The organism is Streptomyces sp. CNZ287 (genome assembly GCF_007827615.1).
Map to the genome: position 1 here is coordinate 461,374 of NZ_VISV01000002.1, position 115,343 is coordinate 576,716.

Below are 115,343 nucleotides of genomic sequence, written 5' to 3' on the forward strand. Positions count from 1 at the left end.
CCGCGCTCGACATCGGCGGTACGAAGACGGCCGCGGCCCTGGTCGACGTCGGCGGCCGGCTCGTCGCCCGGGCCCAGCGGCCCACTCCCGCCGCCGCGGACGGCGCGACCATCGCCGCCGCCGTCACCGGCGTGCTGCGCGAACTGGCCGCCGCCGACCCCGCGGGGTGGGCCCGCGCGACCGCCGTGGGCATCGGCAGCGCGGGCCCCGTGGACGCCTCCGTGGGCACCGTCAGCCCCGTCAACATCCCCGGCTGGCGCGACTACCCGCTGGTGGCCGCCGTCAGCGAGGCCGCCGGCGGGCTGCCCGTGGTGCTCGTCGGCGACGGCGTCGCCATGGCCGCCGCCGAGCACTGGCAGGGCGCTGCCCGCGGCCGGTCCGCGGCGCTGTGCATGGTCGTCTCCACCGGCGTCGGCGGCGGGCTCGTCCTCGACGGGCGCCCGTACCCGGGACCCACCGGCAACTCGGGGCACATCGGTCACATCTCCGTCGACCTCGACGGCGACCCGTGCCCCTGCGGCGGCCGCGGGTGCGTGGAGCGGATCGCCTCGGGGCCGAATATCGCCCGCCGCGCCCTCGCCGCCGGCTGGGCCCCGGGTCCGGAAGGCGACGACACCGCTGCCGGCGTCGCCGCCGCGGCCCGCGCCGGCGACCCCGTCGCGCTGGCCTCCTTCGACCGGGCCGCCAAGGCCCTGGCCGCGGGCATCGCCGCCACCGCGACGCTGGTTGAGATCGAGGCCGCGGTGATCGGCGGCGGCGTGGCGGCGGCCGGGGAACTGCTCTTCGCGCCGGTACGGCAGCACCTGAAGGCGTACGCCGCGCTCTCGTACGCCGCCGAGGTGGCGGTGGTCCCGGCGCATCTCGGTACGGACGCGGGGCTGATCGGCGCCGCCGCCGTGGCGGCACAGACGCTGGGCCTGCGGCGGTTCACCGCGCCCGGCTGACGGCCGGGTGCGGTACGGGGCAGCGGCCCCGCGCGTACGGCAGCGGGTGCTGCCGGGCCGGTGCCCCGCGGGCGGGTGCGGCGCCGCGTGCGTCAGGCGCGGCGGCGCACCCGCCCTCCTTCACGGCCGTACGCGACGGGGCGTCAGCAGGTGAACGCCGCGTCCGCCCAGTCGCCGTGGTCGTGGTCCACGCCGTCGCCGCCGTCGGTGACGACCAGCCGTACGGTCTGCGCGCCGCCGACGTCCGCGGAGAGCGGCTGCGCCGCCTTGTCGCCCGTCAGCACGCCGGAGTCCGCGACCTTGACGCCGTCCGCCCAGACCTCGAAGGACACCGAGCCGTTGGTCCCGGTCTCGTCGTCCACCCCGACCTGGGCGGTGAACGTCTCGCACTCCTCGCCGGTGTAGAACCCGACGTCGCTGGCGGCGTGCACGCCCAGGCCCTTGGCGTACTTCTGGCCGCCGATGGTGAAGGGCTTGCCGTCGCCCGCCGGCTGCTCGCCGACGCTGGTGTCCCGCTCCACCGGACCCCAGCCGTTGCCGGCCTCCAGCCACTCCCAGTCGCTCGCGTACGTCGTCCCCGCAGGTGGGCTCGCGACCACGTACGCCGCACCCGCCGAGGTCAGCGACACCGTCTGGCCGGACGGCGCCGTATAGCCGGCGGAGAGCGGGAACTCCTGGCGGCCGGTGCGTGCGCCCGCGGGGGCGGTGACCCGCCAGGTGGTGGTCAGCTTCCCGCCCGGCTTGAGCTGCTTCGCCGTGGTGGGGGAGTCGGTCTCCACCTGCCAGCCCGCCGGGGCGTCGAAGGCGACGGTCACGTTCTTCGCCGGGGTGACGCCGGTGTTGCGGAACGTCGTCGTCACCTCGGCCTCGCCGCCCGCCTCGACGTACGGGGTGGCGTCGGTGCCGAACTCGGCGGCCGGCGGGTAGGCGCCGGCGCCCTCACCGGGCCAGACGCGGTACATCACGGTCCCGTGCGCGGGCACCGACGCGGAGATCTCGCCGCCGGTGTTGTAGTCCGCGTGCTGCCACAGGTCGCGCAGCTGGTAGCCCTCCGCGGCCGGCAGGCCCACGGCCTCGGCGGTGGTGGAGATGCGCTGCGGCGCGTTCGACTCGTTGAAGAGCGCCACGGCGCGGCTGCCGTCCGCCATCTCCTTGGCGACGACCCACCGGCCGCCCTCGGAGGTGACCACGGCGCCCTGCTTGCCCAGCGGGTCCTGGTCGACGGCGATGACGTCCCTGTTCTCCAGGATCTCGAACGTCGCCTCGTCCGCGGAGCGCAGGTCGGAGCCGATGAGCAGCGGCGCCGCCATGATGGACCACATCGAGAAGTGGGTGCGGTACTCGGTGTCGGTCATGCCGCCGTTGCCGACCTCCAGCATGTCCGGGTCGTTCCAGTGGCCGGGTCCCGCGTACTCGGCGAGCGGCAGGTTCTGCTTCATGATGCCGAGCATGCTGGACCAGTTGTCGCTGATGTCACCGGTCGTACGCCACAGGTGCCCGACGTCCGCGGCCCACTCCCACGGCTTGTTCTGGCCCCACTCGCAGATGCTGTAGACGATGGGCCGGCCGGTGGTCTCGGAGGCGGCCTTCAGCGCGTCGCGCATCTTGGTGTACCGCTGGATGGCGTCGACGCCCTGGTTGTTGCAGTTGTCGTACTTGAGGTAGTCGATGCCCCACTCCGCGAACTGCATCGCGTCGCTCTCCTCGTGCCCGAGGGCACCGGGGAAGCCGGCGGAGTTGCAGGTCTTGGTGCCGGCGCTGGTGTAGATGCCGATCTTCAGACCCTTGGCGTGGACGTAGTCGGCCACGGCCTTGATCCCGTCGGGGAAGCGCACGGGGTCGGGGACGAGCTTGCCGTTCGCGTCGCGCTGGGGGAGGGCCCAGCAGTCGTCGAGGTTCACGTACTCGTAGCCGGCGTCCTTCAGGCCGCGCTCGACGAAGATGTCGGCGATGCCCTTGACCATCTCGTGGTCGAACTCCGCCCGGCAGTGGGTGGAGTTCCAGTTGTTGAAGCCCATCGGCGGGGTCTTCGCCAGCCCGTCGGGCAGCCGCACCGCGGGCTGTGCCGCCGGCTGGGCCTCGGACGGGGCATCGGGCTGTGCCGCCGGCTTCGCGGCGGCGGTCACGCTCTGCGCCTGGGCTCCCGTGGGCGCCGCCGCGGCCGGCGCGGTGAGGACCGCGCACAGCGCGACCGCTCCCGCGGCACCGATCACCGCGCGCGCGTACGGTCTGGCGGCTCTTCGTGCGGATGGCAGTTTCCGCATCTGATCCACTCCTCTGGGTGGGGGTGCTGCGGACGGGACGGGTCATGGACGCGTCACACGAGCGTTTACGGTAGAGCTTGTTCGCTTCTGTCGGAAGAGATGCGGTAACAGTTGGCTGACACTCGGTCAAAACCCTTGACAGTGCCCGTAGGTGGAGGTGTGATCCCACAATCTTCGTTCGGTTGTGTTTGGTTAACACTCCACGGAAGGGGAGCGATGAGCGCCTCATCTTCTGCCAGCAGGACTGTAGGCCGCCCCACCACCGCACCACCGATGACGCGCCGGAGTCTGCTGCGAGGAGCCGCTCTCGGCGCCGGCGCCGTCACCCTCCCGACCCTCCTCGCCGCCTGCGGAAGCGGCCCGGGCGGGGACGGCAAGACCGTGACACTGGGGTCGAACGCCTCCGACGAGGTGCCCCGCAAGGCGTTCCAGGACGCGTTCGACCTGTTTGAGAAGAACTCGAAGAAGAAGGTCGAGGTCAACACCGTCGACCACAACACGTTCCAGGAGAACATCAACCGCTACCTGCAGGGCCGGCCGGACGACGTCTTCATGTGGTTCGCCGGCTACCGCATGCAGTTCTTCGCGGAGCGCGGGCTGCTCACGGAGATCAGCGACCTGTGGAAGGGCTTCGACGGGTTCTCCGGCGCGCTGAAGGACCAGTCCACCGGCGCCGACGGCAAGCAGTACTTCGTGCCGTTCTACTACTACCCGTGGGCGGTCTTCTACCGGAAGAGCGTCTTCGAGCAGGGCGGCTACGAGATACCGACGACCTTCGACCAGTACACCGCCCTGGCCAAGCAGATGCAGAAGGACGGCCTGGTCCCGTTCGCCTTCGGCGACAAGGACGGCTGGCCGGCCATGGGCACGTTCGACTATCTCGACATGCGCGCCAACGGGTACGAGTTCCACAAGTCGCTGATGGCCGGCGAGGAGTCCTGGACCGACCCCCGGGTGCGCGAGGTCTTCGACCTGTGGCGCGGCCTCATGCCGTACCACGACAAGGGTGCCAACGGCCGCACCTGGCAGGAGGCCGCGCAGACGCTGGCGCAGAAGAAGACCGGCATGGCCGTGTTCGGCCTGCCGCAGCCCGGCCAGCAGTTCTCCGAAGCCGACCGCGAGGACCTGGACTTCTTCCCGTTCCCCGAGATATCCCCCGAGCACGGGCAGGACGCGGTCGAGGCGCCCATCGACGGCTTCCTGATGTCGTCCAAGGTCAAGAACGAGGAAGGCGCGGAGGAACTGCTGAAGTTCCTCGCCACCCCGGCCGCCGAGGACGCGTATCTCAAGTCCGACCCCAACAACATCGCCGTGCACTCCGGCGCCGACACCTCCGCCTACTCCACGCTGCAGAAGAAGGCGGCGGAGCTGGTCTCGAATGCGAAACACATATCCCAGTTCCTCGACCGGGACACCCGCCCCGACTTCGCCTCGACGGTCATGATCAAGGCGTTCCAGGACTTCATCGACGACCCGGACGACATCGACGGCCTGCTCAAGGGCATCGAGAGCCAGAAGAAGACCATCTTCGCCGAAGGCCAGGAGTAGCCCGCCGTGCCGCTCGTCAACCACGCGCGGCGCACCCGACGGCGGGGTCCGAGGCGGTTCACCGCCCGCGACCTCGCCGTCATCGGCGTGCTGCTGGGCTTCGCCATCCTGCTGGACCTGTTCATCATCTGGGGGCCGACCGTCGCCTCCATCACCCTCTCCTTCTCCTCCTGGGACGGTCTGTCCGACCTGAGCTGGGTCGGCGGCGACAACTACGACACGCTCGCCGGCGGCGACTACCCGCCGTTCTGGCCGGCGGTGCGCAACAACCTGCTGTGGATCGCGTTCCTGGGTCTGGTCGCCACGCCCTTCGGGCTGCTGCTCGCGGTCGTCATCGACCGCGGGGTGCGCTTCTCGCGCTTCTACCAGTCCACGATCTACCTGCCGGTGGTGCTCTCCCTCGCCGTCGTCGGCTTCATCGCCCAACTGATCTTCTCCCGCGACCAGGGCGCGCTGAACGCCATCCTGGGCAACGAGAACAACCCCACAGACTGGCTCGGCGACCGCGACCTCAACATCTGGATGGTGCTGCTGGCCGCCGGCTGGCGGCACACCGGCTACGTCATGATCCTCTACCTGGCCGGGCTCAAGGCGGTGGCGCCCGAGCTGAAGGAGGCCGCCGCCATCGACGGCGCGAACGAGCGGCAGACCTTCCTGCGCGTGGTCTTCCCCACGATGCGGCCGGTCAACGTCGTCGTCCTCGTCATCACCGTCATCGAGGCGCTACGCGCCTTCGACATCGTCTACGCCATCAACAAGGGCAGAAACGGCCTGGAACTGCTCTCCGTGCTCGTCACCGACAACATCATCGGGGAGGCCAGCCGCATCGGCTTCGGCTCCGCCATCGCCGTGGTGCTGCTCACCGTCTCCCTAGGATTCATCGTGACGTACCTGGTGCAGGAGATGCGCGGAGAGGAGCACCGATGACCGCGGACATACCCACCGCGACCACGCCGCGCCCCGCCGCGGCACCGGCCGGGAAGCCGGACCGGGAGGCCGGGAAGCGGCCGCGCCGCGGCCGGTTCGGCGTGCACATCTTCCTCGGCGGGGTCTCGCTGGCCTTCCTCGCCCCGCTGCTGCTCGCCGTCTACGCCTCGCTGCGCCCGTACGAGGAGACCGCCGAACACGGCTACTTCTCCTTCCCCCGCAAGCTGTCCTTCGACTACTACCGGCAGGCGTTCTCCGACTCGGAGATGAGCAAGTACTTCGTCAACTCGCTCATCATCGCCGTGCCCGGCGTGCTGATCGTGCTCTTCCTGGCGTCGTTCGCCGCCTTCGTGCTGGCCCGGCTGCGCATCCGCGGCGGCTTCTTCCTGCTCATCCTCTTCACCGCGGGCAATCTGCTGCCGCAGCAGGTGATCGTCACCCCGCTGTACGTGATGTTCAACCGCATCGAGCTGCCGTACTGGATGTCCGAGTCGATGACGATGTACGACTCGTACTGGGCCGTCATCTCCGTCAACGTCGGCTTCCAGCTCGGCTTCTGCGTCTTCGTGCTGGCGAACTTCATGCGGGCGCTGCCCACCGAGATCCTGGAGGCCGCGGTTGTCGACGGCGCCGGGGTGTGGACCCAGTACTGGCGGATCACCCTGCCCCTGTGCCGCCCGGCGCTGGCGGCGCTGGGGACGCTGCAGTTCACCTGGATGTACAACGACTTCCTCTGGGCGCTGGTCTTCATCTCCGACGGCGACAAGCTCCCGATCACCTCGGCGCTCAACAACCTGCGCGGGCAGTTCTTCACCGACTACAACCTGCTCGCCGCCGGATCCGTGCTGGTCGCGCTGCCGACGATCATCGTCTTCCTGCTGCTGCAGCGGCACTTCATCGCCGGTCTCACGCTCGGCTCGACCAAGGGGTGAGGCGGCGGGAAAGCGGACGGCGGCCCGCAGGAGAGGGGCTACGGCGGCCCGGGGGGAGCCGTCGGTCAGCCCATCTGACCTCTGGACCGGGCCGCCGAACCCGGCCCGCACGAAGCGGGCAGGCAGGCGCCATCCTGCCTGGTGGGCGCGGTGCGGTGGAGGGGCCGAACGGCCCCCAGCCGGACCCCGTCCGGCCCGGTTGGGCCCGGCGTGAGCGCGTACGGGCCGGGCGGCCGCCCGGCTTCGTCCGCGACCCGGCGTCATTGCGCCGGGTTACGGCGGTGTGACGTAGACCTGCGGCCAAACTCTTCGCACGGAGTTTCCCCGGGAGCGGGTAGCGGGCAACTCTCTGGGGGCGGCTGAGAGGGGGAACATGTGATCGTCTGGCTGAACGGTGCATGGGATACGGGTCTGCGCCGCGTCGCGCACGAGCTGGTGGAGCTGACGCCGGGGAGCATCCTCTACGACCCGGAGCTGACGGGCGGACAGCTGCGCGCGCTGCTGCCGCAGAAGCGCCTGGACGAGGTCGGCGACGAGCAGGAGCTGCCGGCGTGGCGCCGGCTGGTGGTCGAGACGGCGGCGGCGCTGCTGGCGGAGGCGGACGGTCCGCTCGTGGTGCCGGCGGCGCTGTGGCGCGAGGAGCACCGCGACGAGATCTTCGGCAGGCTGGCCTCGCGCGGCTTCGAAGTGCGCCATTTGCTCGTCTCGTTTGACGAAACGATCCTGCACGCCGGGCCCTTCCCGCACTGGCTCACCGGCGACGCCCACATCGTCCACGCCGCAGGTCAGAGCGCACGCGAGGCCGCCGAGGAGATCGCCTCCTGCCTCCGCGCGGGGGCAGGATACTGCGACATCGTGCAGAACTCCGAGCCCACCGGCGAGACGCTCGCCGCCGGCGTGCTGCTCTTCGACGAGGACGACCGGGTGCTCCTCGTCGACCCCACGTACAAGCCGGGCTGGGAGTTCCCGGGCGGCGTCGTCGAGGCCGGCGAGGCGCCGGCGCGCGGCGGCGTCCGGGAGGTGGCGGAGGAGCTGGGGCTGCGCCTGCGGCGGGCGCCGCGGCTGCTGGTGGTGGACTGGGAGCCGCCACGGCCGCCCGAGTACGGCGGGCTGCGGCTGCTCTACGACGGCGGGCGGCTGGGCCCTGCGGAGGCGGCCGGCGTGCTGCTGCCGGGTCCCGAGCTGCGCGCCTGGCGGTTCGTCACGGAGGACGAGGCGGGCGGGCTGCTGCCGTCGGTGCGCTTCAGCCGGCTGCGCTGGGCGCTGCGGGCCCGGCGGCGGGGGGCGGCCGTCTACCTGGAGGGCGGGGCGCCGGTCGCGGACGGGGCGTGATCCGAGGGGGGACGCGAGGGCGCCGCGAGGGCGCGAGGTGCGCGAGGGGCTTGGCGGGACGGCGGGGTGGCCGCGGCAACCCTATTGGCCCTGCTCTTGCCCCGTTCGGCAGTTTTTGAGTGCGTGTCACCCGCTCCGGCTGCATAGCGTCTCTGCTAGCGGCGGCCCACGTCGTCGCGTCCCCCACTTCAGGAGCGAACGACCGATGCGGATCATATCCACGGCGCTGGCAGCCGCGGCCGTCGGTGCCGTCGCCGCCGGCCTCACGGCCACGGTGGCGACGGCGCAGGGCAACGACGGCAACATCACCTCCTTCGGCTTCACGGTCACCCCCAAGACCGTCAAGCCGGGCGGCAGGGTCGAGCTGACCGTGACCGACTGCGACAAGGAAGCCACGGCCTCGTCGGCGGTCTTCGACAAGACGGCCCTCGGCACGGGCGGCGGCACCCAGAGCGCCCAGGCGATGGTCGACCTCGACGCCAAGCCGGGCGCCTCGTTCGAGGTGACGTTCACCTGCGGCGCCGAGTCCGGCACCGCGCCGCTGACCATCGCGGGCGCCGGTGGCGGCAAGTCGGAGACGGGCTCCACGTCCAGGCCGCGCGAGGAGCAGGGCAAGGAGGCGACCCGGACGGCGCTGCCGGCGCGGCCCGGCAAGGAGGGCGCGGAGCCCGCCGAGCCGGGCAAGGAAGCGGTCCGCCCCGCAGAGCCGGTGAAGCCGGTGAAGCCGGCCCGCGGCGGCCTCGGCGGCTCGCAGGAGGACCACGTCGTGATGCTCTCCGGTGGCGCCGGGCTGACCGCCGCGGGTGCGTTCGGCGGGGCTCTGCTGCTACGGCGCCGGGAGACGCCCGGCCGCGACTGACCCCGCGGCGCAGGCACCGGTCCGCATCGCGCGTGCCGCCCCGCGGCCCCAGGGCCGCGGGGCGCACCACGCGGGCCGTACCCGACGTCCCGTACCACTCCCGCACAGCTCTCCGCGCACCCTCCCGCGTGGCTCTCCCGGGCAGAAACGGTCCGCACCATGCACGAGCAACGCACCATCGACCCCTACGCCGCGATGCCCTACGGCATGACCCCGCACGGCACGCTGCCCCACGACACGGCCGGGTACGGCGCCGCGCCGAACGGCACCGCACCCGGCGGCCCGCCCGCGGACCCCGGCGGCGACGGCGGAGGCGGCGGGACCGTGGCCGGCGCGCTGCGCAGAAGGTTCGCCGCGGGCGTCGTCATCTGCGTGATGCTCCTGGGCATCGGGATGATCCACACCGCGCTCACCGGCGGCTTCGGTCCGCCGCAGCCCTCCGCGGAGAGCGCCCTGGCGGACGACGGCCCGCCCGCGCACCCGCCGCTGGCCGCCTCGCAGCCGGCCACGATCCGGATCCCCGCCATCGGCGTCGACGCGCCGCTCACCGGCGTCGGCCTCGACTCCGACGGCTGGCTCGCCGCGCCGCCTCCCGGCGTACCCAACCTCGCCGGCTGGTACCGGGACGCGGCCACCCCCGGCGCGACCGGCACCGCCGTCGTCACCGGGCACGTCGACGACGCGGCCGGGCCCGCCGTCTTCTACCGCCTCGGCGGCCTGAAGCGCGGCGACGTCGTCAAGGTCGACCGGGAGGACGGCCGCACGGCGGAGTTCACCGTCTACGCCGTCGAGGTCTTCGACGCCGCCGACTTCCCCAGCCGGCGCGTCTACGGCGACACCGACCGGGCCGAGCTGCGCGTACTCACCTGCGGCGGCCGCTACCGCGAGGGGAACGACCCCGGCTACGAGGGCAACGTCGTCGTCTTCGCCCGGCTCACGGACGTCGCCTGACGGCCCCGCGGGGCCGCGGACTCAGTCCGCGCGCCCGACCGCGTACCGGTGCAGGAACAGCGCCTCCGCGAACGACAGCCGCTCCAACTCCTCCGGCGACACGCTCTCGTTCACCGCGTGGATCTGCGCCTCCGGCTCGGAGAGCCCGATCAGCAGGATCTCCGCCCGCGGGTACAGCTCGGCCAGGGTGTTGCACAGCGGGATCGTGCCGCCCTGCCCGGCGACCTGCATCTCCTCGCCCGGGTACGCCGCACGCAGCGCCTCGGCCATCGCGCGGTACGCGGGGCTGGTGACGTCGGCGCGGAACGGCTCGCCCGAGCCGTACGACTCGGTGGTCACCTTGACGCCCCAGGGCGCGTGCGCCTCGAAGTGCGCCGTCAGGCGCTCCGTCGCCTCCGCAGAGCCGTGGCCCGGCGGCAGCCGCAGGCTCACCAGCGCCGCGGCGGTGGCCTGCACCGACGGCGTGGCCCCGGCCACCGAGGGGACGTCCATCCCGATGACCGTCACCGCGGGGCTCGCCCAGATGCGGTCCGCGACGCTGCCCGTGCCGATCAGCTCCACGCCGTCCAGCACCTTCGCGTCACGGCGGAAGGTGTCCTCCGGGTACGCCAGGCCGTCCCACCGGGAGCCGGGTGCCAGGCCGTCGACCGTGGTCGAGCCGTCGGGGCCGCGCAGCGAGTCGAGGATCCGGATGAGCGCGGCGAGGGCGTCGGGGGCGGCGCCGCCGAACTGGCCCGAGTGCAGGTTCCCCGCCAGCGCGTCCACCTGCACGCGGAGCATCGTCATGCCGCGCAGCGTGGCCGTGACCGTGGGCAGCCCGACGCGGAAGTTGCCGACGTCGCCGATGACGATCGTGTCGGCGGCCAGCAACTCCGGGTGCTGCTCGGCGTACTGCTGCAGACCGCCGGTGCCCTGCTCCTCCGAGCCCTCGACGATGATCTTGACCGAGACCGGCACGCCGCCGTTCTCGCGCAGCGCGCGGAGCGCGGTCAGATGCATGAGGACGCCGCCCTTGCAGTCCGCGGCGCCGCGCCCGTACCACCGGCCGTCGCGCTCCGTCAGCTCGAAGGGCGGGCTGAGCCACGCTGATTCGTCGAGCGGCGGCTGTACGTCGTAGTGGGCGTAGAGCAGCACCGTGGGGGCGCCGGCCGGCCCCGGGAGGTACCCGTACACCGAACGGGTGCCGTCCGGGGTGTCGAGCAGCCGCACGTCCGTGAAGCCCTCGGCGGTGAGCGCGTCGGTGATCCAGCGGGCGGCGGCGTCGGACTCGGTCGCCGGGAAGCGCTCCGGATCGATGAGCGCGACCGAGCGGAAGGAGACCAGCTCGGCCAGTTCGGTACGGGCGCGCGGCAGCAGTCCGGCGACGGTGCCGGCGAGCCGATCGGTGTCCATGGGAACGCTCCTCGGGCGAACTGCGTTGTGTCCTGCGGTGTCGGGTCCCGGAATCGGGGCGAGCGGTGACGATCATCGCACAGCGGTGCGTCGTTCTAGGATGCGGCAGGTGGGCGCCCCCGGGTGGGGGAGGCCGGAAACAGGAGCAGAGAGCCAACGTGACCAGCGAGAACGAGGCGGGCAACGAAGCGGGCGAGGCGGCAGAGGGCCGCTCGCCGGGCGACGCACGGGACGCGGCCGGGGAGGCGGCGCCGGACGAAGGGCCCGCGAAGACGCCGCCGGTGGCGCCCGGGTCGGAGACCGGTGCCGGGGCCGGCGGGGCGGCCGGCGGCGAGCCGGAGGTCTGGGACGTCGTGGTGATCGGCGCAGGTCCCGCCGGTGCCTCCGCGGCGTACGCCGCCGCCGGACAGGGCCGCAGCGTCCTCCTCCTGGAACGCTCGGAACTGCCCCGCTACAAGACATGCGGCGGCGGCATCATCGGGCTGTCCCGCGAGGCGCTCCCCGACGGGGTCGAACTGCCGCTGCGCGACCGCGTCAACGCCGTGACGTTCACCATGCGCGGCCGGCTCGGCCGCACGCGCCGCTCCCGCCGCACGCTGTTCGGGCTCGTCAACCGCGCCGAGCTGGACGCCCGGCTCGCCGAGGCCGCGCAGGGCGCGGGGGCGCGGCTGCGTACCGGCGTGACCGTCGCGCGGGTCGAGCAGCACGGGCCCGATGTGCCGGACCGGCGCACGGTGGCCGTGCACCTGTCGGGCGGCGAGAAGGTGCTGGCCCGCGCCGTGGTCGGCGCGGACGGCAGCGCGGGGCGGACCAGCAGCCACGTCGGGGTGGAGCTGGAGCAGGTGGACCTGGGTCTGGAGGCGGAGATCCCGGTGCCGCCGGAGGTCGCCGACGACTGGCGCGGCCGGGTGCTCATCGACTGGGGCCCGCTGCCCGGGAGTTACGGCTGGGTCTTCCCCAAGGGGGACACGCTGACGGTCGGCGTGATCTCCGCCCGCGGCGACGGCGCCGCGACGAAGCGCTATCTGGAGGAGTTCACCGCCCGGCTCGGTCTTGCGGGCTTCGAGCCGAGCCTGTCGTCCGGGCACCTCACGCGCTGCCGCGCGCACAACTCGCCGCTGTCCCGCGGCCGGGTCGTCGTCTGCGGCGACGCCGCGGGACTGCTGGAGCCGTGGACCCGGGAGGGCATCTCGTACGCACTGCGCTCCGGCCGGCTCGCGGGGGAGTGGGCGGTGCGGATCGCCGAGGCGCAGGACGCGGTGGACGCGCGGCGCCAGGCGCTCAACTACGCGTTCGCCGTGAAGGCGGGCCTGGGCGTGGAGATGGCGGTCGGGCGGCGGATGCTGGCGGCCTTCGAGCGGCACCCCGGGGTGTTCCACGCGGCGCTGACCGGATTCCGGCCGGCCTGGCACATGTTCACGAAGGTCACGCAGGGGTCGACGACGCTCGGCGAGATCGTCCGCACCCACCCGGTGGCCCACCGGGCGCTGTGGCTGCTGGACCGGAAGAGCGCGGTCAACGGGTCTCGGTGAGGCGGAAGAGTGGCCGGGGGCGGCGAGCAGCTCCTCGTCGGAGGACTTCGCCGTCGCGCCCTTGACGTACTGGTTGACCTCCCAGCCCCAGCGCTTGAGGTGACTGCGCAGCACGGGCGCGGCGGCCGCGGGCGGGAGCTCCTCGACGGTGAAGGTGCGCACCTTGCGGCCGACGCGCCTGAGCATCCCCGCCGGGTAGCCGCCCCCTCCGCTGGACCGCCCCGGGGACCGCCCCGGGACCGCCACGCCCAGGCACCCCCGGCCCCGGCCCTCGCAACCACCGGCCCCGCCCTCGCTGAGCAGGTACTCCACCGGGAGTACGCCGGGTGTCCGCGTACGGCTGACGCCCGCAGGCGCCGGTGCCGGTTAGCGTTTCAGCCATGCGACGCGGAGGACCCCCGTGGTGGGGGCGGGAAGACGAGGCCGGCGGCCGGCGATGGCCGGGGCCCCCGTCCGGCGGCCCCTCTGCCCCAGGCGGCCCGCGTACCGCCCCCGACGACAATGACGGCCGCCCGCTTCCCGGCATGCTCCGCTGGCTGCCCAGCCGCGACCGCCTCCCCTGGCGCTCCACCCTCTTCCTGACGTTCTTCATGGTCGTCGGCACCCGCGGCGCCGCCCAGGCCACCGACCGCGTCGACCCCTTCCCCGGTGCCATCGGCTTCCTCCTCGCCGCCGCCGTGCTCCTCCTGCTGCGCCACCGCTACCCGCGCACCGCCGCCTTCGGCACCGTCGCCGTCTGCCTCGGCTATCTGGCCACGGGCTTCCCGTACGGGCCGATCTTCCTCAGCGCCGCCGTCGCCTGCTTCGCCGCCATCTCCGTGGGGGAGCGGCACGCCGTCTGGGGGGCGCTCGGGCTGCTCTTCGCCGGCCACATCGCGTACACCTCCGTCCTCTACCGCTGGCTGCCGCCGAGCGACGACGGCGGCGGCCACTGGGGCCAGGTGCTGTTCGTCATCGCCTGGGTGCTGGCGGTGGTCGCCGGCGGCGAGTTGATGCGTACGCGCCGCGAGCAGTGGGCCGCCGCCAGGGCCGAGCGCGAGGAGGCCAAGCGCCGCCGCGCCGACGAGGAGCGGCTGCGCATCGCCCGCGAGCTGCACGACGTGCTGGCGCACAGCATCTCCGTCATCAACATCCAGGCGGGCGTGGGCCTCGCGCTCCTCGACCAGCAGCCCGAGAAGGCCCGCGAGGCACTGACCACCATCAAGTCCGCCAGCAAGGAAGCCCTCGGCGAGGTGCGGCAGGTGCTCGACGCGCTGCGCACCCCCGGCGGCGCCCCGCGCTCGCCCGCCCCCGGCCTCGACCGGCTCGGCGAGCTGAAGGAGCAGGCCGCCGCGGCCGGCCTCACCGTGGACATCGCCGTCGAGGGCACGCGGGCCGCGCTGCCGCCGGGCACGGAGCTGGCCGCGTTCCGCATCGTCCAGGAGGCGCTGACCAACGTCGTCCGCCACTCCGGCTCGCGCACCGCCCGCGTCCTGGTCCGCCACGCGCCCGGCGAGCTGGAGCTGCAGATCGACGACGCAGGACCCGCCACCGCGAGCGGCCTCACCGGCGGCGGCAACGGCCTGGTCGGCATGCGCGAGCGCGCCTCCGCGCTCGGCGGCACCGTCGAGGCCGCCACCCGCGCCGACGGCGGCTTCCGGGTGCGGGCCCGCATCCCGCTCCCGGCGGATACCGTGAACGCCGGCCGCGAGACCCCTCGTCGCCACACCCCAGAGGAGCGCCAGTGATCCGCGTGATGCTCGCCGACGACCAGGTGCTCGTACGGGCCGGCTTCCGCGCCCTCCTCGACGCCCAGCGGGACGTGGAGGTGTGCGGCGAGGCGGCGGACGGCGAGGAGGCCGTGGCGCTCGTCCGCGAACAGCGCCCGGACGTCGTCCTCATGGACATCCGCATGCCGGTTCTCGACGGGCTGGAGGCCACCCGCCGGATCACCGGCGACCCGGATCTGGCGGGCGTCAAGGTCGTCATGCTCACCACCTTCGAGCTGGACGAGTACGTCTTCGAGGCGATCCGCTCCGGCGCCTCCGGCTTCCTGGTCAAGGACACCGAGCCGGAGGAACTGGTGCGCGCGGTACGGGCCGTGGTCGAGGGCGACGCACTGCTCTCCCCGGGCGTCACCCGCCGGCTGATCTCCGAGTTCGCCGCGCGCTCCAAGGAGCCCGCGGCGGCCGCGGCGCTCGACGAGCTGACCGAGCGGGAGCGGGAGGTCATGGCGCTGGTGGGCATGGGCCTGTCGAACGAGGAGATCGCCCGCCGGCTGGTGGTCAGCCCTCTGACGGCCAAGACGCACGTGAGCCGGACCATGGTCAAGCTCGGCGTACGGGACCGGGCACAACTGGTGGTGCAGGCGTATGAGTCGGGGCTGGTCCGCCCCGGCTGGCTCGGCTGACCCGGGCCGGCCCTCCGGCCCGTACCCGGCCAGGCCCCGCCCGCTCCGCCAGGGCCCTCACGCCCCCGCCCACGCCCCCGGCCGCGCCGCCGCCGTGCCCAGCCCCGCCGGCGCCCCGCCCGGCAGCCCGGGACCGCACGCGTCCTCCGCCAGCTCCGCGGCCCCGTACCGCCGCACGTGCAGGTGCCAGTTGAGGATGCCGGCCATCCAGTTCTGCAGGTCGCGTACGTAGCCCGCCACCGCCGCGCGCACCTCCTCGGACGCCTCCAGGTCCGCGTACAGCACCGGCAGCCCGGCCGCGACCACGTGCTCGAACTCCCGCATCCGCCCCGCCACGAGGTCGTGCACGATCCGCACCGCGGCCGGGTAGCCGACGCCGAAGAAGTTCTCGACGACCAGCACCCCGTTGTGGAGGTCGCCCTCGTACTCGATCTCCTTCTGGTACGAGAACAGGTCGTTGAGCAGGCACGCGTAGTCCACGGCGGAGTTCTCCAGCGCTCGCACCGGCCCGCTCTCGTAGACCTCGGCAGGCACGGCGGTCCCGCGGCGCAGCCGGCAGAGGTACATCGTCATGGCGGAGCCGAACGTCGCCCGGCGCATCTCGATGTAGTCCACGGGGTCCGGGATGCGGTTCTGCGCACGGTTGGACAGCTCCCACAGCCAGGCGTCGAGCATGACGTCCACCGTCGCGCGGAAGCGTGCGCGCTCCTCGGGCGGCATGGGCCCGGCCGTCCGCCGCCACAGGTCGGCAAGCCCGCGTTCCAGCGCGTTCGCCGGGGGCGCCACCGGCGCCCCGTCGGCCAGCGGCATGCACAGCTTCAGCCGGTCGTTCGAGGCCCGCGCGCCGGCCAGGTCGCCGGTGCGGCCGAAGACGGCCGGGTAGTAGTCGTCCCCGTAGGTGCCCCAGGCCAGCCACCGCGAGGAAAGGTCCAGCTCCTCCCCGTCGGCGTCCGGGTGCAGCCCGGCGGCGCAGAGCGGGAGGTCGTAGCCGCGCAGGCGCGGGCCGTCCCAGACGTGCGAGCCCGGCACCCCGGGCTGGGGCTGGAGGAAGCCCATGCGGCGGGCCCAGCCGGCCGTCCGGATCCGGGCCGCGTCGAGGTGCGGCGAGAGGCGCAGGCCGTACGGCATCGGCAGCTCCGGCACCAGCGACGGGCCGACCCGCCGGTACGGCACGTGCGTGTACGGGCGCAGCCGCGTCGCCCCGGTCGCGGTGAAGAGCCCGCGCACGTCCGCTCCCGGGCCCGCAGGCGCGTACGGCAGGGCGGGCGGTCCTGCGGCGGCCGCCCCCTCGTTCATGTACCGGCTGGAGCGCAGGTGCCACTCGTGCCCGCCCGACTGCCAGTCCTGGAGCCCCTTCGCGTACGCCACCACCCGCGCGCACTCGTCCGGCGTCAGCTCCTCCTCGGCGAAGAGCAGGGGCAGTTCGGTGAGCGCGGTGTGCTCGAACTGCTGCACCCGGGACGTCAGCAGGTCGTTGACGTGCTCGGCGGCCTCCTGCGTATCGCAGCCGAGGAACGTCTCCATCACGAGCACGCCGTTGCTCAGCTCACCCTCCTCCTCGACCTCGCGCTGGTACGAGAAGAGATCGTTGCGCAGGTGCACGGCGTCGGAGAAGGTGTCCCGCAGCACGAGCAGCGGCCGGGACGCGGCCACCCGGTCGGGCACCTCCGCCGGTGCCGCGTACTCCACCAGCCCCGCGGACCACGGTGCCCCGCCGACCTTGCGGCGCATCTCGACGTACTCGACGGGGTTGGCCACCCGCCCCTCGTCGATGTTGGCCAGCTCCCACAGCGACTCGTCGAGCAGGTTGACCGTGCTCCGCGCGAACCGCCGCCGCCAGTCCGCCGACATCGCGGGCACGGTCCGCGCCCACAGGTCAGCGAGCCCCGCCTCCACCGGGTTGCGCGGCTCCGGCATGTCCGCGCCGTGAGGCTCCAGCGGCATGAACGCGGGCAGCCGGTCGAGGTACGCCTTGGCGCCGGCCCGGTCGCGGTCGCGCTTGAACGCCTCCACGAAATGGTCGTCGAAGAAGAACACCCACACGTACCAGTCGGTGACCAGCGACAGCACGTCCGCCGAGCACTCGGGGTGGGTGTACGCGCAGAGCAGCGCGTAGTCGTGCGCGTCGAGGTCGGCGGTATCCCAGATGCCCGAGCCCTCCAGCATCCCCATCCCGCGCGCCCACGCCCGCGAGTGCCCCCGCGCCTGCTCGACGTGCGGGTTGAGCCGCGCGGGCCACGGCAGATAGAAGGTCGGCAGTTCGAACGGCTGCTCAGGCGGCATCCGCCCCTCCCCGGGTTCGTTCGCGTCCAGCGCCGGGGGCAGCACTACCCCCGGCGCCGCCCCGGCACCCGGGAAGCACCCGAAGGGGTGACGCACGGAGCACGCTTGCGGGTCGGGCACGGTTCGTATACGGCGCTCCCCGCGGCCGTACGGGCCGGGCGTGCGCGCCTTCGCGCCGGCGCGCGGCCGTCTGCGTACGCTTCAGCCGGCCCAGCGGTAGCGGTGCTCGGGCCGCCCCGTGCCGCCGTACTTCAGCGTCAGCTCGGCCCGCCCGGAGTCGGCGAAGTGCTCCAGGTAACGCCGGGCGGCCACCCGGGAGATGGCCGCCGCCTCCGCGCACTCGCTGGCCGAGAGCCCGTCGGGGTGCTCGCGCAGCACCCGCTCCACCAGCCCGGCGGTGCGCACGTTGAGCCCCTTGGGCAGCGCGCCGGAGACCGTGGGACGTGCGCTGAAGAGCCGGTCGACGTGGGCCTGCTGGACCCCGCCGGTGTCGTCGAGCGCGTCGAGCCGCGCCCGGGTGGCGGCGAAGTGGCGCAACTGCTCCTGGAGCGCGGCCTGGCTGAACGGCTTGATCACGTAGTGAAGCGCGCCGCCGTGCAGCGCGCCGCGGATGGTTTCGGCGTCCCGGGACGCGGTGATCATCAGTACGTCGGTGTCCGCGTGCTCACCCGCGCGCAGCCGCCGCAGCACCCCGATGCCGTCCATGTCCGGCAGATAGACGTCGAGCAGCACCAGGTCGGGGCGGAGCCGCGCCACGGCGCGCAGCGCCTCCGCGCCGCTGTGCGCGACGCCGGCCACCTCGAAGCCCTCGGTCGCCGCGACGTAGCGGCTGTGCAGCTTGGCCACCATGAAGTCGTCGTCGACCACCAGTACCCGGATCACGGCGGTCAGGCTAGCGCTCGGGGGCGGTCCGCGCCGGGACCAGAACGACCAGAAGTTTCCTTGCGTTCACAAGCGCGACACCGGGGGAGCGCGGCGGGAGCATGTGGCGACATCCGGACCCCAGTGATCATCCACGGCTCCGCGGAGCCGGCTCCTCGACGAAGAGGCGGTGACCCGAACCGTGCGTCTGCCGACCACTCTACGCACCCCGTTCGCGCTCGCGGCGGCAGCGCTGCTGGTGCTCCTCGGCCCGCCGCTCATCACGGAGGGGGACGGCGCGGCGAGCGGCAGCCGGATCCCCGGCCTGGAGCTGATGGTGCCCAACACCCCCGGCGGCGGCTACGACATCACCGCCAGGACCATCGCCAGGAACATCGAGGAGGCCGGCCTCGGCAGCAACGTCGAGGTCTTCAACCTCCCCGGCGCCGGCGGCACCGTCGGCCTGTCCCGGCTGGTGAACGAGCACGGCAACGGCAAGCTCGCGATGTCCATGGGGCTCGGGGTGAGCGGCGCGGTGCGTACGAACTCCACCGGCCACACGCTCGCGGACACCACCCCCATCGCGCGGGTGACCGAGGAGCCCGACATCGTCGTGGTCCCCGCGGACTCCCCGTACACGACGTTCGAGGACCTGCTGGCCGACTGGAAAGCCTCCCCGGGCAAGACTCCGGTCGGCGGCGGCTCGTCCCCCGGCGGCCCGGACCACCTGGCACCGATGCTGATGGCCCGGGCCGCCGGGATCGTGCCCAAGGAGGTCAACTACGTCCCGTACGACGGCGGCGGCGAGCTGCTCGCGTCGATCCTCGGCGGCAAGGTCGCCTTCGGCGTCTCCGGCGTCGGCGAGTACCTCGACCAGATCGACGCGGGCGACCTGCGGGTGCTCGCGGTCACCAGCGGTGAGCGGCACCCGGGTCTGGACGCGCCGACGCTGCGCGAGACGGGCATCGACGTGGCGTTCACCAACTGGCGCGGCTTCGTCGCCCCGCCGGGGCTGTCCGGCACCGAACGCAAGAACCTCATCCACCTCTTCGAGAAGCTGCACGACACCGGCGAGTGGCGGCAGTCGCTGAAGACGAACGGCTGGACCGACGCCTTCCTCACCGGCGAGAAGTTCGGCGACTACCTCGACGCGCAGGACCGGCGCGTGGTCTCGGTGCTGAAGGAGCTGGGCCTGTGACGAACGAGCCGAAGACGAACGGGCCGGGGGCGGACGGGACCCGTGCTCCCGCGGCACCACCGGTCGGCAAGGACGCCCCGGACGGCACGCCCGCCCCCGGCGGCCCGCTCGCCCTGCAGCTCGCCCTGCTGCGCGGCAAGTCCGAACTCGGCGTCTGTGTCCTGCTGCTGGCCCTCGGCGTGCTGGTGCTCATCGACGCGCTGACCATGGACACCGACTACGCCCAGCGCGGCCCGGTCGGCCCCGAGGCCGTCCCCACGGTCATCGGCATCGCCCTCCTCGTCGTCGCCGCCCTCCTCGCGGTCGACGTGCTGCGCGGCGGCAAGGGCGAGGCCGAGGGCGGCGAGGACATCGACCTGGACGCGCCCTCCGAGTGGCGCACCGTGCTGCTGCTCGCCGGGGTCTTCCTCGCCTCCGCCTTCCTCATCGGCGAGGTCGGCTTCCCCATCGCCGGCGCGCTGCTGTTCTGGGGCGCGGCCTACGCGCTGGGCAGCCGTGCGTTCACCACCGACCCGCTCGTGGCCGCCGTGCTGTCGGTGATCACGTACACCGTCTTCAACAACCTGCTGGGCGTCCCGCTGCCCGGCGGGCCCCTCATGGAGGTGCTGTGAGATGGACTCCTTCACCTCTCTCATCGACGGCTTCGGCACCGCGCTGACGCCAGCCCACCTCCTCTGGGCCGCCGTCGGCGTCCTCCTCGGCACCGCGATCGGCGTCCTGCCCGGCATCGGCCCGGCGATGGCCGTCGCGCTGCTGCTCCCCGTGACGTACGGTCTCGAGCCCACCGCCGCGCTCATCATGTTCGCCGGCATCTACTACGGCGGCATGTTCGGCGGCTCCACCACCTCGATCCTGCTCAACACACCGGGGGAGAGCGCCGCGGTGGTCGCCGCCATCGAGGGCCATCCGATGGCCACGTCGGGCCGCGGCCCGCAGGCCCTGGCCGCCGCGGCGATCGGGCACTTCGCGGGCGGCATGATCGGCACGATCCTGCTGGTCGCGCTCGCCCCGGTGATCGCCGATCTGGCCGTCGACATCGGCGCGCCGGACTACTTCGCCCTCATGGTCCTCGCGTTCATCGCGGTCACCTCCGTGCTGGGCCGCTCCCGCATCCGCGGCTTCGCCTCGCTGCTCATCGGGCTCACCATCGGCCTGGTCGGACTCGACCAGATGACCGGCCAGGAGCGGCTGACGTTCGGCTCGCTGCAACTCGCCGACGGCATCGACGTCATCATCGTCGCGGTCGGCCTCTTCGCGGTCGGCGAGGCGCTGTGGGTGGCCGCCCGGCTGCGCTCGGGCAACCAGGGCCCGATACCCGTCGGCCGGCCGTGGCTGGCCCGCTCCGACGTGCGGCGCACCTGGCGCCCGTGGCTGCGCGGGCCGGCGATCGGGTTCCCGTTCGGGGCGATCCCGGCGGGCGGCGCGGAGATACCCACCTTCCTGTCGTACGTGACGGAGAAGAAGCTGTCGAAGCACACGGACGAGTTCGGCAAGGGCGCCATCGAGGGCGTCGCGGGGCCGGAGTCGGCGGCGTCCGCCTCCGCGGCCGGAACGCTGGTGTCGATGCTCACGCTGGGCCTGCCGACGACGGCGACCGCCGCCGTGATGCTGGCCGCGTTCCAGCAGTACGGCATCCAGCCGGGCCCGCTGCTCTTCGACCGCGAACCCGACCTCGTGTGGGGCCTGATCGCGTCGCTGTTCGTCGGGATGTTCCTGCTGCTGCTCATCAACCTGCCGCTGGCGCCGGTCTGGGCCAAGCTGCTGCGCATCCCGCGGCCCTATCTCTACGCGGGCATCCTCTTCTTCGCGGCGGTCGGCGCCTACGCCGTCAGCGGCGAGGCGGCGGACCTGGTCATCCTGCTGGTGATCGGCCTGATCGGGCTCGGCATGCGGCGCTACGGGCTGCCGGTGCTGCCGGCGATCATCGGCGTCATCCTCGGCCCGGCCGCCGAGCAGCAGATGCGCCGGGCGCTCCAGCTCAGCGACGGCAGCCTGAGCGGCCTCGTCAACACCCCGTTCGCGGTCACGCTCTACGCCGTCATCGCGCTGATCCTGCTCTGGCCCCTGGTCGGGCGGCTGCTCAGCAAGGACGCAGGACGAGCGCGACGCGGATCACGAACACCGTAGCCCCGGCCGCCTTCGCGGCCGTCAGTACCCCCACCCTTGCGTCGCCGCGCACCGCGTCGAAGAACAGCGCGGGCGCGGCGACCGCGAGGAACACCGCACCCGCCAGCAGCGCCGCCGTGACGGCCGCGTACACGATCTCGACGGTCAGTGCGTCCCGTTGGCTCTGCGTCCTCGGTCCGCGCATTTCCAGCCCCCTCATGCCCCGAACTCTATCCCCGAAGCGCCGTGTTCAATCCGTTGCACACCGGCCGTCACATCCCGCTCACGGGCTGGTACGGTGCCATGCCATGGCAACGGGGAGCGCCGAAGGCGCGGTCGTTTCTCAATGGCGGGAGATCCGCGCGGTGCACGCGCGTGCGGTGGGCGAATTGGACCGTGAGCTGCATCGATACGGCATCGGGGCCAGCGACTTCGAGGTGCTGGACGTGCTCCTCGGCATGGCGAACTCGGGTGACAGGGCGAGCCTGCGGGTGCAGGAGCTGGCGGACCGGGTGCACCTGAGCCAGAGCGCGCTGTCCCGCCTCGTCGGCAGGCTGGAGAAGCACGGTCTGGTGACCCGCGGCATGTGCCCCGAGGACCGCAGAGGCGTGCAGGTGTGCGTCACCGACGCGGGCCGCACGCTGCACGCCGAGGCCCTGCCCGTGCAGCGGGCGGTGCTCGCCCGCACCGTCGGCATCAGATGACCGGCAGGACCGGCAGGACCGGCTCCCGGGCCCGGCTCCTCACGTCCCGCGCGGGCGCCCGCCGTTCTGCACGGCCTGCATCGCGTACGCGATGAGCGCCGCCGCCCCGGCGAGCAGCGCCACCGTGCTCAGCGCCGCGCGCAGCGAGAACCAGTCGGCGAGGAAGCCGATCGCCGGCGGTCCGAGCAGCATGCCGCCGTACCCGAGCGTGGACGCGGCGGCGACGCCGTTCGGGCCCGCCAGTTCGCCGGCGCGGCCGATGGCTATGGGAAATATGTTGGCCAGGCCGAGCCCGGTGAGGGCGAAGCCGGCCAGTGCGCCCCAGACGTACGGGGAGAAGGAGCCGAGCAGCATGCCCACGCAGGCGGTGGCGCCGCCGGTGACCAGGGCGCGGTTCTGGCCGAGCCGCAGCAGCAGCGCGGTGCCGGAGAGCCGCCCGGCGGTCATGGCGAGGGCGAAGACGGAATAGCCGGCGGCTGCCATCCCCGGCCCCGCGTCCAGGGACTCCTTCAGGTGCAGCGCGCTCCAGTCGGCCATGGCGCCCTCGCCGTACGCGGTGCACAGCGCGACGAGCCCGAGCACGGCGACGAGCAGCCGGGTGCGCCCGGCGGGCCGCTCCGCCGCGGCCGGCCCGCGGCCCGCTGCGGCGTCGGATCCGGACGTGTCAGGGACATCCGCGCGGTCCGCGTCCTCCGGCGCGGGCGGCCGCTTCGGGGCCGGGAGGGCGAGGAGCGCGGGCCCGGCGAAAGCGGTGACGGCGAGCCCGAGCAGCGCGAGGAGCAGCAGGTGCCGGGTAGGGGAGAGGTGCCCCGCGACGAGCGCGCCGAGCCCGGCGCCGAGCATCCCGCCGAGGCTGAACGCCGCGTGGAAGCTGGGCATCACGGGTCGCCGCAGGGCGGCCACCAGGTCGACGGCCGCGCTGTTCATGGCGACGCTGATGGAGCCGAACGCGGCGCCGAAGACCACCAGGACGAGGCCGAGCGCGAGTGCGGAGCGGGTCAGCGGCGGCAGCACCACGCCGGCCGACAGCAGCGCGGCCGTGCCCACGGTGACCGCGTGCGCGCCGTAGCGGCGGATGAGCCCGCCGGTGAGCACCATGGTCGCCACCCCGCCCGCGGACACGCCGAGCAGCGCGAGCCCCAGCGCGCTGGGCGAGGCGCCGGTCTGGTCCTTGATGTCCGGGATCCGGACGACCCAGCCGGCGAAGACGAAGCCGTCGAGGGCGAAGAAGACGGTCAGGACGGTACGGAGACGGGCGAGCTGGGCTCCGGCGGGGCCGCGGGGCACGGCGGTGCCGCGCAGTGACCGGGGGAGCGCCGCCCGTATTTTGTTTAGCGTCGGCACAAAGACAGAATAGAAGTGTGACGCCGACTCGTACAAGGCCCGCGCGACCCGAGAGAGGCCGGAGCGCGCTGGGGCCCGCGCTGGAGCTCGTCCACACCGGCCGGGCGCCCACCCGCGCCGTGCTCACCGCGGAACTGGGCGTGACCCGCGCCACCGCGGGCGCCGTCGCGGCGGAGCTGGCGGCGCTGGGCCTGATCACCGTGGACTCCCGGCCCGCCGCCGCCGGACACCAGGGCCGGCCCTCGCACGGCCTGGCCGTCAACCCCGAGGGCCCCGTCGTGCTCGCCGCGCAGGTGCACGCGGACGGCTTCCGCGCCGCGCTCGTCGGGCTCGGCGGCCGCATCGTCGCCACCGCCCCCGGCTGCGGTACGGTCCCGGCCGACCCCGCGCACGTACTCGCCGCCGTCGTCGAGGAGGGCGCCAAGCTGCTGCGCGCCACCGGGCGGACCTGCGTGGGCGCCGGCCTCGCCGTGCCGTCCGCGGTCGCGGAACCGGACGGCGAAGCGCTCAACCCGCTGCACCTCGCCTGGCCCGCGGGCGCGCCCGTACGCCGCATCTTCCACGACTGCCTGACCGCCTCCGGCATCGAGTTCGCCGCCGCCCCGCGGGCGTTCACCGGCAACGACGTCAACCTCGCCGCCCTGGCGGAACACCGCCACGGCGCGGGGCGCGGCTCCGCGCACCTGCTGTGCGTCGCCACCGGCCACCGCGGCGTCGGCGGTGCGCTCGTCCTCGACGGGCGGCTGCACACCGGCAGCGCCGGGCTGGCGCTGGAGGTCGGCCACCTGACCGTCAACCCCGACGAGGGCCTGCCGTGCCACTGCGGCAGCCGCGGCTGCCTGGACGTCGAGACCGACCCGCTGGCACTCCTGACGGCCGCCGGCCGCGCGCCCGGCCCCGAGGTCTCGCTGCTCCAGCAGGCCCGCGAGCTGGTACGCGACGAGCACGCGGACCCGGCGGTCGCCGCCGCCGTCGACCTGGTCGTGGACCGCCTCGGCCTCGGCCTCGCGGGCCTCGTCAACATCCTCAACCCCGACCGCATCATCCTCGGCGGCCTGCACCAGGTGTTGCTGGCCGCCGCGCCCGAGCGGCTGCGCGCGCGGGTGGCGGACCGAAGCCTGTGGGGGCGCAGCGGCGGCGTCCCGGTGCTGGAGTGCACGCTCGACCACAACAGCCTGGTCGGGGCCGCCGAACTCGCCTGGCAGCCGGTGCTCGACGACCCCCTCGGCGTCCTGGCGGGGTGAGGACGGGCGGGGCCGCCCCGCCGCGTACCGATGACTTCCGGGCCGCCCGCCGGTCTCACGCTGCAGACTCGGCAGTCCGCAGACCACCGGAGGAAAGGCGCCCCATGGCGAAGCTGCTGTACTCGGCGACCATGTCGCTCGACGGATTCATCGCGGGACCGGGCGGCGACATGTCCTGGCTCGCCGGCCACCTCGGGGACAACCCCACGGTCGACGGGCTCGTCCCGCGGGTCGGCTCGATCCTCTCGGGCGCGCGCAGCTTCTTCGGCGACGACCCGCACCGCGGCACGGAGAACGAGGGGGAGGCGTTCGGCGGCGGCTGGGAGGGGCAGCAGTTCGTGCTCACCCACCACCCGCCGGCCGAGCCCGTCCCGGGCGTCACCTTCGGCGCGGACCTCGGCACCGCCGTCACCGCCGCCAAGGCCGCCGCGGGCGACGGCTACGTGAACGTCATCGGCGCCGACGTCGCCCGCCAGTGCATCGAGGCGGGGCTGCTGGACGAGGTGCTGGTCTTCACCGCGCCGGTGTTCCTCGGCGACGGCGTCCGGCTCTTCGACCGCCCCGGCGGCACCCGGGTCCTGCTGGAGCAGGTACAGGTGTCCGCCCTGCGGCACTGCACGGGGATCTGGCTGCGCGTCGTCGGCTGAGCGGCCGTACGGACCCCGCCGCCCCGGTCGCGGGCTGCCGCGGGCCGGACCGCCGTCCGGCCCCGGCGCCCGCGCCGGTGGGGGGTTGCCGCCCGCCCGGCCGGCCGGGTGCCGGGTCCGGCACGGCGGGCGGGGCGGCTACGGAACCGCCGCCAGGCTGCGGGGAAGCGAGCGGACCCGATGCCGCACAGTCAACTCGCCACCCGTGGCCACCGGGAGGGCGCACACGCCACGACTGCGGGCGCGCACTTCACACCCCGTGTGAAAGGCCCTCGGTTACGCTGGCGAACACCCTGCTCGCAGGAGGGCACATGGAGCCCAACACCCTGCTCGACGCGGCACTCGACGAAGCCGGGATCTCCCACGCCGGGCTTGCCGCGCACGTCAACCGGGCCGGCGCGGCCCGCGGTCTGCGGCTGCGCTACGAGCACACCGCCGTGGCCCGCTGGCTCAAGGGCCAGCGACCACGCGGCCAGGTGCCCGACCTCATCTGCGAAGTGCTGGCCGAACGGCTCGACCGCCCGGTCACGTTGGACGACATCGGCTTCGGCGCCGCCGGCGGCCCCTCGGCCGCCGCACCGCTCGCCCGCTTCGTCGAGCGCGCCACCGCCCTGTGGCGCTCCGACGAGCAGCAGCACCCGCACGTCGTCACCGCCCGCGCGCTCACCGGCACCCCCGCCGTCATCCCGGTGTGGGAGTGGGAGAACCCGCCCGAGGACGGCGACGTCTCCCGCAGCGGCCCCGTGCACGTCAGCGAGGCCGACGTCACCACCCTCCAGGCCGCCCGCGCCCACTACGAGCAGATGTACCGCAAGGCCGGCGGCATGGCGACCCGCGCCCGCGTCGTGCGCTTCCTCAACTCCGAGGCGGCGCCGCTGCTCCGCGGGTCGTACGGCGACGACGTCGGCCGCAGGCTGCACCGGGCCACCGGCGGCCTCGTCGCCGTCGCGGGCATCTGCGCGTACGACTCGGACGCCCTCGGCCTCTCCCAGCGCTACTTCCACCAGGCGCTGCGGCTGGCCAAGGCCAGCGGGGACCGCGGCTTCGGCGCGTACGTCATCGCCATGCTCGTCAACCAGTCACTGTTCCTCAGGGAGTACCGCCAGGCGGTCGCGTTCGCGGAGGCCGCGCTCCGGGCCGCCGACCAGGACGTCAGCCCGGCCCTGGCGGCCGATCTGTACGCGATGCAGGCCAAGGCGTACGCCTTCCTCGGCGACCGCTCGGGCACCCTGGCCTGCATCCGTCGCGCCGAGTCCGCCGCCGGGCGGATCAGCGCACGCCAGGAGCCGGCCGAGACGGACTACGTCCAGCCGGGTCTGGTCAACGTGCAGGTCGCCGAGGCGCTCTTACGCATCGGGGACCTGCGCGCCGCCCGCGAACAGGCGGCGACCGCCGTGCACCGGCCGGCCCACGACCGGGGCCGGGTGCACCGGCTGGCGATTCTGAGCCACGTCGAACTGCGTCAGGGGGATGCCGAGGAGGCGGCGCAGGCGGCGCTGGAAATGGCAAGAGCGGCCAGAGGGATGGAGTCGCAGCGGCTGCGGGACAGGTTGCGCGCGGTCCGTCGCCATCTGACCGAGACCGGCGGAGGGGGGACCGCCGAGGCGGCGGAGCTGATCGACGCAGCGTTGCGCGTTCCGCTCTGAGGCGGGGGCCGCCACCGCCACTGGACGGCGACAAGGGGGACTACGTGCGATGGAGGAATCTCAGGGAGCACACCGTGTACGAAAACCGCTGGTTCCGCGTCAACCTGGCCGACGTGGAACTCCCGGACGGGCGCCACCTTGATCACTACCTGATCCGCCTGCGACCCGTCGCCGTGGCGACCGCGGTCAACGAGGCGAACGAGGTGCTGCTGCTCTGGCGGCACCGTTTCATCACCGACGTCTACGGATGGGAGCTGGCCGCCGGGGTGGTGGAGGACGGGGAGGACCCCGAGACCGCCGCCGCCCGCGAGATGGAGGAGGAGACCGGCTGGCGGCCCGGCCCGCTCACGCACCTGATGACCGTCGAGCCGTCCAACGGCCTCACGGACGCCCGGCACCTCATCTACTACGCCACGGAGGCGGTGCAGATCGGCGACCCCGAGGACGACTTCGAGTCCGACAGACGCGAGTGGGTGCCCCTGAAGGGGGTGCCCGACATGGTCGGCCGCGGCGAGGTGCCCGCCGCGAACATGGCCGCGGCGCTGCTGATGCTCCATCACCTCCGCCTCGGCGCCTGATCCCCGCGCCCCGTTCGCGCGGGCCGGCGACCCGCGCGCACCGGTCCGCCGGTCCCGCCGACTGCGGGACCGGCGGGCGGTGCTCGCCGGCCGGGTCCGCCGTTCAGCGGCCCAGGGCCTGCCATAACGCCAGTGCCATCGCCCCCGCGCCGGTGAGCGCGGCGATCGACGGCAGTGGCCAGCGCGAGTGCTCCAGCGAGGTGACGCGTGCCGTCAGCTCGTCGATCTCACGCTCCATCTGCTGACTGCGCTGCGACAGCAGTGCGAGCCGTCCGTCGATGCGGGCCAGGCCCACGTCGAGGGAGCGCCGGATCTCGGCGAGCTCGGACACGACCGCACTCGTGTCGGTTTCGGTGGCCACGGTCTGCTCTCCTTCGTCCCGTCCGTGCCCCGTGTCCGCTTCCATGGAAGCGTGACGAGGGGGCGCGCGGCAGCGTGTGGAGGGTGCATATGCACGTGCCCCGGGTGCGCCCCGTGTGAATAAGTGACGCACGGTGACGGAAGCCGGCGTACGAACCGGCTCACGCCCCCGCGGACGGCGGCCGGAAGCAGCCGGAGACGGCCCGCATACTCCGCCGGGAGCAGGCCAGGTGCCGCTGGCCGTACGACGACCCGGACCCCCTCCCGGCGGGAGTCTCGATGGTGCCGGCACCACAGAAACCATCGAGGAGTGGAGAACGATGAACACACTGGCGCACTGGAACGACGGCGGACCCGGACCGTGGATCCTGCTCTTCCCGCTCATGTGGGCACTGGTCCTCGGCGGCCTGTTCTTCTTCGTCCGCCGCGTCGTCCGGCGCGGCCGCGGCGCCCCCTGGCAGCGGTTCCGCGGCGGCCCGGGCGGTCCGGGCGGTCCCGGCTACGGCGAGCAGTCGCCGATCGCGGTCCTCGGCCGGCGCTTCGCGGCCGGTGAGATCGACGAGGACGAGTACTGGCGCCGGCTGTCCGTGCTGAACGAGGAGTTCGGCCGCCGCGGCGAAAGCAAGGGCGGTGCGGCATGAGTTCCGCGACCACCGCCCCCGTACGCGCCGGCGCGGCCGCCCGCGTCGTCGACGCGGTGAAGGTCTACGGCAGCGGCGACACCGAGGTCCGGGCGCTCGACGGAGTCGGTGTCGCCTTCCCGGCCGGGCGGTTCACGGCCATCATGGGCCCCTCGGGGTCCGGGAAGTCCACGCTGATGCACTGCGCGGCCGGTCTCGACACGCTCACCGCGGGGGCCGCCTTCATCGGCGACACCGAGCTGGGCGCGCTCGACGACAAGCGGCTGACGATGCTGCGCCGCGACCGGATCGGCTTCGTCTTCCAGGCGTTCAACCTGCTGCCGACGCTGACCGTCGCGGAGAACATCACGCTGCCGATGGACCTCGCGGGCCGCCGCGGCGAGCCCGCCTGGATCGACTCGCTCGTCGACGTGGTCGGCCTGCGCGACCGGCTGCACCACCGGCCCGCCGAGCTGTCCGGCGGCCAGCAGCAGCGCGTCGCCGTGGCCCGCGCCTTCGCCGGCCGCCCCGACGTCGTCTTCGCCGACGAACCCACCGGCAACCTCGACTCGCGCTCCGGCGCCGAGGTCCTGGGCCTGCTCGCCAGCACCGTGCGCGAGCTGGGCCGCACCGTCGTCATGGTCACCCACGACCCGGTCGCCGCGGCCTATGCCGACGAGGTGGTCTTCCTCGCCGACGGCCGGCTCGTCGACCGCATGGCCGCGCCCACCGCGGACCGCGTACTGGACCGCATGCAGCGCTTCGTGGGCGAAAGCCCCCGTACGGCACGTTCCCTGGACACCACCGCGGAGAGGAAGAGCCCGTCATGAGCGGCACCCGCGCGTCGCTGCGGCTGAGCATGGCCGGACTGCGCACGCACAAGCGGCGGTTCGCCGGCACGTTCTTCGCCGTGCTCCTCGGCGTCGCGTTCCTCGGGGGCACCCTCGTCATGGGGGACACCCTCAGGTCCAGCTTCGACGCCATGTTCGGCCGCGCCACCGGCGGTACGGACGCGGTGGTGCGCGGCGACGACATGATCACCACCCCCGGCGAGTCGTTCGGCACCCGCAGGACCGTCCCCACGGAACTGGCGGACGAGATCGCGCGGATGCCGGGCGTCGCCGCGGCCGAGCCCCGCATCGAGGGCCCCGGCCAACTCCTCGGCAAGGACGGCGAGCCGGTGGGCGGCGGGGGCCCTCCGACCCTGGCCGGCAACTGGATCGCCGACGAGGAGCTGAACTCGTACCGGATCGACGAGGGCCGCGCACCCGAGCGCTCCGGTGAGGCGGTGATCAACCGGGGCGCCGCGAAGGACGCCGGCCTGGGCGTCGGCGACACCACGACCGTGCGCACCCCCGACCCGCTCAAGGTGACGATCGTCGGCATCTCCACCTTCGGCGGCGAGGACGGCATGGGTCAGACCAGCTTCACGGCGCTGACCCGGGCCGATGCGGAGAAGTACCTGACCGCCGAGCCCGGCCGGGCCACCAGCATCCAGGTCCGCGCGGACCCGGGAGAGAGCCAGGCCGCGTTGGTCAAGGCGCTGGCCCCGGCGCTGCCCGACGGCATCGAGGCCGTCACCGGGCAGGAGGTCACCGAGGAGAACCAGGACCAGATCGCGGGCCAGTTCCTCAGCGGCTTCACCGCGGGACTGCTCGGCTTCGCGGGCGTGGCCATGCTGGTCGCCACGTTCAGCATCTACAACACCTTCGCGATCGTCGTGGCCCAGCGCACCCGCGACAACGCCCTGCTGCGGGCGCTCGGCGCCACCCGGCGCCAGGTCGTCGGCCAGACCATGGCCGAGGCCCTGGTCGTCGCCGCGCTCGCCTCGCTCGCCGGCCTCACCGGCGGCGTGGGGATCGCGGCGGGGCTCCAGGCGCTCTTCCCTGCGGTCGGATTCCCGTTCCCCGACGGCGACTTGGTGATCAGCGGGCTGTCGCTCGCGCTGCCGTTCGCCACCGGCGTCGTGGTGTGCCTGGCCTCCGCGCTGGCGCCCGCCGTCCGCGCCGGCCGCACGTCGCCGCTGGCGGCGCTCCGCGAGACGGCCGTGGACGACTCGGGCTCCTCCCGGGTACGTGCCCTTGTCGGCGGCGTGCTCACCGCGGCGGGCGCCGTGCTGACGGTGTACGGGGCGTCCTCGGGCCCGTCGGTGATGCTGACGGTCCTCGGCGCGGTCGTCACGCTCGCCGCGTTCGTCGTGCTGGGCCCGGTGGCGTCCTCGTATGCCGTACGGATCCTCGGCGCCCCGCTGCGCCGCATGAACGGCCGCCTGGCCCGCCGCAACGCGCTGCGCAGCCCGAAGCGCACCGCGGCGACGGCGACCGCGCTGATGATCGGCGTCGCCGTGGTGTCGCTGTTCACGGTCTTCGGTGCCTCGCTGAAGTCGACGATGGACCAGACCGTCTCGCGCGCCTTCGCCGGCGACGTGGCCGTGCGGGTGCCGGCGTTCGGGCCGGAGAGCGGCGCGCTGAGCCCGAAGGTCGCCCCGGCGGTGGCGGAGCTGCCGGAGGTGGAGCACGCGCTCGGCCTGGGCAGCGGCGTGGCCCGGGTCGACGGCGACGGCAGGGCGCTGACGGTCACGGATCCCGGGCGGATGGGCGACGTGCTGGACCTCGGCACGGTCCGGGGCAGCCTGACGGATCTGGGCACGGACGGGGTCGCGGTCTCCAGGAGCGAGGCGGACGACCACGGCTGGCAGGTCGGCAGCACGGCGCGGTTCACCTTCACCGACGGGGAGAAGCGGCCGTTCACGGTACGGGCCGTCTACGACCAGGCGGACCTGGCCGGGGACTACGTCCTCACCCGCGAGGCGTGGGAGCCGCACCGCATGCAGGACTCCGACTCAATGGTCGCCGTCGCCTTCAAGGACGGCGTGGCCGAGGCGGACGGCAAGGCGGCGGTGGAGAAGGTCGCCGAGCGGTACGGCAACCCGGAGGTGCAGACGCGCGACGAGTTCGCCGAGTCCTCGGCGGCGGGCGTCGACATGATGCTAACGCTGGTGTACGCGCTCCTGGCGCTCGCCGTGCTCATCGCGCTGCTGGGCATCGCCAACACCCTGACCCTCGCCGTGCACGAGCGGACCCGCGAACTGGGCCTGCTCCGCGCGGTCGGCCAGACCCGGGCGCAGCTCCGCGCGATGGTCCGCTGGGAGTCGGTGCTCGTCGCCGCCTTCGGCACGGCGGGCGGCCTGACGCTCGGCGCGTTCCTCGGCTGGGCCATGACGAAGGCCACGGACTCCTCCGGCGACGGGGTGTTCACGGTGCCGCCGCTGCAGTTGGCGATCGTCGCCCTGGTCGGCCTCACGGCAGGCGCCCTCGCGGCCTGGCGCCCGTCCCGCCGGGCAGCCGGGCTGGACGTCCTGGGCGCGATAGCGACGGAGTGACCGGCGCAGACACGCCGCGACCGGCCCGTCCGGCTCCCCGGGGAGTGGGACGGGCCGTCGTCACGTCAGCCGAAGTCCGGCCTACCGCGGGCGGCGCGTACCGCTTCGAGGAAGCGGCCCGCCGCCTTCTCGCCCGACTCCTCCTGCCAGCCCTGCTCGCCCGTCAGCGTCAGGACGTACTGCCTGCCGTTGACCGACGCCACCGCCCGGTCGCCGCGGCCGAACCACGGGCGGGCCGCGCGCACCTCCTCGACCGGGGCGCTGTCGATCTGGGTGCCGTAGCTGGTCAGCAACTCCAGCCGGCCGTCCTTGATATGCACCTGTCCCGCCCGGGTCAGCGAGCGCAACCAGCGCCCAATCCGAACCCCGCGAGCCGTGTACTCCGTCTCCGCCACGCCGACCCTCCTCGGCTCCCCCACAGCGCTCCCCTGGAGCGATGAGCGCGCATGGGCGGCACCGCCCCGCGACAAGGAGGCGGCACCAGCACTCCTGCCAGTGTGCCCACGACCGGCCGAGGTGGCCAGAGGCCCCGCATATGATCGGGTGGTGACCGCCAGCGCTCAACCCCCGGCCGCCGCGCCCGGCGGCGCCCTCCCCACCCTCGACGTCGACCGCAGCGACCCCGCGGCCCGCGCCTGGCTCAAGGAGGCCGTGCGCAAGGTACAGGCCGACGCCAACCGCACCGCCGACACCCATCTGCTCCGCTTCCCCCTGCCGGAGAGCTGGGGCATCGACCTGTACCTCAAGGACGAGTCCACCCACCCCACCGGCAGTCTCAAGCACCGCCTCGCGCGCTCCCTCTTCCTCTACGGCCTCTGCAACGGCTGGATCCGCCCCGGCAAGCCCGTCATCGAGGCGTCCTCCGGCTCGACCGCCGTCTCCGAGGCGTACTTCGCCGACCTCATCGGCGTCCCCTTCATCGCCGTGATGCCGCGCACCACCAGCAGCGAGAAGGCCCGCCTCATCGAGTTCCACGGCGGCACCTGCCATCTGGTGGACGACCCGCGGACGGTGTACGAGGTGTCCGCCCGGCTCGCCGAGGAGACCGGCGGCCACTACATGGACCAGTTCACCTACGCCGAGCGGGCGACGGACTGGCGCGGCAACAACAACATCGCCGAGTCGATCTACACCCAGCTCCGCCTGGAGCGCTTCCCCGAGCCCGCCTGGATCGTCGCCACCGCGGGCACCGGCGGCACGTCGGCCACCATCGCCCGCTACGTGCGCTACCTCCAGTACGACACCCGCGTCTGCGTCGCCGACCCGGAGAACTCCTGCTTCTTCGCCGGCTGGGAGAGCGGCGATCCCGGCGTCACCGTCGACCGCGGCTCGCGCATCGAGGGCATCGGCCGCCCCCGCATGGAGCCCAGCTTCCTGCCCGCGGCCATCGACCGGATGATGAAGGTCCCCGACGCGGCCACCGTCGCCGCCGTACGCGCCCTGGAGCGGGCCATCGGCCGCCGCGCGGGGGGCTCGACGGGCACCGGGCTGTGGAGCGCGCTGCGGATCGTCGGGGAGATGGTCGCGGCAGGCCGCAACGGCAGCGTCGTCACCCTGATCTGCGACCCGGGCGACCGCTACCTCGACAAGTACTACTCCGACGACTGGCTCGCGGAGCAGGGCCTCGACATCGGCCCGTACGCCGCGCACCTCGACGCCTTCCTCGCCACCGGCCGCTGGAGCTGCTGAGGCCCGGGCGCCCCGCGGCGCCCCGGCTCAGCCCCCCGCCGGCTCCTGCGGCTCGCCCGCGACCACGACCTCCGGCAGGTGCTCCGCCATCTCCGCCCGCGCCTCGGGACGCACCCCCGGGTCCGTCACCAGCGCGTCCACCGCGTCCAGCGAGGCGAAGGAACTCAGGCCCACCGTGCCCCACTTGGTGTGGTCCGCGACCACCACGACGCGCCGCGCCGCCCGCACCAGATGCCGGTTCGTCTCCGCCTCCGCCAGGTTCGGCGTCGAGAGGCCCGCCTGCACCGATATCCCGTGCACACCGATGAACAGCACGTCGAAGTGGAGTGTGCGGATCGCCTGGTCCGTGACCGGGCCGACCAGCGAGTCCGACGGCGTCCGCACCCCGCCGGTGAGCACCACCGTCGCGCCGCGCGCCCCCGGCTGCTGCGCCGCGTAGAACACGTCGGCCACGCGCACCGAGTTGGTCACCACCGTCAGGTCCGGGACCTCCACCAGATGCCGCGCCAGCGCGAACGTCGTCGTCCCGCCGGAGAGCGCGATGGCCGCGCCCGGCGCCACCATCTGCGCCGCCGCGCGGGCGATCTCCTCCTTCGCGCCCGTCTCCCGGGAGGACTTGGCCTCGAAGCCCGGCTCGTGCGTGCTCGCCTCGGCCAGCGGCACCGCGCCGCCGTGCACCTTCTCCACGACCCCCTGGCGCGCCAGCGCGTCGAGGTCGCGCCTGATGGTCATGTCCGAGACGTTCAGCCGGCGCGTCAGCTCGTTCACCCGCACCCCGCCGCGGCGCCGGACCTCGTCCAGGATGAGGGCCCGGCGCTGCTCCGCGAGCAGGTTCTGGTTGTCGCTCACGCCGTACGCCCTTCATCCCGGGGTCGCTTGTCCGTGTCATCCTCCCATGCGGGCAGGTCACACTGCCGCGGATGTGCGCCCGCCGGGAACCCCCGCGTCACGATTCTGCGTCGCCTCCCGCGCGGGAAGCTGCACCGGACGGCCGATCCCGGGATGCTGGACACCGGTAGGGACCGCAGGACGGTACGGGGGGCGAGAGGCATGCAGCCGGAAGCGCTGAGCGCCAAGGGGCGCACACCGCCGGGCGGGACGGGCGGATCCGAGGGCACCGCGCCGCAGCCGGCGCTGGAACTGCTGGTCCACGGCGTCGGCGGGGCCACCCCGCAGGAGATGCTGGGGGACCCGCGCACGGAGCTGGTCACCGGCGACCGCACGGCCGGCATCCACCGCCGGACGGACGACGTGCGGGCGGAGGAACCCGCGGGGGAGCGGCGCGGCGAAGGCGGCGGACCCCGTACCGAGCCGGTGCAGGAGGCGTACTGCTGGTCGAACCTGACCTCGGGCAACGGCGCCCGCGCGCTGTGGCTCGTCCTCCTCCCCTTCATGATCGCCAACCTCGCGCACTGGATGCGCCCCGCCGCCCCGTCCCGGCACGGCGCGCACCGGGCGTACGACGTCCTCGTGCGGATCTTCGCGCTCACGCTCACCGTGCAGCTCGTGCTGGCCGCCGGCGAGGTGACGCTCGACCTGCTGGCCTGGCAGTGCGCGGGCAGCACCCACTGCGTCGCGGACAAGTCCTGGCTCGGCTTCATGTCCGCCGAGTCCGGCGGCTGGTTCGGCGGGCCCGGCCGGCGGCTCGCGCTGGCCGCGCTGGTGCCCGTGCTGCTGACAGCCCTGCTGTGGTGGCTGTCGCGGCGCACCTGGAGCATCTACGAGTCGGCCAAGCCCTCGCCGCGCGCGGGCGCCCCCGGCACCACCGGTGAGCAGCCCGCGCTCTCGCTGCCCGGCTTCTGGTACGGGCGCCGCCTGGTGGCCCGGCTGCGCGCCGCGCACACCGCCACCGGGCTGCTCGCCGTCGCCTCCGCGCTCATCGCCGTCACCGTCGCGGCCGACGACGACACCGGCGGCGGGCTCCGGGCCACCGGCTGGGTCCTCGGCGCCCTGACCGCCGCCGGCTGGATCGCCGTCGTCGCCCTGGTGTGCCGATCGGGCCGTACGGAGGCGGAGCCGGACATGGGAGAGGACCGCCGCGCCGTACGGGCCGTCCCCCTCGCCGCGCTCGCGCTGCTGGCGGCGGTGCTCGTGCACACCGCCTGGTCCCGGCCCGGCTGGGTCTCCACCGGCCGGCTGCCCGGCACGTCGGTCTTCGGCGGCCTCGCCGTGGCGCAGGGCGTGCTCGCCGCCGGGCTCGCGGTCACCGGCCTGCTGCTCCAGCGCCGCGCCACCGGCGAGCCGCCCGCGCTGCGCGGCCTCGGCGGCGCCTGCGTCGCGCTGCTGGCCAGCGCGGTGGCCGGGGTCTTCTCCGGCGGCGTCGCCCAGCGCGTCGCCGACTGGCTGGACCGCGGCGCCACCCCCGGCGAGAACGGCCCGCTCGCGGGACCGCCCGTGGTGCTCTCCTGGCAGGCCACGGCGATACCGCTGATCGCCCTCCTCGTGCTGCTGCTGGCGCTGGCCGGCGGCTGGCGGATGTGGGTGCTGCGCCGCCGGATCGCCACCGAGGTCGCCGGGCTCTACCCCACCGAGCACCGCTACACCGGGGACAACGACCCGCGCACCGGCCGCATCGCGGGCGCCATCGCCCGCGCCCGGCTCACCGACGACGCGCCGCCCGCGCTCGGCGCCGCCGCGCTCGCCACCCTGGTCCTCGGCGCGGGCGCCGTCCTCGGCGCCTGGCTCACCGACGAGGTGCCGGGCAAGGCCGCCCGCGGCGCTCCCGGGCCGCTGCCGGGGCTGGCGCAGACCGGGCAGGCGCTCGGCTCCTGGATGATGGGCGCCGGGGTCATCCTGCTGCTGGCCATGGGCCGGCAGGCGTACCGGGATCCCAAGTCGCGCCGTACCGTCGGGATCCTCTGGGACGTCGGGACCTTCTGGCCGCGCGCCGCCCACCCCTTCGCGCCCCCCTGCTACGCCGAGCGCGCCGTGCCCGACCTCGCCTGGCGGACCAGCACCTGGACCAGCCGCACCGGCGGCTGCCTGGTCATCTCCGGGCACTCCCAGGGCAGCGTGCTCGCCGCCGCCGCGGTCTGGCAGCTCGACCCGGACATCCGCGGCCGGGTCGCGCTGCTGACGTACGGGTCACCGCTGCGCCGGCTCTACGGGCGCTGGTTCCCCGCCTACTTCGGCGACCGGGCGCTGGCGGAACTCGACGACCAGACGCACGCCTGGCGCAACCTGTGGCGGCTGACCGACCCCATCGGCGGCCCGGTGCGGCCCACGCCGCCGGACGGGCGGCCCAGCGACGTCGACCGCAAGCCGCTCAAGGACCCGCTCGCCTTCGAGCGCACGCCGGAACACCCGCTGCCCGCCGCGATCAACGCGCACTCCGACTACCAGGCCGACCCGGCGTTCGCGGTCGAGCGCGCCGAGCTGATCGCCCGCATCTCCGTCGCCCCCGCCGCGCCCGTGGAGGAGTGGCCGCGGCAGGTGCCGCGGCCCGCGGGGGAGCCGGACGCGGAGACCGCGGACGGCGCGGCGGTTCAGGGCAGGACGGGGATGTCGTCCGGGTAGAGGAGCGTCAGTTCGTCGGTCGTGGGGTCCGGAAGCTGGGCCACGCGGCCGGCGTGCCGCTCCACCATCGCCTCGAACGTCTGCCGCGCGGTACGGCCGTTGCCGAAGCCGGCGCCCTTGGGGATCACGGTGAAGTACTTCAGCAGCGCCTCGTCCGTACCGTCACCCAGCCGGTACTCGTGCTCCTCGGCCTGCTGCGTGACTATCCGCAGCAGTTCCTCCGCGGTGTAGTCGCCGAAGGTGATGGTGCGGGAGAAGCGCGAGGCCACCCCGGGGTTGACGGCGAGGAACCGCTCCATCTCCGTCGTGTAGCCGGCGGCGATCACCACGACCGACTCGCGGTGGTCCTCCATCAGCTTCACCAGCGTGTCGATGGCCTCGCGGCCGAAGTCGCGGCCGGAGTCCTCGGGCGCCAGCGCGTACGCCTCGTCGATGAACAGCACGCCGCCGTGGGCGCGTTCGAACGCCTGCTGGGTACGGATCGCGGTCGAGCCGATGTGCTCGCCGACCAGGTCGACCCGGGAGACCTCGACCAGGTGCCCACGCTCCAGCACGCCCAGCGACGAGAGGATCTCGCCGTACATCCGCGCCACGGTCGTCTTGCCGGTGCCGGGGGAGCCGGTGAAGACCAGGTGGCGGCGGACCGAGGCGGCCTTCAGACCCGCCTGCCGGCGCCGCCGGCCGACCTCGATCATGTCGGTGAGCGCCCGCACCTCGCGCTTGACGTTCTCCAGCCCGACCAGCGCGTCCAGTTCCGCCAGCACCTCCCGGGCGGGCCGGGCCGCGGGCTGCGCCTCGGCGGCCGGCCGTACGGCACCCGCCGCGCCCGCCCGCTGCGGCGCGAACGCGCCCAGCAGGCCGTCCGGTTCCGGCTCGGTGCGGGCGGCGGGCACGGTGGGGCGGGCGCTGGCCATCTCCGCGCTCTCGTCGCTCGTGCAGTCCTCCACGACGGGGCCGCCGCCGGAGCCCTCGGGGGCGGACGGGCCCGCGTCCGCGAACTCGTAGCCGCCGCGCGCGCAGCGCTCCGTACGGCAGCGGGTGAGGGCCGAACGGCAGCCGTCGATGACGTGGAAGCCGTACCCCAGGCTCCCGGTGACGCGGCAGCCGGTGAACGAGCCGCGCCCCGCCGCCGAGACGAAGACCCCGGCCTCCGTGGGCGAGGTGATCGTGCAGCCCTCGACCGCCGGGTCGGCGCCCTTGGTGACGATGATCCCCGAGGCGACCGAGTCGACCGTGGTGTCCCGCACATTGCCGCCGCTGCCGTGGTCGCGGAACCACGCGCCGGTCGCCGCGTCCCGGATCCGGCACTGCTCCAGCGCCACCGTGGCGCCGTCGCTCACCGACACCGCCGTGCCGCGGATCTGCGCGAGGTCGGTGTCCGTCGCCTCGACCGACGAGCCGCGGTCGAGGACCACGAGCGCGTCGGGCACGTCGTGCACCCGGCAGGACGTGAACGACGCCGCCGCACCGTCGCTCACCCACACCGCGGGATAGTCGCCGGTGCTGTCGTGGACCTCGCACTGCGCCGCCTCGGCGCGCGTGCCCGCGTCCCACACCGACAGGCCGTTGCGCCCGAACCGGCGCACGGTGACCCGCGCCAGCTTCGCCTGCGCGCGCGAGCGCAGGTCCACGGCGTTCTCCGGGACGTCGTGGACCTCGCAGTCGGTGAGCTTGACGACGGCCTCGGTGTCGAGCGAGATGCCGTCCCCCGAGGTGCGGTGCACCGTGCAGTCCGTCAGCTCCCCGGAGGCGCGGGACGTCAACTGCACGCCGGCGCCCTTGATCTCGTAGACCTCACAGCCCACCGCCTCGACCGTGCTGCCCTCCCCGGTGAGCAGCAGCCCCGCGCCGCCCGCGTGGTGGATGCGGCATTGCGACAGGTGGGCGCTCGAACCGCCGCGCACCGCGATGCCGCTGCGCCCGGCGGCCAGCACCTCGCAGTTCTCCAGCGCGCCGCCGGACCCGTCGGCGAACGTGACCCCCGTGCCGACCGGGTTGTCGACGGCGCAACGGCGGACCGTGGGCCGGGCGTCGCCGCGGACCTCTATGCCCGCGGCGGAGCGGGTGACGACCCGCAGCCCGGTCAGCTCCGGCCGGCCCGACTCGACGAGCACCGCCGGGACCGCCGCGTCCTCCCCTTCGACGTGCAGCCCCTCGACCACCGCGGACGCCCGGACGGTCAGCGCCACGCCGTCGGCCGGTGCGATGCGGACGGAGCCGACCGCGCCGCCCGGACCGCGCAGCGTCACCGCCCGCTCCAGCACGACATTCTCCCGGTACGTGCCCGGGGCCAGCGAGAGCACGTCGCCGTCGCCCGCGGCCTCCAGGGCCGCCGCGAGCGACCCGTACTCCCCGGTGCGCCGGCGCCATCGCCCGGTCCTTACGGAGCCGGTGTGCGTGACCTGGACGGAGCCCTGTGCCATGTCCTGCTCTGCCCCCACCTCGTGCGTCGGCTTGGCTGAGGCACCACCGTAGCGCGCGCGGCGAGGTCGGCCGGCCACTGTTCAGGGCCGGCCGGTGCTCAGTAGCGCTGTCCGTCCTGGTAGTACGGCCTGGCGTACTGATCCGCATACGTCTGCGGGGACGCCGGCCGGGCGGGCTGGGCCGGCTGCGGCGGCGCGGGCCGCGGGGCGACGGGGCGCATCGCCTCGTACCCCGGGGGCGCCGGCTGCTGCTGCGGGCGCGGCTGTTGCGGCTGGGGGCGCTGCTGCTCGTACCCCTGGTCCCAGCGGGCGGGCTGGGGCTGCTGCGGGACGAACGGCTGCGGCGGGGCCGGCTGGGGCGCGGCCTGGTGGCCGTACACCGTCGGCTGCGGGGTGTGCACGAGGTGCGTCCCGTGCGGCTGGTGGGGGTGCGGCGCGGGAGCGGGCGCGGGTGTCGGCACCGGGGCGGGCGGCAGGGCGGCGCGGGGCGCGGGCAGGGCCGGCAGATGAGGGCCGGAGTCGTACGAAGGGACCCGGATCGGGGCGATCTGGGGAGTACCCCGCTCTTCGACCAGACTGTCGTAGATCGGGGTGTCGGGGAAGGCAGGCGCGGCATAGTAGCCACTGCCGTACGGGCGGGGGGAGGTCATACCCCATAAGTTAAGCCCACGATGTGGTCGTTGGGGAGACCGATAAGAAGGTTGTTTTGCGGGTTCCAAGTGACCGACCCTTGTCAATGCGTGTCAACGCGGGCAAATCTCGCTTCTCGACGTGTTGAGATTCTGTAAAGAGCAGGTGGACGGGAGGAGTTGGGCTACTCGTACGTACGCGTGCGGTTCACGCATACGTACGCCCCTTCCACGCGGCCCCCTTGCCGCGGTGGTGCCGTACGGCCGAATCCACCGTCATGAGCAGATACAGCCCCGCCGTGAACGGCAGCAGCGCGGCGGCCCACGGCGGCTGTCCGTAGTACCGCAGCACGGGCAGGTACGTCCCCGCCATCACCGCCCACGCGAGCGCCCCCGCGACGGCGACGGCGGGGGCGCCGCCCAGCAGCCCGGCGGCCACCGCCAGCGGCGGCACGAGGTACACCAGCGCGAGCCCGCCCACGGCGGCGGCCAGCAGCAGCGGGCTGTGCCGGAGTTGGGCGTACGCACTGCGCGAGACCATCCCCCACAGCCCGGCGAGCCGCGGGTACGGCCGTACGCTGTCGACCCGTTCGGCGAGCCCCAGCCAGATCCGGCCGCCGGTGCGCTTCACCTCCCGCGCCACGGACACGTCGTCGATGAGCGCGCCGCGCACCGCCTCGGGGATCCCCGCCCGGCGGGCGGCGTCGGCCCTGAGCAGCACGCAGCCGCCGGCCGCGGCGGCGGTCCTGCCGCCGGCGCGGTTGACCCAGCGGAACGGGTAGAGCTGGGCGAAGAAGTACACGAACGCCGGCACGACCAGCCGCTCCCAGCCGGTGGCGGTACGCAGCCGGGCCATCTGCGACACGAGGTCGTACCCCCCGGCCTCGGCGGCGGCGACCAACTCCCGCAGGCTCTCGGGCCGGTGGGCGATGTCGGCGTCGGTGAGCAGCAGATACTCGGCGTCGGCCCGGTACGCCTGCCCGATCCCGTGCCGCAGCGCCCAGAGCTTCCCGGTCCACCCCTCCGGGGGCTCACCGGGGGAGGAGACGGTGAGCGGAAGGGCGCGGTCCCCGGCCTTCTCCGCGAGCGCACGGGCGGTCTCGGCGGTGCCGTCGGTGCTGCCGTCGTCGACGAGGAACACGCGGGCCTCTCCCGGATACGCCTGCGCCAGCAGGGAGGGCAGGCTGTCGGGCAGTACGGCGGCCTCGTCCCGCGCGGGCACGACGACCGCCACGGAGGGCCACTGCGCGGGCGGCGGCCGCAACGGCAACCGCACGTCGGTCCGCCAGAAGAGCCCCTGCCCGAGCAGCAGCCAGCCCCAGGCGGCGAGCGAAAACAGGACGATCCACGCCAGAAGAGTCACGGCCCAAGTCTCCCGCGGCACCGCTCGCCGGGCGAGCACCACGGGGCGGGTCGCGGCGGACGCGGTGCGGCAGCGGGGGACAAAGGGCGCACGGCGCCACTCTGCGCTCCGGCCTGACCCGGAGGACCCGATTCGCCCCCGCGCCACGCGGCCGCCGGTCGCACCGCCGCCCTTGCTTCGCCGTCCACCGCGGGCCGCCGCATCACTCGCCCGCCGGGTCCGCACGCCGTCGGCGGGGGCGCGATCGGGGCGGCTCCACCCCGTGTGACCGTGGTCCGCCTCCCTGCCGGAGGCACTAAAGTGACCGGCGTGAAGATCGCGCTTGTGGATTCCGGGCTCGGGCTTCTGCCCGCCGCCGCCGCCGTGCGGCGGTTGCGGCCCGATGCCGAGCTCGTGCTCTCCTCCGACCCCGACGGCATGCCCTGGGGCCCCCGGGAGCCCCGGGACCTGGGGGAGCGGGTGCTCGCGTGTGCGCGGGCCGCCGCCGCGTACGGGCCCGACGCGCTCGTCGTCGCCTGCAACACCGCCTCCGTGCACGCCCTGCCCGCACTCCGCGCCGAGCTGGAGCCCGCGCTGCCCGTCGTCGGCACCGTGCCCGCCGTGAAGCCCGCCGCCGCAGGCGGCGGGCCGCTGGCGGTCTGGGCGACGCCCGCCACCACCGGCAGCGAGTACCAGCGCCGGCTGCTCCGCGACTTCGCCGGCGGTGCCACCGCCGCCGAGGTGCCCTGCCCCGGCCTCGCCGACGCCGTCGAGCACGGCGACGAGGCCGCCGTCGACGCCGCCATCGCCGCGGCCGCCGCCCGCACCCCCCGCGACGTCACCGCCGTGGTCCTCGGCTGCACCCACTACGAGCTCGTCGGCGAACGCATCCGCGCCGCCGTCCGGCAGCCCGCCGCACCGCCCCCCGCGCTGTACGGCTCCGCCGGCGCCGTCGCCGGGCAGGTGCTGCGCCGTATCGGCGCCGCCCCCGGCCCCGCCGCGGCGCCCTCCGGCGAGCTCACCGTCCTCCTCTCCGGCCGCCCCGGCGCCCTGCCGCCCGCCGCCCTCGGGTACGCGGAGGGGCGGCTGCTGGCGGGCACTCCGGCCCGCTCCGGGGCCGTACCCGGATAGCCGCCGCACTGCCGCCGCCGCCCGGCAGGCGTACCCTCGGGGGTATGAAGGACGACCGCCCCCGTGTGTGGACCGGGCGGGCCACGAGCCGTGTGCAGTGGCTTCTCGCCCTGATCGGCGCTGCCTGCATGGCCCTCGGCATCGAGCTGGCCGTCGCCGCGCCCTGGACCGGCGGGCTCGCCCCGCTGGTCATGTCCGTCGTCGGCTGCATCGCCGCGGGACTGCTCGTCCTGGCCGGCACCCTCGCCTTCGTGCACGTGGCGGTGAGCGTCGACGACCAGGCCCTGGAGATCCGCTGCGGCCACTTCGGGCTGCCGCGCCGCCGCATCCCGCTGACCGAGGTGATCGCCGCCGACTTCGAGCCCCGCGTCACGCCCCGCCACTGGGGCGGCTGGGGCTACCGCTGGCGCCCCGGCAAGGGCACCGCCGTGGTCGTGCGCCGCGGCGAGGGACTGGTGCTGCGGCTCGCGAACGACCACGACTTCACGATCACCGTCGACAACGCGGAAGAGGCCGTGCGCGCCATCCGCGGCCGCCTGCGCCACCCCCTCACCGGCGGCACCGCCGAGGCGTAGTCCGCCGGTCACACGGCGTTTCCCGGCCGCCCGCGGGGCCCGTTTACGCTTACGGCCATGGCGACACCCGACTTCATCCGCGAGCTGCGCGCGACCGCCGGCCAGCAACTGCTCCTCCTCCCCGGCATCAGCGCCGTCGTCGTCGACGACGGCCGGGTGCTGCTCCACCGCCGCGCCGACACGGGCCGGTGGAGCATCATCGGCGGCATCCCGGAGCCGGGCGAGCAGCCGGCGCAGACGGCGGTCCGCGAGGTGCGCGAGGAGACGGGCGTCGTGTGCACGGTGGAGCGGGTCGTGGGCGTCGAGGCGCTGGACCCGATCCAGTACCCGAACGGCGACAAGTGCCAGTTCATGGACATCACGCTGCGCTGCCGCGCGACGGGCGGCGAGGCCCGGGTCAACGACGACGAGGGGCTGGAGGTCGGCTGGTTCGCCCCGGACGCGCTGCCGCCGGACCTGGAGGACTTCGCCCGCCACCGGATCCGGCTGGCGCTCGCGGACGGCCCGACGTGGTTCGCGGAGGCGGCGGCGACACCGGGCGCGTAGATCCGCGTAGAACGCTGCCCACGCCCCTCAGCCGCTTCAGGCCGCCCTCCGAGCCCTTATCCCAGCTCTCCGCGCCCTCACCGCTCTCAGCCCCCGGCGCCGCCCGTCACCGCCGTCAGCTCCGCGAGCAGCTCCGGGCCGCTCCAGTGGCGCCGCTCGCCCGGCTTGCTGGACTCCGCCTCCAGGATCAGCTCAGCGAGCCGCGCGTTCGCCGGTGCCCGCAGGCCGTGGCGCGCCGCCAGCCCCATCACCTCGCCCTGCAGCGTGTCGATCTCCGTGGGGCGGCCCTGCTGGAGGTCGGCCCACATCGACGAGCGGGCCTGTTCGTCCACGCGCAGCGTCGCCGCCGCCAGCCGGCGGAAGAGCCAGTCGGGCAGGCGCAGGACCAGCGGCATGAGGCCCGGCGGCACCGGGCCCAGGCGGGCGGGGGCCAGGTTCGCCGCGCGGAAGGAGGCCAGCGCCTCGCGCTGGCAGAGCGCCAGGCAGGCGCGGTACGCGCGCTGCCCCAACTGCTCCCGCAGCGGCAGCCCGGAGAGCGCGTTGATCGCGTTGTTGAGGTTCATCAGCAGCTTCGCGTGCTGGACGTCGGGCATGTCGTCGCGCTGCTCGATCTCCAGCCCCGCCTGCGTCATCGCCACCACCAGCGGTGCCGAGCGCTCGCCCCCGTCGACCATCAGCACGCCCGCCGTCCCCTGGTGGAACACGCCGGGGGCCGCCTGCACCACGTTGTACGGGACCATGCCCGTGACCACCGCCCGCCCCGGCAGTCCCTGGCTCAGCACCGCCGGGTTGCGCAGCCCGTTCTGGAAGCTGACGACCGTCGCGCCGGGGGCCAGGTGCCCGGCCAGTTCGCGGGCGGCCTGGGCGGTGGCCGCGGACTTCACGGTGACCAGGACGTAGTCCGCCCCCGCGGCGGCCTGCGCCCCGGTCGCCAGGCGTATCTCGGCCGGTGCGACGCGGCGGTCCGCCCGCCCGCCGCCGGTCAGCAGCAGGCCGCGGGAGCGCAGTACGTCCATCGCCGCCGGCCGGCCGACTAAGGTCACGTCGGCCACTTCCGCCAGCATGCCGCCCAGATGGCAGCCGATGCTGCCCGCGCCGAACACGGCTATCTTCACGGTCCCGCCCCTTCGTTCCCGGCCGCGCCTCCGCGCGCACGCCGGCGCCGCTACTACCATCGACTGCCTTCCCCGCCGCGAGCGCTCCCATCCGCCACCGCCGACGGGATCCCGCGGCACACGTCTGCCCCGGCCGCCCCAGGGGCCGCCGCGGGCCCGCTCAGACCTTCCGGTACCCGTACGCCTCCTGCGCCGCCGCCTCCACCGCGTCCAGGTCCGCCCCCGTCGACGCCGTGACCACCGCCGCCACCGCGCCCTCCACGAACGGCGCGTCCAGCAGCCGCGCTCCCGCCGGCAACTCCTCGTTCTCCACCAGCGACTTCACCGTCAGCACCGCGCTTCCCAGGTCCACCAGCAGCCCGACGCCCGCGCCCCGGTCCGCCGCCCGCGCCGCCACCGCGATGCGGTCCGCGTCCGTGCCGAAGCCGCCGTCCGCCGTGCCGCCCGCGTACCCGACGGCCACGGTGTCCACGCCCGCCAGCGCCACCGCCATCCGGGCCACCGACTCGGCGACCGCGGCGCTGTGCGACACGAGCACGAGGCCGACCAGGGGGCCCTCAGCCACCGGACACCGCCTCCACGGTGTCGGCCAGCGCGCCGACCAGCAGTGCCGACGACGTCGCACCCGGGTCCTGGTGGCCGATGCTGCGCTCGCCGAGGTACGAGGCCCGGCCCTTGCGGGCCCGCAGCGGGATGGTGTCCTCCGCGCCCTTGTCGGCCGCCGCGTGCGCCGCGCCGTAGCCGTCGCCGAGCGCCGCCACGGCCGGGGTCAGCGCGTCGAGCATCGTCTTGTCGCCGGGCGCCGCGCCGCCGAGCTTGGCGACCGCGCCCACCCCCTCGTCCAGCGCCGCGCGCAGCGCCGCGTCCGTGACCTCGGCGTCGTCGCCGAGGGCCTTGCCGGTGGCGCGCAGCAGCGTGCCGTACAGCGGTCCTGAGGCGCCGCCGACCTTCGAGATCAACTGCCGTCCGGAGAGCACCAGCACCGCACCCGGCGTCTGCGGCGGCTCCTCCTCCAGCGCCGCGCGCACGGCGGTGAAGCCGCGCTTCAGGTTGGCGCCGTGGTCGGCGTCGCCGATCGCCGAGTCCAGCTCGGTGAGGCGGTCGGCCTCCCGGTCGACGGCCGCCGCGGTGGTGAGCATCCAGCGGCGGAAGAATTCCGCGTCGAGCACGTGCCGCATCCCTTCTCGTACCTGCTTCTGCACACTCCGTCGGACCTGCCGCCACGGGACCGGTGTGCGGGCCCCCGTACCGCGGGACCTCACATCCCCCAGCGCAGTCCCGGCGTCCGCACGGGCGCGTCCCAGAGCCGCAGCAGCTCCTCGTCCGCCTGGCACAGCGTCAGCGAGACCCCCGCCATGTCCAGCGACGTCACATAGTTCCCGACGAGCGTACGGGCCGACGACACGCCCCGCTCCGTCAGCGCCCGCTGCACCTCCGCGTTGAAGCCGTACAGCTCGATCAGCGGGGTCGCGCCCATGCCGTTGACCAGCGCCAGCACCGGTCCTGAGGGCCGCAGGTCCTCCAGTACGGCGTCCACGGTCACGTCCGCGATCTCGCGCGACGTCATCATCGGCCGCCGCTCGCGACCCGGTTCGCCGTGGATGCCGATGCCCAGCTCCAGCTCGCCGTCCGGCAGGTCGAACGTGGGGCTGCCCTTGGCCGGCGTCGTGACCGCGCTCAGTGCGATGCCGAAGCTGCGTGAGGACTCCGCGACCTTGCGGGCCAGCGCCTCCACCCGCTCCAGCGGCGCGCCCTCGTCGGCCGCCGCCCCGGCGATCTTCTCGACGAACAGCGTCGCGCCGACACCGCGCCGGCCCGCCGTGTAGAGGCTGTCGGTCACCGCCACGTCGTCGTCCACGAGCACCTTCGCGACCTGGATGCCCTCGTCCTGGACGAGGTCGGCGGCCATGTCGAAGTTCAGCACGTCGCCGGTGTAGTTCTTCACGATGAACAGCACGCCCCGGCCGGCGTCCACGGCCGCCGCGGCGCGCGTCATCTGGTCGGGGACGGGCGAGGTGAAGATCTCGCCGGCGCACGCCGCGTCCAGCATCCCGGGGCCGACGAAGCCGGCGTGCAGCGGCTCGTGCCCCGAGCCGCCGCCGGAGACCAGGCCGACCTTGTCGGTGACGGGCGCGTCCCGCCGCACCACCACCCGGTTCTCGACGTCGACCGTCAGATCGGGGTGGGCGGCGGACATGCCGCGCAGGGCGTCCGGCACCACGGTCTCCGGCACGTTGATGAGCATTCGCATGGGTACCTCCGGTGGCGTTCGCGCCTGGTGACGATCGGCTCTGGCTTGCCCAGTATCACGGCAGCGGCGGTCCCGGTCACTCCCTGGGCAGGCGTCGGAGGTACACCCGTACGGGAGGTTCGGCGGCCGTCGCCCGAACGGACGCTCGTCGGTGCGGCCCGCTTGCGCATGCGTGTTCGGCACCTAGACTCTGCGGCCACCGTCCGGCCCGTACGACTGACGTCCTTCATCCGTCCCACGATCGTTCCACCGCAGTTCACCAGGGGTGCACCTTGCCGCGGAAGAACCTGACAGCAAACCGGACAACCCTCACCCACCGCGTCCGCTACGCCGCCCGCCACCCGGACCGCGTCCCCCGCTACCTCGCCCGCGCCGGCCGTGATGCCTGGCTGCGGCTGCGCCACCCCCGCGACCACGTCGCGTACTACCGCGCCGTGATGCGCTCCGACTCCGCCGCCGACCCGGAGGCGGCCGTGGGCAGCAAGTCGCACGACCGCTGGCTGGCGCTGGGCAAGATGCAGTTCGACTACCTCGTGGAGCACGGTCTGCGGCCGGGCGACCCCATGCTGGAGATCGGCTGCGGCAACCTGCGGGCCGGCTGGCGCTTCATCGACTACCTGGAGCGCGGCCGCTACTACGGCCTGGACATCTCCCCGGACATCCTCTTCGCCGCCCAGGACACCATCGTGCGGCACGACCTGCAGGACAAGCTGCCGCGCCTGACGCCCGTACGCGACCTGACCTTCGCCTTCCTCCCGGCCGCGCACTTCCGCGTCGTCCACGCGCACAGCGTCTTCTCGCACTCCCCGCCGGGCGTCATCGACGAGTGCCTCGCGCACGTCGGCCGCGTGCTGCGGCCCGACGGCTGGTTCGACTTCACCTTCGACCGTACGGAGACCGAGGAACACCACGTGCTGCGGGAGGACTTCTACTACCGCACCGAGACCCTGGTGGCGCTCGCGGAGAAGCATGGGCTGCGGGCGGAGTTCATGGCGGACTGGGAGAAGCTGCCGCACGGCCAGTCCAAGATCCGCGTACGCCCCCCGGCCGCCGCCTGACCCCTCCTACCCCTGTCGCCCGTACGAACCGGGCCGGGACCCGAACTCCGGCGTGCGCGCCCGGCGGGTGACAATGGATCCGGCGCACGGCGGGCGCCCGCGCGCCGTTGGGGAGGGGTCCGTATGGGCGAGCCCGACGGAAAACCGGATCCGGGGCTGTTCGGGCCCGCGTCCGTGACCTGGCAGGTGCACAGCGACCCGGTGATGTGGATCGCCGGAGTCCGCGCGCTCTACCTCCAGGCGCTGCACCCGCGCGCCGTCCGCGGCGTCATGCAGAACTCCGACTTCCGCGCCGACGCCTGGGGCCGGCTCATGCGCACCGCCGCCTTCGTCGGCACCGTCACCTACGCCGCCGCCCCCGCCGCGGAACGCGCCGGCGCGCGCGTGCGGGGCATCCACCGCCGGCTGCGCGCCGTCGACCCCGCGACCGGCGAGAGCTACCGCGTGGACGAGCCCGCGCTGCTGCTCTGGGTGCACTGCGCCGAGGTCGGCTCCTACCTCGACGTCGCCCGCCGCTCCGGCCTGACGATCCCCGACGCGTACGCCGACGCCTACCTACGCGAACAGCGCACCGCCGCCCGCCTCGTCGGCCTCGACCCGGTCACCGTCCCCGGCGACACCGCCGCCCTCGCCGCGTACTTCTCCGACGCGGCCCCAGAACTGGCCGCCACCCCCGAGGCCGCCGACGTCGACGACTTCCTGCGCCGCCCGCCCGTCAACGCGCTCCTCGTCCCCGCCCGCCGCCTGCTCTGGCGCCGGGTCGCCGGCCTCGCGTACGCCACGCTGCCGCCGATCGCGCACGAACTCTACGGCCGCCCCGCGCCCCCGCCCGCCGTGGTCGACCGCAGGCTGCGCGCGACCGCCGCGCTGCTGCGCGCCGTCCCCGCCGGGCTGCGCTGGCGGCTCCCGCCGCGAAACATACTGAAAGCCATGGACCGCCTCGGTCCCGCATCGCGGCCCTCGCCTTCCACGCTCGTACGAACGGCAGCCATACTGGACGAGTCGGGGGATATGGCCACGGGTAACAGCCACGAGTGACGACGAGGCGGCGGCAGCGACAGCGGGGGCGGCAGGGGGAGATGGCGGAGACCAGGCTGATCCACGGCCGCTACCGGCTGCTCGAACTCCTCGGCCGCGGCGGCATGGGCGAGGTCTGGCAGGCCCGCGACGAGTCCCTGGGCCGCCGCGTGGCCGTCAAGTGCCTGAAGCCCGCGGGCCAGCACCGCCAAGGGCACCCGCTGGCCACGGCGATACAGGAACGCTTCCGTCGCGAGGCCCGCGTCGCGGCGCTGCTCCAGCACCGCGGCGTCACCGTCGTGCACGACTTCGGCGAGGACGAGGGCGTGCTGTACCTCGTCATGGAGCTGCTGCAGGGCCGCAACCTCAGCCAGTTGCTGGAGGCGGGCGGGCACCGGCCGCTGCCGGTCGGGGAGATCATCGACATCGCGGAGCAGGTCGCGGCGGCGCTCGCGTACACCCATGACCAGGGGGTCGTGCACCGGGACCTGAAGCCCGCGAACATCATGCGCCTCGGCGACGGCACGGTGAAGATCCTCGACTTCGGCATCGCCCGCCTCGCGCACGACATCGGCTTCACCTCGCGCCTGACCGGCGCGGGGGGCATGGCCATGGGCACGCCGCACTACATGTCGCCGGAGCAGATCTCCGGCGGCGGGGGCATCGACCACCGCAGCGACCTGTATTCGCTGGGCTGCGTGCTGTACGAACTCGCCACCGGCGGCCCTCCGTTCGACATGGACGACGCCTGGGCGATCCTCGTCGGCCACCGCGACACCCCGCCGGAACCGCTGCGCACGCACCGCCCGGAGATCCCGGAGCCGCTGGAGCGGGTGGTGCTCGACCTGCTGGCGAAGGCCCCGGAGGACAGGCCCGCGAACGCGGGCGAGTTGTCGGCGCGGCTGCGCGGGAGCCGCGCGGCGGCGGAGGCCGCGGGCCGGGGCAACGGGGCGGGGCAGGGGAGCGGGGAGCACGGAAGCCGCCGGGAGAGCGGGGAGGAGGGACAGGCCCGGGAGAAGGGCGCGACCCCGGGGGAGAGCCGCGGGAGCGGTGAGGCCGGGTCGCCGGCGTGGACGGCCGGCCTCACGGCGGGCGCCCGCTCCGTACGCGCGCCCCGCGCGACCCCGGCGCACGGCCGCCCGGAGGACGCGCTGCTACGCACCTGGCCCCCGACGAACGGCACGTCCCCGCCCACGTGGCCGGAGCGGGGCACCGGCCCGGGCATCCCCACGAACGGCACCTACGGCCCGGGCCCGGGTGGGGCGTACGGCGGGCCCGCGGCCGGTGCCGGTCCCTCCAGCGATCCCGCCCACGGCTCCGCCGCGGCGCACCACCCGGGCGGCGCCCCCGGCGCCGGACACGGCCCCGGCGCGCCCGCGCCCGGTTCCGGTGGCGCTCACGGCCCCGGCGGGCGGTACGGATCCGGCGGCGCCGTGAGCGTGCACGGACCCCTCCCCGACGGCTCCGGTGCCCCCACCGGGCATCACCCCTTCTCCCACGCGCCCCCGTCCTTCCACACCCCGCCCCACTCCACCCACCCGCCGCACCCCTACGCGCCGCCCACCGCCCAGCCCGGCCGGCCCTCCACCCCCCAGCACGTCCTCGACGCCTTCGCCGGGCGCCACGACGCCGCCGTCAGCCTCGCCCGCCTCGGCCGGTGGGAGGAAGCCGCCGCCGCCCACCGCGCCCTCGCCGCCGAACGTGCAGCCGCGCTCGGCGGCGACCACCCCGACACCCTCTCCTCCCGCCACCAGACCGGCCTGTGCCTCGCCCGGCTGGGCCGCACGGCCGAGGCGCTGGAGGAGTTCAGGACCGCCGCCGCGGGCAGGGAGCGGCGGCTCGGCCGGGAGCACGTCGACACGCTCGCCGTCCGGCAGGAGACCGCGTACGCCCTCGGGCAACTCAACCGGCACGCCGAGGCGCTGGAGGTCTACGGCGGAGTGCTCGCGGACCGCGAGCGGACCATGGGCTACGAACACCCCGACACCCTGCGCTGCCGCCACAACCTCGCGTACACGCTCAGCCGCCTCGGCCGCTACGAGGAGTCCTACCGCGTCGCCAGCGAGGTCACCGCCGTCCGCACCCGCGTGCTCGGCGCCGACCACCCCGACACCCTCGTCACCCGCTACGAGGTCGGCCACGCACTCGGCAGCCTCGGCCACTGGGAGCAGGCCCTCGCGACGTACCGCGAGGTCGCCGCCGCCCGCGCCACCACCCTCGGCCGCGACCACCCCGACACCCAGGCAGCTCGCTACGAGGCGGGCATCTGCCTGGGCCGCCTCGGCCGCCACGAGGAAGCCCTCGGCCACTACGAGACCCTCATCGCCGACCGCACCCAGACCCTCGGCACCCGCCACCCCGAGACGCTCCGCGCCCGCCACATCCGCTGCGTCACCCTCGGCCGCCTCGGCCGCTGGCAGGAGGCCCTGACGGAGGCCCGCGAGGTCACGGCGGTACGCGAACGGGCCCTCGGCCCCGAGCACGCCGACACCCTCGCGGGCCGCCGCGAGATCGCCGTCGCGCTGGGCTGGCTGAACCGCTGGGCGGAGGCGCTGACCGTCCACCGCGAGGTCGCCCGCGCCCGCGAACGCACCCTCGGCGCGGCCCACTCGGAGACCCTGTCGAGCCGCCACGACGAGGCCCACTGCCTGGAGCAACTGGGCCGCACGGCGGAGGCGGCGGGGGTCTACCGCCTGGCGGCCTCCCGCCGCGCGTCGGGCTGAGACAGGCAGCCGGCGGTACGGAAGCGGGCATGGGGCAGGCGCGGCCCCCCGGCCGCGGGCGCTGCGGCGGCCGTCCGCGGCGGCTGCGCGCTGGGCCACGGCGGACGACCCCCTGCGCGGTCCTCCGCGCAGTGACCCTCACGCCGCATGCCTCACCGCCCCGGCCGTGCCGCTCCGTCCCGCCGCCGCTCCGGCGGTGCGGCACCATCCGGGTGGCCGCGCCCGGGCGATGCGCCTCCGCCCTCTCCGTCCCCGCCGCTCCACGCACGGGCCGTAGCGGCCCGGTCCCGTGCTTCGCACCGCCGCCCGCTCGCGTGTACCCCCGTGCCCCCGTCCGGCGAGCCCTCAGCCTCGCAACCCTCCCCACGGCGCCTCCCCGGTCGCCGCCCGCGGGGCGTACCGTGTCCCCCTGGCCCGTCGCGATCTTCCGTGTTACGAAGAGCCATGTCCCTCCGTAGCAGCTACGACGCCGTCATCGTCGGCGGCGGTCACAACGGGCTCGTCGCCGCCGCCTACCTCGCCCGTGCCGGGCGGTCCGTGCTCGTGCTGGAGCGTCTGGACCACACCGGCGGTGCCGCCGTCTCCGCCCGTACGTTCCCCGGCGTCGACGCCCGGCTGTCGCGCTACTCGTACCTCGTCAGCCTCCTGCCGCGCACCATCGTCGACGACCTCGGGCTCGCCTTCGGCGTGCGCAAGCGCGCCGTCTCCTCCTACACCCCCGCCGTCCGCGCCGGCCGGCCCACCGGGCTCCTCGTCGAGACCGACCCCGGCTCCGCCACCCGGCAGTCCTTCACCGCCCTGACCGGCGGTGACCACGAGTTCGACGCCTGGCAGCGGTTCTACGGCATGACGCAGGACGTCGCCCGGCGCGTCTTCCCCACCCTCACCGAGCCCCTGCCCACCCGCGGCGAACTGCGCGCACGGATCGGCGACGACGACGCCTGGCGCGCGCTCTTCGAACGGCCCCTGGGCGAGACCGTGGAGGAGACCTTCGCCGACGACCTCGTGCGCGGCGTCGTGCTCACCGACGGGCTCATCGGCACCTTCGCCTCCGCCCACGACCCGTCCCTCGCCCAGAATCGCTGCTTCCTCTACCACGTCATCGGCGGCGGCACCGGCGACTGGGACGTCCCCGTCGGCGGCATGGGTGCCTTCACCGACGCCCTGGCGAATGCCGTCCGCGCGGCGGGTGCGGAGATCGCCACCGGGCACGAGGCCGTCGCCGTGGACACGGACGGCGAGCAGGCGGAGGTCACGTACCGGAACGCGGAGGGCGAGGGGACCGTCGCCGCGCGCACCGTCCTCGTCGGCGCGTCACCCGCCGCCCTCGCCGCACTCCTCGGCGAGGCCCCGCCGCACCCCGCCCCCGAGGGCGCGCAGCTCAAGGTGAACATGCTGCTGCGGCGCCTCCCGCGGCTGCGCGACGAGCGCGTGGACCCACGGCAGGCATTCGCCGGTACGTTCCACATCGCCGAGGGCTATGCGGACCTGGAAACCGCCTACCGGGAGGCCGCCGCCGGCGGGCTGCCGCAGGCGCCGCCGTCCGAGATCTACTGCCACTCGCTGACCGACCCGTCGATCCTCGCCGACGACCTGGTCCGCGACGGCTACCAGACCCTCACCCTCTTCGGCCTCCACGCCCCCGCCCGCCTCTTCGCCGCCGACAACGACGCCACCCGGGACGAGCTGCTGCGCGCCACCCTCGCCCAGCTCGACGCCCACCTCGCCGAGCCACTGGCCGACTGCCTCGCCACCGACGCAGAAGGCCGCCCCTGCATCGAGGCGAAGACCCCGCTCGACCTGGAGCGCGACCTGCGGCTCCCGGGCGGCAACATCTTCCACCGCGAGCTGGCGTTCCCGTACGCCACGGAGGAGACGGGCCGCTGGGGCGTGGAGACGCGGCACGCGAACGTGCTGCTGTGCGGGGCGGGCGCGGTGCGCGGCGGGGGAGTGAGCGGGATCCCGGGCCACAACGCGGCGATGGCGGCGCTGGGCAGGTAGGGCGGGGCGCGCCCGATGCGGTGACGCGGCGGGCGCGAGGGCCGCCGCGAACGGCCCTCGCGCCCGCGCCCCCGGCGCTCAGTCCGCCGACGCGGTCCAGCCGTCCGTCTCCACCCGCTCCGCGTCCCCCCGCCGTCCGTCGTCGAAGAGCACCCGGCGTCCGTCCGTCACCCGTACGTCGTCCACGTACACCCCGCGACCCACGTACTGCCGGTCCGTCACATACCGCCACCGCAGCCGCACCGGCCGCCCGCGCCACGCGCCCAGCTCCGCCGACGCCCGGTGCCACACCCGCCCGGACCACCCGTCCGCCGTGCCCTCCGCGTGCTCCCGCACACCCCCGCCCCGCGGGCGGCGGGTCGAGAACGGCACCGGCTCCCAGCTCCCGCCGTCGTCCGCCGACGCCTCCAGGTACACCTTGTCCCACTGCGGCTCGGTGTCCCACCACAGCGCGAACTCCAGCCCCGCCGCCGCGTCCCGCACCGTCACCTCGGGAAGCGTCAGCGTCGACGCCTTCTGACTCGCCGTCCCGCTGAACCACGCCGTGCGCCCGTCCTCCGGCCGCACCGCCACCGCACGCGCCAGGTTCGTCCCCGCCGCCGCGCGCGGCGCGCTGCCGCTGCGCCAACTGCGCACCGGATGGACGGAGTTGCCGAGGAGGACGAGGAAGGTGTCGGTCGTCGGGTCGATGACCAGCGCGGTGCCGGTGAAGCCGGTGTGCCCGGCGGACTCCGGGGTGGCCATGGCGCCCATGAACCAGTGCTGGTACAGCTCGAAGCCGAGCCCGTGCTCGTCGCCCGGGAAGTCGGTGTTGAAGTCGGTGAACATCAGCTCCACCGACTCCCTCTCCAGGATCCTCGTCCGCCCGTACGCCCCGCCGTTGAGCAGCGTCCGGCAGAGGATCGCCAGGTCCCACGCGGTGGAGAACAGCCCGGCGTGCCCGGCGACCCCGCCGAAGGAGTACGCGTTCTCGTCGTGCACCTCCCCCCGCACCATTCCGCGGTCCAGCCCCGACCACGGCTTGCGCGCGTCCTCGGTGGCGGCGATGCGGGGCAGCCAGGCGGCGGGCGGGTTGTAGCGCGTGTGCTCCAGGCCGAGGGGCCCGGTGATCTCGTCGGCGAGGAGGCGGTCGAGGGTCTTGCCCGTGATCTTCTCCAGTACGAGCTGGAGGCTGATCAGGTTGAGGTCCGAGTACAGGTACTTGGTCCCGGGCGGGTTGACCGGCGCCTCCCGCCACAGCCGGGCGAGCTTCGCGTCCCATGTCGGCTCGGCGTAGAGCGGGATCCAGGAGGCGAAACCGGAAGTATGGGTCAGCAGTTGAAGGACGGTGACGTCCTGCTTGCCTGCGGCGCCGAACTCGGGAAGGTAGGAGGCCACGGGCACTTCGAGCGTGAGAGCACCGCGCTCGATCTGCTGCACGGCGAGGAGCGAGGTGAAAAGCTTGGAGACGGAGGCGAGATCGAAGACGGTGTCCATCGACATGTCGACCTGCTGCTCGGGCGGCAGCTCGACACCCGTGTCGGTCGCCTCGTCGTACCGCTCGTAGCGCACGGCCTTCCCGATCGCCCGCTCCAACGCGACCGTCCGCCCGCGCCCGGCGAGGATGACGGCCCCCGCGTACCACGGATACTTCGGCGAAGGACCGAGGAACGTCTCGGCATCGGCCACCAGTTGCCGCAGATGCGGCTCCAGCAACCCGGCCCGCGCACCACTCCCGCGCCGCAGCACAGGCGCGCCGGACGATGCCTCTGCGGCGTGAGCGGGGAGTCCGGTGGAGCCGGGGACCACGAAGAGCGCACCTCCAGTAGCAACGACACCGGCGGCGAAGCGCCGCCGGCCCAACTGACCCGTCATGATCCCAACCCCTCCTGAAAGAATCCTTCTGAACGCGCGGGAACGGTGAAACTTTCTGCCAGGGGGTTCGGCCTGTCAAGGCCAGCGCACAACGCCGGTTGTAGGCACCGCGATTGGACTATTGGGAATGCCGGGTCACCTGTACTGACTACTGTCGGTTGTCGACCGATGACACAGGAGGTACTGGTGCTCGTTGCCGCCGTGGTCGTCGCCGGCGATGAGGTAGACCGGCCCGAGCCCGCGCCGGACGGGCTGTCGCTGGCCGAGCGGCGGCTCGGAGTTCAGGCCGAGGCGATCGCATACGTAGGCGACGCCGAAGTAGACCTCGGCTCCGGCGATGAGCGGTCTCGCCCTCCTCCTCGCCCTCCGGTGACGTGCGGGTTCGTACACGCAAGCCACCTGGGGGTACCCGGTGATTCGTAGGCCGGGTGAGTGATCAAAGGATGGATTTCCTCATGTATCGATATTGCGCGTGGTTCTCTACCGTATCTGCCCGTTCCCGAGGGGAGCACCACGAAGGAGAGAACATGCGCACGGGTGTTTCGTTTTCAGAGCTCGTAAGAGGATCGTGATCCCCTCATCCCGTGGTGAACGTCCATGAACCCGCCGCGTTCGCGAGGCGGCGGTTCCTCTGCTGAACATTTCGGGGCAATAACCTGGAAGACCTCTGAATCCAGGCGAAAGGTGTGAACGCGGCATGGGCGACGGCCGGCTCACCCTCACCATGGTCGACACCGCGCGGGTGCCCCCGCTGCTGGCCTTGGCGGCCCTGGTGGTCACCTTCCTCGTCACCCGCGGTGTCACCCGCATGATCCGCGCGGGCCGGGGACCGTTCCGGGACGTCGATCCTGGCGGGATGCACATCCACCACGTGGTGCCGGGGGTCGTTCTCATGGTGATCGGGGGCTTCGGCGCGGTCTTCGTGGAGGGAGGCGTGGTCGCCGAGTCCGTGGTCGCCGTCGTGTTCGGCGTGGGCACGGGTCTGGTGCTCGACGAGTTCGCCCTCATCGTCCACCTGCACGACGTCTACTGGAGCGAGCAGGGCCGTGCCTCGGTCGAGGTCACCGTGCTGACGGCCGTGGTCGTCGGCATGGTGCTGATCGGCTCGTCCCCCTTCGACGTGGACGACCAAGGTGGACTGCAGGAGCAGGGGGTGCTCCTGTGGTCGGTCAACATCGTCGTCGGCGCCCTCATCGCCGTGGTCTCCTTCGCCAAGGGCAAGTTCCGTATGGGCGTGCTCGGCGTGGTCATCCCCCTGGCCGGAGCGGTCGGCGCGATCCGCCTGGCCCGCCCCGCATCGCCCTGGGCGCATCGCTTCTACGCCCGCCGGCCGCACAAGCTCGCCCGCGCCACCCGCCGCGCGGCCCGTCACGACGCCCGCTGGAGCGGCCTGCGCACCCGCTTCCAGAACGCCATCGCCGGCGCCCCCAGCCGGCCCCAGCAGCAGGGCCCGGACCGGGACCGGGACCGGGACCGGGACCGGGACGACTCTCCTCCGCCGCCCGAGTGATCCCCGGTGTGAAGTTCTTCCTGTGTTTGCGGGAGCAGACAGGCCGGGGCGTCACTGTGCTATCAGCCCAACGCCCCCTCACCCGCACGGGGTTGGGTCATCATCAGCCCAGCGCCCGTCGCAGGCGGTCGGCCTCGGCCGGGGTGAGGTTGGGGTCGGAGAGGCGGGCAGGGAGCGCCTGGGCGTAGCCCGGGGTGGGGTCGGTGGCGGTGGTGCGGAGCAGGGCCCGGAGGAGGATGCGTACGGCCAGGGATGCACCGGGGCCGAGATCCACGCCGCGCAGGACGCACACCGTCATCGCCACGTCGCACGCCGGCTCGCCCGCGGCCGCGTTGCACCAGTCGATGACGTGCGGGCCGCGCGCGGTGAGGACCACGTTCTCCGGGTGCAGATCGAGGTGGAGCACCCGGTCGCCGCTCCCGGACGCGGCGGAGGGCGGCAGGAACTCCGGGGCGGGCACGGTGTGCAGCCGGTCGTGGAGCCGGGCGAGCATCCGGCCGTAGGCGGCGCAGCGCCAGGGGCGGCGGCGCAGCGCGGCGGCCATGGTCGGGCCTTCGAGGCGTTCCATCACGAGGTCCGTGGCGTTCGCGTCGTACACGTGCGGCACGGGGAAGCCCCGCTCGCCGAGGTACGTCATCAGCCGGGCCTCCGCGGCCGCCTTGCGCGGACCGCCCGCGCGGTAGCGCCTCAGCACGCGGTCCTCGACCAGCGCGTACACGTCCGCGTCTCGTCCCCGCCCGATCAGCTCCATCCGCCTGACTCTCGCACATCATTCCGGGCCCGTAGAGATAGCCTCTGATCACAAAGTCGGCCCGTGGTTGGGATACGAACGCATGATCCGCGTCATGACCTGGAATCTCTGGTGGCGCTTCGGGCCGTGGCAGGAGCGGAGCAAGGCCATCCTCGAGACCCTCCGCGACGAACGCCCCGACGTCGTCGGGCTGCAGGAGGTCTGGGGCCGGGGCGCCGACAACCAGGCGGGATGGCTCGCCAACGAGCTGGGCATGCACTGGGCCTGGGCGCCGTCACCCGAACCGGGCCGCTGGCAGCGGCGTATCGACGATCCCACGGTCGAGGTCGGCAACGCCGTGCTCTCCCGCTGGCCGATCACCGAGCAGGACACCGCCGTGCTGCCCGCGGGCGAGGAGGAGCCGGACGGGCAGCAGGCGCTGTACGCGCGCGTGGCCGCGCCCGGGGGCGTGACGGTGCCGTTCTTCACCACCCACCTGATCTCCTATCCGCACGCCTCCGCCACCCGCACGGCGCAGGTGTCGGCGCTGGCCAGGTTCGTGCACGAGCGGCGCGGGGACGGCGACTTCCCGCCGGTGGTGACCGGCGACTTCAACGCCGAGCCCGACTCCGACGAGATGCGGCTGCTCTGCGGCACGAAGACCGCGCCCGCCGTCCGGGGGCAGGTCCTCCTCGATGCCTGGCGCTACGCCCATCCGACCGCGGTCGGCGCGACCTGGGACCTCGCCAACCCGTACGCGGCGCGGACCCTGGAGTGGCACACGCGGATCGACTACGTGCTCGTCGGGCCGCCGGGACCGGTGGGGGAGGGGCACGTACGGGACGTGCGGCGGGCGGGGGACGGGCCCGTCGACGGGGTGTGGCCCTCGGACCACTGCGCGGTCGTCGCGGACCTTGCCACCGAGGCCGGAGGACCCGCCGGCTGAACCGCGCGCTCGGGGCCCCTACCACCTTTTCCGGTCCCCCTATCGTGGCCTGTTCCGCCGCCCGTCGTCGTGGATACCCTGGCTGCGGACGACGCTCACTGGGAGGAGCAGGACGTGGCCAACAGCACCACTCAGCAGCCGGCGGCGGGCAGCGGGAAACCGCAGCTCGATCTCACAGGCGCCACGTGGCAGTCGAGCAGCCAGGGGGTGGGGGACGTCGAGATCGCGTTCGTGGAGGGATACATCGCCATGCGCGACGGGCGGAACCCGGAAGGGCCGGCGCTGATCTTCACCCCGGGGGAGTGGCGCGCCTTCGTCCTCGGCGCCCGTGACGGCGAGTTCGACCTGACCTGACGCCGCTCCCGCATGCCGGATCCGGGACCCCCGGCGTGACCCGACCCGTCCGTCACGCCGGCGGTCCCGTCCCGTCACACCAGCACGACGCAGCCCCGCTCGCGCAGCGCCACGAGCGGGGCTTCGGTGCCTGCGGCCTCGTTCCAGCGCAGATCCAGCTTCTCCAGCGCGGGCATGTGCGCCACCCACGGCGGGATGTCGCGGATCTTGTTGGCCCGTAGGTCCAGGCGGCGCAGCATCGGCAGCTCCGCCAGCACCTCGGGCACCTCCGGCAGCGCGTTCTCGCGCAACTCCAGCTCGCGCAGCTCGCCGAGGTCCGCCACCGAGTCGGGCAGCGAACCGAGCGCGTTGCCGCGCAGCCACAGCTCGCGCAGGGCGCTCAGCCGCCCGATCGACTCCGGCAGGAAGGCCAGCCCGCTCGTCCCGCACTCCTGCGCGCGCAGCTCCACCAGCCCCGCCATGTCGCCCACCTCCTCGGGCAGGGCACGCAGCGGGTTCGAGCCGACGTTCAGGTAACCGAGCGCGTGGAGCCGGCCGAGCGCGGCGGGGAGCACGGTCAGGTGGTTGTGGTGCAGGTACAGACAGCCGCTGAGGGCCGTCAGCTCCCCGATGGCCTCGGGCACCGCGACGAGTGCGTTGTGCCCGAGGTCCAGGGTGTGCAGCCGGGTCAGGGCGGCGATGTCGTCCGGGACGTGCGTCAGCGCGTTCTCGGCCAGGACGAGCACTTCGGCGTCCGTCTCCTGCCACACCTGCGGCGGTACGGCGCTGAGGCCGGCCCGCCACAGGTTCACGACTCGGGTCACGGCCAGGGCCCCAGGTCGGGCAGCCGGCCGTCGAGCCGATGGTGTGGCTCGCGGCCCGCGAGCCACGAGGCGAGGTCCGTGAGCCGGCCCCTCACCACCGGGGCGCGACCGGCCGAGTCGTCACCGCCGCCGGCGCCTCGGGCGCCGAACGTGTGCCGTACGGGGCCGTCCGATTCGACCAGCGTCAGCCCCGCGGGCACGCGCGGCGCGAGGAAGTCGAAGAGGTGCAGGCACAACTCGCGCGGCCAGGCCGCCGAGCAGGTCTCCAGTTTCGCGTCCGCGGTGTGCACCTCCAGCTCGCGCCACCAGCAGTACAGGGCGCCCAGCAGGTCGCCGTCGCGATAGCGCACCGGGCGGTCCCAGTCCGCGTCTCCCACCGACCCCCAGACGGCCTCCGCCTCCGCCAGGGTGGCCGTGACCGCCGCGGTCAACTCCGCGGCGCTCCGTACCGCACCGGCCTCGATGCCCGCGTCGCGGGCCGGCCGCCCGCCGTCGTACACCTCGATCAGCTCGCCCTTCAGGGCGTACCGCGCCTGGCGCGTCTGCGCCCGGCAGATGCCTTCGATATGCGACAGCACGTGCGCGCGCGTCCAGCCCGGCAGTCTGGACGATTCGCGCTCCCTTCCCTCGGTGAGCTCTGCCAGCGAGATGCGCAGCCGTTCGTGCCCGTCCAGCACGTACGCCCACACCTCCGGTCCCCGCAGCAAGCCCCCGGCTTCCGCCATCCGACCCCTCCTCTGTCGTCGACGGGGAGACACTACTCGCGTAGCACCGGGTGTACGCCTCTTCCGGCTATGCCGGATCGGCAACGCGGGGGAGGCCGCCCCGGCGTCCGGCGGTGCCGCGGGACCCGTACGATTGGCCCATGGCATTTCTCCGCCGCCGCAGCAGCGCCGCCAAGCCCGCGGGCCCGGACTTCGACGTCCTGGCCATGGACCCGGGCGACTGGCCCGGCGACCTCGGCGCCGGCTTGCTGCCCGGACCCGACGGGACCTGCCAGGGTGTCTTCCTGCGGTACGACCTGTTCGGCGGTCGCGGCCCCGCGATGATCATCGGGAACCTGCCCGAGGGCTCGCCCGCGCGCGACGTGCCGGAGGGCCAGCCGCCCTTCGAGGTGGCGCAACTGCTGCTGGCGCTGGAGCACGAGGAGCCGGTGACCGTCACGGAGGTCGAGGACGCGCCCGTGATGCAGGGCGACAATCTCCTGATCGTGCGCAGGCTGAAGCTCTCCGAGAGCCGCGTCTCGTGCGTGCAGTTCGACCGCAGTGACAACGTCCTCGTCACCATCGCCGCGTGGGACCGTCCGATCTCCGAGGACCTGTACGCGCTGCTCAAGCCGCTGCCCGCGGAGCTGTTCCAGCAGGGCTGAAATCCGCCCCGCTCCCGCCTCATCCCTCCCACCGGCAACGTCCGGCGTTGCGCGATGTCTTGTCATGCAGTCATCGGACCTCTAGCGTGACGCGTCATGACCGAGGGGATCTCACGAAGAACCACTGTCAAGACCGCTATCGGCGCCGCAGGCGCGATAGCCATGGGACCGGCCGTCTTCTCCGGGGAGGCGTTCGCTTCCGAGTCCGTTGATTCCTCCGATGAATTGAGCCTCTGGTACGACAAGCCCGCCGCCGACTGGGAGCGCGAATCGCTGCCGCTGGGCAACGGGGCCCTGGGCGTCGGCGTGTTCGGCACGCTCGCCTCCGAGCAACTCACCCTCAACGAGAAGACGCTGTGGACCGGCGGCCCCGGCTCCCCCGGCTACGACTTCGGCAACTGGACCGAACCGCGCCCGGGCGCGCTGGAGGCGGTGCAGGACCGGATCGACGCCGAGGGGCGGCTCAGCCCCGAGACCGTCGCCGCGGAGCTGGGTCAGCCCAAGCACGGCTTCGGCGCGTACCAGGTGCTCGGCCACCTCCGGCTCGACCTGCCCGCCGCCCCCGGCGCCCCGGACGCCTCCTACCGCCGCGGGCTCGACCTGCGGCGGGCGGTGGCCACCGTCGCGTACGAGCACGAGGGCGCCCGGCACCTGCGGGAGTTCTTCGTCTCGTACCCGGACGGCGTGGCCGTGGGCCGGCTGAGCGCGGACCACCCCGGGCGGGTGGCGTTCACCCTGCGCTACACCTCGCCGCGCAACGACTACACCGCCACCGCAAGCGGTGACCGCCTCACGATCCGCGGCGCTCTCCAGGACAACGGGCTGGTCTTCGAGACGCAGATCCGCCTGGTCACCGAAGGCGGCAAGGTCACGGCCGGGGACGGCACGCTGACCGTGACCGGCGCCGACGCGGCCTGGTTCGTGCTGGCCGCCGGGACCGACTACGCCGACACCTACCCCGACTACCGCGCCGCCGACCCGCACGAGCGGGTCATGCTCGCCGTCGACCGGGCGGCACGCTCCCCGTACACCAAGCTGGTGCAGCGCCATGTCGCCGACCACGGCGAGCTGTTCGACCGCGTCGCGCTCGACGTCGGCGGGCAGGCGCCGGACGTACCGACGAACGCACTGCTGGCGGGGTACGGCAGCGGTTCTGCGGCCGACCGGGCGCTGGAGGCGCTCTTCTTCCAGTACGGGCGCTACCTGCTCATCGCCTCCTCGCGGCCCGGGTCGACGCCGGCGAATCTGCAGGGTGTGTGGAACAACGTCACCAACCCGCCGTGGAGCGCCGACTACCACGTCAACATCAACCTCCAGATGAACTACTGGCCCGCCGAGGTGACCAACCTCGCCGAGACCACCGTCCCGTACGACGAGTTCGTGGAAGCCCTGCGCGCCCCCGGCCGGGTCAGCGCGAAGGAACTGTTCGGCACCGACGGGTGGGTGGTGCACAACGAGACCAACCCGTACGGCTTCACCGGCGTGCACAACTGGGCCACCGCCTTCTGGTTCCCGGAGGCCGCCGCCTGGCTGACGCAGCAGATGTACGAGCACTACCGCTTCGACGGCTCGACGGACTACCTGCGGAACACCGCGTACCCGGTGATGAAGGAAGCGGCCCGGTTCTGGCTCGCGAACCTGCGCACCGACCCGCGCGACGGCAAACTGGTGGTCACCCCCAGCTACTCGCCCGAGCAGGGTGACTTCACCGCCGGGGCGTCGATGTCGCAGCAGATCGTGTACGACCTGCTCACCTCCACGCTCGAAGCCGCCCGTACGCTGGGAGACGACCGGGCGTTCCGCGGGCGGCTGGAGCGGGCGCTGCGGGACCTGGACCCGGGGCTGCGGATCGGGTCCTGGGGGCAGTTGCAGGAGTGGAAGGCGGACCTGGACGACCAGAACAACGACCACCGGCACGTCTCCCACCTCTTCGCCCTGCACCCCGGGCGGCAGATCGAGGTGGGGAGCGAGTGGGCGGAGGCGGCGAAGGTGTCGCTCACCGCGCGCGGTGACGGCGGTACGGGCTGGAGCAAAGCCTGGAAGATCAACTTCTGGGCCCGGCTGACGGACGGCGACCACGCGCACAAGATGCTCAGCGAACAGCTCAAGTCGTCCACCCTGCCGAACCTGTGGGACACCCACCCGCCGTTCCAGATCGACGGCAACTTCGGCGCCACGTCAGGCATCGCGGAGATGCTGCTGCAGAGCCAGCACGGCCCGATCGAGGTGCTGCCCGCCCTTCCGGGCGCCTGGCCCTCGGGTTCCGTACGCGGGCTGCGCGCCCGCGGCGGCGCCACGCTCGACATCACGTGGGACGAAGGCCGGGCGACCCGCATCGTGCTGCACGCGAGCCGCACGCGCCGGCTCACCCTCCGCAGCGACCTGCTCCCCGGCGGGGAGGAGATCGTCAACGCGCGCGCGGGGCGCAGCTACACGTTCGGCTGACCGTCGCTCCGGGGCCGCACCACGGTCACGTCCGCCGCCCGCACGTACCCGGTCCGGTGGCCCACCTGGATCTGGTGCCACAGGGTGCGGCCCCGGATCACGCGGCTCGCGGCGCCCGTCTCGTCGGTGAGGCCCGGGGCGTGGAAGTGCTCGCCTGGCATGGTGTCGCCGACGACGTAGCGCTGGCCGGGGCGAAGTTCGTACGGCAGGGGCCGGGGCTCCTCGGGCTCGACGCCCTCGGGGTACGCGGACGCCTCGGGCAGCGCCCGGCCGTAGACCCGGACCGGGCCCGCGCCGGGGCGCGGACTGAGGGTGGCGCCGTCGTCCGGGAGGGCCGTGAGGGCGGCGGCGGGGTTGTGGAACCACGCCTTGCGGCCCAGGTACCAGATCGCCGTCCAGTCGCCGCGGCGGCCGGCGACGGCGAACTGCTGGCCCGTCGAGGCGCGGGCTCCGGTGTCGTTGACGCCGGTGGAGGCGGGCGCGTCACCGTGCAGCCCGGGGTCGCCGACCAGCGGGGCGCCCGAGGCGGGACGGGTGTGGAGGCCGACGGCGCCGGAGCCGTGGGGCCCTCCCGTCGCCGCGCGCAGGTCCGTCAGATGCATCGGCCCGTAGCCGCCCGCCACGCTCGGCGCCCCGCCGTGCGCGTCCCAGCGCGACTCCAGGTACGCCACCCCCAGCAGCACGCTCTCCGGCACCCCGTACTGCCGCGCGGCCGCCGCGAACGACTCCTGGAGCCCACCGGCCCCGGAGCGCGCACTGCCCGCCGCGGGCGAGCCCGCGGCGAGCAGCGGCAGGAGGGCGGCGGTGGCGGCGGCGCAGCGCGCGAGACGTCCTGGCACGGGGTCCTCCGAGGTGCGTGGGCGAACGATCACCCAGCACTATCGGCAGACTGACAGGCCGTCAATCATGTGTATGGCGAGTCGCCGCACGTCAGGCAGTTGCGCGGAACCGCGGCCCGCGGCCCCCTCCCCCCGGCGAGAGGGCGGGTGGCGCAGTCACGGCGCGCCACCCCGCCGGGTCACCGTGTTCCGACCGCCGCCCGCACCGCGCGGCGCGCCATCTGCACGTCGTCGTGGAGCCGGCGCAGCAGCAGCCGGTGCTCCTCCCCGGCGCTCATCCCGCTGTGCACGCCGCCCGGCGGCGCCGGGTCCCTCATCGCGCGCTGCACGGCGGCCTCGTACGTACGGACCTCCCGTACCAGCACCAGCATCAGGTTGACCAGGAACCCGTCCCGGTGAACCGTTCCGCCTGCCTGGGCGAGCTGGCTGATCTGCCTGCGCGCGGGCGAGCCCTCGCCCAGCACGGCCCAGAGCGTCGCCAGGTCGTAACCCGGGAGGTACCAGCCGGCCTGCTCCCAGTCCACGAGCACCGGGCCCGCGGGCGACAGCAGCACGTTCGACAGCAGGGCGTCGCCGTGGCAGAACTGCAGGTGCCCCGGGCCGATGCCGTGCAGCAGCGTCTGCAGGTCGCCCATGTCGCGGTCGGTCAGCAGGCCCAGCTCGTGGAACCGGCCGAGCTGCGCGCCGTAGTCCAGCGGCGCGCCGAACGCCCCGGCGGGGGGCCGCCACATCCCGATCCGTACCAGCGCGGCGAGCGTTGCGCGCACGTCGGCGTGCGGCGGGACCTCCAGCGGATGCCGCTGGAGGGCGGCGGCGCGGCCGGGGGTGCGCTCGATGACGAGCGTGCAGCTCTCCGGGTCGGCGGCGATGAGCCGCGGCACCCGCACGGGCGGCCGGGCCCGGACGAACGTACGGTAGGCGGCTATTTCCTGCTGCAGCTTCTCCACCCGCGCGGCCGACCGGTCGACCAGGCACTTCGCCACCGCCGTGGTCCGTCCGGCGGAGCCGACCAGCAGCACCGTGCGGCTGCTGCGGCGCAGCACCTGCACGGGGTGGAAGTCGGGGACGACGCGGTGCACGGAGTCGACGGCGGCGCGCAGGAGCGCGCCGTGCGGGCCGGTCAGGTCGAGCCGGCCGCTGACGGGACGGCGTGCGGTGGCGGGAAGCTGTCGCAGACGTGCGCCGGCGGCCGGCGCGCGGCCCGGGTCGAGGAACGGCGCGCCGCCGGCCGCGGTCCGGTGCGGGGCCGGGGGGCGTACCGTACGGACGGGTGCGGACACGGATGCCGATGCTGCGTACATGGGCGAGACAGATCCCTTCAGGCACGGGCCGGTTGCGCGCCGCGGGCCACCGTCCGCTGCCGTACCCTCCCTGGTCACTCGTCCGGGTGACCGGCTGGGGGTCCGGTCTCCGGCCGCTGAGCCCGGGATATGCGGGTGGACAGTGCGGCTGGCATGTGCCCCGATTTCCGGGGCCGGTTGGCGCAGTCATAGCCCACACCGCTATACGGGTGGCACACCATCTGGCGGACCCTGGCGAACCCTGGCGAATTGTCGCCGGGCCTGCGGCCCGTCGGTACTGTCAAGTGAGCCGAGACCCTGGGGGCTTGACGTGAGCAAGGGACCCAACACCAGGCTCGCCGACCTGTTCGGGATGACCGGCTGGTCGAAGGGCGAGCTGGCGAGGCTGGTCAACCGGCAGGCGGCGGCCACCGGCCACCCCCAGCTCTCGACCGACACCTCGCGGGTGCGGCGCTGGATCGAGACGGGCGAGATCCCGCGCGAGCCGGTGCCCAAGGTGCTGGCGGTCCTCTTCACCGAGCGACTCGGCCGTGTCGTGACCACCGAGGATCTCGGTTTCGAACGGGCCGGAGGGCCCGGGCGGGTCCGGCGGCAGTCCGATGACGCACTGCCCTGGGCACCCGAGCGGACGGCTGAGGTCCTCACCGAATTCACGGGAATGGACCTCATGCTCAATCGACGCGGCCTGGTGGGCGCGGGATCGGCGCTCGCGGCCGGCTCCGCCCTGACCAGTTCCCTGCACGAGTGGCTGCACTCCGATCCCGCCGCCCCGGGCACCGCCGCCGGAAGCGGCACCCCCACCGTCGAGCCGGCGCGCTACGGCAGATACGAGGCGACGCCGGTCGGCGCTCAGGAGGTCGACGCGCTGGAACGTTCCGTCGAGGTGTTCCGCGCCTGGGACGCCGAGCGCGGCGGCGGCCTGCAGCGCAAGGCCGTCGTGGGCCAGCTCAACGAGGTCGGCGGCATGCTCGCGTACCGGCACCCGGAGCCGCTGCAGAGCCGGTTGTGGGGCGTCGCGGCGAACCTCGCCGTGCTGGCCGGCTGGATGTCGCACGACGTGGGCCTGGAGCCCACGGCCCAGCGGTACTTCGTCATCGCCGCGCACGCCGCGCGCGAGGGCGGCGACCGGCCGCGCGCCGCGGAGGCGCTGTCGCGCGCCGCCCGCCAGATGATCCACCTGGGCCGGCCGGACGACGCGCTGGAACTGATCGGACTGGCAAAGTCCGGGACGGGGACCGGGACCCACCCGCGTACGCGCTCGATGCTCCACACCATCGAGGCGTGGGCGCAGGCGGCGAAGGGGCGCACGGGGGCGGTGCAGCGCACGCTGGGCGAGGCGGAGGACCTGTTCGCCGCCGACGGCAAAGACGCGGCGGCGCCCACCTGGATGCAGCTCTTCGACGAGGCCGACCTGCACGGCATGCAGGCCCTGGCCTACCGCACCCTCGCCGAACACGACCCGTCCGCGGCGCTCCGCGCCTGCGAGCACGGCGAACTGGCCCTCGCCAAGCGGCCGGACGGGCGCCAGCGCTCCCAGATCCTCGACTACGTGTCCCTGGCCGCGGCGGGCTTCCTCGCCGACGACCCGGACCGGGGCGAGGACTACGCCCGGCTCGCGCTGGAGCGCATCGGCGAGAACTCCTCGCACCGCACCTGGGACCGGTTACGGGAGACGTGCCGGCTGACCGCGCCGTTCTCGGACGATCCGGTGGTCAAGGCGCTGCGCGAGGAGATGAGCGAGACGCTGGCCAAGGCGCCGAAGGGGCGCACGAGCCCCATCTGACGGCCGCTCCGGCGCTGCCGGAGGCTGCCGTACGGGGACGGGTGGGGAGTGACGGGCCGGGCCGCCGGGGCACGGTGGCTCAGCCCGTCACCCTGGCCACGAGCACGCAGGCGTCGTCCCCGCGGCGTCCGCCGCCGAACTCCTCGACGACGGTGCGCAGGCACTCCTGCGCACCGGGTGCGGCGGCGAGCCGGGGGGCGAGCGCGAGCAGCCGCTCGCGGGCCGGCTCCGGGCTGCGGGCGCCGAGGGCCGCGGTGTGCAGCAGAAGCAGGTCGCCGGGCTGTAAGACCTCGCTGACCTGCGCGTACGACGTGTCCGCGGTGGCGCCGAGCAGCACGCCCTCGGGGGAGGTCAGGGGACGGCCCGCGCCGTCGCGGAAGAGCAGCGGCGAGACGTGCGCGGCGCGGGCCCAGCGCAGGGTGCGCGCCGCCGGGTCGTAGCGGCAGCAGACCGTGCCGACGAGCACCGGCTGCGCCGACACCTCCAGCAGCTCGTTGGCCCGGCCGAGGAGCGCGGCGGGATCCGCACCGCCGAGGGCCATGCCGCGCAGGGCGCCGAGGAGCATCGTCATCCCGGCTGCGGCCGGGACGCCGCGGCCGGCGACGTCGCCGACGCCGAGGAAGGTGTCGCCGCCGGGCAGCGGCAGCGCGTCGTACCAGACGCCGCTGACAGGGGTGTCGGCGGCGGCCGGAAAGTGATGTCCGGCCACGGTCAACGCGGCCGGGTCACCGGCCGGCAGGTGGACGGCGCCGCGCCACGGCGGCAGCACCGACTCGTGCAGCTCCCGGGCGATGCGCCGCTCGGCCGCCGCGAAGTGCCGCTCGCGCTGGAGCGCGGACTCCGACTCCCGTACCGCCTGGCGGCTGCGGCGCAGCTCGGTGACGTCACGTACGACCGTCCACATCGACTCGGTCGCGCCCCCGGCGTCCAGGACGGGCTCGCCGACGACGTGCAGGGTGCGCGGCGCCCCGTCCGGGCGGCGGATGCGGAACTCGCCGTCGATCGGCTTGCCGTCGACCAGGCAGTCCGTGACCATCGCGGTCAGCCGCGGCTGGTCGGCGGGGTCGAACCAGGACGGCAGCTCGTCCAGCGACAGCGGGCCGTCGCCGGGGTCCCTGCCGAAGATGTCGAAGAGGTCGTCCGACCAGTCGACGATGTCCGAAAGCAGATGCCACTCCGCGCTGCCCACCCGGGGCTGCGGACGGTCCAGCGGACCGGCGGGGAACTCCCCCGCCGGTCCTTCGCCGTCCTCGCGGTCCGCGTCGACCGGGTGACCGGCGCGCAACTGCCCGAGCTGGAGCGTCAGGGAGTCGAGCTGCCGCGCGGCGAGGTCGCACAGCGCGCGCTGCCAGCGCAGCTCGGCCCCCTGGGCGTCCCCCGCGGCGGCGATCGTCTCCCGCTGCACCGCCTCCAGGCTGCCGCGCAGCCGGGCGATCTGGGCGAGGAGGGTGGCCACGGGGCTGCGTTCCGGCTGCTCGGGTGCGTGCGGGCCCGCGGCGCGGGGGAGTCGTGAGGCGGCGGCCATGGCGTGATCTCCGATACCTTCCGGCCCGGGCTCCGGCGTCGTTGCCGGCCTGCGGTTCGCCGTTACGACTGTGGCACAGGCGGCGACGCTGCGTAAGGCGTTTCGCGAGACCCGAGCAGATGCTTGTGGCATATGCACCCCGGCCGGTTCACGACCGCACTTCACCCGACCTCCGCACTCCAGTAAGCTGCCGCGGCAATGGAGCCGGCAGCCGGTCGGTGGCCCGGTCTGTCCGTTCCGCGGAAAATTCCGTTGCCAGCGGTCCCACCACCCCGGATGCTGACGTCATGTTCGAGCCAGCCATAGCGCCCAGCGGCACCCTCCTCGGCCTCCTCCAGCGAGGCCGGGGGGACGGGACCCTGCACGCACTCGCCGCGCCGAGGGCAGAAGCCCTCCAGGCGCTGTACGAGTGCGTGATCGACGACCCCAGGCACGACTGGCAGGTGGAGAACCGCTCGCTCTATTACGCCCGGCTCTGCCTGGAGCTGGACGCCCCCGTGGACGCCCTCGCCGACCACCTCTTCGCCCCCGACGACGTGCTGCGCCCCGACGAGCAGCGCACCGGGCTCACCCTCTCCGTCCTCGGCCACCTCGCCTCGTACGGCCGTGACGACGCCCTGAAGCTCCTCCGCCGCTACGCCGCCGCCGGCGGCTGCTGGCAGTGGGCGCTCGACGAGCTCGCGCTGCGTGACGACGACGCCGGGCTGCGCGCCCTGGCCCCGCACGTGCTGGCCCGCTTCCCGCGCACCCCCGAGGGCGAGCGCGAGCTGGCCGCGGAGATGCGCGGCGCGTTCGAGCCCCGGCCCTGGCGGCTGTGGGCCGAGGACCCCGAGCTGGGCGCCCGCGTGCGCGCGGCGCAGGAGCAGGAGAGTTTCGACCGCTGGCAGCGCCAGCTCCGCTCCCGCGGCCCGCGGCCCGGCTGGAGCGTGGCCGAGATCCTCCAGTGGGCGCAGGACGGCCTGGAGCAGTACCCGGCGCAGCCCCGGCACGCCGCCGCGGCCCGCTGCCTCGCCGCCGTCGCCGGGCCCGAGGACCGGCCGGAACTGTTCGCCGCGGCCCGCGCCGGCGGCGACGGCGCCCGCGCCGCCGCCGTCGCGCACCTCGCGGCGACCGGCGACCCCGAGACGTACGACCTCATCGAAGCCGCCGTCTGCGGTCCTTCCGAGATCCTCGCCGACGCCGCGCTCGCCACCTTCGGCCGGATGTGCTCCACCGCAGCCCTCGGCGCCGCCCGCAGCTGGGCGGGCCGCGAGGACGCGCTCGGCACCGCGGCCGGGGTGATGCTCGCCCGCCGCGGCGCCGCGCGCGACGCCCGTGCCGTACGGGCCGTGCTGCTGCGCCGCGTGCGCGACGGAGGGCCCGACGCGCCGGAGTTGTGCGATCTCGTCGCCGGCGCGGGCCGGCTGGCGATCGCCTCCGCGGCGCCCGTGCTGCGGCACATCTACCGTGAGACCGGCAGCTCGCAGCTCCGCGGAGTCACCGCCCGCGCACTGGCCGCCACCGACCCGTCGTTCCCCGCTTCCTTCGCCGTCGAGTGCCTGTGGGACTGCGAGGACACCACCCGCGAGATCGGCGCCCGGCACGCCGAGACCGCCGACGCCCGTGTCGTCGCCCGGCTGCGCAGCCTGGCCGCCGACCCGGCAGAGGACGGCGACGTGCAGAGCACCGTGCGCACCCGCATCACCCCCGACGGCGCCGCCGGCTGACCCGTCACGCCTCCTTCACGTACGGTCGCACCCTGCGACAATGAGCGCATGACGGCGCCCTGGCAGTTCTGGATCGACCGCGGCGGCACGTTCACCGACGTGGTGGGCAGACGACCCGACGGCACCCTCGTCGCCCGCAAGCTGCTCTCGCACGACCCCGGACGCTACGGCGCCCACGACGACGCCGCCGTCGCGGGCGTGCGGCTGCTGCTCGGGCTCGGGCCCGACGAGCCGGTGCCCGCGGAGCGCGTCGAGGTGGTCAAGATGGGCACCACCGTCGCCACCAACGCACTCCTCGAACGGAAGGGCGAGCCGACGGTCCTCGTGGTCACCGAGGGGTTCCGGGACGCGCTGCGGATCGCGTACCAGAACCGGCCGCTGCTCTTCGAGCGCCGCATCCTCAAGCCGGAGGCGCTGTACGAGCGGGTGATCGAGGTACCCGAGCGAGTCGGCGCCCACGGCGAGGTCGTCCGCGCGCTGGACCTCGATGCCGCGCGGGCGGCGCTGGCGGAGGCGTACCGCGACGGGTACCGCAGCGCGGCCGTCGTCCTGGTGCACGGCTACCGCTACGCGGATCACGAGCGGGCCGTCGCCGAGGAGGCCCGCCGGGCGGGCTTCACGCAGATCAGTTGCGGCCACGAGGTCAGCCCGCTGATGAAGCTCGTGCCCCGCGGCGACACGACCGTCGTCGACGCCTACCTGTCGCCGATCCTGCGCCGGTACGTCGACCGCGTGGCCGGCGAACTGCCCGGCATCCGGCTGCAGTTCATGCAGTCCAACGGCGGCCTGCGCGAGGCCACGCACTTCCGCGGCAAGGACGCCGTGCTCTCCGGGCCCGCGGGCGGGGTCGTCGGCATGGTCCGCTCCTCTGCGGAGGCGGGCCACGACCGCGTCATCGGCTTCGACATGGGCGGCACGTCCACCGACGTGTCGCACTACGCGGGCGAGTTCGAGCGCGACTTCGACACGCGGGTGGCGGGCGTACGGATGCGCGCGCCGATGCTCAGCATCCACACCGTGGCCGCCGGCGGCGGCTCCGTCCTGCACTTCGACGGCCGCCGCTACCGGGTGGGCCCCGACTCCGCGGGCGCCGTCCCCGGGCCCGCCTGCTACCGCCGCGGCGGGCCGCTGACCGTCACCGACGCCAACGTCATGCTCGGCCGCGTGCAGCCGCAGCACTTCCCCGCCGTCTTCGGCCCCGGCGGCGACCAGCCGCTCGACGGCGAGGCGGTGCGGCGGGCGTTCACCGAGCTGGCCGAGACGTCCGCCGCGGCCACCGGCGACCGGCGCTCGCCGGAGGAGGTCGCGGCCGGGTTCCTCGACATCGCCGTGCTCAACATGGCCAACGCGGTGAAGAAGATCTCCGTGCAGCGCGGCCACGACGTCACCCGCTACGCGCTCACCAGCTTCGGCGGCGCCGGGGGCCAGCACGCCTGCGCCGTCGCCGACGTGCTCGGCATCTCCACCGTCGTCGTCCCGCCGCACCCGGGGGTGCTCTCCGCGTACGGCATCGGGGTCGCCGCGGCGACGGCGATGCGGGAGCAGGCCGTGGAGGCGGAGCTGACCGGCGAGTCGATGCCGCGGATCCGGCAGGTCTGCGCGGAGCTGGCGGAACGGGCCGCGGCGGACCTCACGGACGAGGGCATCCCGGCCGCCGCGGTGGACACCGCGGCGCGGGTGCACCTGCGGTACGCGGGCACCGACTCGGCGATCGCCGTGCCGCTGGCGGCGGAGGCGGAGATGCGGGCGGAGTTCACCGCCGTGCACCGCAGGCGGTTCGCGTTCACGATGGACAAGCCGATCGTCGCCGAGGCCGCGTCCGTGGAGGCCGCCGCCGAGCAGGCCCCCACCACGCGGGAGGAGGTCGGCGAGGCCGCCCGCACCGGGGGCGCGCCGCAACCCGCCGACTGCGTACGGATCTTCACCGACGGGCAGTGGCGCGAGGCCGGGCTGTTCCAGCGCGCGGAACTGCGCGCCGACGACACCGTCACCGGACCCGCGATCATCGCCGAGGAGGGCTCCACCACCGTCGTCGACCCCGGCTGGCAGGCCGCCGTGCACCACCGCGGCCACCTCACGCTCACCCGCGTCCGGCCGAGGCCCGCGACACTGGCGGTCGGCACGGGCGTGGACCCCGTGATGCTGGAGGTCTTCAACAGCCTCTTCATGGCGATCGCCGAACAGATGGGCGTACGGCTGGAGAGCACCGCCCACTCCGTCAACATCAAGGAACGGCTCGACTTCTCCTGCGCCCTCTTCGACGCCGAGGGCAACCTGATCTCCAACGCGCCCCACATGCCGGTGCACCTGGGGTCGATGGGGGAGTCCATCAAAGAGGTGCTGCGGCGCAACCGGGACGGCGGCCACGGGCTGCGGCCGGGTGACGTCTACGCGATCAACGACCCGTACCACGGCGGCACCCATCTGCCGGACGTCACCGTCGTCACGCCCGTCTTCGACGATGCAGGGCGACAACTGCTGTTCCTCGTCGCCTCCCGCGGCCACCACGCCGAGATCGGCGGCATCACGCCCGGATCGATGCCCGCGTTCAGCCGCACGATCCAGGAGGAGGGCGTCCTCTTCGACAACTGGCTGCTCGTCCGCGACGGCGAGCTGCGCGAGGCCGAGACGCGCCGGCTGCTGACCTCCGGCGCGTACCCGTCGCGCGCGCCCGACGCCAACCTCGCCGACCTTCGCGCCCAGATCGCCGCGAACAACAAGGGCATCGACGAACTGCGCCGCATGATCGGCATGTTCGGCCTGGACGTCGTGCAGGCATACACGGGGCACGTGCAGGACAACGCCGAGGAGTCCGTGCGGCGCGTCATCGCCGCCCTCGGGGACGGCACGTACCGCTACGAGACCGACGCCGGCGCGGTCATCGAGGTCGCCGTGCGCGTCGACCGCGACGCGCGCGGCGCGTTGGTCGACTTCACCGGCACCTCGCCGCAGCAGCCGGGCAACGCCAACGCGCCCAGCTCGGTCGTCATGGCCGCCGTGCTCTACGTCTTCCGCACCCTGGTCGCCGAGGACATCCCCCTCAACAGCGGCTGCCTGAAGCCCCTGGACGTGCGCATCCCGCCGGGCTCGATGCTGGCGCCGGAGTTCCCCGCGGCCACCGTCGCCGGGAACGTCGAGACCTCCCAGGCCGTGACGGGCGCGCTGTACGCGGCGCTCGGCGTACAGGCCGAGGGCTCCGGGACGATGAACAACGTCACCTTCGGCAACGACAAGGCGCAGTACTACGAAACCGTCGCCTCCGGCTCCGGCGCGGGCGACGGCTTCGCCGGCGCCGACGTCGTGCAGACCCACATGACCAACTCCCGCCTCACCGACCCCGAGGTGCTGGAGTGGCGCTACCCGGTGCGCGTCGAGGAGTTCGCCGTACGGGACGGCAGCGGCGGCCGGGGCCGCTGGGAGGGTGGCCGCGGGGCGGTCCGGCGCATCCGGTTCCTGGAGCCGATGACGGTGACGCTGCTGACCGGCCACCGCCGGGTGGCCCCGTACGGGATGGCGGGCGGCGCACCCGGCGCACTCGGCCACAACGCCATGGAGCGCGCGGACGGCACCGTCGAGCCGCTGAAGGGCTGCGACACGGTGGAGGCGGCCGCGGGGGACGCGCTGGTGGTCGAGACCCCCGGCGGCGGCGGTTACGGCGCACCGGAGTGAGCGACCGCGGAGTCCCGGCGTCGCCGGGCCCAGGCCGCCGCCCCTCCGCGCCGTCCGGGCCGGCGGCCGGCCGTGCCGTTTCGGCCGATGTCGGTGGCACCGCCTAATCTGTCCGTCGTGACTGCTCCGACCACCGCGACGCCTGCGCCCGGCGCGCCGCGGCCCGCTCCGGGCCCCGCCGCCGACGAAGGGCTGGCCCGCCGGCTGCGCGCCCTGGCGTGCACGGCTCCGCTGCACGACCTGGACGCCCGCAAGGCGATGCTCGCCGGCGAGTTCGGGGTGTATGCGATGGCGGAGGTGGCCCTCTCCGCCATCGATCTGATCACACTGCAGATGGACTTCGACACCGGCGCCGAGCCCGACGAGGTCATCGCCCGGCTGCTGCCGCGCGTCGCCGCCCAGGCGCCGCTGCGCCCCCGCGCCGAGCACGAGCGGGTGGCGCACTGGGTGCTGGACAGCCTCGTCAACGTCGGCAGCGTCGACCGCGGCTTCCGCGCGGTGTACGGCACCTTCGGCCACGACGGCGCGTACGTCCGCAGGGAGTACGACTTCAAGCTCCTCGAAGAGGTCCCGGGACCCGGCGGCGCCGTCTATCTGCGGACCACCGACGAGGCGGTCAACGTGCTGGTGGGCGCCCTCGACACCGACGTCACCAGCGCGCAGATCGCCGCCGAGGTCAAGCTCGAGGTCCTCATCAGCCGCGGCCGGCTCGCCGACGCCCAGCTCGCCGCCGAGCAGGCCCGCTACCGCACCGTGCAGTACGCCGAGACGCTGCGCCGCGCCCTGGAGGCCACCCGGCGCAACGTGCGCGCGGTCGACTGGCTCCAGACCGTCCCGGCGATGATCGACGAGGCGCTGGACCACGTCGCCGACCGGTACCGGCACGAGAACGCCATCCTCACCAACATCCGCCGCGCCCGCGACGAGGCGGAAGACCCCGACCACAAGCGCCGCGCCGCGGAGCTGGTCGACATCGTGAAGGACTGCATCCGCCGCCACACCCAGCTCCAGACCCGGCTGCTGGACGCCGGCCCGCTGTTCCGCGCCGAGCAGGACCGGCAGGCGTTCGCACCGCCCGCCGCCCGCACCGGAGTCGACCTCTACGGCCAACTCCTCGCCCCCGTGCTGCCGCTGCCCGTCTCCGCCGCCCACCGCGTCACCGATGCCTTCTTCGCCCGCGGCACCGGGCTGCGCGCCCCGCACGCCGTACGCCTCGCCGACCTCGCGGAGCTGCTGCTGACGCCCCCGCTGGAACGGGCCCACCTGGGCGCCGAGATGCCCGAGCCCGACCTCGTCGCCACCCCCGACGACAGCCGGTTCAGCGAGGAGCAGCTCGCCGCCGCGGGCGAGTTGCTCGACCTGCCGCCGGACGCGCCGCGCCGGCTGTCGGGGCTGCTCGCCGACGCCCGCCGCCGCGACCCCGAGCTTCCGTATCTGGTCGCCCTCCTCGCGGTGCACGCCGCGGGTCCCGCGGTGGGGACGGCGTACCGGCAGGGTGACGAGCGGCTGCTCTTCGCCGTGGACGACGGGACGCAGATGGAGGACGCCGAGTTCGGCGGCGCGGACCTCATCGTCGGCACGGCACTGCTGGACGCCGCCGGGATGGCGGCAGGCCGGACGGAGGCCGCCTCGTGACCCCCGACCCCGCGACCGCCCCCGGGACGGCCGCCGCGACCGGGAGCGCCGACGGCCACCCGCCCGCGGTCACCCCGGCCGACGCCGCCGACGCCGCCCGCCTGGTCTCCTTCGGCCTCCAGCCCAAGCTGCTGCCCGCCCGCGACCTGGAGTACGGAGAACTGCTCCGGCGCTACCGGGAAGACCCGCCCTTCGCCCGCCTCGCCGACGCCGTCGCCACCGGCCTCGGCCTCGTCGTGCTGGAGGTCTCGGCCCGTACGGGCATGGCCGTCACCGCCTCCGAGGACTCCGTCTTCGCCGTCCGCATGGGCGACTACGCCCGCCGCGCCGCCACCGACTCCGCCGACCGCTTCCTGCACGGCCTGGCTCACCTCGCCGTCGCCGCCATGGCGTTCCCGCGCCCCGAGGATCTGGCGGACGACGGATACATCGGCCGCGTCAGCGTCAACGGCGTCGACGCCTTCGTCCGCCAGGCATGCCGCCGCCTGGAGGAGCGCGCCGAGGAGGCCGGTGAGAACACCGACCCGGCCGAGGGCGAGCGCGGCCTGGAGGCCGCCTGGCGGGTGTACGCGCGCCGCAGCGCCACCGGCGCCACGAAGGACGCCCGCCGGCTCGCCGGCTCCACCACCGGCATCATCGGCAAGGCGATGGCGTTCCTCACCGACTCCGGCTTCCTCCAGCGCACGTCGGACGACGCCGGCGGCACGTACCGCACCACCGCCCGCTACCAGTTGCAGGTGCGGGACATGGCCGGCGGCGCGGCCATGTCCGAGCTGCTGGAGCTGGGCGTCGTGCCCGTCGCCGACGGCAGTGCGACCCTGGTGCCCGCCGCCGACGACGACGGCGAGATCGCCGGCGGCGCGCTGCCGTTCTTCCCCAGCCAGCACGAGCGGGCCTGACGGCCGGTCGAGACGTCACGAGCGAAGGCCGCAATCGCATGTACGAGCTGTCCCGCATCCGCCTCTACTCCATCGGACCCGCCGGTGCGCGGTACGCCGACACCGTGCTCGACCTGCGCGGCGTCGGCGCCGAGGTGCCCCAGCCCGCGCCCGCCCAGGGCGACTTCTTCGCCGCCGAGCCCACCGGGCCGCCGCGCCGGCCCGCGCCCGCGGGCGTGCTCTTCCTGGAGAACGGCGGCGGCAAGTCCGTCCTGCTGAAGCTGATCTTCTCCGTGATGCTGCCCGGCCACCGCAACACCCTGGGCGGCGCCAGCTCCGGCGTGCTGCGCAAGTTCCTGCTCGCCGACGACACCGGGCACGTCGCGCTGGAGTGGCAGCACACCGTCACCGGCGAGCAGATCGTCGTCGGCAAGGTGAGCGAGTGGCGCGGCCGGCAGGTCTCCGGCGACCCGCGGAAGTTCGCCGAGGCATGGTACTCGTTCCGTCCCGGGCCCGGGATGGGCCTGGACGCGCTGCCGGTCGCCGAGTCCGCGGCGGTGCGCCCCGCCGCTGAAGGCGCCTCGGGCGCGCGCGGGCGGCGCCGCACCATGAAGGGCTTCCGGGACGTACTGACCGAGGCCGGCAAGGCGTACCCGCACCTGGACGTGGTGTGGGAGGAGATCCACGAGCGGTGGAACGAGCACCTGACGCGCCTCGGCCTCGACCCGGAACTCTTCCGCTACCAGCGGGAGATGAACGCCGACGAGGGCGAGGCCGCCGGGCTGTTCGCGGTGAAGAACGATTCCGACTTCACCCACCTGCTGCTCCGCGCCGTCACCGACACCCGCGACACCGACGGCCTCGCCGACCTCGTCCACGGCTTCGCGCACAAGCTGGGCCGTCGCGCGGAGCTGACCGCGGAACGCGACTTCACCGCCGGCTCGCTCGACCTTCTCGAGCACATCGTCACGGGCGCGGAGCAGCGTGCCCGCGCCCGCGACATCCTCGGCGGCGCCGAGCGCCGGGCCCGGGCGCTGGCCGCACGGCTCACGGCGCGGGCCGGCGCGGAGCGTGCCCGGGCGGCGGAGCTGGCCGGGCAGGAGCGGACGGCCGCGGAGCGGGTCACGGCGGCGGAGTCGTCCCGGCGCGACAGTGAACTGATCGCCGCGGAGCTGGCGTACCGGCACGCGTCGCTGGCGCTGGCCGCCGCGGAGAAGAGCGCGGCGGGCAAGCGCCGGGAGCTGACCGACGCCCGTACGCTGCACGCCGCCTGGCAGGCCGCGGAGGCGGTGCTGCGGCACCGCGCCGCCGCCGACCGCGCGGCGCGCGTCTCCGCCGCCATCCGCGAGGCCGAGCGCGACGCCGCCCCGGCGCTGGCCGCCCGCGCGACGGCGGCCACCGGGCTCGTACGCGCGCTGCACGCCGCCGCCCGCGACGGCGAGACGCTGGCGGCGGAGCAGGAGGAGCGCTCGGCCGTCCTCCAGCAGGAGTCGGAGACGGCGCACGCCGACGCGGTCGCCGCCGCCACCCGGGCGCAGCGCGCCCGCAGCGAGACCGACCACCTGCGCCAGCGGCTCGCGGAGGTCGAGCAGGAGACGGCGGAGGCGGTACGGGCCGGCTGGCTCGACACCGACCCCGCCGCCCCCGACACGGACCCGGCCCGCGCGGCCCTCGTCGCCGGGGACGCCGAGAAGGCGGCGGTCGCCGCCTGGGATGAGGCCCGCGAAGCGGCCCGTACGGCGGCGGACCACGCGCGCGAGACGGCGGCGGCCCTGGCCCGCGCCGAGCTGGCGGCGGCCCGCGCCGCGGACGCGGCGGAGGCGGCCGAGGCGGCGTACGGCACGGAGCGCCGCGCGGCGGAGTCGCTGGCGGGGGAGCGGCGGCTGGTGGAACTGCTGGGCCTGCCGGAGGCAGAGGGCGAGGGCGGAGAGCAACGGGCGCTGAGCGCCGTGGAGTTCGACCGCGCGGCCGACGAGCTGCGGACGCTGCTCGACGCGCGGGTCACCGACGACGAGCGGCGGCTCTTCGACCTGCGCACCGCCGCCGGGGACGACGCCCGGATCCTCGCCGCGCTCGGCGACGGCGGGCTGCTGCCGCCCGGTCCCGACGTGCTGGCCGTCGTCGACTGCCTCGGCGAGCACGGCATTCCCGCGCTGCCCGGATGGCGTTACCTCGCGCAGGCCGTCGACCCGGCCGACCACGCAGCCGTGCTCGACGCCCGCCCGGAGCTGGTCGACGGTGTCGTCATCACCGACCCGGACACCCACGCGCGCGCCCGCGAGGTGCTGCGCGAAGCGGCGCTGCTGCCCCGCTCGGCCCTTGCCGTGGGCACGGCCGCCGCGCTCCTCGCGCCGCCGCCCACCGGGGAGCGCGACGGCGGCGTGTTCCTCGTGCCGCCCAACCCGGCCATGCACGACGAGCGCGCCGCCGACGACGAACGCCACGCCCTGCGCGCCCGCGCCGCCGACCGCGACGAGCAGATCCGCGTCCTGGCCGCCCGCCTGGCGGCCGACCGGACGCTGGCGGCCCGGCTGGCTTCGTGGCGTACGGGCTGCCCCGCCGGCCGGCTGGCGGAACTGGCCGCCGCCGCGGAGTCGGCCCGTACGGCATCGGCCGCGGCGGACGAGACGCTGACCCGCGCCCGCGTCGAGGCCGAGGACGCCGCGGCCGCCGCCGAGGAGACCGCGCGGGCCCGCGAGGAGCGCCAGGACCAGGCCCAGCGCGCGCGCCGCAGCGCCGACGCCCTCGCGGGCCTGGCCCACCGCCTCCGCGAACGCTCCGGCTGGCAGGCCCGCCTCCGCGAACTCGCCGACGAGGCCCTGGAGTACGAAGCCCGGGCCGCCGACTGCACCGCCCGCGCCCGCGCCGCCGACGAGGACCGCCGCGACGCCCAGCGCGCCGCCGACGACGCCCGCCGCACGGCGCGCGCCCTTCGCGCGGAGCGCGCGGAGATCGCGGGCGTGGCCGAGGAACTGGAGGCCGAGGCGGCGGACGAGGCGGCCGAGGCCGGTGGCGGCCCGTCACCCGGGACGCTCCAGGAGCCGGACCCGGCGGCGGACGGCGACACCGACCCTGCCGAGGGCGACGCCTCCCGCGCCGAGGGCGGCGCCCGGCGCCGGGCCCGGCATGCCCAGGCCGTCGCCGCCGACGCGGCCCGTGCCTCGCTGCCCGCGCTGCGGGAGGCGTACCGGGCCGCCTCCCAGGTCTACGAGAAGGTCGGCGTCGGAGCCGATCTCCGCGCCGAGCAGGCGCGGGCCGAGAGCGAGGAGTCCGCCGCGCTGGCGGAGCTGAACCGGCTCAGCAACAAGGTCCGTACGCGCGCCGCCACCCTCCTCGCCGGGCCCGACGGCGCCGACGCGCCGTCGCGGCAGGCCGCCGCCGTCCGCGCCGAGTCCGTCGTGCACCTGCTGGAGTCCCGCTCCGCCGCCGCCAGCGAGACCCTGGGCCGGCTGCGCGGTGACGCGGAACGGCTCGCGCCCGCGGCGGGCGAGGCGCACACCGAGCTGCCCGAGGACCTCGTGCCGGCCGGCGCCGAGCAGGCCCAGGCGCTGCTGCGGTCCGCCGCCGCCACCGCCGCCGAGCGCGCCGACGAACTCGCCGCCGCCACCGAGGCGCACGCCGGGCTGCGCCGCGCCTGCGCCGCCGCCGAGGACGCCGCCGGCGCCTTCGCCGAGACCGCCGCCATGCTGCGCGACCTGCTTCGCGGCCCCGCCGCGGGCGAGGAGCAGGACGACGCGGGCGAGGCGGAGCCGTTCCCCGGCGGGCTGGACGGGGCCCGGCAGGCCGCCGCCGAGTCCCGCCGCTCGCTGCGCGGCTGCGCCGCGGACCTGGCGACCGCCGAGTCCGCCCTGCGCGACGCGTGCGACATCCTCGTACGGCACGCCAACTCCACCCGCTACGAGCAGGTCCGCACCCCCGCCCGGCAGCAGATCCGCGAACTGCCTGCTGCCGCCCTCCCGGAGCACGCCGCCGCCTGGGCCGCGGCCTTCGCGCCCCGGCTGCGGGTGCTCACCGACGAGCTGGCGCAGCTGGAGCGCAACCGCGACGGCATCGTCGACCGGCTGCGCGGCCTGGTCGAGTCCGGCCTGGCCACGCTCCGCGCCGCGCAGCGGCTGTCCCGGCTGCCGGAAGGGCTGGGGGAGTGGTCCGGGCAGGAGTTCCTGCGCATCCGCTTCGAGGACCCCGACCAGGCGACCCTCTCCGAGCGCCTGGGCGAGGTGATCGACGAGGCCACGCGTGCGGCCGTACGCAAGAACAGCGACCTGCGCCGCGACGGCACGACCCTCCTGCTGCGCGGCGTGGACGCCGCGATGGCGCCCAAGGGCGTGGCGGTGGAGATTCTCAAGCCGGACGCGGTGCTGCGCGCGGAGCGCGTGCCCGTCGGGCAGATGGGCGACGTGTTCTCGGGCGGCCAGCTGCTCACCGCCGCTATCGCGCTGTACTGCACGATGGCCGCCCTCCGCGGCAACGACCGCGGCGACGACCGGCACCACCACGCGGGCACGCTCTTCCTCGACAACCCCATCGGCCGCGCCAACGCCACGTATCTGCTGGAGCTGCAACGCGCCGTGGCCGATGCCCTCGGCGTGCAGCTCCTCTACACCACGGGCCTGTTCGACACCACGGCGCTCGCGGAGTTCCCCCTGGTGATCCGGCTGCGCAACGACGCGGACCTGCGCGCGGGCCTGAAGTACATCACCGTCGAGGAGCACCTGCGCCCCGGACTGCCGGCCCAGCGGGACGGGGAGGAGCCCTCGGTCGGCGAGGTGACGGCCACCCGCATCTTCCGCCGCCCGCCCGCGGTCACGTAGCGGCACCCCCTCGGGTACGGAGCCGGGCGCCGCACTCGGCGGCCCGGCTCCACCGACACCTGGCGGCAGAAGCGTCGTTGGCGGATGCAGCGACAACAGGCCGATACGGCCCGGGGAGGTTCGGATCCGGTCACCGTACGGGGCACGGCGGCGCTGCGGCCGCCCCGGGCCCGGTCAGACTCCCGCGGCCACCGCTCCGGGCGGCCGGCCGCGCTGCGTACGGCGGCCGCCGCGGCGCTCCCTGCGGGCGCGGCGGGCGGCGCTGCTGGGCCGCGACTCCACCCCGTACCGCTGCTTCCACACCTGCCGTGTCACCCACACGTCCAGCACGCCCCAGGTCGCGACCACGGTGCTCACGACCGTGCTCAGCAGCAGTGGAAAGGCCGGCCACGACCCGCTGACGGTGAACAGCAGCGCGGCCATCGCCTGGCTCAGGGTCACGGCCACGATGATCACGGCGCGTACGGCCGCCGTCCGCACCGGGTCGGGAAGCCTCGGTGTGCCGACCGGCTCCTCGACCCAGAGCGGCGATTCGGGGCGCCGCAGCTCCTCCTCCGCAGCCATCAGGTTCCTCTCCCGCTCGACTGCCGGGTGCCCGGGGTCACTGCCCCGCACGCGGGGTGACGAAAGCCCCGGGTACCCATGTTCACACGTTCCGATGTGTCAACGTTCGAAGGGGGCTACGAGTTGCCGGGGCGACGGTAGTAGGCTCTGCCGACTGGGGAAGGGACGCGGGCATGGTTGTGCAGGGTGGGAACAGACGGCACCCGGCCGGGGGCCGGTTGAACTGGCTGCTCGACGATCTGGTGGGGCGGCTGGCGAGCGTGCGGATGGCGCTGGTGCTGTCCTCCGACGGGCTGCCGATGAGTGTCTCCGAGGACGTGAGCAGGGAGGACTCCGAGCATCTGGCGGCGGTCGCCTCCGGCATCCACGGTCTGGCCAAGGGCGTGGGCACGCACTTCGAGGCGGGATCCGTACGGCAGACGCTCGTGGAGCTGGACGACGCGTTCCTCTTCGTCACCGCGGCGGGCGACGGCAGTTGCCTCGCGGTGATGGCCGCGTCGGACGCCGACATCGGGCAGATCGCGTACGAGATGACGCTGCTGGTCAAGCGGGTCGGCGAGCATCTGGCGGCGGCGCCGCGGGGCAGCAGGTCCTGACGGCGGACGGCCGCGCCGCGGCGCCGCTGCGTCAGCCTGCGCCGGCCTCCTGGTCGTCCTGCCAGCCGAAGCTGCGCTCGACGGCCTTGCGCCAGTTGCGGTACTCGCGTTCCCGCGTGCCCTCGTCCATGTGCGGCGTCCACTCGGTGTCGCGCTTCCAGTGGGAGCGCAGCTCGTCCTGGTCCCGCCACACGCCCGTGGCCAGGCCCGCGGCGTAGGCGGCGCCGAGGCAGGTGGTCTCGGAGATCACCGGCCGCATCACGGGCACGCCGAGGACGTCCGCCTGGTGCTGCATCAGCAGATTGTTGGCGGTCATCCCTCCGTCCACCTTCAGGTCCGTCAGCCGTACCCCCGAGTCCTCGTACATCGCGTCGACGACCTCGCGCGTCTGCCAGCTCGTCGCCTCCAGCACGGCGCGTGCCAGGTGCGCCTTGGTGACGTACCGGGTCAGACCGGTGACGACGCCGCGCGCGTCGCCGCGCCAGTACGGGGCGAACAGCCCCGAGAACGCCGGGACGATGTACGCGCCGCCGTTGTCGTCGACGCTCGCCGCCAGCGTCTCGATCTCCTCGGCGGCCGAGATGATGCCGAGCTGGTCGCGGAACCACTGCACCAGGGCCCCGGTGATGGCGATGGACCCCTCCAGGCAGTAGACGGGCGCCTCGCCGCCGATCTGGTAGCCCATGGTGGTGAGCAGCCCGCTCTTCGACGGCACCGGCCGGGTCCCGGTGTTGAGCAGCAGGAAGCTGCCCGTGCCGTACGTGTTCTTGGCCTCGCCGACGCCGTAGCAGGTCTGGCCGAAGATCGCCGCCTGCTGGTCACCCAGCGCGGAGGCCACGGGCACGCCGCCGAGCTGTCCCGTGCAGGTGCCGTAGATCTCGGCGGAGGAGCGGATCTCCGGCAGCATCGCGGCCGGGAGGTCCATGGCCGACAGGATGGACTCGTCCCACTGATGGGTCTCGATGTTCATCAGCATGGTGCGGGAGGCGTTGGTGACGTCGGTGACGTGGACGCCGCCGTCCACACCGCCGGTGAGGTTGTAGATCAGCCAGGAGTCGACGGTGCCGAAGGCGATCTCGCCGTTCTCCGCGCGGCGGCGCAGGCCGGGCACGTTGTCGAGCAGCCAGGCGGCCTTGGGCCCTGAGAAGTAGCTGGCGAGCGGCAGCCCGGTGCGGTCGCGGAAGCGGTCCTGGCCGTCCTCGCCGCCGAGTTCCGTGCACAGCGCGGCGGTGCGGGTGTCCTGCCAGACGATGGCGTTGTGCACCGGCTTGCCGGTGGCCCGGTCCCACAGCACGGTCGTCTCGCGCTGGTTGGTGATCCCCACGGCGCTCAGCTCGTCGGCCCGCAGTCCCGCCTTGGCCAGCGCCCCGGCGACCACGGCCTGGGTCTTGGCCCAGATCTCGGTGGCATCGTGTTCCACCCAGCCGGGCCTGGGGAAGATCTGGCGGTGCTCACGCTGGTCGACGGCGACGATGGCGCCGTTCTGGTCGAAGACGATGCAGCGGCTCGATGTGGTGCCCTGGTCGATGGCGGCGACGTACTTGTCCGTCATGACGTCCCCTTGCTGCTAGAAGGCGAGTTTGTAGATCAGCGCGCTCAGCACGCCGCCGATCAGCGGACCGGCCACGGGTATCCAGGCGTAGTTCCACTCGCTGGTGCCCTTGTTGGGTATCGGCAGCAGCGCGTGGGCGATACGGGGGCCCAGGTCGCGGGCCGGGTTGATGGCGTAGCCCGTGGGGCCGCCGAGCGACAGGCCGATGCCGACGACGAGCAGCGCGACGATGAGCACCTGGGTGCCGGACTCGGCCAGGCCCTCGGTGAGGCCGAAGGCGAGGATCGGCAGGACGAGGCCGACGGTGGCGATGATCTCGGTGACGAGGTTCTGCCACGGCTGGTAGATCTCCGGGCGGGTGGAGAAGATGCCGAGTGTCTCGACGGACGTCTCGCGGTTCGCGTTGCGGGCGAACTGGCCGTAGTAGACGAGCCAGGCGAGGACGGCGCCGATGATCGCGCCGAGCATCTGCGAGGCGATGTACAGCGGCACCTTCCCCCAGTTCTCGTTGCTCTCGACGGCCACGCCGAGGGTCACGGCCGGGTTGATGTGCCCGCCTGACAGCGGCGCGGCGGTGTAGGCGCCGGCCAGCACGGCGAAGCCCCACCCGAAGGCGATGACGACCCAGCCGGATGCTTTGGCCTTCGATTTCTCCAGGGTGACGGCGGCGCAGACGCCCGCGCCGAACAGGATCAGAATGGCGGTGCCGATCACTTCACCGGCGAAGATGTCCCCATTGGGATAGTCCACTGCGGCTCCTCGATCAACCACCGGGATCACCGTCCCGGCCGAGACGAAGGGTGCGTTTTTCCCTGGCTGTTGCCATGACGTCGAGCGCCGGCAGGGGAGAGAGGTACACACCCCGACCGGCGTCGCTGCGAGCGCGCGTCAGCGAGGCGTATCGCCGGTGGGAGACAGAGCGGCGGGGGCCGTCGTGCGGCGATGCCCGACTGACATCCGGCAGTGTTCACCTGCCCTGATGGGCCGTCAAGACACTGGACACGACGGCCTCAAATGTATTTTCGACACCGCTGGTCGGGGGCCGGACCGCGCGTCACGCCGGGCGGAGGAGCCGCGCGCCGTCGCGGAGCAGGCGGTCGATCGCGTCCGGGGTCAGCGTGCCGGCCAGCGGCTCCCAGAAGCCGTCGTCCGGTTCTGCGACCACGTCGACGCGGCTGCCGTCGCGCCAGGAGGCGTCGAAGCCCAGCCGCCAGGAGTGCAGATGCGTCCGCAGCCCAGCCGCCGCGGCGGCCTTGTCGAAGAGCGGGTCGCCCAGGATCGGGTGGCCGATCCAGGCGAGGTGGACGCGGATCTGATGGCGCCTGCCGGTGACCGGGCGGGCGATCAGCACCGAGTGCCCATTGTCGCTCCAGAGCGTCCGGAAATGGGTGATCGACGGGTAATTCTTCCCGTCGAGTACGTCCTCCTCCGCGACCCACCAGCGGCCGTCCGCCTCGTCGGCCCGGATCGCCTCGCGCGCCGCGGCGATACGCACCCTGTTCTTCCGCCCGACGCCGAGCGGCAGCTCGATCGTGCCCCGGTCGGGCAGGCCGGTGGTCGCGGTGACGACCAGATATGCCTTGTCGACGGTCCGCTTGTTGAACTGCCGGGTCAGGCCGCCGTGCGTGGCCAGGTCCTTGGCGAAGAGGATGACGCCTGAGGTGACCTTGTCGACGCGATGGGCCGGATAGAGCTGCTCTCCCGCCTCCGCGGCGAGTTCCACGAGATCGGTGCCGTGCCGTTCACCCATCACGGAAATCCCGGCGGGTTTGTTCAGCACCAGGACCGACTCGTCCTCCAGCAGCACAGAAGAGTCGCGGACTTCCCGCCAACTGGGCACCGTCATCTGCATGTCTCTCATTGAATTCGGGCGGGTTCCGGATCAGCCTTCTGGGTATTGCTTGCAGTACTCGTAGAGCGCCATCGCCGTCGCGGTCGCGACATTGTAGCTGTGCGGCATTCCCCAGACGGGAATCTCGACGCAGTCGTCGACGAACTTCAACTCCTCCTCGGTGAGGCCGAGCCGCTCGTTACCGACGGCGAGGGCCGTTTTCCGGGGGAAGGAAAAGCTGTGCAGATTGTGGGAGTTGGTCGTCTGCTCCAGGCCGACGACCCGGTAACCGGCCGTGCGGAGATCCTTCAGCACCGGGGGAAGGGTCCGGCGGACCTCGATCGTGACGTGGTCCGTGCTGTCCCGCGTGACGTCGGGGTCGACTTTCGCGTTACCGCACGCGATGACTCTGGTGATTCCGCAGCATCCCGCGGTGCGGACGATGCTGGACAGATTGGCGCGGGTGCGAAGCGGAGCACAGGCCACGACGATTTCACGCTCTCTGGCGAGCGTGGCCGGCGGCCGATGCCGAATGTGGTCGAACATAATCCGCCCAGTCTACAAGGGCGGACTCGGTCGGTACGCCGCCGGCCGCGCTCCGTCAGCGACCGTTACCGGACAGCGAGCGGCGGTGGACCGGGAAGTCGAAGTACGTGTCCGGGAACGGCTCTCCCGCGAGAGCGAAGTGCCACCACTCGTACGCGTAGTTCACGAAGCCCGCGGCCTCCAGGCCGTCCTTGAGCCGCAGCCGGTTCGCGCGCTGCTCGCCCTGGACCCGCTCGTCCAGCGTGTGGCTGAGGGTGTCGAAGCAGTCGTAGCCTGTGCCCATATCAAGGGAATTGTCGGGGAAGCGCTCCTCCTGTGGGGCCGCACAGTCGACGAGCGGCTCGCCCGGCACGTACGGGCGGGTGTTCCCGGCCGGCAGCTTCACCAGGGTGAGGTCCACGACGCTGCCGCGGCTGTGGCCGGAGCGGGCGGCGATGTAGCCGTCCTCGAAGAGCCGGGACTTGTCGACACGCGGGTAGAACTCGTCCTTCATCCGCTGGTCGCCCAGGTCCTCGGCCCAGGTGACGAACTGGTCCACGGCACGCTGCGGGCGGTAGCAGTCGTAGACCTTCAGGGTGTAGCCGTCCCGGAGGAACGCCCGCTGCGCCTTCCTCAGCGCCCGGGCGGCGTCCTCGGTGAGGATGCACATCGGCTTGCGGTAGCCGTCGATGCGCTCGCCGGTGAAGTTGTGCGGGGTGACGTAGCGGATGTCGTGCAGGATCGTCGGGTCCACGTCGGAGAGCGCGACGAACTCCTTGGGAGCCTTCGGCTCCGGCTTCGCGGTGGCCGGGGGTGCCGCGGTGGCGGTGACGGCGAGGGCCGCGGCGGCGGCCAGGACGGCGAACCGGGAAAGTGGGCGCGCGAGGGCGGCGTTCATTGACATGGCCCTCTCACTACCGCACCGGAGACGCGCGGGGAAGGCTTCGGCGGGGACCGCTCGGTTACGCGGAACGTCAGATGGAGCTGACCGAGTGCACCCTGGTCACGGTGAGGGCTGTGGCTTCGTGCGGGCGGCTGAGGCCTGCCGGGTGTCCGCGCCGGAGCTAACGTGCCGCTGGGTTTCCTGGGGGCCGTGCCAGTCCAGGCACATCACGGTGGCATCGTCTTCGAGCCGGCCACCTGCGGCGTCCAGGACCGCGGACGTCAGCATCAGTGCGGCCTCCCGGGGATGCAGGTCCCGGGTGCGTTCCAGCAGGGTGGGCAGGTCGACGCCCTCCGCATGCCGTTCGAGCATGCCGTCGGTGAACACGAGCAGACGGTCGCCGGGGCGCAGATCCATATCCTGAAGGCGGTAGGGGTGGGGCGTGGGCTCGAACAGCCCGAAAGGATGGTCCACCTCGCAGGTGATCAATTCCACGACTCCTTCGCGCAGGCGCAGCGGCCAGGGGTGGCCGGCGTTGACGAACCGGGCCCGCCCGGTGCGAAGGTTGATGCGCAGCAAGTGCCCCGTGGCATGACCTCGGCCGTGTTCGGCCAGCGCCCGGTCTGCCAGGCCGGCCTGCTCGGCCAGGTCGGCTCCTGCGCGGCGCGCGCCGCGCAGCGCGCCCACCAGGACCGTGGCGGCCAAGGCGGCGTCGGTGTTATGACCCATGGGGTCGGTCACCGACAGGTGCAAGGTGTCGCGGTCCAGGGCGTAGTCGAAGGTGTCGCCGCTGAGGTCTTCGGAGGGCTCCAGGCTCCCGCACAGCGTGAACTGTGCAGCCTCGCACGACAGTGACATGGGCAGGAGCTGGTACTGGATTTCTGCAGCCAGGCTGGGAGGCCTGGAGCGTTTGCCCCAGGTGTAGAAGTCGGTGAACCGCCCGTTGGCGATCACGATGTAGGCCAGGATGTGGGCGGCGTCCCCGATCTCGGCGAGGACGTCCTCGCCGAGATCGGTCGGCAGGAGCAACTCCAGCAGCCCGATGGCATCCCCCCGGTTGGTGACCGGAACGATCACCCGCTGTTCCCGGCCGCAGGCATCCTGATACAGCCGCTGGGTGCGGATCACCTGCTCGTAGACGCTGCCGGCCAGGGGGATCCGCTCCGTCTCCCGCCCGCTCTCCGCCTCGCCGGCGGTGGAGAGCCGTGCCACCGATTTTCCTGTCAGGTCCACGATGAGGAAAGAGACCTTCGTAGCATTGAACCGCCGCCGCAGGTGCCTTGCGACCACATCGACGGCGTCCATCGGCGCCGCTGTCTCCACTGCCGTCAGCAGCCGGGGAAGTCCGCTCTGCCCATCGCTCACGACCCACTCCATTCCCAGCCTCTCCTTCCAGCCTGGGAACCCGCACGGGCAGCGTCAATTTGTGATCAGCCACGGTAGTGAAGGAGTCACCTTATGTGTTCGCAGGAATGAGCAGTTTCGAGGTCGCCGGCTCCGGTGGCTCATGGTTATTCGCCCCGGGACTTCGTTCTGATTACCCTCGCAATCACCTTCCGCGAATGCACCTCGCGAATGCCTCACCGAAGGCGAGGCGGCCGACGGCACCGAAGAGGAGGCCCGAGACGTCCAGACCACCCCCCTGCATGTTCGCCGCGAATCCGGGTCGCACTACTCGCCCCGCACCCGCACCGGCAGGTCCGGCTCCGTGCCGTCCTCGCGCAGCACCGTCGTCCGGCCCGCCCACCGCGTCACGTACCGCTCCAGCCGCGGCGCCTCCCAGCCGTCGCCGTCGTCCCGTACGACCACACCGCCGCCCGTGGCGCCGGGCGGCGGCGCCCAGACCTCCAGCTCCGTACCGCCGTCCGCGCCCGCCACCGGCAGCACCGCGCCCGCACGGGCCAGCACCGGCACCCGGGCGAGCGGCGCCTCCAGCTCCACGGTGCCCGGGCCCGTCAGGGCGCGGCCCGTCGCCGTGTCGTACCACAGCCCCAACGGCAGCCGCACCGCGCGGCGGCGGGCCTCCGCGGCCAGTACCGGGGCCACCAGCAGCGCGTCGCCGAGCAGAAAGGCGTCCTCCGTCTCGCGCAGCGCCCGGTCCGCCGGGTCGTACCACCACAGCGGACGGACGAAAGGCGCGCCGCTGCGTTCCGCGAGCCGGGCGAGCGTCGCGAGATACGGGCGCAGGCGCTTCCGCTCGCGCAGCGCCGCGCCGGCGTGCTCCAGCACCTCGGGCCCGAACTCCCACGGCTCGCGCCGTCCGGCGCCGAGCGCGCAGTGGGTGCGGAACAGCGGCAGGTACGAGCCGAGCTGGAGCCAGCGCAGATACAGCTCGGGATCCGGCCGCCCGCTGAACCCGCCGATGTCCGGGCCCGAGTAGGGCACCCCGCACAGGCCCAGGCCGATGACGAGCGCCAGCGACGCGGACAGGCCGGGCCAGCCGGTGGCCACGTCGCCCGACCAGGTGCCGCCGTAGCGCTGGAGGCCCGCCCAGCCGGAGCGGGAGAAGAGGAACGGGCGGCGGTCGGGCTGCAGTCCGGTCAGCGCACCGTACGCGGCGCGGGCCATCTGCAGGGCGTAGACGTTGTGCGCCTCGCGGTGGTCGCCGCCGCGGCCCTCCAGGGCGTGCCGGGCCGAGCGGGGCAGCGTCTTCTCGCCGAAGGCGGTGAAGGACGCGGGCTCGTTCATGTCGTGCCAGAAGCCGGTGAAGCCCTGCTGCAGCCGCTCCGCGTAGAGCCCGCCCCACCACTTGCGCGCCCGCGGGTCGGTGAAGTCGGGGAAGACCGCGTCGCCCGGCCACACCACGCCGCGTACGGGGCGGCCGCGCGCGTCCCGTACGAAGGCGTCGGCGGCCACGCCCGCGTCGTACACCGGATAGCCCGGCTCGGCCTTCACGCCAGGGTCGACGACCGAGACGATGCGCACGCCGTCGGCGGCCAGCTCGCGGGCCAGCCGGGGCAGGTCGGGGAAGCGGTGCGGGTCGGAGGTGAAGACGCGGTGGCCGTCGTAGTGGTCGATGTCCAGGTGCACCGCGGCGAGCGGCAGGCCGCGCTCGCGGTAGCCGCGCACCACGCGGCGTACGCCCTCGGCGCCGCCGAAGTCCCGGCGCGCATGCTGGTAGCCCAGCGCCCAGGCGGGCGGGACGGCGGGGGCACCGGTGAGCGCCGTCCAGCTCTGCAGGACGCGGGCGGGGGTGCCGGCCATCACCCAGTAGCGCAGCGGGCCGCCGGCCATGCGCATCTCGACGCGGCCCGGCCGGTCGTGGCCGGAGCCCCCGCCCTCCGCACCGCGGTGCAGCTCGACGCTGCCGTCCCAGGAGTTGTCGTGGAACAGCAGATGGCAGCCGGCGTCGGAGACGACGAACTGCACGGGCATCGTCAGGGACAGCGGGTCGTCGCCGGGGGCGAAGGCGCCGCCCGGGTCGCTGTTCCACAGCCGGTAGCGGCCGTCCGGCAGGGAGGGACCCGCGGCGCGGCCGCCGAGGCCGAAGAACCGGGCGTCGGGGGCGACGTGGGCGCGCTGCACCCAGCGCCGCACCTCCTCGCGCACGTCCTCCTCCGGGGCGCCGGCCGGCGACTCCCACCAGCGCGGCGGCTGCTCCCGGCGCAGCACCACGCCCGCCGGCGTACGCACCTCCACCGCCCCGCGCCGCGACACCGCCACCGTGACCCGCTCCGACACCACCCGCCAGCCCCCGCCCGCCGCGTCCGGTTCGAGCTCCACGCGCGCGTCCGTCTCGGGCGCGCGGGCGAGTGCGTACGACGGCTCCGGCTCCGCGCCGTCCCAGCCGCAGAACACCGCGCCGGTCGTCGTCACCCGCAGTTCCAGCGCGGAGCGGGCGAAGCGGATCACGCCGCCGCCCGGTACCGCCTCGGCCCCGGTCGCGAGCCCCGGCACCCGGGCCCGTTCCGCGCGGCGGCGGGGGAGCGCGGTGGCGTCGGCCCGCCGGTTCCGCACGGCGGCACGCAGGGCGCGGGCACGCCGGGTGAGGGCGGAGGGATCCATGCTGATCAGCCTGCCATCGCACACCACGGCGGGCGAGAGAGTTCAACCGCTGTTCACCGGGAGTGCGGTCGTGAGCCCCCCGCGCGGGTCGTACGACGGCACGGACGGGTCGTACTGGTGCCGCTTTCGATCACGTGGCATCGTCTCACCGGAGCACCGGCCACCCTCGCCGGGTGCTCCGTGCGCGCCGAGGCCGCCCCACCGGGCCGGCGGCGGCGCAGTCCCTCATGCGGATGCCGTACCACGGGAGTCACGCCATGCCGAGCCAGCCGCCCACCGAACCGTCCGCTCCGTCCGCGCCGTCCGCGGGCTCCGCTGCGTCCGAGCCGCCCGCGGCGCTGTGGCGGCCCGGTCCGGAGCGCATCGACGACGCGCAGCTCACCCGCTTCCACCGCTGGGCCGCGGAGCACCACGGCGCGCCGGCGCCGGTACCCGGTGACCCGGAGGCGAACTACGCGGCGCTGCACCGCTGGTCGGTGGCGCCGGACGGCGGCCTGGAGCGGTTCTGGCGGGCGGCGGCCGAGTGGTTCGACGTCCGGTTCTCCAGCCCGTACGAGACGGTCCTCGCGGATGCCGCGATGCCGGGCGCCTCATGGTTCCCCGGCGCCCGGCTCAACTACGCGGAGCACGCGCTGCGCGACGCCGGCACCGCAGCGGGACCCGCGCTGCTGCACGTCGCCGAGGGCGCCGGGCCCCAGCCCGTGAGCCGGGCGGAGCTGCGGGCGCAGGTCGGCTCGCTGGCGGCGGAGCTGCGCCGGCTCGGCGTGCGGCCCGGGGACCGCGTGGGCGCGTACCTGCCGAACATCCCGCAGGCCGTCGTTGCGCTGCTGGCGACCGCCGCCGTCGGCGCCGTGTGGACCTCCTGCTCACCGGACTTCGGCGCCCGCAGCGTCCTGGACCGCTTCCGCCAGGTGGAGCCGGTGGTGCTCGTCACCGTCGACGGCTACCGCTACGGCGGCAAGGAGCACGACCGCCGCGAGACCGTCGCCGAACTCCGCCGCGAACTGCCCACCCTGCGCGCCGTCGTGCACGTCCCGCTGCTCGGCACGGTCCCGCCCGAGGGCGCGCTGGAGTGGGACGCGCTGGTGGCCACGGGCGCGGAACCGGTCTTCGAGCAGGTGCCTTTCGACCACCCGCTGTGGGTGCTGTACTCCTCCGGCACCACAGGACTGCCCAAGGCGATCGTGCAGTCCCAGGGCGGCATCCTGCTGGAGCACCTGAAGCAGCTCGCGCTGCACTGCGACCTCGGCCCGGGCGACCGCTTCTTCTGGTACACCTCCACCGGCTGGATGATGTGGAACTTCCTCGTCTCCGGCCTCCTGGTGGGCGCCACCGTGATCACGTACGACGGCAGCCCCGGCCATCCGGACGTCGCGGCGCAGTGGCGGGTCGCGGAGCGCACGGAGGCGACGTTCTTCGGCACCTCCGCGGCGTACGTCATGGCCTGCCGCAAGGCGGACGTGCACCCGGGCCGCGACCTGGACCTGACGCGGGTGCGGTGCGTGGCCACGACGGGCTCGCCGCTGCCGCCGGACGGATTCCGCTGGATCCACGACGAGTTCCACCGGGCGGGACCCGCGGGTCCCGCGGACATGTGGATCGCGTCGGTCAGCGGCGGCACGGACGTGTGCAGTTGCTTCGCCGGCGCGGTGCCGACGCTGCCGGTGCACATCGGCGAGTTGCAGGCGGCGTGTCTGGCCACGGACCTCCAGGCGTGGGATCCGGCGGGTGAGCCGGTGACGGACGAGGTGGGCGAGCTGGTGGTGACGCAGCCGATGCCCTCGATGCCCGTACGGTTCTGGAACGACCCGGACGGCGAGCGCTACCGGGACAGCTACTTCTCCACGTACCCCGGCGTGTGGCGGCACGGCGACTGGATCACGCTCACGTCACGCGGCTCCGTCGTCATCCACGGGCGCTCCGACTCGACGCTGAACCGGCAGGGCGTGCGCATGGGTTCCGCGGACATCTACGAGGTGGTGGAGCGGCTGCCGGAGGTGCGGGAGTCCCTCGTCATCGGCGTGGAGCAGCCGGACGGCGGCTACTGGATGCCGCTCTTCGTCCAACTGACCACGGATGCACGGCTGGACGACGGCCTGCGGGGCCGGATCCGCGCCGCGCTCCGCGAGCAGCTCTCGCCGCGGCACGTGCCGGACGAGGTGATCGAGGTGGAGGGCGTGCCGCACACGCTGACCGGCAAGCGGCTGGAGGTGCCGGTGAAGCGGATGCTGCAGGGCACGCCGCTGGAGAAGGCGGTCAATCCGGGATCGGTGGACCGGGTGGACCTGCTGAGGTTCTACGAGCGGCTGGCGCGGTCGCGGAGCTGATCCCGCGGGGATTGTCAGACCCCTCGATTACGGTGCGTAGTGATCGGTTGCGTTCCGTAGAGGGGGAGTCATGGTGCGTACGAGGACGGATGCCCGGCTGCTGCGCCGGGAGATGCCGGGTGCGGTGGGGCTGCTGGCGGATGCGGCGGATTTCGCGGAGATGCGGCGGTATGCGAGCTTTCTCTTCGACGACCACGCGGCGTATCTGCGGCAGGTCGAGGGCATCCTGCGGGCCCGGGCGACGCAGGGGGCGTACACGACGGTGGCGCTCTTCGACCCGCCGGGCTTCGCCCGCTTCTGCGCGGAACGGGGCCTGGAGCCGGACACCCCGGCGAGCCGCTGCCGCTACGTGGCGGAGTCCGCCGCCCGCGGCCCGGCGGTGGCGTACGGGGGCCAGCCGATGGACCGCCTGGTGCCCCAACTCCTCGACGCGGCGGCCCGCAGCCGCTCCCGCGAGCGCGCGGCGACGCTGCTGGCGGCGGCGGGCCGCTGCGAGGACTGCGGCGAGCACCGGGCCGATGCGGCACTGGCCCGCGCGGGCCTGCTGGTCGACCGGCTGACGGGGGCCCTGGGCCCGGGCGGGCAGCACGTGGTGGCCACGGTCCGCTCGGCGGGCTTCCCGCTCGTCGCGGTGGCCCGCAGCGCGGACCCGCCGGGCCCGCCGCGCCTCCGCCCGCCGGACGGCGAGGCGCTGCGGCTCGTGCTGGCGGCGGGCATCGCCACGTCGGGCACGGGCGGGGTGGTGGCCCGTACGACGGGGTCGGACGGCGGGGAGTCGGTCCGGGGCTGGCGGCTGCGGGACGGCTGGCTGGCCCCGTTGACGGAGAAGGAGGTCTACGCGGCGTACTGCACCAACGCGAGAACGGGCGCCCCCCTGCCCCCGGAACCCGGCGTCACCTACAGCGCCGGCACCCCGCTGCCCCGCCCGGAGAAGGGCTGCCACCGATGAGGGCGGGGAGGAGGGGGTGGCTGCCCGCGAGCTGCCGGGGCCCCCGAGGGCCGCGCCGTGCGGGGTCCGGGGCGATAGCCCCGGTTTCGGGAAGTGGCGGGGTCGGGGAACGGCCCCTACTCGCCCGACAGGACCGCCCGCGCGGCCTCCCTGGCCTCCTCCGCCGTGTCCGCCGCCCGCGCCGCCGACGCCGCGCGCTCGCACTGTGCCAGCGTGTGCTTCGCCAGCGTCGCCCGGACGTACGGGATCGCCGCCGCGCCCATCGACAGCGACGTCACCCCCAGCCCCGTCAGCACGCACGCCAGCAGCGGGTCCGACGCCGCCTCGCCGCACACCCCGCAGCTCTTGCCCTCCGCCTTGGCTCCCTCCGCCGCGAAGGACACCAGGTCCAGCAGCGCCGGCTGCCACGGGTCCTGGAGCCGCGACACCGCCCCCACCTCCCGGTCGGCGGCAAAGGCGTACTGCGCCAGGTCGTTCGTGCCCAGCGAAAGGAACTCGACCTCCCGGAGGATCGCCCGCGCCCGCAGCGCCGCCGCCGGGATCTCCACCATCGCCCCGGCCTTCGCCGGCAGCCCGGCGGACCGGCACGCAGCCGCGAAGTCCGCGGCATCCTGCCGGTCCGCCACCATCGGCGCCATCACTTCGAGGTACACCGGCAGCCCGGCCGCCGCCTTGGACAGCGCGGTGAGCTGCGTGCGCAGCACGTCGGGGTGGGCCAGGAGGGACCGCAGCCCGCGGACGCCGAGCGCCGGGTTCGGCTCGTCGGCCGGAGTGAGGAACTCCAGCGGCTTGTCGGCGCCCGCGTCCAGGACGCGTACGACGACGCGCCCCTCCGGGAACGCCTCCAGCACCTGGCGGTATGCGGTGATCTGCGCCTGCTCCGACGGCGCCGTCCTGCTGTCGTCCAGGAACAGGAACTCCGTGCGGAACAGCCCCACGCCCTCCGCGCCCGCCGCGACGGCCGCCGGCACGTCCGCCGGGCCGCCGATATTCGCCAGCAGCGGCACCTCGTGCCCGTCGGAGGTCGCCCCGGGGCCGGAGGCCGCCGCCAGTGCCGCCTTACGCTCGGCCGCCATCTGCTCCATCTCCGCGCGCTTCTCGGGACCGGGTGCGACGAACACCTCGCCGGTCGAGCCGTCGACGGCCACGACGGTCCCCTCCGCCAGCTCGACGGCGCCCGGCAGCGCCACCACCGCGGGCACGCCGAGCGCGCGGGCGAGGATCGCGCTGTGGCTCGTCGGCCCGCCCTCCTCGGTGACGAAGCCGAGGACGAGCGAGGGGTCGAGGAGCGCGGTGTCGGCGGGCGCGAGGTCGCGGGCGATCAGCACGTACGGCTCGTCACTGTCCGGTACCCCCGGCATCGGCACGCCCAGCAGCCGGGCGACGATCCGGTTGCGCACGTCGTCCAGGTCGGCGACCCGCCCGGCCATGTACTCCCCGGCTCCGGCGAGCAGTTCGCGGTACGCCGCGAAGGCGTCGTACGCCGCGCGCTCCGCGGAGGAGCCGACGGCGATCCGCCGCTCCACGTCCGCCGCCAGCTCCGGATCCTGCGCGATCATGGCCTGCGCTTCCAGCACGGCCTGCGCCTCGCCGCCGGCCAGGTTGCCGCGTGCCACCAGATCGGCGGCCACCGCCTCCACGGCCTTGCGCACCCGCTCCTGCTCGCGCGGCGCCTCCGCCGCGGGAATCTGCTTCGCCGGCGGTTCGAGCACCGCCGTGCCCATGTGCCGTGCCTCGCCGATCGCCACCCCGTGGCTCACGCCGACGCCTTGCAGGGTCGTCTCCATGTCACCAGTCTTCCGCAAGTGCGCGGCGGCGTCCCGCCGCGGCTGTCGTACGCGCACGGGCCGCGGCGCCGGGGCCCGCCGATCGGTCAGCTCCGGCTCGTCACCCCCAGGTGAACAGCGTCTCACCGGCCTTGATCTCCCCGTCCTCCGCCACCGCGGACAGCGCGCCCTCTGCCGCCTCCAGCGCCACCACCGGCGAGATCGGCGACTTCCCGGCCTCCTCGACGGCGACGGTGTCCCAGCGGACGACGGGCTGCCCGCGCTCGACCCGGTCGCCCTTGGCGACGAGCAGTTCGAAGCCCTCGCCGTTGAGCTGCACGGTGTCGATGCCGAGGTGGATGAGCACCCCGTGCCCCTCGTCGTCCACGACGACGAAGACGTGCGGGCGCAGGGAGAGCACCAGGCCGCCGATCGGCGCGACCGCCTCGGAAGTCCCGCGCTCGGGATCCACGGCGGTGCCGGGACCGACCATCCCCCCGGAGAAGACCGGGTCGGGCACGGCGGCGAGCCCGATGGCGCGGCCGGTGAGCGGGGACGAGACTTGGGTCATGCCGGGGCCTCCAGAAAACAGCGGGGGGTCGGCGCCGCCCGCGTCCGTGGGGTCCGCGCCGCTCCTGAAGCGTAACCAATCGGAATTTGTCATTCCGTGCGGAGGGAAGCCGACCGCGCCCAGCCCTCTCCCGTCCTCCGGGCAGTCCGCCGAACCGCCCCCCGCGCGGCCCGGTGCCCAGCCTCCCGAACCGGCCTGGGCGCGGGCCCGTTCCCGCCGACGGGTAAGGTCAGAGCGCATCGTCGGCGCGTCTGGCGGCACCGGCGGGAACGGACGGGGAGGCACGCGGGTGGAGGCCCAGGAGACGGCTGAGTCGAAGGACCGGATCTTCACCGTCCCCAATCTCCTGAGCATGTCCCGGCTCGTCCTGGTGCCGGTCTTCCTGTGGCTCATCCTCTGGCCGGAGTTCGGCGGCCCGAACGCCGACGGCTGGGCGCTGGCGATCCTCGCCTTCAGCGGCGTCAGCGACTACCTCGACGGCAAGCTGGCGCGGCGCTGGAACCAGGTCTCGAACCTGGGCCGCATCCTGGACCCGGCCGCCGACCGGCTCTACATCCTGGCCACCCTCGTCGGCCTGACCTGGCGCGGGATCCTCCCGCTGTGGCTCACCATCCTGCTGCTCTCCCGCGACGCGATCGTCGGGGTGGCGGTCTGGCTGCTCGGCCGGCACGGCTACCCGCCGCCCCAGGTGAACTTCCTGGGCAAGTCCGCCACCTTCTGCCTGATGTACGCCTTCCCGTTGCTCCTCCTCAGTGACGCAAGTGGATGGGTGTCGTCACTCTCTGCTATTTTCGGATGGGCGTTCGCCGGCTGGGGTACAGCGCTGTACTGGTGGGCCGGCGGCCTCTACCTCATCCAGGTGCGCCGTCTCATCCGAGAGGACGCCCGCGCGGACACCACCCCCGACTAGGCGGCAGCCGCATCGCCGTCTCACGTCCAAGGAGGACGCTTCCGATATGAAGGCCGTCGTGATGGCTGGGGGCGAAGGCACCCGCCTGCGCCCCATGACCGCGAGCATGCCCAAGCCCCTGCTGCCGGTGGTGAACCGGCCGATCATGGAGCACGTCCTGCGGCTGCTCAAACGCCACGGGCTGACGGAGACGGTGGTGACCGTCCAGTTCCTCGCCTCCCTGGTGCGGAACTACTTCGGGGACGGCGAGGAGCTCGGCATGGAGCTCACGTACGCCAACGAGGACCGTCCGCTGGGCACCGCGGGCAGCGTGAAGAACGCCGAGGAGGCCCTGAAGGACGACTCGTTCCTGGTCATCTCCGGCGACGCGCTCACCGACTTCGACCTCACCGACCTGATCGCGTTCCACCGCGAGAAGGGCGCGCTCGTCACCGTCTGCCTCACCCGGGTCCCCAACCCGCTGGAGTTCGGCATCACCATCGTCGACGAGGAGGGCAAGGTCGAGCGCTTCCTGGAGAAGCCCACGTGGGGCCAGGTCTTCTCCGACACCGTCAACACCGGCATCTACGTGATGGAGCCCGAGGTCTTCGACTACGTCGAGGCCGACACCTCTGTCGACTGGTCGGGCGACGTCTTCCCGCAGTTGATGAAGGACGGCAAGCCCATCTACGGCTACGTGGCGGAGGGCTACTGGGAGGACGTCGGCACCCATGAGAGCTACGTGAAGGCCCAGGCCGACGTGCTGGAGGGCAAGGTCGACCTCGATCTCGACGGCTTCGAGATCTCGCCCGGCGTCTGGGTCGCCGAGGGCGCCGAGGTGCACCCCGAGGCCGTCCTGCGCGGCCCGCTCTACATCGGCGACTACGCCAAGGTCGAGCAGGGCGCCGAGGTCCGCGAGCACTCGGTCCTCGGCTCCAACGTCGTCGTCAAGCAGGGCGCGTTCCTGCACCGCGCCGTCGTCCACGACAACGTCTACATCGGCGGCCACACCAACCTCCGCGGCTGCGTCATCGGCAAGAACACCGACGTCATGCGCGCCGCGCGGATCGAGGACGGCGCCGTCATCGGAGACGAGTGCCTGATCGGCGAAGAATCGATCATCCAGGGCAATGTGCGCGTCTACCCCTTCAAGACCATCGAAGCGGGCGCCTTCGTCAACACCTCGGTGATCTGGGAGTCGCGCGGTCAGGCCCACCTCTTCGGCGCCCGCGGCGTCTCCGGCATCCTCAACGTGGAGATCACCCCCGAGCTCGCCGTGCGGCTGGCGGGCGCGTACGCGACCACGCTGAAGAAGGGCTCCAGCGTCACCACCGCCCGCGACCACTCCCGCGGCGCCCGGGCGCTCAAGCGCGCGGTGATCTCCGCGCTCCAGGCCAGCGCCATAGACGTACGGGACCTGGAGAACGTGCCGCTGCCCGTGGCCCGGCAGCAGACCGCGCGCGGCAGCGCGGGCGGCATCATGATCCGCACCACCCCGGGCGTACAGGATTCCGTCGACATCATGTTCCTCGACGAGCGCGGCGCCGACCTCTCGCAGGCCGCGCAGCGCAAGCTCGACCGCGTCTACGCCCGCCAGGAGTACCGCCGCGCGTTCCCCGGCGAGATCGGCGACCTGAGCTTCCCCGCCAGCGTCTTCGACTCCTATACCGGCTCCCTGCTGCGCGCCGTGGACACCGCGGGCATCGCCGAGGCCGGCCTCAAGGTCGTCGTGGACGCCTCGCACGGCAGCGCCGGCCTGGTGCTCCCGAGCCTCCTCGGCCGCCTCGGCGTGGACGCGCTCACCATCAACCCGGGCCTGGACGAGTCCCGGCCGACCGAGACACCGCAGTCGCGCCGCGCCGGCCTCGTCCGCCTCGGCGAGATCGTGTCCTCCGCGCGGGCCGCCTTCGGCGTGCGCTTCGACCCGGTCGGCGAGCGCATCTCGCTGGTCGACGAGAAGGGCCGGATCGTCGAGGACGACCGGGCGCTGCTGGTCATGCTCGACCTGGTCGCGGCGGAACGGCGCAGCGGCCGGGTGGCGTTGCCGGTGACGACGACGCGTATCGCCGAGCAGGTGGCCGCGTACCACGGCACCCAGGTGGAGTGGACCACGACCTCGCCTGACGACCTGGCGCGGGTGGCGCGGATGGACGACGCCGTCTTCGGCGGCGACGGCCGCGGCGGCTTCATCATCCCGGAGTTCTCCTCCGTCTTCGACGGCGCGGCCGCCTTCGCCCGGCTCACCGGCCTGGTCGCACGCACGCAGCTCACCCTCAGCCAGATCGACGCCCGCATCCCGCAGGCGTACGTGCTCTGCCGCGACCTCGCGACCCCGTGGGCCGTCAAGGGGATGGTCATGCGCCGGGTGGTGGAGGCCGCGGGCTCCCGCGAGGTCGACACCACCGACGGCGTACGGGTCGTGGAGCCCGACGGCCGCTGGGTGCTGGTGCTGCCGGACCGCGCCGAGGCGGTCACGCACCTGTGGGCCGAGGGACCCGACCAGGCGTCCGCCGAAGCCCTGCTCGACGAGTGGGCGGCGGTCGTCGACGGGAGCGGCGACTGACGCGGGCACAGCGGAGCGAGAGTTCACCCAACCCAGGGGTCGCGGCACCATAGGGGCTCCCGGCGTGCAACGATGTCCGGCATGCCGCAGCAGCCCCCCGAACGGAGCAGCGCACCGGCACGCCCCCGTCCGGACGCCTCCATGTCGCTGCTGACCCGGCTGATGGATCACAGCCTGGACGACGGGTACGCCGAGGCCGCCGCGCGCCACGGTGCCCGCCCGCGCGGCGAGCGGCTTCCGCAGCGCCTGCGCGGGCGGGCCTGGCTCGCCGCCGGCCTGGTGCTGACCGCCCTCGTCCTCACCGTCGGAGCCGCCGAGGCGCGGATCGAGGCACCCGACCTCGCCCGGGAGCGCGAGGAGCTGATCGAGCGGGTCGAGGACAGGACCGCCGCGGCGGACGACCTCGACCGCGCGGTCGAGCGACTGCACGGCGAGGTGGCCGACCGGCAGCGCGAGGCGCTGGAGGAGAACGGCAGCGACCAGGCGGCGCTGCTCGCGCTGCTGGCCGGCGCCGCCGAGGCCCGGGGCCCCGGCGTACGCCTCGTGGTGGACGACGCCGCCGACGCGGGCACCGGCGCGACCGGCGGCCCCCGCAGCTCCACGAGCTTCGCCGACGACGGCCGGGTGCGCGACCGCGACCTGCAGCGCATCGTCAACGGCCTCTGGCTCGCCGGCGCCGAGGCCGTCTCCGTCAACGGCCGCCGGCTCACCGCCTTGTCCGCGATCCGCGCGGCCGGCGACGCCATCCTCGTCGACAACCGCCCGCTGGCGCCGCCGTACACGGTGCTCGCCATCGGCGACGGCGAAGCCCTCCTGGAGCGGTTCCGGGAGAACGCCGACGGCCACTACCTGGACGTACTCCGGGACAACTACGGCATCAGGGCCGGGGTCTCCGCACGCGACGACCTCCGGCTGCCGGCCGCCACCGGCCTGTCCCTACGCCACGCAGAACCGAAGGAGAACAACCCCTCGTGATCGCCGTACTGGGCCTTGTCGCGGGCATCGTCATGGGCCTCGTGGTCCAGCCCGTGGTGCCGGCGGGCCTGGAGCCGTACCTGCCCATCGCCGTCGTCGCCGCGCTCGACGCGGTCTTCGGAGCGCTGCGGGCCATGCTCGACGGGATCTTCGACGACAAGGTCTTCGTGGTGTCGTTCCTGTCGAACGTCGTCGTGGCCGCGCTGATCGTCTTCCTCGGCGACAAGCTGGGCGTCGGCGCGCAGCTCTCCACGGGCGTCGTGGTCGTCCTCGGAATCCGGATCTTCTCCAACGCCGCCGCCATCCGGCGGCACGTCTTCCAGGCGTGATGCCCGTGTCCGACGAGACTCCGCCGAAGTCCCCGCGCCCGGGCGACCCGCCCGCCGCGTACCCGCAGGGCACGCCGGGCGTACCGCCCACACCGCCGCGCCCGCCCGCGCCCCGGCACCAGCCGCCGCGGCACGCCTCGCGCGAGCACCCGCCGCCGCGCCACCCGCGCGACCAGCCGCCGCGCAAGCCGCCACCGCAGCGGCCGGAGCCGCCGCAGCAGAGGTCCGAGGGGCCGCAGCCGCCCGTACAGCGGCCGCCGGCCCAGCAGCCGCCCCGGAAGCCCCGGGCGCAGCAGCCTCCGGGTCAGCAGCAGCCTCCCGGGCAGCCGCGCCCCCCGGCGCCGCAGCAGCGTCCGCCCATGCAGCGGCGGCCACCCGCGCCGCAGCTCCCCGGCCCTCCTGCGCCGCCCGAGCGCACCGCGCCCGCCGAGCGCTCCGCGCCTCCCGAGCCGTCCTCCCCGCCCGAGCCGGAGCTGGGCGCCGGCCGGCGCCGCCTGGTCGACGCCGTGTGGCCGCTCCGGCTGACCCGCTCGCAACTGATCGTCGCCCTGCTGCTGTTCGTCCTCGGCCTGGGCCTGGCCATCCAGGTCCGCTCCACAGGAGAGTCCAGCGCGCTGCGCGGCGCCCGCCAGGAGGACCTGGTACGGATCCTCGACGAGCTGGACGACCGCACCCAGCGCCTCGAAGACGAGCGGGAGCGGCTGGAGGACCAGAAGGCGGAGCTGGAGAACAGCTCCGACCAGGCGGAGGAGGCGCGCCGCCAGACCGAGGCCAAGGAGCGCCAGCTCGGCGTGCTGGCCGGCACGGTCGCCGCCGAGGGCCCCGGCATCGAGATCACCGTCCGCGGCCCCGAGGGCGCCGTCGAGGCGGACATGCTGCTGGACACGATCCAGGAGCTGCGCGCGGCCGGCGCGGAGGCGATCCAGATCAACGGCGTACGCGTGGTCGCGGGCACGCACTTCGCGGACGCCGGCGAGAGCGACGTGGAGATCGACGGCCGCCGGGTCTCCCAGCCGTACGTCTTCCGCGTGATCGGCCGGGCCGAGGATCTGGAGCCCGCGCTGAACATCCCCGGTGGGGTGGTTCAGACCATGGAGGAGGAGCAGGCTACGGTGTCCATCGAGCCCCGGGACACGGTCCTCGTGGACGCCTTGCGGCGGGAGAAGCGGCCTGACTACGCTCGGTCGTCGTCGTGACCTCAAGGTTACGGGGGGTCGACGCATCGGCTGCGGTCGCGTAGGGGAAACTGTCCGGGGGTTGTGGACGTTCAGTGAATGTCCGGTGCCGCTGATGCGCGTGTCGAGTGACCTGCTCGTACACGGGCCTGTCCGACGGTCAAGGGGAAATCGCCCGTGAAGTTGTTCGCTAAGTTGTTCGGGAGGGGCTCGGCGGATCGGCCGGGCCGGCACCGCGCCGCGTCCCAGGGCGGCGAGGCCGGCGAGCGCGCCTTGTACCGGGATCAGGCGCCTCCGCCGCCCGGCGACATTTCGGGTGGTCAGGGCGAGTCTTATGTTGACCCTGCCGCGTCGGGCCGCATAGGTTTCGGGGAACCGTCAACCTCAAGTGCGGGTGGAGGGTTCGCCCCCGGCTCGCATCCGCCCGACGCCGCTGCGGGCGCTCCGCAGCAGGAGGCACAGTCCATGGACCTGCCGGTATGCAACAGGTGCGGGGCCCGGAACGCCCAAGCGAGCCGGTTCTGCTCCAACTGCGGCGCCCCGCTGCGGGCCGGTGTGGCCGAGCGTCCCTCGGAGACCACCACCACGATCTCCATCTCGGGCATCGAGGCATACGAGGCCGAGGTCGCCAGCGGCGGGCAGACGCTGCCGCCGCTGTCGCCCGAGGCGCAGGCGGCCGTCGACGCGCTGCCGCCCGGCTCCGCGCTGCTCGTCGTCCGCCGCGGCCCCAACTCCGGGGCGCGCTTCCTGCTGGACAGCGAGCTGACCACCGTCGGGCGCCACCCGCAGAGCGACATCTTCCTGGACGACGTCACGGTCTCCCGGCGGCACGTGGAGTTCCGCCGGACCCCTGACGGCCGGTTCTCGGTCGCCGACGTCGGCAGTCTCAACGGCACGTACGTCAACCGCGAGCGGATCGACGAATTCGAGCTGACCAGCGGGGACGAGGTGCAGATCGGAAAGTTCCGGCTGGTGTTCTTCGCCAGTCGGCGCGCCGCCTGACGGCGGGGAGCACACGACCACGGGACGGAAGCGATGGGCGACACCCCGAGGGGCGGCACCGCCGCTCCGGAAGCGGACCGGCCGGACCGACGCCGGGCGCGCGACCGGCACTTGAGCATCGGGGGCGTCCTCGCCGTGCTCCGCGAGGAGTTTCCCGAGGTCACCATCTCCAAGATCCGCTTCCTGGAGTCGGAGGGCCTGGTGGAGCCGCAGCGCTCGCCGGGCGGCTATCGCAAGTTCGGCGCCGCGGACATCGAGCGGCTGGCCCGGATCCTGCGCATGCAGCGGGATCACTACCTGCCGCTCAAGGTCATCCGTGAGCAGTTGGATGCCGACCCCGTGGCCGGCGCCGGGACCGGGGCCTCCGCCGTCGCGGAGGCCCCGCACGATCCCCGTATCGACCGGGAGACGCTGCTGCGCACCGCCGCCGTCGGCGAGGACGAGCTGGCGTCCTGGGAAGAATTCGGTCTGGTCGCCCCGGACGCCGACGGGCTCTACGACGCGGACGCGGCCTCGGTCGCCCGCCTGGTGGCCGAGCTGGGGAGCTACGGGGTGCAGGCGCGCCACCTGCGCGGCCTCAAGGCCGCCGCGGACCGCGAGGCCGGCCTCGTCGAACAGGTCATCGGCCCGCTGCGGCGGCACCGCAGCCCGCAGACGCGGGCCCACGCGGAATCCACCGCCGAACGGCTGATCGAGCTGTCCGCGCGGCTGCACACGACCCTCGTACGGTCCTCACTGCGGGTCGCCGGCAACTGACCGGTCCCGTGCTCGACTACCCAAAACCGCCGGGGTCGGCCTAGGGTTGCTGTGTGAACGAGCTCGACGTTGTGGGTGTCCGGGTGGAAATGCCCTCGAACCAACCGATCGTTCTCCTGCGTGAAGTGGGCGGCGACCGGTACCTCCCCATCTGGATCGGTCCTGGGGAGGCGACGGCGATCGCCTTCGCGCAGCAGGGCATGACCCCCGCGCGCCCGCTGACCCATGACCTGTTCAAGAACGTGCTGGACGCGGTCGGCCAGGAGCTGTCCGAGGTCCGGATCACCGACCTGCGGGAGGGCGTGTTCTACGCCGAGCTGGTCTTCTCCGGCGGCGCCGAGGTGAGCGCCCGCCCCTCCGACGCCATCGCGCTCGCGCTGCGTACCGGCACGCCGATCTACGGCAGCGAGGGCGTGCTCAACGACGCGGGGATCTCGATCCCGGACGAGCAGGAGGACGAGGTGGAGAAGTTCCGCGAGTTCCTCGACCAGATCACGCCCGAGGACTTCGGTACGAACCCCCAGTGAGAGGCGCCCCCCGGTAGCCCGCCCGGGCCTACCGTACGGGTGCCGTCGGCTAAACCACCCGTAGGGTGATGAGCACCCGGCGTGCCCCGTGTGGCGTTCGTTGACGCGCCCGGGGCGACTGCCTACCGTCGGGTGGCAGGTCTGGGAGCGGGAGGTCGGCGTGGTGGTCACGGACGGCGGGAGATGGGCCGGCGGGGGCGGAGCGGTGCCGCTGTACGGGCACGGTGCGGAGCCCGCGAGGCGGCCGCAGGCAGCGTCCGCGGCCCCGGACGAGGTCGGCTACCGGGGACCGGCGGCGTGCGCCGCGGCCGGCATCACGTACCGCCAGCTCGACTACTGGGCCCGCACGGGCCTGGTGGAGCCGAGCGTCCGGCCTGCGAACGGCTCGGGCGCCCAGCGGCTCTACGGCTCCCACGACGTCGTCGTCCTCAAGATCGTCAAGCGGCTGCTGGACGCCGGGGTCTCGTTGCAGAGCATCAGGACGGCCGTGCGCCACCTGCGCGCCGCGGAACCGGCCGGGCTGCGGCGGATGACCCTCATCAGCGACGGCGCCACGGTCTACGAGTGCACGTCACCCGACGAGGTCGTCGAACTGCTCCAGGGCGGCCAGGGGATCTTCGGGATCGCCGTCGGCGTGGTCTGGAGCGACGTGCAGGCGGCCCTCGCGCAGTTGCACGCGGAGCACATCGACACCGGCGAGACGCTGGTCGGGCAGAACGCGGCCGACGAGCTGGCGCGCCGCCGCAGCCGCGCCGGCTGATGCCCCTCCGGCAGCCTTGCCGGCGGCGTCCCGCGCCCGGCCCGTACGGCGCCGTCACGGTCGCCTGACGACCGCTGCGGGGCCGATGTCGTACCCATGGGGGACCATCACCGTGTGAGAAGCGCGCCGTCGGTCCTGCACCTGGACATGGACGCGTTCTATGCCGCCGTCGAGCAGGCCGCCAAGCCGAGCCTCCAGGGCAAGGCCGTGATAGTCGGCGGCCTCGGCCCCCGCGGCGTGGTGGCCACCGCGTCGTACGAGGCCCGGGTCTTCGGGGTGCACTCGGCCATGGCCATGGGCATGGCCCGCAGGCTCTGCCCGAACGCCGCGTTCCTCATCCCCCGCTTCCGGCTCTACCAGCAGGTCAGCGGCCAGGTCATGGCACTGCTCAGGGAGCTGTCGCCGCTGGTGGAGCCGCTGAGCCTGGACGAAGCGTTCGTCGACCTCGAAGCCGGCGGCACGCCCGCGGAGGAGGGGGCGTGCCGGGACGTGGCGCGCCGGCTGCGCGCCGGCATCCGTGCCGCCACCGGCCTCACCGGGTCCGTCGGGCTCGCCGCCTCCAAGATGCTCGCCAAGGTCGCCTCCGAGCTGGCCAAGCCCGACGGGCTCGTCGTGGTCCCGCCGGGCGGCGAGCGGGCGCTGCTCGGGCCGATGAACGTGCGCACGCTGCCCGGCGTCGGCCCGGCGACGGCGGACACGCTGCGCCGGGCCGGGATCACCACGGTCGGGGAGGTCACGGACGCCGGCGAGGACGAGATGGTGCGGCTGCTGGGCAAGGCGCACGGCACCGGGATCCACGTGATGGCGCTGGGCCTGGACGCGCGGCCGGTGGTCGCGGACCGGGACACCAAGTCCGTCTCCGTCGAGGACACCTTCGACGTCGACCTCACCGACCGGGTCCGGATCCGCACCGAGGTCGAGCGGCTGGCACGGCGGTGCGTGACGCGGCTGCGCGGCGCGGGGCGCTCCGGCCGCACGGTGGTCCTCAAGGTCCGGAGGTACGACTTCTCCACCCTCACCCGCTCCGAGACCCTGCGGGGGCCCACGGACGACCCGGCCGTGGTCACCGAGGCGGCGCTGCGGCTGCTGGACAGCGTGGAGACGACCGCGGGCGTGCGGCTGCTGGGCGTCGGCGTGAGCGGGCTCGCGGACTTCACGCAGGAGGACCTGTTCGCGCAGGCCGGTCAGGCGCCGGAGGTGCAGCACGGTCCGGTGGACGCCGACGGTCCGGTGGCGCTGCCGCCGCCGGAGCCGCCCCCGCCGCCCGCCCCGGCGGAGCCGGAGCCGGCGGCGCCGCACTGGCTGCCGGGGCTGGACGTGCGGCACGCGGAGCACGGCCCCGGCTGGGTGCAGGGCAGCGGCGTCGGCCGGGTCACGGTGCGGTTCGAGGTGCCGGGCTCGGCGCCCGGGCGGGTGCGCACGTTCGCCGCGGACGACCCGGCGCTTGTGCCCGCGGACCCGCTGCCGCTGGTGCCGGGCGGCTGACGCCCGCCGGCCGACGCCCGGCGGCCCGGATGCTCCTATGGATGTCAGTCGTCGGAGCCGGCGACCTCGCCGAAGTCCCGGTCCTGCGGCTGCTGCGGCCGGGTCTTGGCGACCTCGGGCGGCAGCGTCATGCCGTAGTGGTGGTAGAGCTGGAGTTCCTGCTCGGGGGAGAGATGCCGGCCGACGCCGAAGTCCGGCGCGTCCTTGATCAGCTCCCGTTCGTACGGCACCCGCAGCCCTTCGTCCGCCAGCTCGCTCGGCCCCAGCGGCACGAACGCGTCCCGGTGGAAGAGACCCGTGCGCAGCGCAGCCCACTGCGGGGCGCCGGTGGCGTCGTCGAGGTACACCTCGTCGACGGTCCCGAGCTTGTCGCCGTTGCTGTCGTACGCGCGCACGCCGATCAGGCTCCGGGGGTCGATGTCGGTCTGCACGGTGCCTCCCACGTCTCGTCACAGCTCCGCTGCCTCCACGTAACGGCACAACCCGGCCCGCGGCCACTCGGCGGGCGCCGCCCGGGCGCACGGGAGCCGGTGCCCGCGCCGGGATGCGCGGGGGCGTGCGCTGGTACGCTGATCGTGGCTGCAGACCCCGTGCGGGAGAGTCCTCCGCCCGCCAGCCGGAGGCGCCGAAGGAGCAACTCCTCCCCGGAATCTCTCAGGCCCCCGTACCGCACGGACGAGGTCACTCTGGAAAGCAGGGCGGGCCGCCGCGCGGCCCCTCCTCACCGACGGTGCAAGCCGCGCCGCGCCCGGTCAGGGCGTGCCGGTGAAGCTCTCAGGTCCGGATGACAGAGGGGGAGGCCGTACGGGTGCCCGGCCCAGGGGCATCCGCGAAGGTCCGCGCGACCAGGAGGCCCCTTTGTCCGAGACGAACGCCCACCGCATCCCGCTGTCCGCCCTGGAGCGCGGCACGCCCTTCGAGCAGCGCCACATAGGACCGGACGCGGGCGACCGGGCCAAGATGCTCGCCCAGGTCGGCTACGGCTCGCTGGACGAGCTGACGGAGGCCGCCGTACCCGGCTCGATCAAGGGCACCGGCGCGTTCACGCTCCCCGCGGCCCGCTCCGAGGCCGAGGTGCTGGCCGAGCTGCGCGGCCTGGCGGCGCGCAACGAGGTGCTCACCTCCATGATCGGCCTCGGCTACCACGGCACCCACACGCCGCCGGTCATCCTGCGCAATGTCATGGAGAACCCCGCCTGGTACACGGCGTACACCCCGTACCAGCCGGAGATCTCCCAGGGCCGTCTGGAGGCGCTCCTCAACTTCCAGACCGTCGTCTCCGACCTCACCGGGCTGCCCACCGCCGGCGCCTCCCTGCTCGACGAGGGCACGGCCGCCGCCGAGGCGATGGCCCTCTCCCGGCGCGTCGGCAAGGTCAAGGACGGCGTCTTCCTGGTCGACGCCGACACCCTGCCGCAGACCGTCGCCGTGCTGCGCACCCGCGCGGAGCCGACCGGCGTCGAGGTCGTCGTCGCGGACCTCGCCCGCGGCATCCCCGCCGAGGCCGCCGAGCGCGGCGTCTTCGGCGTGCTGCTGCAGTACCCAGGCGCCTCCGGTGCCGTACGGGACCTCACGCCCGTCATCGAGCGGGCACACGAGCTGGGCGCCGTCGTCACCGTCGCCGCCGACCTCCTGGCGCTCACCCTGCTGACCTCGCCCGGGTCGCTCGGCGCCGACATCGCGGTCGGCTCCAGCCAGCGGTTCGGGGTTCCGATGGGCTTCGGCGGGCCGCACGCCGGCTACATGTCCGTACGCGAGAAGTTCGCGCGCAGCCTGCCGGGGCGGCTCGTCGGCGTCTCCAGGGACACGGACGGCGCGCAGGCGTACCGGCTGGCCCTCCAGACGCGCGAGCAGCACATCCGCCGCGAGAAGGCCACCAGCAACATCTGTACCGCGCAGGTGCTGCTCGCCGTGATGGCGTCGATGTACGCCGTCTACCACGGCCCCGAGGGCCTGGCGGCCATCGCCCGGCGCACCCACCGCTTCGCCGCGGTCCTCGCCGCGGGCCTGCGCGCCGGCGGCGCCGACGTGGTGCACGACGCGTTCTTCGACACCGTCACCGTCCGTGTCCCCGGCCGGGCCGCCGAGGTGACCGCACGCGCCCGCAACGCAGGCGTCAACCTCCGCCTCGCCGACGCCGACCACGTCGGCATCTCCTGCGACGAGACCACGGTCCGCGAGCACCTGGCCGTCGTCTGGGACGCCTTCGGTGTCCCCGGCCGGGACGTCGGCGAGCTGGACGCCGCCACCGCCGACGCGCTGCCCGCCGGTCTGCTGCGCACCGACGAGTACCTGACCCACCCGGTCTTCCACCGGCACCGCTCCGAGACCGCCCTGCTGCGCTACCTGCGCACGCTCGCCGACCGGGACTACGCGCTGGACCGCGGCATGATCCCGCTCGGCTCCTGCACGATGAAGCTCAACGCGACCGCCGAGATGGAGGCCGTCACCTGGCCCGAGTTCGCCGGGCTGCACCCCTTCGCGCCCGCCGACCAGGCCGCTGGCTATCTGACCCTGATCCGCGAGCTCGAGGAGGGCCTGGCCGCCGTCACCGGCTACGACAAGGTCTCCCTGCAGCCCAACGCGGGATCGCAGGGCGAGCTGGCGGGCCTGCTGGCGGTACGGGCGTACCACCGCGCCAACGGCGACGAGCGCCGCACCGTCTGCCTCATCCCGTCCTCCGCGCACGGCACCAACGCCGCCTCCGCGGTGATGGCCGGCATGAAGGTCGTGGTCGTGAAGACCGCGGAGAACGGCGAGGTCGACGTGGACGACCTGCGCGCGAAGATCGGGCAGTACGGCGACGAGCTGGCCGTGCTCATGGTCACCTACCCCTCGACGCACGGCGTGTTCGAGGAGCACATCACGGAGATCTGCGACGCCGTGCACGCCGCCGGCGGCCAGGTGTACGTGGACGGCGCCAACCTCAACGCGCTCGTCGGCCTGGCGGGACCCGGGAAGTTCGGCGGCGACGTCTCGCACCTGAACCTGCACAAGACGTTCTGCATCCCGCACGGCGGCGGCGGCCCCGGTGTCGGCCCGGTCGCCGTCCGCGAGCACCTGGCCCCGTACCTGCCGAACCACCCGCTGCAGCCCGCCGCGGGCCCCGGGACGGGCGTGGGCCCGGTCTCGGCGGCGCCGTGGGGCTCGGCCGGGATCCTGCCGATCTCGTGGGCGTACATGAAGCTCATGGGCGAGGACGGGCTGCGCCGTGCCAGCCAGGTCGCGGTGCTCGGCGCCAACTACGTGGCCAAGCGGCTGGAGCCGCACTTCCCGGTGCTGTACACGGGTCCCGGCGGGCTCGTCGCGCACGAGTGCATCGTCGACGTACGGCCGCTGACCAAGGCGACGGGCGTGTCCATCGACGACGTGGCCAAGCGGCTGATCGACTACGGCTTCCACGCCCCGACGATGTCGTTCCCGGTGGCCGGGACGCTGATGATCGAGCCGACCGAGAGCGAGAACCTGAGCGAACTCGACCGGTTCTGCGAGGCGATGATCGCGATCCGGCGGGAGATCGAGCGGGTCGGCACGGGGGAGTGGGACAAGGACGACAACCCGCTGGTCGGCGCGCCGCACACCGCGGCGCAGCTCGCGGGGGAGTGGAAGCACCCGTACGGGCGTGCGGAGGCCGTCTTCCCGGCCGGGGTGACGCCCGCGGACAAGTACTGGCCGCCGGTGCGCCGGATCGACGGCGCCTACGGCGACCGGAATCTGGTGTGCTCGTGCCCCCCGCTGGACGAATACGACGACTGACGTACGCCCGCGCGCGTACGGCACCCGGCCCGGCGCCCCCGCGCCGGGCCGGCGGCGTGCGGAGCGTGCGGACGGCCGCGGGAGCCCGCCGGCGGGCGGCGGCCGGTGCCGCCGCCCGGGCAGGTCAGGCCGCGGCGGTCACGTCGTCGGCGTTCGGCGGCCGGTGCGGCGCGATGATCCGGCCGTCGGGCAGCAGCTCGCCGGTGTCCTCGAACAGCAGAACGCCGTTGCAGAGGAGGCTCCAGCCCTGCTCCGGATGGTGCGCCACCGGGCGCGCCGCCTCCCGGTCGGTGGACTGGGCGGTGGGACAGGGTGGCTGGTGCTGGCACATGGCTGGGTACTCTCGCCGTTTCGTGGTCTCGGTCCTGCGGTCTGCAGATGTCATCGCCGCCCCCGTGTCGACTCGTTCCCCAACCAGTGTTCCCCCGCGCGCGTCAATTCGCAGGGATTTACCGGCAGGTGGTCTCCGGGGCAGAAGACGCATCACCCTCGCGGGCGGTTGCTCGGTGCCGGACCATCCTTTCGGGGGGTGCACCGGCGGGGAGTGGACTAGTCCACAGCGGTGATCAGACCGTGACCTCGCCGTGATCAGGCGGAGGAGCCGAGCAGCCGCACGCCCGCCAGCCGGTCGCGCAGCGCGGGCAGCAGATCGCCGGCGCGGTGCGCGCGGTGGGCCCGGATGCCGGGCGGCGCGGGCGCCAGCGGCACCAGCAGATCCGCCGGGTCGACCGTGCCCGACTCGGCCGGCGCGGTGACGTCGGCGCGCAGCCAGAGCGTCACCATGTACAGCTCGGGTACGGACAGCAGCCGCGGCTGCAGCAGGGCGGGCAGTGACTCGGCCTGGCGCAGGGCACGTTGGGTGGAGGCGACGTACGGGCCCTCGGAGAAGTGCGAGAACGCCCAGCCGTCCGGGGTGATCCGCGCCTCCGCGGCGGCGACGACGCGGCCCTCGGCCGCGAGGTGGAACCGCCAGCCGGTGAGCGCCGCGCGCGGTGTGCCGTCCGCGGCGCCGACCCCCGCCAGGACGTGGACGGGCAGCGCGTCCGTCGCGTCCGCCGGGCTCCCGGACACCGGCGCGAGCGCACGGGTCCCGCGCACCGCCGTCGGGGACTTCAGCGCGGCGTTGACGCTGCGCAGAGCCGGGGAGGGGGGCGTAAGGACGCTGAGCGGCATAGGGGTCGCCTACTTTCGACAGACGTGGAGCAGAGCAGGGGGCAAGATGCGGACGGCGCTGTCTGCTAGCGGGGTCAGAGGGGACCGCATCCGTGTAAGGGGGCGCCAACTCTCTGCCTCGTTCGCGAATTTTATACGACTCCCGGTAGGAGTCCTTCCGCCTAGCCGTCCGGGTGAATTCCGCAAGAGGATTCTCGGTCGCATATCCGCTGGTCTTTCCGGAACATCAGCGAGAATCACCTGGCGGGCGCGGTAACGGCCGGCACCCGGGGTCGGCCGGATCTCGCCGGGGATTGCGGCCGATCGGCGGGCGGTGGCGCGCGCGCCCGGCGGTGTGCGGTCGGAACGACGCCGTCCGGCGGGGCGGTCAGCGTAGCCGACGACACGGCGGCTGCGGGCGTCAGGGTACCCGCGTCTGGGCATCATCCCGGGCAGCCGAGCCGAGGAGGAACCTCGATGGGCGAGAAGGTCGTGGCCGGCGGGTTCGACCTGTCCGACCGCCGCCGCTATCGGCAGCGGCTCCGCGAGTGTCTCGTGGGGCTGGAGCGACTGCTGGAGGAGAAGAGATTCGACCGCCCGCAGAACCTGATGGGGCTGGAGATCGAGTTGAATCTCGTCGGTGCGGACGGCATGCCGCAGATGATGAACACGGAAGTGCTGGAGCGCATCGCGAGCCCCGACTTCCAGACCGAGCTGGCCCAGTTCAACCTGGAAGTCAATATCGCGCCCCACCGGCTCGCCGGCCGGGTGCTCGACCAGCTCGCGGAGGAGCTGCGGACCGGGCTGTGGTACGCGGACCGGCAGGCGCGCGAGGTGGGCGCCGGGATCGTGATGATCGGCATCCTGCCGACGCTGACCGCCGCCGACCTGGTCTCCGGCAACCTCTCCGAGGTCGACCGCTTCCACCGGCTCAACGAGCAGATCCTCGCGGCCCGCGGCGAGGAGATCCACCTCGACCTGCGCGGGGTGGAGGAGCTGACGTACACCACCGGCTCCATCGCCTCCGAGGCCGCGTGCACCTCCGTCCAGATGCATCTCCAGGTCACCCCCAGCCGGTTCGCGGACGTCTGGAACGCCTCGCAGGCGGCGGCGGCCGTGCAGGTCGCGCTCGGCGCCAACGCGCCGTTCGTCTTCGGCCGGGAGCTGCTGAGCGAGTCGCGGCCCGAACTCTTCCTCCAGGCCACCGACACCCGGCCGCCGGAGTACCGCGCGCAGGGCGTGCGCCCGCGCGTCTGGTTCGGCGAGCGCTGGATCACCGAGCCGCTGGAGCTGTTCGAGGAGAACCTCCGCTACTTCCCCTCGCTGCTGCCGCTCTGCTCCGCGGAGGACCCACTGCGCGTCCTGGACGAGGGCGGGGTGCCGGAGCTGTCGGAACTGGTGCTCCACAACGGCACCGTCTACCGCTGGAACCGGCCCGTGTACGACCTCGCCGGCGGCGTCCCGCACCTGCGGGTCGAAAACCGGGTGCTGCCCGCGGGGCCGACCGTCACCGACGTCGTCGCCAACGCGGCGTTCTATTACGGCCTCGTGCGCACCCTCGCCGACGAGCAGCGGCCCGTCTGGGGCCGGCTGCCCTTCGACGGCGCGGCGGCCAACTTCGCCGCCGCCTGCCGGGACGGGATCGACGCCACGCTCGTGTGGCCGGGCAGGCGGCGGCTCGGCGGGGTCGCGCGGGTGCCGGTGGCCAAGCTCGTACGGGACGAACTGCTGCCGATGGCCGCCTCCGGGCTCGACGCCTGGGGCGTCGACCCGGCCGACCGGGACCGCTACCTCGGGGTCATCGAGGAGCGCTGCCGGCGCCGGGTCAACGGGGCGTCGTGGCAGGCGGCGGCGTTCCACCGGGCGCTGGGGCGCGGGCTGGACCGGGGGGCGGCGCTCGCGGAGATGACGCGGCGCTACGTGGAGCTGACGCGTACGGAGGAGCCGGTGCACCGCTGGCCGGCGGACTGACGCGGGGCCGGGTCGCGGAGGCGGCGGGCCGGGCGCGCAGGGCCGGCGCTTCGGCGCGTACGGCCTGCGCCCCGGCCATGGGTGCTGCGCCCCGGTCCGTACGGGTCATCCCCCCCGGCCCGCACGGCTCAGGACAGCGCCGCCTTCGCGCCGGCGTCCGTCACCGCCCGCAGCAGCACCGCGTGGATCTCCTTCGGGTCCGTCACCCGGTACGACT

Annotated in this window: 94 protein-coding genes and 1 riboswitch (2 of these 95 only partly in view); of the genes, 57 read left to right on the forward strand and 37 right to left on the reverse strand. The window is 74.0% G+C overall.

Annotated features, from left to right (window positions below):
• Positions 1 to 944, forward strand: the 3' portion of a protein-coding gene (locus tag FB457_RS06225; RefSeq protein ID WP_145781109.1) for an ROK family protein. The gene continues 31 nt to the left of window position 1, outside the view; the window shows 944 of its 975 coding nt (coding positions 32-975); its start codon lies off the left edge, out of view; it ends in the stop codon at positions 942 to 944.
• Positions 945 to 1,087: 143 nt separating this feature from the next.
• Here the strand turns inward: FB457_RS06225 and FB457_RS06230 are convergent, their stop codons facing one another.
• Entirely contained in the window at positions 1,088 to 3,208 is a 2,121-nt protein-coding gene (locus FB457_RS06230) for an NPCBM/NEW2 domain-containing protein (protein WP_145781111.1), read from the reverse strand.
• A gap of 273 nt (positions 3,209 to 3,481) precedes the next feature.
• On the opposite strand from FB457_RS06230, the gene FB457_RS06235 reads away from it, so the two are divergent.
• The 6 genes from FB457_RS06235 to FB457_RS06260 all read left to right on the forward strand — a co-directional run bounded on the left by FB457_RS06235 (position 3,482) and on the right by FB457_RS06260 (position 9,757).
• Positions 3,482 to 4,756 carry an ABC transporter substrate-binding protein gene (locus tag FB457_RS06235; RefSeq protein WP_145781113.1) on the forward strand — a complete coding sequence of 425 codons (1,275 nt, stop codon included), beginning with the start codon at positions 3,482 to 3,484 and terminating at the stop codon, positions 4,754 to 4,756.
• Between the two features lie 6 nt (positions 4,757 to 4,762).
• On the forward strand, positions 4,763 to 5,683 hold the full coding sequence (locus tag FB457_RS06240; protein ID WP_047014501.1) for a carbohydrate ABC transporter permease: 921 nt from the start codon (positions 4,763 to 4,765) through the stop codon (positions 5,681 to 5,683).
• On the forward strand, positions 5,680 to 6,615 hold the full coding sequence (locus tag FB457_RS06245; RefSeq protein ID WP_047014500.1) for a carbohydrate ABC transporter permease: 936 nt from the start codon (positions 5,680 to 5,682) through the stop codon (positions 6,613 to 6,615). Before FB457_RS06240 ends, FB457_RS06245 begins: the two co-directional genes overlap by 4 nt.
• A gap of 375 nt (positions 6,616 to 6,990) precedes the next feature.
• A complete protein-coding gene (locus tag FB457_RS06250; protein WP_047014499.1) occupies positions 6,991 to 7,947 on the forward strand; it encodes an NUDIX domain-containing protein in 957 nt (318 codons plus the stop codon).
• Between the two features lie 205 nt (positions 7,948 to 8,152).
• Positions 8,153 to 8,806 carry a hypothetical protein gene (locus FB457_RS06255; protein WP_047014498.1) on the forward strand — a complete coding sequence of 218 codons (654 nt, stop codon included), beginning with the start codon at positions 8,153 to 8,155 and terminating at the stop codon, positions 8,804 to 8,806.
• A gap of 159 nt (positions 8,807 to 8,965) precedes the next feature.
• Positions 8,966 to 9,757 carry a class F sortase gene (locus FB457_RS06260; RefSeq protein WP_145781115.1) on the forward strand — a complete coding sequence of 264 codons (792 nt, stop codon included), beginning with the start codon at positions 8,966 to 8,968 and terminating at the stop codon, positions 9,755 to 9,757.
• Positions 9,758 to 9,778: 21 nt separating this feature from the next.
• On the opposite strand, the gene FB457_RS06265 is transcribed toward FB457_RS06260, so the two are convergent.
• Positions 9,779 to 11,149 (reverse strand): M20/M25/M40 family metallo-hydrolase, encoded by a 1,371-nt coding sequence (locus tag FB457_RS06265; protein ID WP_145781117.1) that lies wholly within the window; start codon positions 11,147 to 11,149, stop codon positions 9,779 to 9,781.
• Between the two features lie 158 nt (positions 11,150 to 11,307).
• On the opposite strand from FB457_RS06265, the gene FB457_RS06270 reads away from it, so the two are divergent.
• From FB457_RS06270 to FB457_RS06285, 3 genes are all read left to right on the forward strand, one after another.
• Positions 11,308 to 12,681: a geranylgeranyl reductase family protein gene (locus FB457_RS06270; RefSeq protein ID WP_186461933.1), complete on the forward strand. Its 1,374-nt coding sequence runs from the start codon at positions 11,308 to 11,310 to the stop codon at positions 12,679 to 12,681.
• A gap of 380 nt (positions 12,682 to 13,061) precedes the next feature.
• A complete protein-coding gene (locus FB457_RS06280) occupies positions 13,062 to 14,408 on the forward strand; it encodes a sensor histidine kinase (protein ID WP_047014495.1) in 1,347 nt (448 codons plus the stop codon).
• Positions 14,405 to 15,070, forward strand: coding sequence for a response regulator transcription factor (locus FB457_RS06285; RefSeq protein ID WP_047014494.1), 666 nt, complete (start codon positions 14,405 to 14,407; stop codon positions 15,068 to 15,070). The genes FB457_RS06280 and FB457_RS06285 overlap by 4 nt, the downstream gene beginning before the upstream one ends.
• A gap of 57 nt (positions 15,071 to 15,127) precedes the next feature.
• Here FB457_RS06285 and FB457_RS06290 read toward each other — a convergent pair whose 3' ends face one another.
• Both FB457_RS06290 and FB457_RS06295 read right to left on the reverse strand, forming a co-directional pair.
• Entirely contained in the window at positions 15,128 to 17,353 is a 2,226-nt protein-coding gene (locus tag FB457_RS06290) for a terpene synthase family protein (RefSeq protein WP_047019718.1), read from the reverse strand.
• Between the two features lie 201 nt (positions 17,354 to 17,554).
• Entirely contained in the window at positions 17,555 to 18,235 is a 681-nt protein-coding gene (locus FB457_RS06295) for a response regulator (RefSeq protein ID WP_078898123.1), read from the reverse strand.
• A gap of 181 nt (positions 18,236 to 18,416) precedes the next feature.
• Here FB457_RS06295 and FB457_RS06300 point away from each other — a divergent pair, with 181 nt between their 5' ends.
• Genes FB457_RS06300 through FB457_RS06310 form a run of 3 tightly spaced genes read left to right on the forward strand, consistent with a single transcriptional unit; the run spans position 18,417 to position 21,539 of the window.
• On the forward strand, positions 18,417 to 19,412 hold the full coding sequence (locus FB457_RS06300; protein WP_047014493.1) for a Bug family tripartite tricarboxylate transporter substrate binding protein: 996 nt from the start codon (positions 18,417 to 18,419) through the stop codon (positions 19,410 to 19,412).
• Positions 19,409 to 20,023, forward strand: coding sequence for a tripartite tricarboxylate transporter TctB family protein (locus FB457_RS06305; protein WP_047014492.1), 615 nt, complete (start codon positions 19,409 to 19,411; stop codon positions 20,021 to 20,023). Before FB457_RS06300 ends, FB457_RS06305 begins: the two co-directional genes overlap by 4 nt.
• 1 nt (position 20,024) lies before the next feature.
• Positions 20,025 to 21,539: a tripartite tricarboxylate transporter permease gene (locus FB457_RS06310; protein WP_145781119.1), complete on the forward strand. Its 1,515-nt coding sequence runs from the start codon at positions 20,025 to 20,027 to the stop codon at positions 21,537 to 21,539.
• On the opposite strand, the gene FB457_RS06315 is transcribed toward FB457_RS06310, so the two are convergent.
• Positions 21,493 to 21,738, reverse strand: coding sequence for a DUF6332 family protein (locus FB457_RS06315; protein ID WP_486588936.1), 246 nt, complete (start codon positions 21,736 to 21,738; stop codon positions 21,493 to 21,495). The genes FB457_RS06310 and FB457_RS06315 overlap by 47 nt on opposite strands.
• 88 nt (positions 21,739 to 21,826) lie before the next feature.
• Between FB457_RS06315 and FB457_RS06320 the strand changes: the two genes are divergently transcribed.
• The gene (locus tag FB457_RS06320; RefSeq protein WP_047014490.1) at positions 21,827 to 22,222 is read left to right on the forward strand and encodes a MarR family winged helix-turn-helix transcriptional regulator; all 396 of its coding nucleotides are present in this window, start codon (positions 21,827 to 21,829) and stop codon (positions 22,220 to 22,222) included.
• Positions 22,223 to 22,261: 39 nt separating this feature from the next.
• On the opposite strand, the gene FB457_RS06325 is transcribed toward FB457_RS06320, so the two are convergent.
• A complete protein-coding gene (locus tag FB457_RS06325; RefSeq protein ID WP_486588937.1) occupies positions 22,262 to 23,566 on the reverse strand; it encodes an MFS transporter in 1,305 nt (434 codons plus the stop codon).
• A 17-nt stretch (positions 23,567 to 23,583) separates the two neighbouring features.
• Between FB457_RS06325 and FB457_RS06330 the strand changes: the two genes are divergently transcribed.
• The 4 genes from FB457_RS06330 to FB457_RS06345 all read left to right on the forward strand — a co-directional run bounded on the left by FB457_RS06330 (position 23,584) and on the right by FB457_RS06345 (position 27,681).
• Entirely contained in the window at positions 23,584 to 24,810 is a 1,227-nt protein-coding gene (locus tag FB457_RS06330; protein WP_145781122.1) for an ROK family protein, read from the forward strand.
• A gap of 104 nt (positions 24,811 to 24,914) precedes the next feature.
• Complete coding sequence (locus tag FB457_RS06335; protein WP_047014487.1) at positions 24,915 to 25,457, forward strand: dihydrofolate reductase family protein; 543 nt, start codon at positions 24,915 to 24,917, stop codon at positions 25,455 to 25,457.
• Positions 25,458 to 25,768: 311 nt separating this feature from the next.
• Positions 25,769 to 27,103: an NsdA family TPR-like regulatory protein gene (locus FB457_RS06340; protein WP_047014486.1), complete on the forward strand. Its 1,335-nt coding sequence runs from the start codon at positions 25,769 to 25,771 to the stop codon at positions 27,101 to 27,103.
• Between the two features lie 44 nt (positions 27,104 to 27,147).
• Positions 27,148 to 27,681 (forward strand): NUDIX hydrolase, encoded by a 534-nt coding sequence (locus tag FB457_RS06345; protein ID WP_078898122.1) that lies wholly within the window; start codon positions 27,148 to 27,150, stop codon positions 27,679 to 27,681.
• Between the two features lie 103 nt (positions 27,682 to 27,784).
• Here FB457_RS06345 and FB457_RS06350 read toward each other — a convergent pair whose 3' ends face one another.
• Positions 27,785 to 28,042 (reverse strand): hypothetical protein, encoded by a 258-nt coding sequence (locus tag FB457_RS06350; protein ID WP_047014484.1) that lies wholly within the window; start codon positions 28,040 to 28,042, stop codon positions 27,785 to 27,787.
• A gap of 319 nt (positions 28,043 to 28,361) precedes the next feature.
• Between FB457_RS06350 and FB457_RS06355 the strand changes: the two genes are divergently transcribed.
• Genes FB457_RS06355 through FB457_RS06365 form a run of 3 tightly spaced genes read left to right on the forward strand, consistent with a single transcriptional unit; the run spans position 28,362 to position 32,043 of the window.
• Positions 28,362 to 28,682, forward strand: a complete 321-nt coding sequence (locus FB457_RS06355) for an SHOCT domain-containing protein (RefSeq protein WP_145781124.1) — start codon at positions 28,362 to 28,364, stop codon at positions 28,680 to 28,682.
• Positions 28,679 to 29,491, forward strand: coding sequence for an ABC transporter ATP-binding protein (locus FB457_RS06360; RefSeq protein ID WP_145781125.1), 813 nt, complete (start codon positions 28,679 to 28,681; stop codon positions 29,489 to 29,491). The genes FB457_RS06355 and FB457_RS06360 overlap by 4 nt, the downstream gene beginning before the upstream one ends.
• A complete protein-coding gene (locus tag FB457_RS06365; RefSeq protein WP_145781127.1) occupies positions 29,488 to 32,043 on the forward strand; it encodes an ABC transporter permease in 2,556 nt (851 codons plus the stop codon). The genes FB457_RS06360 and FB457_RS06365 overlap by 4 nt, the downstream gene beginning before the upstream one ends.
• 65 nt (positions 32,044 to 32,108) lie before the next feature.
• On the opposite strand, the gene FB457_RS06370 is transcribed toward FB457_RS06365, so the two are convergent.
• The gene (locus tag FB457_RS06370; RefSeq protein ID WP_047014480.1) at positions 32,109 to 32,438 is read right to left on the reverse strand and encodes a hypothetical protein; all 330 of its coding nucleotides are present in this window, start codon (positions 32,436 to 32,438) and stop codon (positions 32,109 to 32,111) included.
• A 151-nt stretch (positions 32,439 to 32,589) separates the two neighbouring features.
• Between FB457_RS06370 and FB457_RS06375 the strand changes: the two genes are divergently transcribed.
• Positions 32,590 to 33,732: a PLP-dependent cysteine synthase family protein gene (locus tag FB457_RS06375; RefSeq protein ID WP_047019715.1), complete on the forward strand. Its 1,143-nt coding sequence runs from the start codon at positions 32,590 to 32,592 to the stop codon at positions 33,730 to 33,732.
• A gap of 27 nt (positions 33,733 to 33,759) precedes the next feature.
• On the opposite strand, the gene FB457_RS06380 is transcribed toward FB457_RS06375, so the two are convergent.
• Positions 33,760 to 34,581, reverse strand: a complete 822-nt coding sequence (locus tag FB457_RS06380; protein WP_047014479.1) for a DeoR/GlpR family DNA-binding transcription regulator — start codon at positions 34,579 to 34,581, stop codon at positions 33,760 to 33,762.
• Positions 34,582 to 34,782: 201 nt separating this feature from the next.
• Between FB457_RS06380 and FB457_RS06385 the strand changes: the two genes are divergently transcribed.
• A complete protein-coding gene (locus tag FB457_RS06385; protein WP_047014478.1) occupies positions 34,783 to 37,248 on the forward strand; it encodes a hypothetical protein in 2,466 nt (821 codons plus the stop codon).
• Here FB457_RS06385 and FB457_RS06390 read toward each other — a convergent pair.
• From FB457_RS06390 to FB457_RS06400, 3 genes are all read right to left on the reverse strand, one after another.
• Complete coding sequence (locus FB457_RS06390; RefSeq protein ID WP_047014477.1) at positions 37,218 to 39,671, reverse strand: right-handed parallel beta-helix repeat-containing protein; 2,454 nt, start codon at positions 39,669 to 39,671, stop codon at positions 37,218 to 37,220. The two genes, FB457_RS06385 and FB457_RS06390, sit on opposite strands and share 31 nt — an antisense overlap.
• A gap of 98 nt (positions 39,672 to 39,769) precedes the next feature.
• On the reverse strand, positions 39,770 to 40,321 hold the full coding sequence (locus FB457_RS06395; protein ID WP_145781129.1) for a DUF6643 family protein: 552 nt from the start codon (positions 40,319 to 40,321) through the stop codon (positions 39,770 to 39,772).
• Between the two features lie 187 nt (positions 40,322 to 40,508).
• Positions 40,509 to 41,663, reverse strand: coding sequence for a glycosyltransferase (locus tag FB457_RS06400; protein WP_047014475.1), 1,155 nt, complete (start codon positions 41,661 to 41,663; stop codon positions 40,509 to 40,511).
• A gap of 309 nt (positions 41,664 to 41,972) precedes the next feature.
• Here FB457_RS06400 and FB457_RS06405 point away from each other — a divergent pair, with 309 nt between their 5' ends.
• From FB457_RS06405 to FB457_RS06415, 3 genes are read left to right on the forward strand one after another with little or no spacing between them, the layout of a single operon-like run.
• Positions 41,973 to 42,773, forward strand: coding sequence for a glutamate racemase (locus tag FB457_RS06405; protein WP_186461934.1), 801 nt, complete (start codon positions 41,973 to 41,975; stop codon positions 42,771 to 42,773).
• A 44-nt stretch (positions 42,774 to 42,817) separates the two neighbouring features.
• A complete protein-coding gene (locus tag FB457_RS06410; RefSeq protein ID WP_047014473.1) occupies positions 42,818 to 43,348 on the forward strand; it encodes a PH domain-containing protein in 531 nt (176 codons plus the stop codon).
• 57 nt (positions 43,349 to 43,405) lie between these two features.
• The gene (locus tag FB457_RS06415; protein WP_047014472.1) at positions 43,406 to 43,894 is read left to right on the forward strand and encodes an NUDIX hydrolase; all 489 of its coding nucleotides are present in this window, start codon (positions 43,406 to 43,408) and stop codon (positions 43,892 to 43,894) included.
• An 86-nt stretch (positions 43,895 to 43,980) separates the two neighbouring features.
• Here FB457_RS06415 and FB457_RS06420 read toward each other — a convergent pair whose 3' ends face one another.
• The 4 genes from FB457_RS06420 to dhaK form a co-directional block, all read right to left on the reverse strand.
• Positions 43,981 to 45,009 (reverse strand): 2-dehydropantoate 2-reductase, encoded by a 1,029-nt coding sequence (locus FB457_RS06420; protein ID WP_486588938.1) that lies wholly within the window; start codon positions 45,007 to 45,009, stop codon positions 43,981 to 43,983.
• Between the two features lie 160 nt (positions 45,010 to 45,169).
• Positions 45,170 to 45,574: a PTS-dependent dihydroxyacetone kinase phosphotransferase subunit DhaM gene (locus FB457_RS06425; protein ID WP_047014470.1), complete on the reverse strand. Its 405-nt coding sequence runs from the start codon at positions 45,572 to 45,574 to the stop codon at positions 45,170 to 45,172.
• A complete protein-coding gene (gene dhaL, locus FB457_RS06430) occupies positions 45,567 to 46,178 on the reverse strand; it encodes a dihydroxyacetone kinase subunit DhaL (protein ID WP_047019714.1) in 612 nt (203 codons plus the stop codon). Before dhaL ends, FB457_RS06425 begins: the two co-directional genes overlap by 8 nt.
• Before the next feature lie 89 nt (positions 46,179 to 46,267).
• Positions 46,268 to 47,260 carry a dihydroxyacetone kinase subunit DhaK gene (dhaK, locus tag FB457_RS06435; RefSeq protein WP_047014469.1) on the reverse strand — a complete coding sequence of 331 codons (993 nt, stop codon included), beginning with the start codon at positions 47,258 to 47,260 and terminating at the stop codon, positions 46,268 to 46,270.
• Positions 47,261 to 47,532: 272 nt separating this feature from the next.
• On the opposite strand from dhaK, the gene FB457_RS06440 reads away from it, so the two are divergent.
• The 4 genes from FB457_RS06440 (at position 47,533) to FB457_RS06455 (ending at position 54,059) form a co-directional block, all read left to right on the forward strand.
• Complete coding sequence (locus tag FB457_RS06440; RefSeq protein WP_047014468.1) at positions 47,533 to 48,318, forward strand: class I SAM-dependent methyltransferase; 786 nt, start codon at positions 47,533 to 47,535, stop codon at positions 48,316 to 48,318.
• Between the two features lie 123 nt (positions 48,319 to 48,441).
• On the forward strand, positions 48,442 to 49,356 hold the full coding sequence (locus FB457_RS06445; RefSeq protein ID WP_145781132.1) for an oxygenase MpaB family protein: 915 nt from the start codon (positions 48,442 to 48,444) through the stop codon (positions 49,354 to 49,356).
• A 41-nt stretch (positions 49,357 to 49,397) separates the two neighbouring features.
• A complete protein-coding gene (locus FB457_RS06450) occupies positions 49,398 to 52,058 on the forward strand; it encodes a serine/threonine-protein kinase (RefSeq protein WP_145781134.1) in 2,661 nt (886 codons plus the stop codon).
• A gap of 444 nt (positions 52,059 to 52,502) precedes the next feature.
• Positions 52,503 to 54,059 carry a phytoene desaturase family protein gene (locus FB457_RS06455; RefSeq protein WP_145781135.1) on the forward strand — a complete coding sequence of 519 codons (1,557 nt, stop codon included), beginning with the start codon at positions 52,503 to 52,505 and terminating at the stop codon, positions 54,057 to 54,059.
• A 78-nt stretch (positions 54,060 to 54,137) separates the two neighbouring features.
• Here FB457_RS06455 and FB457_RS06460 read toward each other — a convergent pair whose 3' ends face one another.
• Positions 54,138 to 55,913 carry a serine hydrolase gene (locus FB457_RS06460; protein WP_186461935.1) on the reverse strand — a complete coding sequence of 592 codons (1,776 nt, stop codon included), beginning with the start codon at positions 55,911 to 55,913 and terminating at the stop codon, positions 54,138 to 54,140.
• 168 nt (positions 55,914 to 56,081) lie between these two features.
• On the opposite strand from FB457_RS06460, the gene FB457_RS35905 reads away from it, so the two are divergent.
• The gene (locus tag FB457_RS35905; protein ID WP_367648421.1) at positions 56,082 to 56,336 is read left to right on the forward strand and encodes an HAD family hydrolase; all 255 of its coding nucleotides are present in this window, start codon (positions 56,082 to 56,084) and stop codon (positions 56,334 to 56,336) included.
• Between the two features lie 274 nt (positions 56,337 to 56,610).
• Entirely contained in the window at positions 56,611 to 57,423 is an 813-nt protein-coding gene (locus tag FB457_RS06470) for a hypothetical protein (protein WP_145781137.1), read from the forward strand.
• A gap of 103 nt (positions 57,424 to 57,526) precedes the next feature.
• Here FB457_RS06470 and FB457_RS06475 read toward each other — a convergent pair whose 3' ends face one another.
• Positions 57,527 to 58,174 carry a phosphotransferase gene (locus tag FB457_RS06475; protein ID WP_047014461.1) on the reverse strand — a complete coding sequence of 216 codons (648 nt, stop codon included), beginning with the start codon at positions 58,172 to 58,174 and terminating at the stop codon, positions 57,527 to 57,529.
• A gap of 82 nt (positions 58,175 to 58,256) precedes the next feature.
• On the opposite strand from FB457_RS06475, the gene FB457_RS06480 reads away from it, so the two are divergent.
• Together FB457_RS06480 and FB457_RS06485 are read left to right on the forward strand one after the other, a co-directional pair.
• Positions 58,257 to 59,099 (forward strand): endonuclease/exonuclease/phosphatase family protein, encoded by an 843-nt coding sequence (locus tag FB457_RS06480; protein ID WP_047014460.1) that lies wholly within the window; start codon positions 58,257 to 58,259, stop codon positions 59,097 to 59,099.
• Positions 59,100 to 59,213: 114 nt separating this feature from the next.
• A complete protein-coding gene (locus tag FB457_RS06485; RefSeq protein ID WP_027757485.1) occupies positions 59,214 to 59,453 on the forward strand; it encodes a DUF397 domain-containing protein in 240 nt (79 codons plus the stop codon).
• 74 nt (positions 59,454 to 59,527) lie between these two features.
• Here the strand turns inward: FB457_RS06485 and FB457_RS06490 are convergent, their stop codons facing one another.
• Together FB457_RS06490 and FB457_RS06495 are read right to left on the reverse strand one after the other, a co-directional pair.
• Positions 59,528 to 60,244 (reverse strand): leucine-rich repeat domain-containing protein, encoded by a 717-nt coding sequence (locus FB457_RS06490; RefSeq protein WP_145781303.1) that lies wholly within the window; start codon positions 60,242 to 60,244, stop codon positions 59,528 to 59,530.
• Between the two features lie 8 nt (positions 60,245 to 60,252).
• Positions 60,253 to 60,981: a maleylpyruvate isomerase family mycothiol-dependent enzyme gene (locus FB457_RS06495; RefSeq protein WP_047014458.1), complete on the reverse strand. Its 729-nt coding sequence runs from the start codon at positions 60,979 to 60,981 to the stop codon at positions 60,253 to 60,255.
• Positions 60,982 to 61,121: 140 nt separating this feature from the next.
• On the opposite strand from FB457_RS06495, the gene FB457_RS06500 reads away from it, so the two are divergent.
• Both FB457_RS06500 and FB457_RS06505 read left to right on the forward strand, forming a co-directional pair.
• Positions 61,122 to 61,625, forward strand: a complete 504-nt coding sequence (locus FB457_RS06500; RefSeq protein ID WP_047014457.1) for a hypothetical protein — start codon at positions 61,122 to 61,124, stop codon at positions 61,623 to 61,625.
• Positions 61,626 to 61,721: 96 nt separating this feature from the next.
• Positions 61,722 to 64,070 carry a glycoside hydrolase family 95 protein gene (locus FB457_RS06505; RefSeq protein WP_145781139.1) on the forward strand — a complete coding sequence of 783 codons (2,349 nt, stop codon included), beginning with the start codon at positions 61,722 to 61,724 and terminating at the stop codon, positions 64,068 to 64,070.
• Here the strand turns inward: FB457_RS06505 and FB457_RS06510 are convergent.
• Positions 64,055 to 64,909, reverse strand: coding sequence for a lytic transglycosylase domain-containing protein (locus FB457_RS06510; RefSeq protein WP_145781141.1), 855 nt, complete (start codon positions 64,907 to 64,909; stop codon positions 64,055 to 64,057). The two genes, FB457_RS06505 and FB457_RS06510, sit on opposite strands and share 16 nt — an antisense overlap.
• 179 nt (positions 64,910 to 65,088) lie before the next feature.
• The gene (locus FB457_RS06515) at positions 65,089 to 66,210 is read right to left on the reverse strand and encodes an aminoglycoside phosphotransferase family protein (RefSeq protein ID WP_047014454.1); all 1,122 of its coding nucleotides are present in this window, start codon (positions 66,208 to 66,210) and stop codon (positions 65,089 to 65,091) included.
• 310 nt (positions 66,211 to 66,520) lie between these two features.
• On the opposite strand from FB457_RS06515, the gene FB457_RS06520 reads away from it, so the two are divergent.
• A complete protein-coding gene (locus FB457_RS06520) occupies positions 66,521 to 67,993 on the forward strand; it encodes a DNA-binding protein NsdB (protein ID WP_047014453.1) in 1,473 nt (490 codons plus the stop codon).
• 79 nt (positions 67,994 to 68,072) lie between these two features.
• Here the strand turns inward: FB457_RS06520 and FB457_RS06525 are convergent, their stop codons facing one another.
• Entirely contained in the window at positions 68,073 to 69,518 is a 1,446-nt protein-coding gene (locus tag FB457_RS06525; RefSeq protein WP_145781143.1) for a SpoIIE family protein phosphatase, read from the reverse strand.
• 287 nt (positions 69,519 to 69,805) lie between these two features.
• On the opposite strand from FB457_RS06525, the gene FB457_RS06530 reads away from it, so the two are divergent.
• From FB457_RS06530 to FB457_RS06550, 5 genes are all read left to right on the forward strand, one after another.
• Positions 69,806 to 71,224 (forward strand): hypothetical protein, encoded by a 1,419-nt coding sequence (locus tag FB457_RS06530; RefSeq protein WP_047014451.1) that lies wholly within the window; start codon positions 69,806 to 69,808, stop codon positions 71,222 to 71,224.
• 48 nt (positions 71,225 to 71,272) lie between these two features.
• Positions 71,273 to 74,893: a hydantoinase B/oxoprolinase family protein gene (locus tag FB457_RS06535; RefSeq protein ID WP_145781145.1), complete on the forward strand. Its 3,621-nt coding sequence runs from the start codon at positions 71,273 to 71,275 to the stop codon at positions 74,891 to 74,893.
• A gap of 117 nt (positions 74,894 to 75,010) precedes the next feature.
• Positions 75,011 to 76,528: a hypothetical protein gene (locus FB457_RS06540; protein WP_145781147.1), complete on the forward strand. Its 1,518-nt coding sequence runs from the start codon at positions 75,011 to 75,013 to the stop codon at positions 76,526 to 76,528.
• Positions 76,525 to 77,427: a hypothetical protein gene (locus FB457_RS06545; protein WP_047014448.1), complete on the forward strand. Its 903-nt coding sequence runs from the start codon at positions 76,525 to 76,527 to the stop codon at positions 77,425 to 77,427. The genes FB457_RS06540 and FB457_RS06545 overlap by 4 nt, the downstream gene beginning before the upstream one ends.
• A gap of 38 nt (positions 77,428 to 77,465) precedes the next feature.
• The gene (locus FB457_RS06550) at positions 77,466 to 82,217 is read left to right on the forward strand and encodes a hypothetical protein (protein WP_145781149.1); all 4,752 of its coding nucleotides are present in this window, start codon (positions 77,466 to 77,468) and stop codon (positions 82,215 to 82,217) included.
• Between the two features lie 174 nt (positions 82,218 to 82,391).
• On the opposite strand, the gene FB457_RS06555 is transcribed toward FB457_RS06550, so the two are convergent.
• Positions 82,392 to 82,781, reverse strand: coding sequence for a hypothetical protein (locus FB457_RS06555; protein ID WP_047014446.1), 390 nt, complete (start codon positions 82,779 to 82,781; stop codon positions 82,392 to 82,394).
• A 173-nt stretch (positions 82,782 to 82,954) separates the two neighbouring features.
• Here FB457_RS06555 and FB457_RS06560 point away from each other — a divergent pair, with 173 nt between their 5' ends.
• Complete coding sequence (locus FB457_RS06560) at positions 82,955 to 83,377, forward strand: roadblock/LC7 domain-containing protein (protein WP_047014445.1); 423 nt, start codon at positions 82,955 to 82,957, stop codon at positions 83,375 to 83,377.
• Between the two features lie 31 nt (positions 83,378 to 83,408).
• On the opposite strand, the gene glpK is transcribed toward FB457_RS06560, so the two are convergent.
• From glpK to FB457_RS06595, 7 genes are all read right to left on the reverse strand, one after another.
• Positions 83,409 to 84,929: a glycerol kinase GlpK gene (glpK, locus tag FB457_RS06565; RefSeq protein WP_047014444.1), complete on the reverse strand. Its 1,521-nt coding sequence runs from the start codon at positions 84,927 to 84,929 to the stop codon at positions 83,409 to 83,411.
• A 15-nt stretch (positions 84,930 to 84,944) separates the two neighbouring features.
• Entirely contained in the window at positions 84,945 to 85,679 is a 735-nt protein-coding gene (locus FB457_RS06570; protein WP_047014443.1) for an MIP/aquaporin family protein, read from the reverse strand.
• Between the two features lie 304 nt (positions 85,680 to 85,983).
• Entirely contained in the window at positions 85,984 to 86,781 is a 798-nt protein-coding gene (locus FB457_RS06575; RefSeq protein ID WP_347613877.1) for an RluA family pseudouridine synthase, read from the reverse strand.
• A 30-nt stretch (positions 86,782 to 86,811) separates the two neighbouring features.
• Positions 86,812 to 87,306: a TrmH family RNA methyltransferase gene (locus FB457_RS06580; protein ID WP_047014442.1), complete on the reverse strand. Its 495-nt coding sequence runs from the start codon at positions 87,304 to 87,306 to the stop codon at positions 86,812 to 86,814.
• 55 nt (positions 87,307 to 87,361) lie between these two features.
• Positions 87,362 to 88,189, reverse strand: coding sequence for a M15 family metallopeptidase (locus tag FB457_RS06585; RefSeq protein WP_047014441.1), 828 nt, complete (start codon positions 88,187 to 88,189; stop codon positions 87,362 to 87,364).
• A 99-nt stretch (positions 88,190 to 88,288) separates the two neighbouring features.
• Complete coding sequence (locus FB457_RS06590) at positions 88,289 to 89,473, reverse strand: PP2C family protein-serine/threonine phosphatase (RefSeq protein WP_047019711.1); 1,185 nt, start codon at positions 89,471 to 89,473, stop codon at positions 88,289 to 88,291.
• A 366-nt stretch (positions 89,474 to 89,839) separates the two neighbouring features.
• Positions 89,840 to 92,173, reverse strand: coding sequence for a glycoside hydrolase family 31 protein (locus FB457_RS06595; protein WP_047014440.1), 2,334 nt, complete (start codon positions 92,171 to 92,173; stop codon positions 89,840 to 89,842).
• Between the two features lie 257 nt (positions 92,174 to 92,430).
• Here FB457_RS06595 and FB457_RS06600 point away from each other — a divergent pair, with 257 nt between their 5' ends.
• Positions 92,431 to 94,500 carry an acetoacetate--CoA ligase gene (locus tag FB457_RS06600; RefSeq protein WP_145781151.1) on the forward strand — a complete coding sequence of 690 codons (2,070 nt, stop codon included), beginning with the start codon at positions 92,431 to 92,433 and terminating at the stop codon, positions 94,498 to 94,500.
• A 70-nt stretch (positions 94,501 to 94,570) separates the two neighbouring features.
• A complete protein-coding gene (locus FB457_RS06605) occupies positions 94,571 to 95,449 on the forward strand; it encodes a hypothetical protein (RefSeq protein WP_047014438.1) in 879 nt (292 codons plus the stop codon).
• Positions 95,450 to 95,565: 116 nt separating this feature from the next.
• On the opposite strand, the gene ptsP is transcribed toward FB457_RS06605, so the two are convergent.
• Positions 95,566 to 97,236: a phosphoenolpyruvate--protein phosphotransferase gene (gene ptsP / locus FB457_RS06610; protein WP_047014437.1), complete on the reverse strand. Its 1,671-nt coding sequence runs from the start codon at positions 97,234 to 97,236 to the stop codon at positions 95,566 to 95,568.
• 100 nt (positions 97,237 to 97,336) lie between these two features.
• Positions 97,337 to 97,786, reverse strand: coding sequence for a PTS sugar transporter subunit IIA (locus tag FB457_RS06615; protein WP_047014436.1), 450 nt, complete (start codon positions 97,784 to 97,786; stop codon positions 97,337 to 97,339).
• Between the two features lie 289 nt (positions 97,787 to 98,075).
• On the opposite strand from FB457_RS06615, the gene clsA reads away from it, so the two are divergent.
• The 10 genes from clsA to FB457_RS06665 all read left to right on the forward strand — a co-directional run bounded on the left by clsA (position 98,076) and on the right by FB457_RS06665 (position 108,247).
• Positions 98,076 to 98,696, forward strand: coding sequence for a cardiolipin synthase ClsA (clsA, locus tag FB457_RS06620; protein WP_047014435.1), 621 nt, complete (start codon positions 98,076 to 98,078; stop codon positions 98,694 to 98,696).
• A gap of 46 nt (positions 98,697 to 98,742) precedes the next feature.
• Positions 98,743 to 101,238: a mannose-1-phosphate guanyltransferase gene (locus tag FB457_RS06625; RefSeq protein ID WP_047014434.1), complete on the forward strand. Its 2,496-nt coding sequence runs from the start codon at positions 98,743 to 98,745 to the stop codon at positions 101,236 to 101,238.
• An 81-nt stretch (positions 101,239 to 101,319) separates the two neighbouring features.
• On the forward strand, positions 101,320 to 102,213 hold the full coding sequence (locus FB457_RS06630; protein ID WP_253911117.1) for a DUF881 domain-containing protein: 894 nt from the start codon (positions 101,320 to 101,322) through the stop codon (positions 102,211 to 102,213).
• The gene (locus tag FB457_RS06635; RefSeq protein ID WP_027744874.1) at positions 102,210 to 102,542 is read left to right on the forward strand and encodes a small basic family protein; all 333 of its coding nucleotides are present in this window, start codon (positions 102,210 to 102,212) and stop codon (positions 102,540 to 102,542) included. Before FB457_RS06630 ends, FB457_RS06635 begins: the two co-directional genes overlap by 4 nt.
• A 359-nt stretch (positions 102,543 to 102,901) precedes the next feature.
• Complete coding sequence (locus FB457_RS06640) at positions 102,902 to 103,738, forward strand: DUF881 domain-containing protein (protein ID WP_047014432.1); 837 nt, start codon at positions 102,902 to 102,904, stop codon at positions 103,736 to 103,738.
• A gap of 156 nt (positions 103,739 to 103,894) precedes the next feature.
• Complete coding sequence (locus tag FB457_RS06645) at positions 103,895 to 104,719, forward strand: double zinc ribbon and FHA domain-containing protein (RefSeq protein WP_078898119.1); 825 nt, start codon at positions 103,895 to 103,897, stop codon at positions 104,717 to 104,719.
• Between the two features lie 33 nt (positions 104,720 to 104,752).
• Entirely contained in the window at positions 104,753 to 105,475 is a 723-nt protein-coding gene (ftsR, locus tag FB457_RS06650) for a transcriptional regulator FtsR (RefSeq protein ID WP_145781153.1), read from the forward strand.
• 53 nt (positions 105,476 to 105,528) lie between these two features.
• A complete protein-coding gene (locus tag FB457_RS06655; RefSeq protein ID WP_026276413.1) occupies positions 105,529 to 106,002 on the forward strand; it encodes a bifunctional nuclease family protein in 474 nt (157 codons plus the stop codon).
• A 211-nt stretch (positions 106,003 to 106,213) separates the two neighbouring features.
• On the forward strand, positions 106,214 to 106,762 hold the full coding sequence (locus FB457_RS06660; RefSeq protein WP_047019709.1) for a MerR family transcriptional regulator: 549 nt from the start codon (positions 106,214 to 106,216) through the stop codon (positions 106,760 to 106,762).
• Between the two features lie 114 nt (positions 106,763 to 106,876).
• Positions 106,877 to 108,247, forward strand: coding sequence for a DNA polymerase IV (locus FB457_RS06665; RefSeq protein WP_047014429.1), 1,371 nt, complete (start codon positions 106,877 to 106,879; stop codon positions 108,245 to 108,247).
• 44 nt (positions 108,248 to 108,291) lie between these two features.
• Here FB457_RS06665 and FB457_RS06670 read toward each other — a convergent pair whose 3' ends face one another.
• Positions 108,292 to 108,678, reverse strand: coding sequence for a PRC-barrel domain-containing protein (locus tag FB457_RS06670; protein WP_173534813.1), 387 nt, complete (start codon positions 108,676 to 108,678; stop codon positions 108,292 to 108,294).
• Between the two features lie 152 nt (positions 108,679 to 108,830).
• Positions 108,831 to 108,927: riboswitch (glycine riboswitch) on the forward strand.
• Between the two features lie 178 nt (positions 108,928 to 109,105).
• Between FB457_RS06670 and gcvP the strand changes: the two genes are divergently transcribed.
• Complete coding sequence (gene gcvP, locus FB457_RS06675) at positions 109,106 to 112,003, forward strand: aminomethyl-transferring glycine dehydrogenase (RefSeq protein ID WP_145781154.1); 2,898 nt, start codon at positions 109,106 to 109,108, stop codon at positions 112,001 to 112,003.
• A gap of 124 nt (positions 112,004 to 112,127) precedes the next feature.
• On the opposite strand, the gene FB457_RS06680 is transcribed toward gcvP, so the two are convergent.
• On the reverse strand, positions 112,128 to 112,334 hold the full coding sequence (locus tag FB457_RS06680; RefSeq protein WP_047014426.1) for a DUF5999 family protein: 207 nt from the start codon (positions 112,332 to 112,334) through the stop codon (positions 112,128 to 112,130).
• A gap of 257 nt (positions 112,335 to 112,591) precedes the next feature.
• Entirely contained in the window at positions 112,592 to 113,176 is a 585-nt protein-coding gene (locus FB457_RS06685) for a hypothetical protein (protein WP_047014425.1), read from the reverse strand.
• 456 nt (positions 113,177 to 113,632) lie between these two features.
• Between FB457_RS06685 and FB457_RS06690 the strand changes: the two genes are divergently transcribed.
• Positions 113,633 to 115,126, forward strand: coding sequence for a glutamate-cysteine ligase family protein (locus FB457_RS06690; RefSeq protein ID WP_047014424.1), 1,494 nt, complete (start codon positions 113,633 to 113,635; stop codon positions 115,124 to 115,126).
• 128 nt (positions 115,127 to 115,254) lie between these two features.
• Here the strand turns inward: FB457_RS06690 and FB457_RS06695 are convergent, their stop codons facing one another.
• Positions 115,255 to 115,343: the 3' portion of a substrate-binding domain-containing protein gene (locus FB457_RS06695; protein ID WP_253911116.1), read on the reverse strand. 1,678 nt of this gene lie beyond the right edge of the window; the window shows 89 of its 1,767 coding nt (coding positions 1,679-1,767); the start codon falls outside the window, past its right edge — the gene reads right to left on this strand; its stop codon occupies positions 115,255 to 115,257.

Coding starts and splice junctions, on each gene's coding strand:
- FB457_RS06230 (WP_145781111.1), bottom strand. CDS start 3,208: ATGCGGAAACTGCCATCCGCACGAAGAGCCGCCAGACCGTACGCGCGC.
- FB457_RS06235 (WP_145781113.1), top strand. CDS start 3,482: ATGACGCGCCGGAGTCTGCTGCGAGGAGCCGCTCTCGGCGCCGGCGCC.
- FB457_RS06245 (WP_047014500.1), top strand. CDS start 5,680: ATGACCGCGGACATACCCACCGCGACCACGCCGCGCCCCGCCGCGGCA.
- FB457_RS06255 (WP_047014498.1), top strand. CDS start 8,153: ATGCGGATCATATCCACGGCGCTGGCAGCCGCGGCCGTCGGTGCCGTC.
- FB457_RS06260 (WP_145781115.1), top strand. CDS start 8,966: ATGCACGAGCAACGCACCATCGACCCCTACGCCGCGATGCCCTACGGC.
- FB457_RS06265 (WP_145781117.1), bottom strand. CDS start 11,149: ATGGACACCGATCGGCTCGCCGGCACCGTCGCCGGACTGCTGCCGCGC.
- FB457_RS06280 (WP_047014495.1), top strand. CDS start 13,062: ATGCGACGCGGAGGACCCCCGTGGTGGGGGCGGGAAGACGAGGCCGGC.
- FB457_RS06290 (WP_047019718.1), bottom strand. CDS start 17,353: ATGCCGCCTGAGCAGCCGTTCGAACTGCCGACCTTCTATCTGCCGTGG.
- FB457_RS06310 (WP_145781119.1), top strand. CDS start 20,025: ATGGACTCCTTCACCTCTCTCATCGACGGCTTCGGCACCGCGCTGACG.
- FB457_RS06315 (WP_486588936.1), bottom strand. CDS start 21,738: ATGAGGGGGCTGGAAATGCGCGGACCGAGGACGCAGAGCCAACGGGAC.
- FB457_RS06320 (WP_047014490.1), top strand. CDS start 21,827: ATGGCAACGGGGAGCGCCGAAGGCGCGGTCGTTTCTCAATGGCGGGAG.
- FB457_RS06335 (WP_047014487.1), top strand. CDS start 24,915: ATGGCGAAGCTGCTGTACTCGGCGACCATGTCGCTCGACGGATTCATC.
- FB457_RS06340 (WP_047014486.1), top strand. CDS start 25,769: ATGGAGCCCAACACCCTGCTCGACGCGGCACTCGACGAAGCCGGGATC.
- FB457_RS06355 (WP_145781124.1), top strand. CDS start 28,362: ATGAACACACTGGCGCACTGGAACGACGGCGGACCCGGACCGTGGATC.
- FB457_RS06360 (WP_145781125.1), top strand. CDS start 28,679: ATGAGTTCCGCGACCACCGCCCCCGTACGCGCCGGCGCGGCCGCCCGC.
- FB457_RS06365 (WP_145781127.1), top strand. CDS start 29,488: ATGAGCGGCACCCGCGCGTCGCTGCGGCTGAGCATGGCCGGACTGCGC.
- FB457_RS06385 (WP_047014478.1), top strand. CDS start 34,783: ATGCAGCCGGAAGCGCTGAGCGCCAAGGGGCGCACACCGCCGGGCGGG.
- FB457_RS06390 (WP_047014477.1), bottom strand. CDS start 39,671: ATGGCACAGGGCTCCGTCCAGGTCACGCACACCGGCTCCGTAAGGACC.
- FB457_RS06395 (WP_145781129.1), bottom strand. CDS start 40,321: ATGACCTCCCCCCGCCCGTACGGCAGTGGCTACTATGCCGCGCCTGCC.
- FB457_RS06410 (WP_047014473.1), top strand. CDS start 42,818: ATGAAGGACGACCGCCCCCGTGTGTGGACCGGGCGGGCCACGAGCCGT.
- FB457_RS06415 (WP_047014472.1), top strand. CDS start 43,406: ATGGCGACACCCGACTTCATCCGCGAGCTGCGCGCGACCGCCGGCCAG.
- dhaK (WP_047014469.1), bottom strand. CDS start 47,260: ATGCGAATGCTCATCAACGTGCCGGAGACCGTGGTGCCGGACGCCCTG.
- FB457_RS06445 (WP_145781132.1), top strand. CDS start 48,442: ATGGGCGAGCCCGACGGAAAACCGGATCCGGGGCTGTTCGGGCCCGCG.
- FB457_RS06450 (WP_145781134.1), top strand. CDS start 49,398: ATGGCGGAGACCAGGCTGATCCACGGCCGCTACCGGCTGCTCGAACTC.
- FB457_RS06455 (WP_145781135.1), top strand. CDS start 52,503: ATGTCCCTCCGTAGCAGCTACGACGCCGTCATCGTCGGCGGCGGTCAC.
- FB457_RS06460 (WP_186461935.1), bottom strand. CDS start 55,913: ATGACGGGTCAGTTGGGCCGGCGGCGCTTCGCCGCCGGTGTCGTTGCT.
- FB457_RS35905 (WP_367648421.1), top strand. CDS start 56,082: ATGACACAGGAGGTACTGGTGCTCGTTGCCGCCGTGGTCGTCGCCGGC.
- FB457_RS06470 (WP_145781137.1), top strand. CDS start 56,611: ATGGGCGACGGCCGGCTCACCCTCACCATGGTCGACACCGCGCGGGTG.
- FB457_RS06475 (WP_047014461.1), bottom strand. CDS start 58,174: ATGGAGCTGATCGGGCGGGGACGAGACGCGGACGTGTACGCGCTGGTC.
- FB457_RS06480 (WP_047014460.1), top strand. CDS start 58,257: ATGATCCGCGTCATGACCTGGAATCTCTGGTGGCGCTTCGGGCCGTGG.
- FB457_RS06495 (WP_047014458.1), bottom strand. CDS start 60,981: ATGGCGGAAGCCGGGGGCTTGCTGCGGGGACCGGAGGTGTGGGCGTAC.
- FB457_RS06500 (WP_047014457.1), top strand. CDS start 61,122: ATGGCATTTCTCCGCCGCCGCAGCAGCGCCGCCAAGCCCGCGGGCCCG.
- FB457_RS06505 (WP_145781139.1), top strand. CDS start 61,722: ATGACCGAGGGGATCTCACGAAGAACCACTGTCAAGACCGCTATCGGC.
- FB457_RS06515 (WP_047014454.1), bottom strand. CDS start 66,210: ATGTACGCAGCATCGGCATCCGTGTCCGCACCCGTCCGTACGGTACGC.
- FB457_RS06525 (WP_145781143.1), bottom strand. CDS start 69,518: ATGGCCGCCGCCTCACGACTCCCCCGCGCCGCGGGCCCGCACGCACCC.
- FB457_RS06530 (WP_047014451.1), top strand. CDS start 69,806: ATGTTCGAGCCAGCCATAGCGCCCAGCGGCACCCTCCTCGGCCTCCTC.
- FB457_RS06535 (WP_145781145.1), top strand. CDS start 71,273: ATGACGGCGCCCTGGCAGTTCTGGATCGACCGCGGCGGCACGTTCACC.
- FB457_RS06550 (WP_145781149.1), top strand. CDS start 77,466: ATGTACGAGCTGTCCCGCATCCGCCTCTACTCCATCGGACCCGCCGGT.
- FB457_RS06555 (WP_047014446.1), bottom strand. CDS start 82,781: ATGGCTGCGGAGGAGGAGCTGCGGCGCCCCGAATCGCCGCTCTGGGTC.
- FB457_RS06560 (WP_047014445.1), top strand. CDS start 82,955: ATGGTTGTGCAGGGTGGGAACAGACGGCACCCGGCCGGGGGCCGGTTG.
- glpK (WP_047014444.1), bottom strand. CDS start 84,929: ATGACGGACAAGTACGTCGCCGCCATCGACCAGGGCACCACATCGAGC.
- FB457_RS06575 (WP_347613877.1), bottom strand. CDS start 86,781: ATGCAGATGACGGTGCCCAGTTGGCGGGAAGTCCGCGACTCTTCTGTG.
- FB457_RS06580 (WP_047014442.1), bottom strand. CDS start 87,306: ATGTTCGACCACATTCGGCATCGGCCGCCGGCCACGCTCGCCAGAGAG.
- FB457_RS06585 (WP_047014441.1), bottom strand. CDS start 88,189: ATGTCAATGAACGCCGCCCTCGCGCGCCCACTTTCCCGGTTCGCCGTC.
- FB457_RS06590 (WP_047019711.1), bottom strand. CDS start 89,473: ATGGACGCCGTCGATGTGGTCGCAAGGCACCTGCGGCGGCGGTTCAAT.
- FB457_RS06595 (WP_047014440.1), bottom strand. CDS start 92,173: ATGGATCCCTCCGCCCTCACCCGGCGTGCCCGCGCCCTGCGTGCCGCC.
- FB457_RS06600 (WP_145781151.1), top strand. CDS start 92,431: ATGCCGAGCCAGCCGCCCACCGAACCGTCCGCTCCGTCCGCGCCGTCC.
- FB457_RS06605 (WP_047014438.1), top strand. CDS start 94,571: ATGGTGCGTACGAGGACGGATGCCCGGCTGCTGCGCCGGGAGATGCCG.
- ptsP (WP_047014437.1), bottom strand. CDS start 97,236: ATGGAGACGACCCTGCAAGGCGTCGGCGTGAGCCACGGGGTGGCGATC.
- FB457_RS06615 (WP_047014436.1), bottom strand. CDS start 97,786: ATGACCCAAGTCTCGTCCCCGCTCACCGGCCGCGCCATCGGGCTCGCC.
- FB457_RS06625 (WP_047014434.1), top strand. CDS start 98,743: ATGAAGGCCGTCGTGATGGCTGGGGGCGAAGGCACCCGCCTGCGCCCC.
- FB457_RS06630 (WP_253911117.1), top strand. CDS start 101,320: ATGCCGCAGCAGCCCCCCGAACGGAGCAGCGCACCGGCACGCCCCCGT.
- FB457_RS06640 (WP_047014432.1), top strand. CDS start 102,902: ATGCAGCGGCGGCCACCCGCGCCGCAGCTCCCCGGCCCTCCTGCGCCG.
- ftsR (WP_145781153.1), top strand. CDS start 104,753: ATGGGCGACACCCCGAGGGGCGGCACCGCCGCTCCGGAAGCGGACCGG.
- FB457_RS06680 (WP_047014426.1), bottom strand. CDS start 112,334: ATGTGCCAGCACCAGCCACCCTGTCCCACCGCCCAGTCCACCGACCGG.
- FB457_RS06685 (WP_047014425.1), bottom strand. CDS start 113,176: ATGCCGCTCAGCGTCCTTACGCCCCCCTCCCCGGCTCTGCGCAGCGTC.
- FB457_RS06690 (WP_047014424.1), top strand. CDS start 113,633: ATGGGCGAGAAGGTCGTGGCCGGCGGGTTCGACCTGTCCGACCGCCGC.